The sequence below is a fragment of the Terasakiella brassicae genome, from assembly GCF_014641495.1.
Lineage (GTDB): Bacteria > Pseudomonadota > Alphaproteobacteria > Rhodospirillales > Terasakiellaceae > Terasakiella > Terasakiella brassicae.
The window spans coordinates 1-115343 of the sequence record NZ_BMHV01000010.1 but is presented as its reverse complement, the minus strand read 5'-3'; the positions used below and the strand labels follow the sequence as shown (position 1 = coordinate 115343).

The 115343-nt window shown below is 49.1% G+C and carries 109 protein-coding genes, 2 tRNA genes and 1 pseudogene (1 of these 112 running past the window's edge); 54 read left to right on the top strand and 58 right to left on the bottom strand.

The window, feature by feature from the left end; genetic code table 11:
- Positions 1-109 carry the end of a trypsin-like serine peptidase gene (locus IEW74_RS08700; RefSeq protein WP_188663862.1) on the top strand. Its footprint begins 758 nt before the window's first position, so only the last 109 of its 867 coding nucleotides appear in the window; its start codon lies off the left edge, out of view; its stop codon occupies positions 107-109.
- On the opposite strand, the gene IEW74_RS08695 is transcribed toward IEW74_RS08700, so the two are convergent.
- The 5 genes from IEW74_RS08695 to IEW74_RS08675 all read right to left on the bottom strand — a co-directional run bounded on the left by IEW74_RS08695 (position 39) and on the right by IEW74_RS08675 (position 3259).
- Positions 39-1223 carry a Bcr/CflA family multidrug efflux MFS transporter gene (locus tag IEW74_RS08695; RefSeq protein WP_188663861.1) on the bottom strand — a complete coding sequence of 395 codons (1185 nt, stop codon included), beginning with the start codon at positions 1221-1223 and terminating at the stop codon, positions 39-41. The two genes, IEW74_RS08700 and IEW74_RS08695, sit on opposite strands and share 71 nt — an antisense overlap.
- Before the next feature lie 63 nt (positions 1224-1286).
- Positions 1287-1622, bottom strand: coding sequence for a hypothetical protein (locus IEW74_RS08690; RefSeq protein ID WP_188663860.1), 336 nt, complete (start codon positions 1620-1622; stop codon positions 1287-1289).
- A 76-nt stretch (positions 1623-1698) separates the two neighbouring features.
- On the bottom strand, positions 1699-2577 hold the full coding sequence (locus IEW74_RS08685) for a radical SAM protein (RefSeq protein WP_188663859.1): 879 nt from the start codon (positions 2575-2577) through the stop codon (positions 1699-1701).
- A 110-nt stretch (positions 2578-2687) separates the two neighbouring features.
- Positions 2688-2924: a hypothetical protein gene (locus IEW74_RS08680; protein WP_188663858.1), complete on the bottom strand. Its 237-nt coding sequence runs from the start codon at positions 2922-2924 to the stop codon at positions 2688-2690.
- Positions 2925-3168: 244 nt separating this feature from the next.
- Positions 3169-3259: transfer RNA gene (locus IEW74_RS08675), tRNA-Ser, on the bottom strand.
- Between the two features lie 219 nt (positions 3260-3478).
- Here IEW74_RS08675 and IEW74_RS08670 point away from each other — a divergent pair.
- The 9 genes from IEW74_RS08670 to IEW74_RS08630 all read left to right on the top strand — a co-directional run bounded on the left by IEW74_RS08670 (position 3479) and on the right by IEW74_RS08630 (position 11309).
- Positions 3479-4174 carry a cytidylate kinase-like family protein gene (locus tag IEW74_RS08670; protein ID WP_188663857.1) on the top strand — a complete coding sequence of 232 codons (696 nt, stop codon included), beginning with the start codon at positions 3479-3481 and terminating at the stop codon, positions 4172-4174.
- A 108-nt stretch (positions 4175-4282) separates the two neighbouring features.
- Positions 4283-5260: a calcium/sodium antiporter gene (locus tag IEW74_RS08665; RefSeq protein ID WP_188663915.1), complete on the top strand. Its 978-nt coding sequence runs from the start codon at positions 4283-4285 to the stop codon at positions 5258-5260.
- Between the two features lie 38 nt (positions 5261-5298).
- Positions 5299-6048, top strand: coding sequence for an SDR family oxidoreductase (locus IEW74_RS08660; RefSeq protein WP_308419093.1), 750 nt, complete (start codon positions 5299-5301; stop codon positions 6046-6048).
- Positions 6049-6068: 20 nt separating this feature from the next.
- Positions 6069-6482 carry a dihydroneopterin aldolase gene (folB, locus tag IEW74_RS08655; protein WP_188663855.1) on the top strand — a complete coding sequence of 138 codons (414 nt, stop codon included), beginning with the start codon at positions 6069-6071 and terminating at the stop codon, positions 6480-6482.
- A 423-nt stretch (positions 6483-6905) separates the two neighbouring features.
- Positions 6906-7454 carry a gamma-glutamylcyclotransferase gene (locus tag IEW74_RS08650; protein WP_188663854.1) on the top strand — a complete coding sequence of 183 codons (549 nt, stop codon included), beginning with the start codon at positions 6906-6908 and terminating at the stop codon, positions 7452-7454.
- Between the two features lie 127 nt (positions 7455-7581).
- The gene (locus IEW74_RS08645; protein ID WP_188663853.1) at positions 7582-8757 is read left to right on the top strand and encodes an aspartate aminotransferase family protein; all 1176 of its coding nucleotides are present in this window, start codon (positions 7582-7584) and stop codon (positions 8755-8757) included.
- Positions 8757-9665: an ornithine carbamoyltransferase gene (argF, locus tag IEW74_RS08640; protein WP_188663852.1), complete on the top strand. Its 909-nt coding sequence runs from the start codon at positions 8757-8759 to the stop codon at positions 9663-9665. The genes IEW74_RS08645 and argF overlap by 1 nt, the downstream gene beginning before the upstream one ends.
- Before the next feature lie 93 nt (positions 9666-9758).
- The gene (hslO, locus tag IEW74_RS08635) at positions 9759-10682 is read left to right on the top strand and encodes an Hsp33 family molecular chaperone HslO (protein WP_188663851.1); all 924 of its coding nucleotides are present in this window, start codon (positions 9759-9761) and stop codon (positions 10680-10682) included.
- 60 nt (positions 10683-10742) lie between these two features.
- Complete coding sequence (locus IEW74_RS08630; RefSeq protein ID WP_188663850.1) at positions 10743-11309, top strand: putative periplasmic lipoprotein; 567 nt, start codon at positions 10743-10745, stop codon at positions 11307-11309.
- Here IEW74_RS08630 and IEW74_RS08625 read toward each other — a convergent pair whose 3' ends face one another.
- Positions 11310-12764: a TrkH family potassium uptake protein gene (locus tag IEW74_RS08625; RefSeq protein ID WP_188663849.1), complete on the bottom strand. Its 1455-nt coding sequence runs from the start codon at positions 12762-12764 to the stop codon at positions 11310-11312.
- A 116-nt stretch (positions 12765-12880) separates the two neighbouring features.
- Positions 12881-13342, bottom strand: a complete 462-nt coding sequence (locus tag IEW74_RS08620; RefSeq protein WP_229734286.1) for a hypothetical protein — start codon at positions 13340-13342, stop codon at positions 12881-12883.
- A gap of 158 nt (positions 13343-13500) precedes the next feature.
- On the opposite strand from IEW74_RS08620, the gene IEW74_RS08615 reads away from it, so the two are divergent.
- The 7 genes from IEW74_RS08615 (at position 13501) to cobM (ending at position 21642) form a co-directional block, all read left to right on the top strand.
- Positions 13501-14502, top strand: coding sequence for a YeiH family protein (locus IEW74_RS08615; RefSeq protein WP_188663847.1), 1002 nt, complete (start codon positions 13501-13503; stop codon positions 14500-14502).
- A gap of 139 nt (positions 14503-14641) precedes the next feature.
- Positions 14642-15616 carry a sirohydrochlorin chelatase gene (locus IEW74_RS08610; protein WP_188663846.1) on the top strand — a complete coding sequence of 325 codons (975 nt, stop codon included), beginning with the start codon at positions 14642-14644 and terminating at the stop codon, positions 15614-15616.
- A gap of 12 nt (positions 15617-15628) precedes the next feature.
- The gene (locus IEW74_RS17720; RefSeq protein WP_229734285.1) at positions 15629-17173 is read left to right on the top strand and encodes a precorrin-8X methylmutase; all 1545 of its coding nucleotides are present in this window, start codon (positions 15629-15631) and stop codon (positions 17171-17173) included.
- Positions 17170-18360 (top strand): precorrin-6y C5,15-methyltransferase (decarboxylating) subunit CbiE, encoded by a 1191-nt coding sequence (cbiE, locus tag IEW74_RS08600; protein ID WP_188663845.1) that lies wholly within the window; start codon positions 17170-17172, stop codon positions 18358-18360. The genes IEW74_RS17720 and cbiE overlap by 4 nt, the downstream gene beginning before the upstream one ends.
- A gap of 5 nt (positions 18361-18365) precedes the next feature.
- Positions 18366-19070: a precorrin-2 C(20)-methyltransferase gene (gene cobI / locus IEW74_RS08595; protein ID WP_188663842.1), complete on the top strand. Its 705-nt coding sequence runs from the start codon at positions 18366-18368 to the stop codon at positions 19068-19070.
- Positions 19067-20881, top strand: coding sequence for a precorrin-3B C(17)-methyltransferase (gene cobJ / locus IEW74_RS08590; RefSeq protein WP_188663840.1), 1815 nt, complete (start codon positions 19067-19069; stop codon positions 20879-20881). Before cobI ends, cobJ begins: the two co-directional genes overlap by 4 nt.
- Entirely contained in the window at positions 20878-21642 is a 765-nt protein-coding gene (gene cobM, locus IEW74_RS08585; RefSeq protein ID WP_188663838.1) for a precorrin-4 C(11)-methyltransferase, read from the top strand. The genes cobJ and cobM overlap by 4 nt, the downstream gene beginning before the upstream one ends.
- A 35-nt stretch (positions 21643-21677) precedes the next feature.
- Here the strand turns inward: cobM and IEW74_RS08580 are convergent, their stop codons facing one another.
- The 7 genes from IEW74_RS08580 to IEW74_RS08550 form a co-directional block, all read right to left on the bottom strand.
- On the bottom strand, positions 21678-22637 hold the full coding sequence (locus tag IEW74_RS08580) for an SLAC1 anion channel family protein (protein ID WP_188663836.1): 960 nt from the start codon (positions 22635-22637) through the stop codon (positions 21678-21680).
- 162 nt (positions 22638-22799) lie between these two features.
- The gene (locus IEW74_RS08575) at positions 22800-24101 is read right to left on the bottom strand and encodes a M16 family metallopeptidase (RefSeq protein ID WP_188663834.1); all 1302 of its coding nucleotides are present in this window, start codon (positions 24099-24101) and stop codon (positions 22800-22802) included.
- Positions 24098-25438 carry a M16 family metallopeptidase gene (locus IEW74_RS08570; RefSeq protein ID WP_229734284.1) on the bottom strand — a complete coding sequence of 447 codons (1341 nt, stop codon included), beginning with the start codon at positions 25436-25438 and terminating at the stop codon, positions 24098-24100. Before IEW74_RS08570 ends, IEW74_RS08575 begins: the two co-directional genes overlap by 4 nt.
- 123 nt (positions 25439-25561) lie before the next feature.
- Positions 25562-26137: a DUF3035 domain-containing protein gene (locus tag IEW74_RS08565; protein ID WP_188663832.1), complete on the bottom strand. Its 576-nt coding sequence runs from the start codon at positions 26135-26137 to the stop codon at positions 25562-25564.
- A gap of 24 nt (positions 26138-26161) precedes the next feature.
- Entirely contained in the window at positions 26162-26671 is a 510-nt protein-coding gene (gene lspA / locus IEW74_RS08560; RefSeq protein WP_188663830.1) for a signal peptidase II, read from the bottom strand.
- 97 nt (positions 26672-26768) lie between these two features.
- Entirely contained in the window at positions 26769-29558 is a 2790-nt protein-coding gene (gene ileS, locus IEW74_RS08555) for an isoleucine--tRNA ligase (protein ID WP_188663828.1), read from the bottom strand.
- Between the two features lie 18 nt (positions 29559-29576).
- Entirely contained in the window at positions 29577-30527 is a 951-nt protein-coding gene (locus IEW74_RS08550; RefSeq protein ID WP_188663826.1) for a bifunctional riboflavin kinase/FAD synthetase, read from the bottom strand.
- 118 nt (positions 30528-30645) lie between these two features.
- Here IEW74_RS08550 and IEW74_RS08545 point away from each other — a divergent pair, with 118 nt between their 5' ends.
- The 3 genes from IEW74_RS08545 to folE all read left to right on the top strand — a co-directional run bounded on the left by IEW74_RS08545 (position 30646) and on the right by folE (position 33880).
- Positions 30646-31824: a pyridoxal-phosphate-dependent aminotransferase family protein gene (locus IEW74_RS08545; RefSeq protein ID WP_188663823.1), complete on the top strand. Its 1179-nt coding sequence runs from the start codon at positions 30646-30648 to the stop codon at positions 31822-31824.
- Positions 31825-31883: 59 nt separating this feature from the next.
- Positions 31884-33119 carry a phosphoglycerate dehydrogenase gene (gene serA / locus IEW74_RS08540; RefSeq protein ID WP_188663821.1) on the top strand — a complete coding sequence of 412 codons (1236 nt, stop codon included), beginning with the start codon at positions 31884-31886 and terminating at the stop codon, positions 33117-33119.
- 131 nt (positions 33120-33250) lie between these two features.
- On the top strand, positions 33251-33880 hold the full coding sequence (gene folE, locus IEW74_RS08535; protein ID WP_188663819.1) for a GTP cyclohydrolase I FolE: 630 nt from the start codon (positions 33251-33253) through the stop codon (positions 33878-33880).
- A gap of 232 nt (positions 33881-34112) precedes the next feature.
- Here the strand turns inward: folE and cobN are convergent, their stop codons facing one another.
- Entirely contained in the window at positions 34113-37880 is a 3768-nt protein-coding gene (gene cobN / locus IEW74_RS08530; protein WP_188663817.1) for a cobaltochelatase subunit CobN, read from the bottom strand.
- 62 nt (positions 37881-37942) lie between these two features.
- Here cobN and IEW74_RS08525 point away from each other — a divergent pair, with 62 nt between their 5' ends.
- Positions 37943-38473 carry a GNAT family N-acetyltransferase gene (locus tag IEW74_RS08525; RefSeq protein ID WP_188663815.1) on the top strand — a complete coding sequence of 177 codons (531 nt, stop codon included), beginning with the start codon at positions 37943-37945 and terminating at the stop codon, positions 38471-38473.
- 7 nt (positions 38474-38480) lie between these two features.
- Here the strand turns inward: IEW74_RS08525 and IEW74_RS08520 are convergent, their stop codons facing one another.
- The 5 genes from IEW74_RS08520 to IEW74_RS08500 form a co-directional block, all read right to left on the bottom strand.
- Positions 38481-39158, bottom strand: a complete 678-nt coding sequence (locus IEW74_RS08520; RefSeq protein WP_188663814.1) for an FRG domain-containing protein — start codon at positions 39156-39158, stop codon at positions 38481-38483.
- A 9-nt stretch (positions 39159-39167) separates the two neighbouring features.
- Positions 39168-39404, bottom strand: a complete 237-nt coding sequence (locus IEW74_RS08515) for a rubredoxin (RefSeq protein WP_229734283.1) — start codon at positions 39402-39404, stop codon at positions 39168-39170.
- Between the two features lie 82 nt (positions 39405-39486).
- Positions 39487-41106 (bottom strand): ABC transporter ATP-binding protein, encoded by a 1620-nt coding sequence (locus IEW74_RS08510; RefSeq protein WP_188663812.1) that lies wholly within the window; start codon positions 41104-41106, stop codon positions 39487-39489.
- A complete protein-coding gene (locus IEW74_RS08505; protein ID WP_188663810.1) occupies positions 41103-42128 on the bottom strand; it encodes an ABC transporter permease in 1026 nt (341 codons plus the stop codon). Before IEW74_RS08505 ends, IEW74_RS08510 begins: the two co-directional genes overlap by 4 nt.
- Positions 42129-42132: 4 nt before the next feature.
- Complete coding sequence (locus tag IEW74_RS08500; RefSeq protein ID WP_188663808.1) at positions 42133-43230, bottom strand: microcin C ABC transporter permease YejB; 1098 nt, start codon at positions 43228-43230, stop codon at positions 42133-42135.
- A 142-nt stretch (positions 43231-43372) separates the two neighbouring features.
- On the opposite strand from IEW74_RS08500, the gene IEW74_RS08495 reads away from it, so the two are divergent.
- The 3 genes from IEW74_RS08495 to IEW74_RS08485 are packed head-to-tail and all read left to right on the top strand — an operon-like array spanning position 43373 to position 46088.
- Positions 43373-44785: a DNA-3-methyladenine glycosylase 2 family protein gene (locus IEW74_RS08495; protein WP_188663806.1), complete on the top strand. Its 1413-nt coding sequence runs from the start codon at positions 43373-43375 to the stop codon at positions 44783-44785.
- The gene (locus tag IEW74_RS08490) at positions 44782-45294 is read left to right on the top strand and encodes a methylated-DNA--[protein]-cysteine S-methyltransferase (RefSeq protein WP_188663804.1); all 513 of its coding nucleotides are present in this window, start codon (positions 44782-44784) and stop codon (positions 45292-45294) included. Before IEW74_RS08495 ends, IEW74_RS08490 begins: the two co-directional genes overlap by 4 nt.
- A complete protein-coding gene (locus IEW74_RS08485; protein ID WP_188663802.1) occupies positions 45291-46088 on the top strand; it encodes a hypothetical protein in 798 nt (265 codons plus the stop codon). The genes IEW74_RS08490 and IEW74_RS08485 overlap by 4 nt, the downstream gene beginning before the upstream one ends.
- Before the next feature lie 33 nt (positions 46089-46121).
- On the opposite strand, the gene IEW74_RS08480 is transcribed toward IEW74_RS08485, so the two are convergent.
- From IEW74_RS08480 to IEW74_RS08450, 7 genes are all read right to left on the bottom strand, one after another.
- Positions 46122-46508 (bottom strand): polymer-forming cytoskeletal protein, encoded by a 387-nt coding sequence (locus IEW74_RS08480; protein ID WP_188663800.1) that lies wholly within the window; start codon positions 46506-46508, stop codon positions 46122-46124.
- A 133-nt stretch (positions 46509-46641) separates the two neighbouring features.
- A complete protein-coding gene (locus IEW74_RS08475; RefSeq protein WP_188663798.1) occupies positions 46642-48045 on the bottom strand; it encodes a methyl-accepting chemotaxis protein in 1404 nt (467 codons plus the stop codon).
- Between the two features lie 214 nt (positions 48046-48259).
- A complete protein-coding gene (locus IEW74_RS08470) occupies positions 48260-49039 on the bottom strand; it encodes a succinate dehydrogenase iron-sulfur subunit (RefSeq protein ID WP_188663796.1) in 780 nt (259 codons plus the stop codon).
- Between the two features lie 14 nt (positions 49040-49053).
- The gene (gene sdhA, locus IEW74_RS08465; RefSeq protein ID WP_188663794.1) at positions 49054-50844 is read right to left on the bottom strand and encodes a succinate dehydrogenase flavoprotein subunit; all 1791 of its coding nucleotides are present in this window, start codon (positions 50842-50844) and stop codon (positions 49054-49056) included.
- 6 nt (positions 50845-50850) lie between these two features.
- Positions 50851-51231, bottom strand: coding sequence for a succinate dehydrogenase, hydrophobic membrane anchor protein (gene sdhD, locus IEW74_RS08460; RefSeq protein WP_188663792.1), 381 nt, complete (start codon positions 51229-51231; stop codon positions 50851-50853).
- A gap of 10 nt (positions 51232-51241) precedes the next feature.
- Positions 51242-51622: a succinate dehydrogenase, cytochrome b556 subunit gene (gene sdhC / locus IEW74_RS08455; RefSeq protein WP_188663790.1), complete on the bottom strand. Its 381-nt coding sequence runs from the start codon at positions 51620-51622 to the stop codon at positions 51242-51244.
- A gap of 290 nt (positions 51623-51912) precedes the next feature.
- On the bottom strand, positions 51913-52491 hold the full coding sequence (locus IEW74_RS08450) for an RNA methyltransferase (protein WP_188663788.1): 579 nt from the start codon (positions 52489-52491) through the stop codon (positions 51913-51915).
- 84 nt (positions 52492-52575) lie between these two features.
- Here IEW74_RS08450 and IEW74_RS08445 point away from each other — a divergent pair, with 84 nt between their 5' ends.
- Positions 52576-53556 carry an NADPH:quinone oxidoreductase family protein gene (locus tag IEW74_RS08445; protein WP_188663786.1) on the top strand — a complete coding sequence of 327 codons (981 nt, stop codon included), beginning with the start codon at positions 52576-52578 and terminating at the stop codon, positions 53554-53556.
- Here the strand turns inward: IEW74_RS08445 and IEW74_RS08440 are convergent.
- Complete coding sequence (locus tag IEW74_RS08440) at positions 53546-54760, bottom strand: MFS transporter (RefSeq protein WP_188663784.1); 1215 nt, start codon at positions 54758-54760, stop codon at positions 53546-53548. The two genes, IEW74_RS08445 and IEW74_RS08440, sit on opposite strands and share 11 nt — an antisense overlap.
- 128 nt (positions 54761-54888) lie before the next feature.
- Here IEW74_RS08440 and IEW74_RS08435 point away from each other — a divergent pair, with 128 nt between their 5' ends.
- The 10 genes from IEW74_RS08435 (at position 54889) to IEW74_RS08390 (ending at position 64730) form a co-directional block, all read left to right on the top strand.
- The gene (locus IEW74_RS08435; protein ID WP_188663782.1) at positions 54889-56163 is read left to right on the top strand and encodes a glutamate-5-semialdehyde dehydrogenase; all 1275 of its coding nucleotides are present in this window, start codon (positions 54889-54891) and stop codon (positions 56161-56163) included.
- Between the two features lie 42 nt (positions 56164-56205).
- Entirely contained in the window at positions 56206-56772 is a 567-nt protein-coding gene (locus IEW74_RS08430; protein WP_229734282.1) for a nicotinate-nucleotide adenylyltransferase, read from the top strand.
- A gap of 28 nt (positions 56773-56800) precedes the next feature.
- Complete coding sequence (rsfS, locus tag IEW74_RS08425; protein ID WP_188663778.1) at positions 56801-57169, top strand: ribosome silencing factor; 369 nt, start codon at positions 56801-56803, stop codon at positions 57167-57169.
- A gap of 5 nt (positions 57170-57174) precedes the next feature.
- Positions 57175-57639 (top strand): 23S rRNA (pseudouridine(1915)-N(3))-methyltransferase RlmH, encoded by a 465-nt coding sequence (gene rlmH, locus IEW74_RS08420; RefSeq protein ID WP_188663776.1) that lies wholly within the window; start codon positions 57175-57177, stop codon positions 57637-57639.
- Positions 57640-57835: 196 nt separating this feature from the next.
- A complete protein-coding gene (locus tag IEW74_RS08415; protein WP_188663774.1) occupies positions 57836-58558 on the top strand; it encodes a methyl-accepting chemotaxis protein in 723 nt (240 codons plus the stop codon).
- Between the two features lie 138 nt (positions 58559-58696).
- Positions 58697-60259 (top strand): 2,3-bisphosphoglycerate-independent phosphoglycerate mutase, encoded by a 1563-nt coding sequence (gene gpmI, locus IEW74_RS08410; RefSeq protein ID WP_188663772.1) that lies wholly within the window; start codon positions 58697-58699, stop codon positions 60257-60259.
- Positions 60246-61493, top strand: a complete 1248-nt coding sequence (locus IEW74_RS08405; RefSeq protein ID WP_188663769.1) for a murein hydrolase activator EnvC family protein — start codon at positions 60246-60248, stop codon at positions 61491-61493. The genes gpmI and IEW74_RS08405 overlap by 14 nt, the downstream gene beginning before the upstream one ends.
- Entirely contained in the window at positions 61490-62806 is a 1317-nt protein-coding gene (locus tag IEW74_RS08400) for a S41 family peptidase (RefSeq protein ID WP_188663767.1), read from the top strand. The genes IEW74_RS08405 and IEW74_RS08400 overlap by 4 nt, the downstream gene beginning before the upstream one ends.
- A 15-nt stretch (positions 62807-62821) precedes the next feature.
- A complete protein-coding gene (locus IEW74_RS08395; protein ID WP_188663765.1) occupies positions 62822-64252 on the top strand; it encodes a divergent polysaccharide deacetylase family protein in 1431 nt (476 codons plus the stop codon).
- 1 nt (position 64253) lies between these two features.
- Complete coding sequence (locus IEW74_RS08390) at positions 64254-64730, top strand: RNA pyrophosphohydrolase (protein ID WP_188663763.1); 477 nt, start codon at positions 64254-64256, stop codon at positions 64728-64730.
- On the opposite strand, the gene IEW74_RS08385 is transcribed toward IEW74_RS08390, so the two are convergent.
- On the bottom strand, positions 64722-64931 hold the full coding sequence (locus IEW74_RS08385) for a hypothetical protein (RefSeq protein WP_188663761.1): 210 nt from the start codon (positions 64929-64931) through the stop codon (positions 64722-64724). The genes IEW74_RS08390 and IEW74_RS08385 overlap by 9 nt on opposite strands.
- Before the next feature lie 65 nt (positions 64932-64996).
- Here IEW74_RS08385 and IEW74_RS08380 point away from each other — a divergent pair, with 65 nt between their 5' ends.
- A complete protein-coding gene (locus IEW74_RS08380) occupies positions 64997-65641 on the top strand; it encodes an NnrU family protein (RefSeq protein WP_188663759.1) in 645 nt (214 codons plus the stop codon).
- Here IEW74_RS08380 and IEW74_RS08375 read toward each other — a convergent pair.
- From IEW74_RS08375 to IEW74_RS08365, 3 genes are all read right to left on the bottom strand, one after another.
- Positions 65629-66690, bottom strand: coding sequence for a PQQ-dependent sugar dehydrogenase (locus IEW74_RS08375; protein WP_188663757.1), 1062 nt, complete (start codon positions 66688-66690; stop codon positions 65629-65631). The two genes, IEW74_RS08380 and IEW74_RS08375, sit on opposite strands and share 13 nt — an antisense overlap.
- Before the next feature lie 111 nt (positions 66691-66801).
- Positions 66802-67299 carry a xanthine phosphoribosyltransferase gene (gpt, locus tag IEW74_RS08370; protein WP_188663755.1) on the bottom strand — a complete coding sequence of 166 codons (498 nt, stop codon included), beginning with the start codon at positions 67297-67299 and terminating at the stop codon, positions 66802-66804.
- Between the two features lie 129 nt (positions 67300-67428).
- On the bottom strand, positions 67429-68592 hold the full coding sequence (locus IEW74_RS08365; protein ID WP_188663753.1) for a hypothetical protein: 1164 nt from the start codon (positions 68590-68592) through the stop codon (positions 67429-67431).
- 317 nt (positions 68593-68909) lie between these two features.
- On the opposite strand from IEW74_RS08365, the gene IEW74_RS08360 reads away from it, so the two are divergent.
- Positions 68910-68986, top strand: a tRNA-Arg gene (locus IEW74_RS08360).
- Positions 68987-69057: 71 nt separating this feature from the next.
- Here the strand turns inward: IEW74_RS08360 and IEW74_RS08355 are convergent.
- From IEW74_RS08355 to IEW74_RS08345, 3 genes are all read right to left on the bottom strand, one after another.
- Entirely contained in the window at positions 69058-70917 is a 1860-nt protein-coding gene (locus IEW74_RS08355) for a Crp/Fnr family transcriptional regulator (protein ID WP_188663750.1), read from the bottom strand.
- A 178-nt stretch (positions 70918-71095) separates the two neighbouring features.
- Entirely contained in the window at positions 71096-72514 is a 1419-nt protein-coding gene (locus IEW74_RS08350; protein WP_188663747.1) for a tetratricopeptide repeat-containing glycosyltransferase family protein, read from the bottom strand.
- 79 nt (positions 72515-72593) lie between these two features.
- Positions 72594-73499 (bottom strand): zinc ABC transporter substrate-binding protein, encoded by a 906-nt coding sequence (locus tag IEW74_RS08345; protein ID WP_188663745.1) that lies wholly within the window; start codon positions 73497-73499, stop codon positions 72594-72596.
- A 103-nt stretch (positions 73500-73602) separates the two neighbouring features.
- On the opposite strand from IEW74_RS08345, the gene IEW74_RS08340 reads away from it, so the two are divergent.
- From IEW74_RS08340 to IEW74_RS08330, 3 genes are read left to right on the top strand one after another with little or no spacing between them, the layout of a single operon-like run.
- A complete protein-coding gene (locus tag IEW74_RS08340; protein ID WP_308419092.1) occupies positions 73603-74409 on the top strand; it encodes an ATP-binding cassette domain-containing protein in 807 nt (268 codons plus the stop codon).
- Positions 74399-75193 (top strand): zinc ABC transporter permease subunit ZnuB, encoded by a 795-nt coding sequence (gene znuB, locus IEW74_RS08335; RefSeq protein WP_188663744.1) that lies wholly within the window; start codon positions 74399-74401, stop codon positions 75191-75193. The genes IEW74_RS08340 and znuB overlap by 11 nt, the downstream gene beginning before the upstream one ends.
- Positions 75194-75195: 2 nt before the next feature.
- Positions 75196-75582: a Fur family transcriptional regulator gene (locus IEW74_RS08330; protein ID WP_188663742.1), complete on the top strand. Its 387-nt coding sequence runs from the start codon at positions 75196-75198 to the stop codon at positions 75580-75582.
- On the opposite strand, the gene IEW74_RS08325 is transcribed toward IEW74_RS08330, so the two are convergent.
- From IEW74_RS08325 to IEW74_RS08295, 7 genes are all read right to left on the bottom strand, one after another.
- Positions 75574-76500 carry a nickel/cobalt transporter gene (locus IEW74_RS08325; RefSeq protein WP_188663740.1) on the bottom strand — a complete coding sequence of 309 codons (927 nt, stop codon included), beginning with the start codon at positions 76498-76500 and terminating at the stop codon, positions 75574-75576. The genes IEW74_RS08330 and IEW74_RS08325 overlap by 9 nt on opposite strands.
- Positions 76491-77138: a DUF1007 family protein gene (locus IEW74_RS08320; protein ID WP_188663738.1), complete on the bottom strand. Its 648-nt coding sequence runs from the start codon at positions 77136-77138 to the stop codon at positions 76491-76493. Before IEW74_RS08320 ends, IEW74_RS08325 begins: the two co-directional genes overlap by 10 nt.
- An 81-nt stretch (positions 77139-77219) precedes the next feature.
- Positions 77220-77933, bottom strand: a complete 714-nt coding sequence (locus tag IEW74_RS08315) for a Crp/Fnr family transcriptional regulator (protein WP_188663736.1) — start codon at positions 77931-77933, stop codon at positions 77220-77222.
- A 431-nt stretch (positions 77934-78364) separates the two neighbouring features.
- A complete protein-coding gene (locus IEW74_RS08310; protein ID WP_188663734.1) occupies positions 78365-81493 on the bottom strand; it encodes an efflux RND transporter permease subunit in 3129 nt (1042 codons plus the stop codon).
- Positions 81490-82674: an efflux RND transporter periplasmic adaptor subunit gene (locus IEW74_RS08305; protein ID WP_188663732.1), complete on the bottom strand. Its 1185-nt coding sequence runs from the start codon at positions 82672-82674 to the stop codon at positions 81490-81492. The genes IEW74_RS08310 and IEW74_RS08305 overlap by 4 nt, the downstream gene beginning before the upstream one ends.
- Positions 82671-84065: an efflux transporter outer membrane subunit gene (locus IEW74_RS08300; protein WP_188663730.1), complete on the bottom strand. Its 1395-nt coding sequence runs from the start codon at positions 84063-84065 to the stop codon at positions 82671-82673. Before IEW74_RS08300 ends, IEW74_RS08305 begins: the two co-directional genes overlap by 4 nt.
- A gap of 323 nt (positions 84066-84388) precedes the next feature.
- The gene (locus tag IEW74_RS08295) at positions 84389-86092 is read right to left on the bottom strand and encodes a cytochrome D1 domain-containing protein (protein ID WP_417821938.1); all 1704 of its coding nucleotides are present in this window, start codon (positions 86090-86092) and stop codon (positions 84389-84391) included.
- Positions 86093-86759: 667 nt separating this feature from the next.
- Here IEW74_RS08295 and IEW74_RS08290 point away from each other — a divergent pair.
- Positions 86760-87392: a LysE family translocator gene (locus IEW74_RS08290; RefSeq protein ID WP_188663728.1), complete on the top strand. Its 633-nt coding sequence runs from the start codon at positions 86760-86762 to the stop codon at positions 87390-87392.
- A 47-nt stretch (positions 87393-87439) separates the two neighbouring features.
- Here the strand turns inward: IEW74_RS08290 and hbs are convergent, their stop codons facing one another.
- The gene (hbs, locus tag IEW74_RS08285; RefSeq protein ID WP_188663726.1) at positions 87440-87715 is read right to left on the bottom strand and encodes a non-specific DNA-binding protein Hbs; all 276 of its coding nucleotides are present in this window, start codon (positions 87713-87715) and stop codon (positions 87440-87442) included.
- Positions 87716-87904: 189 nt separating this feature from the next.
- Here hbs and IEW74_RS08280 point away from each other — a divergent pair, with 189 nt between their 5' ends.
- Complete coding sequence (locus tag IEW74_RS08280) at positions 87905-89143, top strand: GH39 family glycosyl hydrolase (protein WP_188663724.1); 1239 nt, start codon at positions 87905-87907, stop codon at positions 89141-89143.
- Here IEW74_RS08280 and IEW74_RS08275 read toward each other — a convergent pair.
- Positions 89123-90094: a glycosyltransferase family 9 protein gene (locus IEW74_RS08275; protein ID WP_188663722.1), complete on the bottom strand. Its 972-nt coding sequence runs from the start codon at positions 90092-90094 to the stop codon at positions 89123-89125. The genes IEW74_RS08280 and IEW74_RS08275 overlap by 21 nt on opposite strands.
- Before the next feature lie 151 nt (positions 90095-90245).
- Here IEW74_RS08275 and IEW74_RS08270 point away from each other — a divergent pair, with 151 nt between their 5' ends.
- From IEW74_RS08270 to IEW74_RS08255, 4 genes are all read left to right on the top strand, one after another.
- Positions 90246-92273 (top strand): hypothetical protein, encoded by a 2028-nt coding sequence (locus tag IEW74_RS08270; protein WP_188663720.1) that lies wholly within the window; start codon positions 90246-90248, stop codon positions 92271-92273.
- Complete coding sequence (locus IEW74_RS08265; protein ID WP_188663718.1) at positions 92270-93754, top strand: exopolysaccharide biosynthesis polyprenyl glycosylphosphotransferase; 1485 nt, start codon at positions 92270-92272, stop codon at positions 93752-93754. Before IEW74_RS08270 ends, IEW74_RS08265 begins: the two co-directional genes overlap by 4 nt.
- A gap of 197 nt (positions 93755-93951) precedes the next feature.
- Positions 93952-95031 (top strand): autotransporter outer membrane beta-barrel domain-containing protein, encoded by a 1080-nt coding sequence (locus IEW74_RS08260; protein ID WP_188663716.1) that lies wholly within the window; start codon positions 93952-93954, stop codon positions 95029-95031.
- 57 nt (positions 95032-95088) lie between these two features.
- Complete coding sequence (locus IEW74_RS08255; RefSeq protein WP_188663714.1) at positions 95089-95943, top strand: alpha/beta fold hydrolase; 855 nt, start codon at positions 95089-95091, stop codon at positions 95941-95943.
- Here IEW74_RS08255 and IEW74_RS08250 read toward each other — a convergent pair whose 3' ends face one another.
- Together IEW74_RS08250 and IEW74_RS08245 are read right to left on the bottom strand one after the other, a co-directional pair.
- A complete protein-coding gene (locus IEW74_RS08250) occupies positions 95944-96525 on the bottom strand; it encodes a D-sedoheptulose 7-phosphate isomerase (protein ID WP_188663712.1) in 582 nt (193 codons plus the stop codon). It abuts the gene before it with no gap.
- Positions 96526-96688: 163 nt separating this feature from the next.
- Positions 96689-98854 (bottom strand): hybrid sensor histidine kinase/response regulator, encoded by a 2166-nt coding sequence (locus tag IEW74_RS08245; protein ID WP_188663710.1) that lies wholly within the window; start codon positions 98852-98854, stop codon positions 96689-96691.
- 323 nt (positions 98855-99177) lie between these two features.
- On the opposite strand from IEW74_RS08245, the gene ybaK reads away from it, so the two are divergent.
- Positions 99178-99648, top strand: a complete 471-nt coding sequence (ybaK, locus tag IEW74_RS08240; RefSeq protein WP_188663708.1) for a Cys-tRNA(Pro) deacylase — start codon at positions 99178-99180, stop codon at positions 99646-99648.
- Here ybaK and IEW74_RS08235 read toward each other — a convergent pair.
- The 3 genes and pseudogenes from IEW74_RS08235 to IEW74_RS08230 all read right to left on the bottom strand — a co-directional run bounded on the left by IEW74_RS08235 (position 99645) and on the right by IEW74_RS08230 (position 101007).
- Positions 99645-100136 carry a DMT family transporter gene (locus IEW74_RS08235; protein ID WP_373283800.1) on the bottom strand — a complete coding sequence of 164 codons (492 nt, stop codon included), beginning with the start codon at positions 100134-100136 and terminating at the stop codon, positions 99645-99647. The genes ybaK and IEW74_RS08235 overlap by 4 nt on opposite strands.
- A gap of 6 nt (positions 100137-100142) precedes the next feature.
- Positions 100143-100343 (bottom strand): annotated as a pseudogene (locus tag IEW74_RS17500) (EamA family transporter); the annotation flags it as partial.
- A gap of 292 nt (positions 100344-100635) precedes the next feature.
- Complete coding sequence (locus tag IEW74_RS08230) at positions 100636-101007, bottom strand: VOC family protein (protein WP_188663706.1); 372 nt, start codon at positions 101005-101007, stop codon at positions 100636-100638.
- A gap of 84 nt (positions 101008-101091) precedes the next feature.
- On the opposite strand from IEW74_RS08230, the gene IEW74_RS08225 reads away from it, so the two are divergent.
- Both IEW74_RS08225 and IEW74_RS08220 read left to right on the top strand, forming a co-directional pair.
- Positions 101092-101730, top strand: coding sequence for an alpha/beta family hydrolase (locus tag IEW74_RS08225; protein WP_188663704.1), 639 nt, complete (start codon positions 101092-101094; stop codon positions 101728-101730).
- Positions 101730-102359, top strand: a complete 630-nt coding sequence (locus IEW74_RS08220; RefSeq protein WP_188663702.1) for a LysE family translocator — start codon at positions 101730-101732, stop codon at positions 102357-102359. The genes IEW74_RS08225 and IEW74_RS08220 overlap by 1 nt, the downstream gene beginning before the upstream one ends.
- Here the strand turns inward: IEW74_RS08220 and rquA are convergent.
- Together rquA and gcvA are read right to left on the bottom strand one after the other, a co-directional pair.
- A complete protein-coding gene (gene rquA / locus IEW74_RS08215) occupies positions 102352-103080 on the bottom strand; it encodes a rhodoquinone biosynthesis methyltransferase RquA (protein ID WP_188663700.1) in 729 nt (242 codons plus the stop codon). The two genes, IEW74_RS08220 and rquA, sit on opposite strands and share 8 nt — an antisense overlap.
- An 81-nt stretch (positions 103081-103161) precedes the next feature.
- Positions 103162-104079, bottom strand: a complete 918-nt coding sequence (gcvA, locus tag IEW74_RS08210; RefSeq protein ID WP_188663698.1) for a transcriptional regulator GcvA — start codon at positions 104077-104079, stop codon at positions 103162-103164.
- 145 nt (positions 104080-104224) lie between these two features.
- On the opposite strand from gcvA, the gene IEW74_RS08205 reads away from it, so the two are divergent.
- A complete protein-coding gene (locus IEW74_RS08205) occupies positions 104225-104506 on the top strand; it encodes a ribbon-helix-helix domain-containing protein (RefSeq protein WP_308419091.1) in 282 nt (93 codons plus the stop codon).
- Between the two features lie 82 nt (positions 104507-104588).
- On the opposite strand, the gene IEW74_RS08200 is transcribed toward IEW74_RS08205, so the two are convergent.
- The 4 genes from IEW74_RS08200 to IEW74_RS08185 all read right to left on the bottom strand — a co-directional run bounded on the left by IEW74_RS08200 (position 104589) and on the right by IEW74_RS08185 (position 108928).
- Positions 104589-106196 (bottom strand): fumarate hydratase, encoded by a 1608-nt coding sequence (locus tag IEW74_RS08200; RefSeq protein WP_188663696.1) that lies wholly within the window; start codon positions 106194-106196, stop codon positions 104589-104591.
- 69 nt (positions 106197-106265) lie between these two features.
- On the bottom strand, positions 106266-106778 hold the full coding sequence (locus IEW74_RS08195; protein ID WP_188663694.1) for an SspB family protein: 513 nt from the start codon (positions 106776-106778) through the stop codon (positions 106266-106268).
- Positions 106779-106914: 136 nt separating this feature from the next.
- Positions 106915-107415 (bottom strand): hypothetical protein, encoded by a 501-nt coding sequence (locus IEW74_RS08190; RefSeq protein WP_188663692.1) that lies wholly within the window; start codon positions 107413-107415, stop codon positions 106915-106917.
- Between the two features lie 25 nt (positions 107416-107440).
- On the bottom strand, positions 107441-108928 hold the full coding sequence (locus tag IEW74_RS08185) for a carboxypeptidase M32 (RefSeq protein WP_188663691.1): 1488 nt from the start codon (positions 108926-108928) through the stop codon (positions 107441-107443).
- Positions 108929-108931: 3 nt separating this feature from the next.
- Here IEW74_RS08185 and IEW74_RS08180 point away from each other — a divergent pair, with 3 nt between their 5' ends.
- On the top strand, positions 108932-109729 hold the full coding sequence (locus tag IEW74_RS08180; RefSeq protein WP_188663690.1) for a thermonuclease family protein: 798 nt from the start codon (positions 108932-108934) through the stop codon (positions 109727-109729).
- Positions 109729-110688, top strand: a complete 960-nt coding sequence (gene pip, locus IEW74_RS08175; protein ID WP_188663688.1) for a prolyl aminopeptidase — start codon at positions 109729-109731, stop codon at positions 110686-110688. The genes IEW74_RS08180 and pip overlap by 1 nt, the downstream gene beginning before the upstream one ends.
- Here the strand turns inward: pip and IEW74_RS08170 are convergent.
- A complete protein-coding gene (locus tag IEW74_RS08170) occupies positions 110676-111542 on the bottom strand; it encodes a mannose-1-phosphate guanylyltransferase (protein WP_188663686.1) in 867 nt (288 codons plus the stop codon). The two genes, pip and IEW74_RS08170, sit on opposite strands and share 13 nt — an antisense overlap.
- A 104-nt stretch (positions 111543-111646) precedes the next feature.
- On the opposite strand from IEW74_RS08170, the gene IEW74_RS08165 reads away from it, so the two are divergent.
- Both IEW74_RS08165 and IEW74_RS17535 read left to right on the top strand, forming a co-directional pair.
- Positions 111647-112087: a DUF411 domain-containing protein gene (locus IEW74_RS08165; protein ID WP_188663684.1), complete on the top strand. Its 441-nt coding sequence runs from the start codon at positions 111647-111649 to the stop codon at positions 112085-112087.
- A gap of 192 nt (positions 112088-112279) precedes the next feature.
- Positions 112280-112753 carry a HigA family addiction module antitoxin gene (locus tag IEW74_RS17535; protein WP_308419090.1) on the top strand — a complete coding sequence of 158 codons (474 nt, stop codon included), beginning with the start codon at positions 112280-112282 and terminating at the stop codon, positions 112751-112753.
- A 3-nt stretch (positions 112754-112756) separates the two neighbouring features.
- Here IEW74_RS17535 and IEW74_RS08155 read toward each other — a convergent pair whose 3' ends face one another.
- Both IEW74_RS08155 and IEW74_RS08150 read right to left on the bottom strand, forming a co-directional pair.
- Positions 112757-113638 (bottom strand): DUF1186 domain-containing protein, encoded by an 882-nt coding sequence (locus IEW74_RS08155; protein WP_188663900.1) that lies wholly within the window; start codon positions 113636-113638, stop codon positions 112757-112759.
- 49 nt (positions 113639-113687) lie between these two features.
- On the bottom strand, positions 113688-115100 hold the full coding sequence (locus tag IEW74_RS08150) for a DUF6880 family protein (RefSeq protein ID WP_188663680.1): 1413 nt from the start codon (positions 115098-115100) through the stop codon (positions 113688-113690).
- Between the last annotated feature and the right edge of the window lie 243 nt (positions 115101-115343).

Genomic DNA, 115343 nt, shown 5'->3' with positions numbered 1-115343 from the left:
GTGGACGCAGGCACAAGGCGCGAGTAAGCCGAGTGCGCCTAAATCTTCGAACGAACGAAAACAAAATAAGTCACAAAGCTCAGCACTCCCATCACCGCTATGGCGCTGACCATTGGTAAATGCGTCCCGTTATGTAACAGGCCGACCGAACCACCCACACAGGCGGCAATGGTCATTTGCAAAAAACCCATCAAGGCAGAGGCCGACCCCGCCATTTTGGGAAACGGGCCAATGGCGCCGGCCATTGAATTGGGCATCACCAAACCAACGGCAACCATAAACAAGACCATCGGGGCGACCACACTGGTTGCCGTATGGCCACCCATGTAGGCAATCCCGGCCAATAGCAGCCCCGCAACCATCGCAAGACTGCTGCCATAACGTAACATGCGGGGGCCACCCAATTTGCGCGAAAAACGTCCCGCCAACAAGGTGCCGCTGATATAGCCGCACACCACGACCCCGAAACAAATTCCGTAGATGTTCGGTTCCAGCCCGAAAATGTCGATAAAGACAAAGGAGGATCCTGAAATAAACGCAAATAGGCCCGAGAACACGAAACTATTAAGCAAAACATAGCCCAGAAACTCACGATGTTTGAGCAATTGCGCGTAGTTGCCGACAATACGGGCGGGCTTCAGGGCTTCGGGGTTTTGGTGTGCGTTTGTTTCCCGGATCAGCAAGAAAACCAGACCGATCAGAATGAAGGCAAAAATACTGATGACGACAAAGTTTGCCTGCCAGCCAAACCAGACCTGTAAATAGCCGCCGAACATGGGTGCGACAGCCGGGGCCAAGGCCATGGCAGATCCCATATAGGCCAGCACCTGTGCCGCGCGTTCCTGTCCATAAACATCGCGCACAATGGCCCGCCCCAATACCGGGCCACTACAAGCACCAAAGGCCTGAAAAAAACGCGCTAAAATCAACCCTTCAATCGTGGTTGATAAGAAACAGGCGACACTTGCCGCCCCATAGACGGCAATGCCGAATAAAAGAACCGGGCGGCGACCGAACCTGTCTGATAAGGGGCCATAAAATAATTGTGAAACCGCAAATCCGGCTAGAAATACACTTAATGTTAACTGAACTTGAGAAACCGTTGCACCAAAATCCGTTTTCATGGCAGGTAAAGACGGTAAATACATGTCGGTTGAAAGCGGACCAAAGGCAACAAGTGCCGTCAAAATAGCCGCAAACAAAAACGATTCAGGACGAAGCATTGAAAAGACCATTTAGTTACATTTGCAACTTTTATAGCCTTTTCCCCAGATCAAGTAAAGCCGCTAAATCACCTTGTTCCCGCCAAATGTCTCTAATGCTTCCTCCAGACTGCCGCGTAATTCTCGGCGGTGTTCCAGCTTGTTACGCGCGGCTTCGGGTAATTCATCCATTGATAAGGCGCCTTTGAGCATCAAAATCTCGATTAAATCTTCCAAAACCCGTACCATTGCCAAATCACTTTGGGTTAAGTCGAGTAAGGCTTCATGCGCATCACCTGACGCGTGTAAAAATGCGAGAACATCTGGATGGTTCATCGCCAATTCTTCTTCAAAGCCAGCCTGTGCCGTTCTGACCAAACCTGTAATCTGGCCGTTTGTGTTACGTTGAACAAATGGCATGTGCACCTCCCTTACCAGATTTTTCTTATAGCTTGTCTGGTATGGCGAAAAAAGACAACTGTAATCGCGCTTAGGTTCAAAGTCCGCGCAGAAAAGCCGGACGAATGCCTTGTTGTGTCTGTAAAGACGTGCGTACCTGTGCAACCAGACGGGCCTGATCTTTTGGCAGATTGCCCGCCAATGCCAAAGCGTTTGAGGCATGATTGGACCGAAAGATCACCGGGGCAGGTGGCTTGATATTGCTCAGCAGGCGTTCCAGTTCCGTCAGCACGGCAATATCGCTTTGCCGTTCAAACGGTTCGCCAAATTTGGTCATAAATTCGTCATAGGCAATCTCTTCGAGATAGAGCTGCAAGGTTGACAAATAGTTCACAGGCGCCTGAGACAGTAATTCAACCGTCCCATCAATATGTTCTTCCCAATATTTCTGACCGCCCAGCCCCAAAATAACCGTTGCGGAAATTTTTAAGCCAGCCTCTCGCGCCTTGATCAAGGCTTCTGCAATTCCTTTTTGCGAGGCCCCTTTGGTGATTTTTTTCAACATCACCGGCGCACCGGACTCGATACCGACATAAAACAACGGCATTTTACGGGCGGCCAGTTCGGACAATTCTTCTGGCGTTTTTTTCAGAATATTGCCCGGCGTGGCATAAGCCGAAACCCGGTTAAGGTTGGGAAAACACGCCGCCAACTTATCCAAAATCGCGCGCAAACTTTCCATCGGCAGGGTTAAGGCATCCCCATCGGCTAAAAAAATCCGATGGGCTTCGGGCCAAACACGGGCTGCCTGCTCGATATCAACAAACACATCTTCCAACGCACGGGCGTGATATTCTTTTGTCTTGTACATGGAACAAAAAGAACACTGATTAAAACTACAGCCCAGCGTCGCCTGAATAATCAAATTATTGCCTTCAGACGGCGGGCGATAAAGGGGCATGTCGTAGGATAGCATTTCGTATCTCTCTCAGAAGACGTCATTCCCAACTCGATTGGGAATCTTTTCGGCCACAAAGTTCCTCGCATTTGCGACGATGCCGTGATGGATGGAGTATCACATAGCCCTTATTCCATCAACTCTTTCAAATAACGTTGTGGGTTGTTCAAAAAGGTCTTGGTGATCTTGTAATGCTCGGTTTCTTCAAATTCAACATCGCGTAAACCAGCTGTCGTAAATTCAATGATACGCGCATTTGGATAGGCCAACAGGGTCGGTGAATGGGTTGCGATAATCAGTTGGGCATTGCCCGATTTTTCCCATTGGCTCAGCAACGACAGAAAGGTCAATTGACGTTGCGACATAGGCCGTTTCCGCCCATCATAATAACCGCTGCTGCTAAGGTTGAAGACTTTGCACTTCAAAGATTTATAATGTCAGCAAACAAATGTTTGATTGGCGAATTAGAATGACTGGCGTGGACGATCAAATGAAACATGCGAGAGCAAAGAGAAAAGTAATATAAAGGTATACTGTTTCCATTAAGCACGCGCCCATTTGTGGTAGAAAAAGAAAAGCGGCTCGAGAGCCGCTGTTTCCTTAGGATGATGGCGGACAGAGAGGGATTCGAACCCTCGATGAGCTGTTAACCCATACCCGCGTTCCAGGCGAGCGCCTTCAGCCACTCGGCCATCTGTCCGCAATATCTTTCGATAAGCTGTTCTTGCATAAAGCAAGTGTGCTGGAACGAGGGCGGAAACTATAGAAAAGGACGTAAGCCTGCAACTGTTTTTTTTGTTTTTACAGAGATTATTTTGCTCACTTGCGCCACCGCAAGACAATCTCTGCGATTTTTGTTATAATTAGGGGATGAAACAGAATAGCCTGTTTTGCAGTCAGAATGCAGGGGAGATGTATCATGTCTATTGATGTACAAGGTGTCATTCAGGCCTTAAGTCGGGCGGTGGAAGTATCCCCCGGTGATAAGGGGCATACGCTTTATCCGGTGATTACAATTTCACGCGATCTAGGCACCGGCGGCGAGGAAATTTCGCGTCTGCTGGCGGAACGGTTGGGGTTGGATATTTATGATGAAAATATCATCGATGCGATTGCTCAACGCTCCGAAGTGAATAAAAATGTTTTGAAAACGTTACACGAGAAAGTCAGTTCAGCCAGTGACTCGTGGTTGTATGCGATGGTGACGGGTAAGAATGTTTCGCGCACAGACTATATCAACGCGCTGGTGACGGTGATCCGCTGTATTTATCACAAAGGCGGCATTGTTATTGGTCGGGGTGGTCATGTGGTTTTGCAAGGCCGTGATGTGTTGCGGGTCCGGTTAACCGGTTCAAACGAGGCGTGCGCAAGACGGGTTGCCCATCGTGAGCGCCTTAGTCTGTCGGAGGCCAAAGCACGCTGTAAGGAGGTCAATCAGGAACGGGCAAAATTCGTCTGGAATATGTTTGGTTCGCGATTGAATGATCCGACTAATTTCGATCTGACAATCAATACGGATCATTTTGCCCACTATGAACAAGTCGTGGAAATTTTGCTTCGCAGCATGGAAATGATGGGATTTTCGCAACGCAGAACAGGAATGACCAGCAGGTAATTTCTTTCAAAAGGGCTTGTAAATGTCGAGACCCCCTTTACATTCAGGGGAGAGCGTGGCAAAGCAGTCAGCTCGTTCGAAAAAAGCCCGAAAGGTCGATCTCCTGTGATGATGTATGTTTTGATTGCGATTGGTTTCGTCTTGCTGTTGGTAGGTGCGGAATTTCTCGTCAAAGGTTCTGTCGGTCTGGCGCGTCGTATCGGTGTATCGCCCTTGGTGATTGGCATGACTGTGGTGGCGTTTGGCACCAGCGCGCCGGAATTCGTGGTGAGCCTTGATGCGGCGCTGAAGAATGCCGCCGGGATTGCCACGGGTAATATCATCGGATCCAATATTGCCAATATCCTTTTAATCTTGGGGATAACGGCCCTGATCAAACCTGTACAGGGAGATCCCGGCGCGGTTTTGCGTGATGGGGTGATCTTGCTGGTCTGTTCGGCTGTTTTTACGGCTTTATGCTGGTTTGGTATCCTGGATGTCACGGCAGGCTTCATCCTGTTTGGGATGTTTATCTGTTTTCTGTTTTATTCCTATTGGCGCGAACGTCATGGTGCCGACCCGGAAATGGCAGAACTGCATGCGCATGAAGCGGAAGAAATCGAAGTGCCGGACAATATCTGGCTGATGCTGGTGATGACCATTGGCGGGATTGCGGCGGTTGTATATGGTGCAGAGCTGTTGGTGGACGGGGCCACAGAAGTTGCGCGCCTTTATGGGGTTCCTGAAGAAGTCATCGGGCTGACGATGATCGCAATCGGGACCAGCCTGCCGGAACTGGCGGCCAGCGGTATGGCGGCCTTGCGCGGGCATACCGATGTGGCCCTTGGCAATGTGATCGGTTCCAACCTGTTTAACGTTCTGGGTGTTTTAGGGCTGGTTGCTTTGATCCAGCCTTTGCCGGTTGCTCAGCAATTGTTGGATTTCGATCTTTGGGTTATGATGGGAGCGACGATCCTGCTGGTGCCGTTTATGGTGACACGATGGGAATTGTCGCGCAAAGAAGGCTTCGTTTTTGTCCTGTGTTATGCGGCTTATATTTCAGCACAAGCCTATGGCGTTGAAAATCTTCTGGCACAGTTTAGCTAGGATTGAAAGGCGAAGGAGCGTTGGTGAAGGTGAAAAAAGTGGCTTTAATCACCGGCGCAGCCCACCGCATCGGCGCTCATATCGCGCAGGAAATGGCGGCTCAGGGCTGGGCGGTTGCTTTGCATTATCATGGCTCCCGCGAAGATGCGGCCCATGTCTGTCATGTGATAGAAAAAGCCGGCGGGACGGCCTGTGCGTTTAGTGCGGATTTTTTAAACGAAGAAGATGTTCAAAATCTGATCCCGGTGGTCAAGGCCCAAATGGGGCGCGTGGATGCCCTGATTAACAATGCATCGGTTTTTGAAAATGATACGGCTTATGATGCAACGCGCCAAAGCTGGGATTTGCACATGGCGGTCAATTTGCGTGCGCCTTTTGTTTTGTCGCAAAATTTTGTTTCGGTGCGGCCTGCGGATACGCCCGGAAATATTATCAATATCATCGATCAACGGGTCTGGAACCTGACCCCCCATTTTGCCAGTTATACAATTTCCAAGGCGGGACTGTGGACAATGACGCAGACATTGGCGCAGGCTTTTGCCCCGAATGTGCGGGTCAATGCGATTGGGCCGGGGCCGACATTGGCCAGTGCGCGCCAGTCTGCTGAGGACTTTGAGCAACAGTATTTGTCCGTTCCACTAAAAAAACCTACCGATCTTGTGGAAATTTCCAACGCTGTGTTGTATATCCTAGGCGCACAAGCGATGACGGGGCAAATGATTGCCCTTGATGGCGGCGAACATTTGGGTTGGGCGCAAGGCGACAACCACACACCGCCAAAAGAATAACAGACCGATAGGTAAAGCCGATGAGCGCGTTTCAAGCCGAGAATGTCCAACCGCTTCGTATTGCCGATGCGAAAGCCGCCGTGCGTCATGTATTTATTCGTGACCTCGTTTTATTATGTTCTATCGGTGTTTACGAACACGAACACGATGCCCCGCAGCGTATTCGTGTCAATCTGGACCTGACGGTAAGCGAAAGTCACCATAACGACAACATCGACCATGTCGTCTGTTATGAACAAGTCGCCAATAAGGTACGCGAGATTGTGTCGGGCGATCACACAAACCTGTGTGAGACGCTTGCTGAAAAAATTGCCGCCTCCTGTTTGCAAGATATTCGTGTACGATGTGCGCGCATCCGTGTTGAAAAGCTGGACGTCTTTGCCGATATCGCAAGTGTTGGTGTTGAGATCGAACGTTTCAACGCTGGGGTGTGATTTTGACGGGGAATCAAGCCCTGTTTTTTATGTTAGGTTGAGCCGGATTTAGAATCGCTTTTTTGCGAATCGTAGGGAATCCGTAGGCGGGTCCCCTGCAAAGTTTTGCACATTCTGTAAAGAGAAAAAAAACGTTACATTTGCGTTAAGAAAATCTTACGACAGGAGTCCGGGTCTAAAAACGATTCTTAAAACTCTATATAAAACAATCACTTATTTCGATGCACAAAAAATAGGCATGCTTTAGGAACGCGCAGTTTTGCTGGCCTAATTGTACATCTCCAAGATTAACTCACAAACTTATCCACAGGCTTGGTGGATTAAAATTCTACATCGCAGAAGTCCTTGGATTCCCACTTGAAATACACCGGGCGATGGTGTTGAGTAAAAAAATATTCGTGGCCGAAAAATAAAAGTGAGCAGATGACAGTCAAGACAGATATATGGGTTTTTGCATACGGTTCCTTGATGTGGCGTCCGGGGTTTGACTATCTGGAAAGCCGCAAGGTGATATTGGAAGGATATCACCGTGATCTGTGCATTTTGTCTCATGTCTTTCGCGGGACGCCGCAGGTTCCCGGTCTGGTTTTGGGGCTAAATCCCGGTGGCACCTGTTTGGGCGTGGCCTTTCGGGTGGCGGGCACACAGGTTGCGGCTGTGATGGATTATCTTTATGAGCGCGAGATGGTCCATGAAGTCTATGAACCCAAATGGGTGAAGGCGATGGATGAAACGGGAGACGTGCTGGAAACCTATACCTTTGTTTCCATCGCAGACCACCCGCAATATGCAGGACATTTTGAACTGGACACAAAGGTCGATCATGTGTTGAAGGGGGTGGGGCAGATGGGACGTTCCCTGGAATATCTGGAAAATACCTGTCGCCATATTCGGGCCTTGGGCATTGTGGATGAGGGGTTGGAGAGCATTTTGCGTGCAGCACAAGCCAAAGAAATGCAAAAAATCGACTGAAAAGGCGAGAAAGCCGTGAAAACAGCCCTTTTTCGAATTGACAGAGGCGGGTGCAATCCCGATACTCGTCGGCTTTCCTGATCGGGAAAATATTTTTTCAACAAACGTGTGGTAAAGGTACCTGAAGATGACGAATGCAGTCATGCAAACCTATGCCCCGGCTGATGTCGTTTTCGATAAAGGCGAGGGTGTTTACCTAATCGCTGAGGACGGAAAACGCTTTCTGGACTTCGGTGCCGGTGTGGCGGTGACATGTCTTGGACATGCACATCCGCATCTTGTTTCTGCCCTGACGGAGCAGGCTGCAAAATTGTGGCATTGTTCCAATCTCTATCGCATTAAGGGACAGGAACGATTTGCCCGACGTCTGGCCGACAGCACGTTTGGTGATGTGGTCTTTTCCTGTAACTCCGGGGCAGAGGCCAATGAATGTGCAATTAAAATTGCGCGTAAATATTTTGCGGCCAAAGGGTCCAAACGCTATCGCATTTTAACGTTTGCCGGTGCCTTTCATGGGCGCACGATGGCGACATTGTCCGCCGGGAAGCAAGCCAAGCATTGTGATGGATTTGGTCCGATGCTGGACGGTTTTGATCAGGTTGCCTTTAACGATCTGGACGCAGCACGTGCTGCGATTACAGATGAAACGGCCGCTGTTCATGTTGAACCCGTTCAAGGCGAAGGCGGCATGCGTCCGGCGGATATGGCCTTTCTTCAAGGCTTGCGTCAGTTATGTGATGAACACGGCATTTTGTTGATGATGGACGAAGTTCAAACCGGCGTTGGTCGTACAGGTAAACTGTTTGCCCATGAATGGGCGGGGATTACACCGGATGTCATGGCGATTGCCAAAGGGATCGGTGGTGGTTTCCCGGTTGGAGCCTGCATTGCAACGGCTGAGGCTGCCAGCGGTATGGCACCGGGCGCGCATGGTTCGACCTATGGTGGGAACCCCTTGGCAATGGCGGCGACCAATGCGGTTCTGGATATTGTCTTGGAAGACGGTTTTTTAAATCATGTCGCGCAGATGGGTGAATATCTGCAAAAACGTATGGACGATGTGGTCGCCAAATATCCGCAGATTGTCAAAGGCGCACGTGGTCTGGGCCTGATGGTTGGCTTTGAATGCGTTGTGCCCAACACGGATTTGGTTGCACAATGTTTTAACAATGGTCTGCTGGCAGTGCCGGCAGGCGATAATGTGATGCGTTTGTTGCCCCCGCTTGTGGTTCAAGAAGAACATATCGAGGCGGCAATTGCGATTATCGAACGCTCCTGTAAAGAACTTTCGGAAAAAGTATAATGAAACCGAAGCATTTTTTAGATTTAAGTGAATTGGACGTCAGTGATCTGCGCCAGATTTTGGATCATGCTATAAGTTACAAAAATGGCATGAACGTCATTGGTGGCATGTCACCGCTTGCCGGTAAAACGCTGGCGATGATTTTTGAAAAACCCAGTACCCGTACGCGTGTTTCTTTTGAAGTCGGTATGGTGCAACTGGGCGGTCACCCGCTGGTGATCATGGGCGATAATTCCCAATTGGGTCGCGGTGAAACGATTGCCGATACCGCACGCGTTCTGTCACGTATGGTTGATGGCGTGATGTTGCGCACAGATTCCCATGAAAAACTGATGGAAATGGCACATTACTGTACGGTGCCTGTCATCAACGCCCTGACGGATAACAGCCATCCCTGTCAATTGATGGCTGATATTATGACGATTGAAGAACATCGTGGCCCCATTGGCGGCAAAGTGGTGACATGGATTGGCGATGGCAACAATATGGCCAATTCTTATGTGGAGGCGGCAACCCGTTTCGGTTTTGAATTACGTCTGTGCTGCCCGGATGAATTGATGGTCGATGATCATTATCTGGATTGGGCCGCTAACGCAGGCGGGAATGTGTCTGTGGTCAAAGACCCCAAACAGGCGGCCAGTGGATCGGACGTTATTGTGACCGATACATGGGTATCTATGGGTGATACGGATTATGATCGCCGGATGGAATTGTTGACCCCTTATCAGGTCAATGCAGATTTGATGGCACAGGCGGAAAATGATGCCTTGTTCCTGCATTGTTTACCGGCACACCGTAACGAGGAAGTTACCGACGAGGTGATCGACGGGGTGAATTCCGTCGTTTGGGACGAGGCGGAAAACCGTCTCCATGCTCAAAAAGGCGTTATGGTCTGGTCAATGATGTAATCTGTGACTATATAACAGCCAAGGTTTAATTTTGTTGCGCCCCTGATCCGTTTTGTTACGGTTGGGGGCGTACCTGTTCTGTTGAGTATGAAAATGAGCAAACAATTGTTGGAAGACCGCGTTTTACCGTTTCAGGTTGATGAACTGGATATTCGTGGCCGGGTCATTCGTTTGGGGGCGTCCGTTCATAAGATCTTGGATGCCCATAAATATCCTAAACCGATTGCCGATATCTTAAGCGAAGCAATGGGCCTGACGGTTGCGCTGGCGTCCGGGTTAAAATATGACGGTGTTTTTTCTCTTCAGGCGATTTCCGAAGGCGAAGGGGCCGGCCCGATCAAGGCACTGGTCAGCGATATTACGTCTGAGGGCGGTTTGCGCGGTTATGCCGGTTTTGATATGGATAAACTGGCTGCCTTGGGCAAGGATGTTGAACCGAGTGTGGAAACCCTGTTGGGAACCGGGCGTTTGGCCTTTACCGTTGATCAAGGCAAACATATGCAGCCTTATCAAGGATTGACGGCGTTGGAAGGTCAGTCTTTAAGCGAATGTGCCTACAACTATTTTAAAAATTCAGAACAGCTGGATACGGCGTTTAAAATCGCACATGGTGACAGCGGAATTTGTGTGGTGATGATCCAGCGTTTGCCCGATGAAAGCGGCAATGATGAAGAGGCGCGTGAAAAATGGAACCATGCTTCCATTATGCTGAAAAGTCTGACGGAGGCGGAAATGCTGGATGCCAGCCTCGGTATGGCGGACCTGCCTTATCGCTTGTTCCATGAAGAAGGCGTGCGTGTCTATGAAACCAAGGCCATCCATCAGGAATGCCGCTGTTCAGAAGAACGTCTGAGCGCAACATTGAAGGGCATGCCAGTGCCGGAACTAAACGATATGATCGAAGAAGGCGGAACAACGGTTACGTGTCACTTTTGTTCCACAAACTACACGTTTAGCAAAGACCGTTTAACAGAACTGCGCGATGAAAAACAGGCGGAACAAGCCGTCAAACATTGACAATTGAAACGTTTGTGCGTTCACTGGGTGTCGGTGCAAATAACGACATAGGTCTTGGATATGAAAAAATGGATTTTTGCTTTCGCAGGTGTACTTCTGATCTCGGCTTGTACGAATACGCCGCCGGTGCAAAATCTGCCGGAAATGACCTTTAAGCATCTTGCACCCATTGTGGTGCAAGCGGCAAAACTGGATGTTGTGAATAAAAGTGTCACCAGTGTTGAAGGTAAGGAAATTTCCCACCGTCTGCCAACGTCACCAAAACAGGCGATGACGCAATGGGCTTATGATCGATTGCAACCAAACGGATCCGGTGGACGGGCCGTTTTCACGATTTTAGAAGCCTCGACCGTTGAAAATAAACTGGAAAAACAGACAGGTATCAAAGGTGTCTTTACCACGGACCAGTCTGAACGCTATGACCTGACTGTGGACGGGCGCTTGGATGTCTATGATGCCCAAGGTAAAAATAAAGGCTTTGCGACAGCAAAGGCACATCGTTATATGACGGTATCAGAAGATACCAGCCTTCTGGAACTTGAAAAAAAATGGTACGAGCTTCTGGAAAAATTGATGGCTGATTTTAATCAGGTGATGACGGAAAATATCCGGACGCAATCTTTCTAATTAACCGCGCCAGAAAGTCGGCATAAACAGCACGAGGACGGTAAATAATTCAAGCCGCCCGAGCAGCATGCCAAATGACATCACCCATTTGGCGGCATCCGGGAATGTCTGGAAATTACCGCTCGGTCCTGCAACTTCACCCAAGGCAGGGCCAACGTTGGCAAGTGCGGTTGCCGCACTGGTGATGGCCGTTACATAGTCCAGTCCCATCATACCAAGTGCCATTGTCAAAAGGGCAAAGCAGACCCCAAAGATAAAGAAGAAGCTGAGAACCGAGGTCATAACTTCGTCCGGGATTGGACGGCGGTTATAATAAGGGATGAAAACACCGTGAGGTTCCAGCAGGCGTCTGATCTGGGTTTTTGCTGCGGCATAAAGAACCTGAAAACGAAAGATCTTGATCCCGCAAGTCGTGGAACCGGAACAGCCCCCGATAAACATAATAAAGAAAAAGATCGGCCAGGCAAAATGGCCCCAGACCTGATAGTCAGTTGTGGCGTAGCCTGTGCCGGTGATGATGGAAACCACGTTGAAGGCGCCGTAACGTAACGAATGGATGGGATCGTAACCTTCTTGCAGCCATAAGAACCCGGTGGCCAGTGCAATCAATAAAAAGATAATCACCATGAACCACTGGACCTGTGAATCTTTGATCAGCGCCTGATAATTACCGCGCAAGGTGCGTAAATACAGCATAAAGGGCAGGGAACCGATAATCATACCCAATGTGATGATCCCATCGATTGTCCCGCTATCGAAATGCCCCACCGATCCATCGGATGTGGAAAAGCCACCTGTTGCAATGGTGGTCATGGCATGGCAGGCGGCTTCAAACGGGGTCATTCCTGCAAACCACAGGGCCACGGCCCAAATGGCGGTCAGGGCAAGGTAAATGACAGAAATTCCAGCTGAAATTTGTGCGGCCTTGGGCAAGGCTTTATCCGATGCTTCAAACGCTTCCACCTTAAAAAGCTGCATCCCCCCAACGTGCAGCATGGGCAGGATCGCAACCGCCATGACAATGATCCCGATCCCGCCGAGCCATTGCAGCAGAGCCCGCCATAACAGCAGGCCCGGCGGGGCATAATCCAGCCCGGAAATGACCGTTGACCCGGTGGTGGTGATGCCGGACATGGCCTCGAAAAACGCATCGGTGTAGGACATATCCAGTTCGGAAAAAGCAAAGGGCAGAGCGGCAAAGATCGTCATTACAAGCCAACTGAACGTTGCCATGATGAAGCCTTGGCGAATGGAGAAATACATTTTTTCCCGACTGCGCCCTGCCAAGGCCAGTGCGATACCGACAAACAGGGTCACGCCGGAAGAGAGCATAAAGACTTGCCAATCCGGGTTATCTTGCGCCATATCGACAAACATGGGGAGTAACATACCCAAAGCCAATGTCATTAGCAAAAGACCGATGATGAAATATATAGGTCGCAGGTCGAGTTTCATGTCAGCTTTATGTCAAGGATTGCCCGAAAGGGCGATTCTTGGCTGAAATGACATGGAAAGTCCATAAAAAACAAACGCTCTTTACCAATAAGATCGTATGGCTGGTCGGGGGCGCATTATTCAACAATCAGTTTGTAATCCGGTGTCGGATTTAAAGGGCAGGAATACAGATATTCCCCGGGTTTTAATTCGACCTCATAATCCTGACTGACGCCCGTTGTCAGACCGCCACCCGAGATACTGGTCTTGGTCAATTTGTGCAGCGGGTTTTTCCAGTTGTAATCTTTGTCTCGCAGCCAAAAACCGAGTTCGTAAGGTACATTTTCATTTTTGACGCGGAACGTATATGTACCGGCTTTCAGGGTCAGGACTTTTGCTGTTTTCAGACGTTCTGCTTGTGTCTGGCGATTGTAGGCTTCGCAATCTTTGGCGGAAGTAGATGTTATGGCGTGGTCAATCCCGTTTTCAGCTTCAATAAACTGGCAAGGGGTTTGGGTCAGGGTAATCACCTGGGCGGCATCGGCGTTCTGGGACGTAAACGCAGACAATATGCTTAAAACAGCCAAGAGGCGAAACATGATCGAACCTTTCATCAATTGTGTCTTTCTGAAATTCTGCCTGAGATGGATCAAGAAAACAAAACACGTCTGCGTGATCGGTTTTAAAAAGATTTTAACAATGCAGGCTGCTATGATGTAGCCTCTAATGAAAAACTCCTCAGCAAGGTACAGAGACGATGGAACACATCGGAAATTTTTATCGGGACAGATTTTCCGGTCTGTTGGTGGCTCTGACGATTGCAATCGCGGCGGTGTTTCTGTCCGATCATTATGGCGCACCGACGATGTTGTTTGCCTTGTTGCTGGGGATTGCGTTTAATTTTTTGTCCGAACATGAAAGATGTGCCCAAGGGATTGATATGGCGGCCAAACAGGTTTTGCGTATCGGCGTTGCCTTGTTAGGATTGCGCATATCCTTTGCCGCCTTGCAGGACCTTGGTCTGATCCCGGTTGTGCTGGTGATTGCCGGGGTGGTCACGACGATCTTTTTGGGGATCGGTTTGACCCGTCTTTTCACAAAAAAGACAGCATTCGGGTGTTTGACCGGTGGGGCCGTTGCCATCTGTGGGGCATCAGCCGCAATGGCGTTGTCATCTGTTTTACCACAGGGAAAAGATGGGGAACGTGATACCATTTTCACGGTTGTCACGGTAACGGCTTTCAGCACGATGGCGATGGTGATCTACCCTATCATTGCCGCCGCCCTTGGTTTGGATGAACAACAAACCGGTGTGTTTTTGGGGGCAACCATTCATGATGTCGCACAGGTGGTTGGGGCGGGATACGGTGTGTCCGATCATACAGGGGATGTGGCAACCGTTGTCAAGCTGTTACGTGTTGCCATGCTGTTACCCGTGGTTTTGATTGTGATGATGGTGGCGCGTGCCCATCTTAAGGCAGATAAGACGAGTGAAGCGAAATTACCGTTTCCGTGGTTTGTGCTGGGGTTTGTGGCCTTGGTCATTTTAAACAGCAGCGTGGACATCCCTGTTGTGATTTCCGGTTCCCTGATTGATGTATCGCGCTGGTGTATTGTGATGGCGGTCGCTGCCTTGGGGATGAAGACGTCATTTGCCGCCTTGGTCAAGGTCGGTTGGATGCCGTTGGTTTTAATGTTGGTGGAAACGCTTTATCTGGCAGGGCTGGCTTTAATTGTGATTACATTCTGGATGGTTTAATCGTTAAGTAACCAAACAATATCCTTGCCTTGAACGTCACAAAACGCTACATCATGGCCTCGAAATAAGGCTTGATGCTGTAAGGCAAAGCTTCACGGTCTGATGCTGTAAGGCAAGACATAAAATATAGGAGACTCCCATGTCCGATAAACCCGCTATTATGATCTGCGGTCACGGCAGCCGCGACGAAGGCGCTGTTGAAGAATTCAATCTTTTGGCAAAAAATTTACGTGAACGCTTCCCCGATCGTGATGTGGAAAGTGGCTTCTTGGAATTTGCCAAACCGATCATCCGTACCGGGTTGGATAAACTGGTTGAACGCGGGGCCAAACAAATCCTGTGCGTTCCCGGTATGTTGTTTGCCGCCGGCCACGTTAAAAATGATTTGCCGAGCGAAGTAAACAATTTTGCCGCCGAACATGCCGATCTGGATGTGCGTTTTGGGCGCGAACTAGCAATTGATCGTCGTTTGCTGGAAGTCTGTAAACAACGTATTGAAGAAGCCGAAGCAAACTGTCCGGATGAGGTTGCGCGCAAGGATACCTTATTGATGGTGGTTGGGCGCGGCACCAATGACAGTGACGCCAATTCCAACGTCCATAAAGTCATGCGGATGCTGTGGGAAGGCATGGGTTTTGGTTGGGGTGAAGTGTGTTATTCCGGTGTGGCGTTCCCGCGCGTCCCCGATGGTTTGGAACATGCGGCAAAGCTGGGTTACAAGCGTGTCGTCGTGATCCCTTACTTCCTGTTTACCGGTATTCTGGTGAACCGAATTTATGATCAAACCGATGAAGTCGCGGCCAATCACCCGGATATTGAATTTGTCAAAGTTGGTTATCTGAAAGATCATCCGCTGGTGATTGATACGTTTGTGGACCGCGTGGAAGAAATGCTCAGCGGTGAAAACAATATGAACTGCCAACTGTGTAAATACCGCGAACAAATCATTGGTTATGAAGGCGAAGTTGGTGCCGCACAGGTCGGTCACCATCATCATGTCATGGGCATTGGCACCGATGGTGAACATGACCATCATCACGGGCATGACCACGGTCATCATCACCATCATGGGCACCACCATCATCATTCCCATGATCATGGGGACGATAAGTAAGGGCCGCCCCTTATGACGCATTTGTTTGACAGTTATGTCATGGTGGATTGGTCGGCATCCTCAACCCCGAAGAAGGGTGCCGACAGTATCTGGTATTGTGTGGTGGAACGCCAAGGCACCAAACTGGTTGAAACGGCGTTGCATAACCCGACAACCCGCGAAACCGCCATGCAGGATTTAGCTGACCGTCTGAGTGATCTGAGCGCGCGGGGGTTGCGCGTATTGGTCGGATGCGATTTTGCCTTTGGATACCCAAAAGATTTTGCCCCCAGTATTGGGGCGCAAGACTGGTCCGGTGTCTGGCAACGCTTATCAGCAATGATCAAGGACGGAGCGGATAATTCCAATAACCGTTTCGCCGTTGCGGCTGAATTAAACCGTAAAATCAGCGGTACAACGGGGCCGTTCTGGGGCTGCCCGAAAGCCCAGCAAAATGAATTTTTGGAAAGTAAAAAGCCTTATATGAATCCGCTGACCAATGAAATGCGTTTGTGTGAACAACGGATTTCCGGGGTAAAACCTGTCTGGCAGCTTTTGGGAACAGGTTGTGTGGGATCCCAAACCCTGATGGGAATTGCCCGGCTGGAACAGTTGCGCCGTCATGCGTGGTTGCAAGATCAAATCAAGGTCTGGCCCTTTGAAACCGGATTGACTGCGAATTCCTTGGGTGCGATTACCTTGGCAGAAATTTACCCCTCTCAGATCAAGGTACAGGCACAGGGCAATTTGCCAAAGGATGCCTTGCAGGTGCGTACCCTTGCCCGCCATTATGCCGAATTGGATCAAGTCGGGGAACTGGCATCGCTGTTTGCGGGGGATCCCTCGTTAAGTGATGATCAAAAAGACATTGTCGTGCGCGAAGAAGGCTGGGTCTTGGGTGTCGGTAAAAGCGATAAGGACCAAGCCCTTGATTGGTTGAACAGTTATTTGCGTGCACCAAACGATATCTATCGCAAATCACAGAAAATGATTGAACATGATATCGATGTTTCCGGTTTTGATGAGGATATGCAAGACGTTGCCATTCGCATGATCCACGCCTGTGGGGATGTGGATGTTGGTGTGGATATCGCCTATAGTGCGGGGGCCGCGAGTGTGGGGCGGACGGCCCTGGCAAAGGGATGTCCGATTTTGGTGGATGTGGAAATGGTGTCACATGGCATTATCCGCAAGCGCCTCGCCCAACATAATCCGGTTGTCTGTACCTTAAATGATGCGCGTACCCCTGCCAAGGCCGAAGAATTGGGCACCACCCGTTCAGCCGCTGCCTTGGAATTTTGGGGCGATTGGCTGGAGGGATCGGTTGTTGTGATCGGCAATGCGCCAACGGCCTTGTTCCATTTAATCCAAGGGATCCTTGATGGGCGTTTTGCCAAACCGGCCTTGATTGTCGCCTGCCCGGTCGGCTTTGTTGGGGCAATGGAATCAAAAGAAACGCTGATTGCCTTGGCGGGCGATCTGGGTGTGCCTTATATTACATTGCGCGGACGACGCGGTGGCAGTGCGATTGCTGCCTCTGCCTTGAATGCACTTGCCAAGAAAGGGATTACACAATGATCCATATTATCGGTATTGGTGAAGATGGTCTGGACGGGGTAAATCCAACATCACGGGCCTTGATTGAAAGCGCAGATGTTCTGGTCGGTGGGGAACGTCATCTGGATATGGTGACGACCTTGGCTGAAAAAATATCATGGGGTAGCGGGTTAAACCACGGGATTGAGGCGATTAAAGACCGTCTGGACAAATCCATTGTCGTTTTGGCAACGGGGGAGCCGTTATGGTTTGGCATTGGCACAACTCTGTTGAAGCATTTCGATAAGCGAGACATTACCATTCATCCGGCGAACGGTGCCTTTTCACTGGCGGCGGCGCGGATGGGATGGGCGATCCCGGATTGTGTCTGTATGACCATTCATGGTCGTGCCTTGGAAAGTTTGAACAGGTATGTGGCCGATGGGGTGAAAATCCTGATCCTCAGCCGGGATGGAAAATCCCCGATTGAGGTCGCCGATCTTTTGGCAAAATATGGGTATGGTGCCTCTCGCCTGAATGTGTTTGAACATATGGGCGGGGAGAAAGAAAACCATCTGCAGGGCAGTGCAACCGGTTGGACGGCAAAAGTTGCGGACCTGAATACCATCGCGGTGGAATGCGTTGCAGAAGAAAAGGCCCGCCGCCTGCCTGTGACCAATGGTCTGGATGATGATTTGTTTGAACATGACGGGCAATTGACCAAACGCGAAGTGCGGGCGGTGACATTATCCAGTCTTGCGCCGCAACCCGGTGAACTGTTGTGGGATGTCGGGGCCGGATGCGGGTCCATTGCGATTGAATGGATGCGCGCCCACCCCAAATGTCATGCAATTGCGATTGAACAAAATGATAAGCGCCGATCCATGATTGCCCATAACGGGGCGGCCTTGGGTGTGCCGACCTTGGAAATTGTTGATGGTCGTGTCCCGAATGCATTGCACGGATTACCCCAGCCGGATGCTGTTTTTGTTGGGGGTGGTATCTCCATTCCCGGCTTGCTGGAAACCTGCTGGAACGTCTTGCCAATTGGTGGGCGATTGGTTGCAAATGCAGTAACACTTGAGGCTGAGCGCGAAATGTTGCATTTTGCGCACAAGTTCGGCGCACGGTTGACCCGTATCGCCGTTTCGCGTGAAGAAAACGTTGGCACAATGACGGCGCTGAAACCAATGGCGCCCGTCTTGCAACTGTCGGCGTTAAAGGAATAGAACATATGGCAGGTACTTTGTACGGTCTGGGCATTGGTCCGGGCGATCCTGATTTAATCACCTTAAAGGCGCTGAATATTCTTCAGGCCGCCCCGGTGATTGCCTATCCGGCCCCGGTTGGTAAGTCGAGCTTGGCGCGATCCATTGTTGAAAAACACCTTCCCGGTGGGCAGGACGAAATTAAAATCGATACGCCGATGATCCCCGGTGATTTCCCCGCCAATGATGTTTACGATCAATATAGCGAAGAAATTGCGCAAAAACTGGCTGAGGGTAAAGACGTTGCGGTTTTGTGCGAAGGCGATCCGTTCTTCTTCGGGTCCTTCATGTATATCTATGCCCGGCTGGCGGATCGTTTTGAAACGCGTGTTGTCCCCGGTGTTTCTTCTGCGATGGCAAGCTGTTGCCAGTTGGGCGTGCCGATTACATCGCGGGCCGATGTGTTGACGATTTTACCGGCTCCGTTGCCCAGTGAAGATTTGTTAGAACGCCTGCAACTGTGTGATGCGGCGATCATTATGAAAGTGGGACGCCACTTTGCCAAGGTACGTGATGTGATCGGCACCTTGGGCTTAAACGAACATGCTTATTACATTGAACATGCCACAATGGAGACACAAAAAATGATGTCTCTGGACGAGGCAACTTTTGAAAAGGCACCGTATTTTTCGATGATTATTGTACATAAACGCGGCGAGGCGTGGAAATGACCCAGACAACTCCGGCATTGATCTGTCTCAGCACAGGTGGCTATCAACTGGCGCAAGAACTGGCCCAGACAATGGGGGATGTGGAAATTCACGGTTTGAAAAAACGCCTCCCTGATTGTGCGATTGCTTTTGACAATACCATTGACCATGTGCGCAGCCTCTTTCGCAAAGGACAGCCGATTATCGGCATTTGCGCCAGCGGTATTTTGATCCGTGCGCTGGCCCCGTTGCTGGCGGATAAATGGGCAGAACCGCCCGTGGTTGCGGTTGCTGAAGACGCCTCCTGTGCGGTTCCGTTGCTGGGGGGGCATCACGGTGCAAATGAACTGGCGCGCTGGATTGCCGATATTTTGGAAGGCGCTGCTGCCATCACAACAGCCGGAGAACTGAATTTCGGTGTGGCGCTGGATGAACCGCCACGCGGTTGGCGGATTGCCAATCCTGATTATGCCAAAGATGTTGCCGCAGCTTTGTTAAACCATGATCCGGTTTCCTTGGAAGTTGAAGCGGGCGAAGCGGTCTGGTTGGAAGAAAAAGGCCTGTCCTTTGAAGATGTCGGTTTTCCGCGTATTCGGATTTCTGATCGTGATGTTGAACCTGACGGCAATGAATTGTTATTCCATCCGCCCGTACTGGCCTTGGGTGTGGGATGTGAGAGAAACTGTCCAGCCGATCATTTAATCGAACATGCCTTGGCAACTTTGGCCAGCGCTGGATTATCGCGCCAATCGATTGGCTGCGTGGTTTCTGTTGATGTCAAGGCCAACGAAGCAGCCGTGCATGCCTTGGCCGATGTGCTGGGGGTGCCGGCACGTTTCTTCACACCTGAAGAATTGGAGGCCCAAACACCGCGCCTGAAGAACCCGTCTGATGTTGTCTTTGACGAGGTGGGCTGTCATGGTGTGGCCGAAGGGGCTGCCTTGGCAGCTGTTGGTGGTCTGGGTGAATTGGTTGTTGAAAAACAAAAAACGGACAAGGCAACTTGTGCGATCGGGCGTTCCCCGGTTGATTTACAACCCGTTGCATTGGGCCGGGCGCAGGGATATTTGTCCGTGATCGGTATCGGTCCGGGTTCTGATGAATGGCGATCCCCACAGGCGACACAAGCCTTGCGTGAAGCCACCGATGTGGTGGGGTATGGTTTGTACCTTGATCTGGTCGAGGATCTGATCGTTGGGAAAGACCGTCACGAAAGCGGTCTGGCGAATGAAGAAAAACGTGCCCGTATTGCCCTTGATTTGGCGGCAGAGGGAAAACGGGTCTGTCTGGTTTGTTCTGGTGATGCCGGGATTTATGCCTTGGCGACATTGGCATTTGAATTGCTGGATAAAGAAAATAAACCTGAATGGAACCGTCTGCGCATTGATGTTGCACCGGGTATTTCGGCCTTGCAAGCCTGTGCGGCGCGCATTGGGGCACCGATTAACCATGATTTTTGCACTATTTCCCTGTCTGATCTGTTGACGCCGTGGGAAGATATCCAACGACGGTTGAAAGCGGCGGCCGATGGCGATTTCGTTGTAGCGTTCTATAACCCGCGTTCCAAACGCCGGGTGACGCAAATTGAAAAGGCCCGCGATATCTTGTTGACGGGACGCCCGGCAGAAACGCCTGTCGTTTTGGGGCGCAATCTGGGGCGTGCGACTGAAAGCCTTGAGGTGATTACCTTGGGCGAATTAACGTCCGATCATGCGGATATGCTGACTATGGTTTTGGTCGGTTCCAGTCAAAGCCGCGTCATTGAACGTGGTGTCAATAAATGGGTCTATACGCCACGTGGCTATGAAAAGAAAATGAAGGTGCAATCATGACGGTTTATTTTATCGGCGCAGGTCCGGGGGCACCGGATTTAATCACGGTGCGTGGGCTTAATATCATCAAGGAAGCCCCAGTGGTCTTATTTGCTGGATCCTTGGTCCCGGAAGGTATTGTTGCCCAAGCTGATAAGGCAGCTGTGGTGAAAGATACGGCGCCGATGCATTTGGACGAGATCATTACTGAAATCGAAGAAGCGCACAAACAAGGTCATGATGTCGCCCGTGTTCATTCCGGGGATCCCTGTCTTTACGGGGCAATTGCCGAACAGATGCGCCGTCTGGATAAACTGGATATTGATTATGAAGTTGTACCCGGTGTGTCAGCCTATGCGGCAGCCTCGGCGGCCTTAAAGACCGAACTCACCTTGCCGGATGTGTCCCAATCCATCGTGTTGACGCGAACAGCCGTTCGTTCTTCCAAAATGCCGAATAACGAGGATCTGGAAACCTTTGCCAAAAGCGGCGCAACCTTGGCAATTCATTTGTCGGTTAATAACCTGAAACACGTGGTGGACACACTGAGCCCTTATTATGGTGCGGACTGCCCGGTTGTTGTGGCCTATCGTGTGTCATGGCCGGATGAAGCCTTTATTCATGGCACGCTTTCCGACATCCGGGCAAAGGTAAAAGACAGCGGGATTACCCGCACAGCTTTGATTTTGGTTGGTCATGTGCTGGGCAGTGAAGATTTTACCGACAGCAAGCTTTATGACGTGGATCATACCCATGTCTTGCGTGAAAAGAAGAAAGCGTAAAACCTCGCTTTCTTCTTTTTCTGCTACGAGCAGGGTTAATCCGGCACACAAATTTCGCATTTGAATAGAGCAATAACAGTGCGCAGAAATAAGCTGGCAATGACAACCCATGTCAGGACATAAAGCACTTGTGCGAGATAGTCGAAAAAGGCGAGATGGGTCAATTGCCCCATCAAAAGGGTGGCACTGGTAAAAGCAGCCAGCGGGAAGGTATAGGCCCACCACGACATTGCAAACTTGATGCGCACCATACGGTGAATTTGAGAAAGCAATAAACAGAAGAAAAAGGCCGCCCAATAATAGATCAACCGCCCGAGTGTATCGAGTTCACCTGTCATTTGAATGTAGGAGACAAAACCGATACTGGGCGGGGCAAGCAGAATAAATAAAGTCGGCAGCAGCTTTTGCGGCATGGGATTGTGAAACATCAAGCGGTTGATGATCAGGATCAGCAGGATCACCCAGAACAAAATGCCCCAGGCAAAGAAAAACCAGGATAGTTCCAGAGGCGCGTGACGCACGCCGACCAAAGGCACAATAATATTCCCAACGGCAGGGATAAACCAGGCCGGGGTACTATGAACCACCTCATAGCGGGCGTGATTGATCCAGCTACTAATGATTGCCATAGATAGGAAAAATTGGAAGAAGCACCCGGTTGCCCACAGAAAGAAAGAGAGCCGTTCATTAATGGGGTAAAAGGCCGCGCCAAGTAAAAGCAGACTGATACTGGCGGCGGGGAAAAAACTAATTTTGATCGGATGGTTCCAATCTGCCAGCACGGCTTGAGGATAGCGCAGGGACTTGAGGGTATAAGTCGCAAGGATTACAATATAAATGGCCAGTGTCAGATAGGCGAGCGTGTAAAATACAATACCGTTACTGCCGAGCATCCATTCCATTTTATGTGAAATAATGGTCAAGCCGGACAGCCCCATTGTTGTTGAAAACATGGGTAAGGGGAAATGTTGGAGGCTACTGTGTTTTTCTGACATGGCTGCATCTCGAAAATAAAGGGGGGAAAGGAAAGCTTATCCCTCCTGATCGTGATACGCAATAAGCGCACCTGTGGCATTGACGGTTATCAATAAAATCTAATATAACAATGAAAATAAAAAAAGAGCCCGCTGTTCTTTATAGGCAGCGGGCTTTTTTTGTTAAAGGCCTTCGGGTTGACCGACAACAACGGCTTTTAATTTGTCCGGTGTCAGCAGAGTTTTTGCAACCCGGTTGACATCTTCAGGCGTAACAGCTTCCACTTGTTTGTTGCGTTGTTCCAAAAAATCAATGGGGAGTTTATCCATCTGCATCCCGAGAAGAATTGCCGCAATATTGTCACTGGAATTAAACCGCAGGGCAAAGGAGCCGGTTAAAAATGTTTTGGCATCGCGCACTTCTTCGGCACTGACACCTTGTGTGGCGGCTTTTTTCCATTCGGCGCGCACAACATCCAATGTTTCTTTGACGCGCGCATTTTGGGTACCCGCCCCGACAATCCACAAATCGGCATGCTGATAGCCCGCCAGATAGCTGTAGACAGAATAGACAAGCCCGCGTTTTTCGCGAACTTCTTCGGTCAGACGAGACGAAAACCCACCGCCACCTAAAATATAATTCAGAACATAGGCTGCGTAGAAATCTTCGTCATGGCGTTCGACGCCTTCCTGCACGAACAGAATACTGCTTTGCGGGACGGGTTTTTGAATGATGCTCAGTTCATTGTCCAAATGCAAAACCGCATCCGAAACCGGGCGGTTTTCTGTTTTTTCAGGCAGGGCGGCGAAGGTTTTATCAAGCAGGGTTTTTAATTCTGTGGCTGTGATGTCGCCGGATACACCGATCTTTAAATCACGGCGGTTAAGGCGGGTTTGCACAAAATTATGTAAGTCGGCCTGTGTTATATTTTGCACGCCTTCTATGGTCCCTTTAGAACCCCGCGCATAGGGGTGGTCGGCAAAAATGGACTGATACAGGTTCAGGGCTGCAATGGTGTCGGGATCTTCTTCGCGTTGGCGCAGCTCTGCCAGAATTTGTGCACGAATACGTTCAATCGCGTCTTTTTCAAAACGTGGAGCAAGCAAGGCCTGATTTAACATCTCAAGGGCGGGTTCCAGATTTTCCCGCAAGGTCAGGACGTGACCGCCAAAACGGTCCATGCTGGCTTCAAACCGTAACGTGATGGACAGATCATTTAATCGGGCCTGAAAACTTTGCGAGTTCCATTCACCGGCGCCTTCATCCATTGTTGCAGAAGCCAGACGGGCCAATCCTTCTTTTCCAACAGGATCTTGTGCGCTGCCGCCCTCAAAACCGAAATGCAGGGAAACGATGGGATTGGTATGGTCTTCGATCAACCAAGCCTCAATGCCGTTTTGTGAAATGACTTTCTGGACGGGGGCCAAGGCATATGCGGGCACGTTCAGCAAGATTATGGCGGCAAGGACAATAAATCGGATCATTGTTTTTCTCCCTTCTCAGCCGCCATCAAAATGCCGGTTACGGTGTGTTTATTTGCCAATACGCTGCGTAAAGCCCGATTGACGTCATCACGTGAGATGGATTTGATATCGTCGGGCCAGTTTTCGGTTTTATCGATTGTCATGCCGATGGCGAGGGTGGAGCCAAACACTTGTGCGCCTGTGCCCAGATTGTCACGGGCAAACACCGCATCGTTGATGAGGGATTTTTGAGCACGCAGGACTTCATCCTGTGCAACACCTTTTTCAATCAGCAAGTCGATTTCCTTGATCAGGGCTTTTTCCAACTTGTCGGGGGAAACCCCCTGTTGTGGACTGGCCCAGAAGGTCAGTTCGGACACATCCAGACGGGTGGGGGAATAGGACATACCGGCAGAGACGGCAAGTTTTTGATCCACGACCAAAGATTGATAGAGACGGCTTGTGGCTGAACCGCTCATAATTTGTTGGAGAATTTGCAAGGCATAAGGTGCCTTTGTATCTGTTTTATCATCGCCATAGCTGGGGGCAAGGTAACTGCGTTGCAGGCTGGCTTGACGCACACGCGGGTCTTTCTTTATCACACGGCGGTCTGCATGGGCGGGGGGCTCGCTCGGGCGTTGGCGGATTATATCGGGTCCACGTGGGATAACACCGTAATATTTTTCAGCCAGAGGGCGCAGTTCTTCCATTGTGACATCACCTTCAACGACCAAAACGGCATTGTTGGGCGCATACCATTGTTTGTAGAAATCTCGCAGATCCTTGAGGCTGAGGTTTTCAATCTCGTGGGCCCAGCCGATGACAGGAATACGATAGGGGTGGTTCATATATTGAACGGTGTCAATTTGTTCGCGCAATTGTGCACTGGGGTCGTTATCGGTCCGTTGGCGGCGTTCTTCCAAGATCACCAGACGTTCCGGTTCAATGACCTCTTTTGTCAGGCTCAGATGCGTCATACGATCGGCTTCCATTTTCATAACCAGTTCGAGACGATCTTTGGCAACGGTTTGAAAATAGGCGGTATAGTCGTACGAGGTAAAAGCGTTATCGCGCCCCCCATTTTTGGCAACGATTCTTGAAAATTCACCCGCAGGGATGCTGGGTGTTCCCTTGAACATCAGATGTTCAAAAAAGTGGGCAATGCCGGACTTACCTGCCGGTTCATCAGCAGAACCCACGCGATACCAAACCATATGTTTTACAACAGGGACGCGGGTATTCGGGATCAGAACCACCTGCATCCCGTTTTCCAGTGTAAAGCTTTGCGGATTAAAAACGCGGGCCTGTAGCGGAAAGGAAACAAGCAGGCCGATCAATGCAGCAATAAGAAAACGCACGTTTACCTCAAACAATCAATAGGGAGCCACCCGTTTCAAACGGATGGCAAAAACGAAACCAATCGAGTCTTTAAGGATTTAGCCTGAAACCTTGTTCAAACAAGGGCAGATTTATCGCGGCATTTATTTAAATAAGCCTTCAAGGATGGCTTGGTCTTTGCGTTCGATCACAACCGCACCCTGACCGTCGACAACTTTACCTAAAGCTTGTGCCTCGCGAATACGTTGGGCTTCTTTGGCCGCATCAACTTTGGTGCCGAAGGCTTCTTTATTTTTCCAGAACATAATTTCGTCTGTAAAATGTTTTGATTCTTCGACAAAGGCACTGGTTTCGCGGTCAATCGTCTGGCGGATAGTCGGATCGACACCGGCGGCACCGGTTTGTTGCAATAATGACTCCAGACCCGGTGTCATATTGGCATATCCATTTTCGTTGGCACGGGGCGTATTGACATCACGACCCGTTAGGGCACGTTGGGCCTTAAGGGTTTCGTCTTCGGCCTGTGGGCGATCAGCCCCCGGCTTTGGTGGTTTGAGGGCGTAATCCGGCGGCAAGCTGAGTGGCGCACGCGAATAAACGGCAAATTCATCCGGCGCCGTCTTTTCCAGACCCATCATTTTTTTAGCATCACCACAGGCACTCAGACTCGCGACTGCAATTGCTAAAACCATCATATTTTTTAAGTTGAGTACTGACATTTTCATCGCCGTTTTACTGTCCAACTATTCACACTCATCTGTTTTAGATGAATCTGCCTTGCTAAACAAGCTATCTAAAATCAAAAATGTTGCTCCGCAGGTGATGCCGATGTCTGCAACATTGAAAGCAGGCCAGTGATAGCCTGCCATATGAAAATCAAGAAAGTCGGCAACCGCCCCCCAATGCAGGCGATCAATACCGTTGCCCAAGGCACCACCGATGATGGCTCCGCATGGTAAGGCAAAGCGAATCCGATTTTCACGCACCATCCAAATGGTCAAACCGATTGCTGCACCAAAGGCCATAGCGGTTAAAACATAAACCTTAACCGAGGAATCCCAACCGAACATACCGAAACTGACACCTCGATTCCATGCCATGACGATATTGAAAAACGAGGTCACTTCGATCACATGGGGGCGCATCATGACATCGTAGACAATGACAAACTTACTCCATTGATCGATGCATAGAACAAGCAGTGAGATCAAAAGACCCGCAAGGTAGGGCTTGGTTTGGAAAATTCGGTTCATGTTATCCTGTCAAAACCGCGCATGCGGACAAAATCTGATCGATGGCATAAAAGTGGCCTTGATGTCGTTCAACATACAAGGCCACGCAATATTGGTTTTAGGCAATAGCGTCTTCACAACGTTTGCAGATCCCGCCTTCGTCGCTGACTTCCGGCAGGATTTGCCAGCAACGTTCGCATTTGCCGCCGTCGGCTTCTTTAAAGACAACGCCGATCCCTTTGATATCTTCCATGATGAAGGCACCGCTTGGCACATTGCCTTCATGCAATTGTGCCGCAGAGGTAATCGACAGTTCGGCAAGGTCGATCCCGTTCATGGCCTCGACATATTCTGTCGGGGCGTAAACGTCCGGGGCGGCTTGTAAAGAAGCACCGATGACTTTTTCTTTACGTTTTAATTCCAAGGCACCTGTCACCACTTTGCGCAAATCACGGACTTTGGCCCATTTGGCAGCCAAGGCATCATCTTGCCAATTGGCGGGAATTTCCGGGAACTGGCGCAGGTGAACGCTGTCTGCATCTTCACCAAAGCGGCTGGTCCATGCTTCTTCCGTTGTAAAGACCATGAAGGGGGCAAACCATGCACTTAATGTGTTGAACAGAATGTCGAGAACCGTGCGGGCAGCGCGGCGGCGGACACTGTCTGCCCCATCACAATAAACCGCATCTTTGCGGATATCGAAATAGAAGGCGGACAATTCAACCGCACAGAAGTGATGCAATTCGGCAAAGGCTTTGTGGAAGACGAAATCGTTACAGGCCTTGCGCAATTGTTTATCCAGTGTGAACAAACGATGCAGAACCCAACGTTCCAGTTCCGGCATTTCTTCAAACGGCAGTTTTTCCGCGTCACTGAAACCGTCCAGATTACCCAGCAAGTAACGCAGGGTGTTGCGCAGGCGACGATAAACATCGGATTGCTGTTTGATGATTTCCGGGCCGATGCGCAAATCATCCGCCGTATCGGCAGAAACCACCCACAGGCGCAAAATATCGGCGCCGTACTGATTGTTGACATCTTGTGGGGAGGTCACATTGCCCAAGGACTTGGACATTTTGTAACCTTTTTCATCCAATACGAAACCGTGTGTGAGAACGGCGTCATAGGGCGCGCGGCCCCGCGTTCCACAAGATTCCAGCAAGGATGAATGGAACCAGCCCCGGTGCTGATCAGAGCCTTCCAGATAAAGCGAGGCCGGCCAGGTCAAATCGTCGCGGTCTTCCAGAACAAAGGCGTGTGTGGAACCCGAATCGAACCAAACATCAAGAATGTCTGTGACCTGTTCAAAATCATCGGCGCTATATTCATTGCCGAGGAATTCTTGCGGGTCGCGCGAATACCATGCGTCTGCGCCTTCTTCTTCGAAAGCCTTGACGATGCGGTCCACGACATTTTGGTCACGCAGCGGCTCACCCGTTTTCTTATCGACAAAGACAGTGATCGGCACGCCCCATGCCCGTTGACGCGAGACACACCAGTCGGGACGATCCTTGATCATGCCACCCAAGCGATTGCGACCAGCCGCAGGAACAAAGCGGGTTTCATCAATGGCTTTTAACGCTTTTTCACGCAAGCCGTTGGTCTCCATCGAGATGAACCATTGCGGTGTGTTGCGGAAAATCAGTTTTGCCTTGGAACGCCACGAACAGGGATAGCTGTGCATGATTTTACCAGAGGCCAGCAAAGAGCCCACTTCGGTTAGTTGTTCCAGTACATGCGGGGCGACTTTATAGACATGTTCACCGGCAAAGATCGGCACATGGTCATAATAACAGCCATCCGGGCCGACCGTATCGGGCACGGCAATGCCATATTGCATGGACACTTCCCAGTCTTCCTGACCGTGACCGGGGGCGGTGTGGACAAAGCCTGTCCCGGCCTCGGTTGTGACATGGTCACCAGCGATACAAGGCACGTCGAAATCATAATCGCGACCACGCCAAGGGTGGGAACAAATGGTGCCTTCCAGTTCTTTTCCTTTGAACCGGGCAATTTGTTTGAAGTCTGCAACTTTGGCTTCGCCCATAACTTCAGCGGCCAAGGCATCAGCCAGACAGATTTTTTCCCCGACACGAGCGAGGGAACCATCATGGACATCAAGGATTTCATAGACGGCATAATCAATGTCGTTGCCGTAAGAGATTGCCCGGTTGCCCGGCATGGTCCACGGGGTTGTCGTCCAGATGACGATTGTCGCGTCTTTGATTACGTCCAGTTTGGTTTCTTCAACCTTGAAACGGACGTGGATCGTTGTGGATTCGTGATCGAAATATTCGACCTCGGCTTCGGCCAGGGCTGTTTTTTCCACAGGCGACCACATGACCGGTTTTGCCCCTTTATAAAGGCTGCCGTTCATCAAAAAGCGACAAAGTTCCTTGGCAATGATGGCTTCGGCACGGTTGGTCATGGTCAGATAAGGATCTTCCCAGTTGCCGACGAGGCCAAGGCGTTTGAATTCCTCGCGCTGAATGTCGATCCATTCTTTGGCAAACTGGCGGCATTCTTCGCGAAATTCCAGAACAGGAACCTGATCCTTATCTTTCTTTTTCTTGCGGTATTTTTCTTCGATCTTCCATTCGATCGGCAGGCCGTGGCAATCCCAGCCCGGTACGTAATTGGCGTTTTTGCCCATCATTTGTTGGGAACGAACGATGATATCTTTTAAAATCTTGTTCAGCGCGTGACCGATATGCAGATGACCGTTGGCGTACGGGGGGCCGTCATGCAGCACGAAAGGCTCGCGGTCTTTGGCATCTTCGCGCAATTTTTCGTAAAGACCAATCTCTTCCCACTTCGCCAGAATTTGCGGCTCTTTCTGGGCAAGGCCGGCACGCATCGGGAAGTCGGTTTTGGGAAGAAATACAGTTGATTTATAATCCACAGTCATGGTCTGCTCGCTTGAGATTTAAAAAGGTTCGGTCTTCTTTAATATGTCTTTGGCCTGGATGCAATCTTTTGCAATCTGTGCCTTGATTTCGTCAAGGCCGGAGAACTTCTGTTCATGGCGAATAAATTCGACCAAGGCAACGCGCACATGCTTGCCATAAAGGTCGCCGTCGAAGTCAAAAAGGTGGGCTTCCAGCAGGATGTCGCGTTTATCAAACGTTGGTCGTTTGCCGATATTGGCAACGCCGTCATGCCAGACAGTATGAGTGCCATGATCGATACCGGCGCGAATAGCATAAACGCCCAAGGCCGGTGTCAGATAATCATGTAATTCGATGTTGCAGGTCGGAAAGCCGATTGTGCGCCCGCGTTGATCGCCCTTGATCACACGACCTTCAATTTCGAAGGGACGACCCAGTACATCCCAAGCTTGGCGGGGGCCGCCTGTTGTCAGGTAGTCACGTACCCGTGTGGAGGAATAAGCCACGCCGCCCGCATCGCTGACCGGGTTTACACAGGTAAATCCATAGCCGTGTTTCTGGCCTTCCTGCAACAGCATATCCGGGTTGCCGCGACGATGTGCCCCGAAATAAAAATTATAGCCGCTGACCACATGGCGAGCTTGCAGTCCATCGACCAGCACCTCCTTGATAAAGTCTTCTGCCGATTTTTTGGCGAAATCCATGTCGAATTGCAGGGTGACAAGATGGTCAACCTCCAGCTCTTCGATATGGCGGGTTTTGATACGAAACGGGGTAATGCGAAACGGGTCCTGATCTGGCATGAAAACCATGCGCGGGTGGGGCTCAAACGTCAGGACAACCCATGGAATCCGGTGGGCCTTGGCGATCCATCCGGCCTCGCCAATCACTTCCCTGTGTCCCAGGTGTACACCGTCAAAGTTACCGATGGCGACTGCGCCCCCTTTGACCTCGGGCGGCAAGTCCTCATAATGTCTGAATATCCGCATGGCGCGAAGGTAGCGAGATTGGGCACGGGGTCAAGTCTAAAATGGCGTTTTTCGTCTATTCACCACGTGAAAATATGCATATGTTGATGCAACTTGATCAGCAGATAGTGAGGCCGCTATGACAATTTCTTCTTTCAATCCCCCCTTACGCACTCTGATGGGGCCGGGGCCAAGTGATGTTCACCCACGTGTTCTGGCGGCAATGGCGCGTCCCACGGTCGGGCATTTGGATCCGGCTTTTATTGGCATGATGGACGAGGTTAAAAGCCTGCTGCAATATGCATTTCAAACAGATAATGCCCTGACGTTTCCGATTTCCGCACCGGGTTCTGCCGGAATGGAAAGCTGTTTTGCCAATCTGGTGGAACCCGGGGACAAGGTGATTGTCTGTATCAACGGCGTGTTCGGCCTGCGCATGAAAGAAAATGTCGAACGTTGTGGTGGCGTTGCGATTGTGGTCGAAGATGACTGGGGATGTTCTGTTGACGCCCATAAAGTCGAAGACGCACTGAAAGCCAACCCCGATACAAAAATCGTTGCTTTCGTGCAGGCGGAAACGTCAACCGGGGTCCATACCGATCCATTGATTCTGTGTAAACTCGCCACACGGTATGGGGCTTTAAGCCTTGTCGATGCGGTCACGGCCCTTGCAGGGGTGCCTGTGCTGGTCGATGACTGGGGGGCGGATGCGGTTTATGCGGGCACGCAAAAATGTTTGTCTTGCGTTCCGGGCTTGTCGCCCGTGACCTTCAGTGAACGGGCGCTGGATAAAATCCGCAAGCGTAGTTCAAAGGTTCAAAGCTGGTTCCTCGATCTGAATTTGATTATGGGCTATTGGGGCGAGGGGGCAACACGGGCCTATCATCATACGGCCCCGGTCAATGCGCTTTATGCTTTACACGAATCTTTGGTGATGTTGCAGGAAGAAGGACTGGAAAATGCATGGCATCGTCATGCCAAAATGCATCTGGGCCTGAAAGCCGGACTGGAAGCAATGGGTCTGGAATTTGCCGTTGATGAAATGTACCGTTTGCCGCAATTAAATGCGGTTAAAATCCCGGATGGTGTCGATGACGCTGCGTTGCGCAAACGGGCATTGGAACGCTATGGTCTTGAAATCGGGGCTGGATTGGGCGCATTCGCGGGTAAGATATGGCGGATCGGTCTGATGGGGCAAAGTGCAACGCCACGTAATATTTTACTTTGTTTATCAACGTTGGAAACCTTGCTTTCACAGGCAAATGTGAAGGTTGAAAGCGGAAAAGCAGTTGATGCAGCGCAAAAAATATTGTTTTAACGGGTCAGACCACTTAAAACTTAGCGCCTATATCACCCCCTTGAAACAGGAGAAGTCCGTTGAGCAATCTGTCTTTGGCCAAAGATAAAATTCGTATTTTGTTGTTGGAAGGCGTTCATGAAAATGCCATTCGTGTTTTTGAAAATGCCGGTTACAGCAATATCGAGTTTCACAAAAAAGCTTTGGATGAAGAGGTCCTGAAGGAAAAAATTAAGGACGCTCACATCGTTGGTATTCGTTCGCGCACGCAATTGACTGAGGAAGTCATTGAAGGGGCGGAAAAACTGTTTTCGGTGGGGTGTTTCTGTATCGGCACCAATCAGGTTGATCTGCGTAGCACCTTGTCTAAAGGGGTTCCGGTCTTTAACGCACCTTATTCCAACACCCGTTCCGTGGCGGAACTGGTGTTGGCAGAAGCCATTATGCTGATGCGCGGCATTCCGGCGAAAAACGCAAGCTGCCATGAAGGGGGCTGGATTAAATCCGCAGCAGGGTCTTTTGAAGTGCGCGGCAAGACATTGGGGATCGTCGGTTACGGCCATATCGGCAGCCAATTGTCCATTTTGGCAGAAGCCCTTGGCTTTAAAGTGATCTATTTTGATATTGTCAACAAGCTTCCCTTGGGGAACGCATCACCGGTTGAGACACTGGATCAATTGCTGCAAATGTCCGACGTTGTCAGCCTGCATGTGCCCGATACACCGGAAACACGCAACATGATGGGCGCGCGCGAATTTGGTGAAATGAAAAAAGGGGCGCATTTCATCAACGCGGCACGCGGTACTGTTGTTGATATTCCGGCTTTGGCAGATGCGTTGAAAAGTGATCATCTCGCCGGGGCGGCGGTTGATGTCTTCCCTGTTGAACCGAAAGGGGCCGATGATGAATTTGTTTCTGAACTGCGTGGCCTGTCCAATGTCATTCTAACGCCGCATATCGGTGGGTCTACACAGGAAGCACAGGCCAATATCGGGACGGAAGTTGCCGAAAAGCTTGTTAAATATTCCGATGATGGTTCCACCTTCGGGGCGGTGAACTTCATGGAAGTTTCCTTGCCTGTAAAAGGGTCCGGCACGCGTTTCATGCATATCCATGAAAATAAACCGGGTGTCATGGCACGTATTGCCGAAATTATGAACGAGCATGGCTTCAATATCACCGGGCAATATCTGCAAACAGATGGTGAGTTTGGTTATGTTGTGGTCGATGTGGACGCCGATATTGTCGAAGGCCAAGGCGTGCGTCAGGCATTGACAGATATTGCGGGAACCATTCGCTTGCGGTTCTTGCGTTAACACACAGGTGACGTTCAGTTTAGAACAATACCAAAAAGAATAGTTGATTATTCTTGTCGGGTATTGTAATTCAAATGATAGATTTCACACGATAAGCTCTACAGTGAATGTCCAGATGAAAGGAATGTCTCGTGAGCCATAAACCTGAATTGAACGTCATCGACGCCAAACCCAGCCGGGAAGAAGCCGAAGAAGCGGTTCGTACCTTAATCAAATGGGCGGGTGATGATCCGACCCGTGAAGGTCTGGTCGGCACGCCGGACCGGGTGGTGCGATCCTACGAAGAATTCTTTGCCGGATATGATCAAGACCCGGAAGAGATTCTAAAACGTACGTTTGAAGAAACGGACGGTTATGACGAAATGGTCGTTTTGCGCGACATTCGTTTCGAATCCCATTGCGAACATCACATGGTGCCGATTTTGGGCAAGGCGCATATTGCCTATATGCCGAAAAAACGTGTCGTTGGCATTTCCAAACTCGCCCGTATTATCGAGGTCTATGCAAAACGCCTGCAAATTCAGGAAAAGATGACAGCGCAAGTTGCCAATGTCATTCAGGATGTGCTGGATCCATTGGGCGTGGCAATTGTAATTGAAGCGCAACACCAATGTATGACCACCCGTGGTGTTTATAAGCCGGGGGTGACGATGGTGACCTCGCGAATGTTGGGTGCCTTCAGAAATAACATTGCGACTCGTAAGGAATTTCTGACAATGATCGGTAATCCGGCCAGTGGACCGGCGGTCAATAGCTTCTAAAAAAGATTAAAAGCCTCGCTTTGATGAAAAGCGAGGCTCAGGTTATTGACAAAGCCCTAAACTGTCATCCCCGACCCGATCGGGGATCCATCTTGATTCAATGAGGGATATCTAACCTGTTGATTTTAAATGGATCCCGCATCAAGTGCGAGATGACGATTTTGGTCAATTATTTACGAAAAACACTTTGTCAGCAATCTGAGCCTCGTTTTGATAAAAAGCGAGGTTTTTTTTACGTCTTGAGGCCGTCCAGCAAATCCCCGATCATAAATCGTGCAGAGTTGGAGCGTGGTTTCCACAGGTTACGATCCTGTGCTTCCTGAAAACGTTCCAGCATTTCTTTTAAGGCCGCCGGGTTGTTTTCCTTTAAGAATGCAAAAGTATCGTCATCCATGATGAAGGCCTCAAAAACCGCATCAAAATGATGATCACGCACACATTGCGCCGTCGCAGCAAAAGCGAACATGTAATCCAGCGTCGCCGCCATTTCGAACGCCCCTTTGTAGCCATGACGTTTTACCCCATCAATCCATTTGGGATTAACGACACGGGCGCGCACAACACGCGAGATTTCTTCTTCCAAGGTACGGATGCGCGGGGTTTCGGGGCGGGAATGGTCATTGTGGTAAACGGTTGGGGCTTCGCCGCCTTTCAGCGTGCGAATAGCGGCTGTCATGCCGCCTTCAAACTGGTAATAGTCGTCACTGTCCAGCAGATCGTGTTCGCGGTTATCCTGATTTTGGACAACGGCTTCGACCTTTGACAGGCGTTCTTCAAACAAACCGTGTGCACTTTTCCCGCTGCTGCCTTGACCATAGGCGTATCCCCCCCATGCGACATAGGCCCGCGCAAGATCGTCGGCTGTATCCCAGCCTTTTTCGTCGATTAAGGCCTGCAAGCCTGCGCCATAAGCCCCGGGTTTGGAACCAAAAACGCGAAAACCGGATTGCAGGTCGGCGTCTTCTTGGCTGGCACCCTTGGCGATCATATCAGCCTTTTCCTGTTTGACGCGAGCAGCCAACGGGTTGAGGTCTTCAGGTTCATCTTGGGCCGCAACCGCGCGCACCGCACTGTCAAATAGGTCGATCAAACCGGGGAAGGCGTCACGGAAGAAACCGGATACCCGCAAGGTGACATCCACGCGGGGACGACCAAGCACAGTTTGCGGCATGACTTCAAACCCGGTGACACGGCGTGAAACCGGGTCCCATTGCGGTTGGACCCCCATTAACGCAAGACCTTGGGCAATATCATCCCCGCCGGTGCGCATGTTGGATGTTCCCCATGCGGTCAAGGCCATTGTGCGCGGCCAGTCGCCGTGATCCTGCATGTAGCGTTCAATCATTAAACTTGCGGATTTCCAGCCCAGCGTCCAGGCGGCTGGTGTAGGTACGGTACGGGTATCGACGGAATAAAAATTCTTTCCGGTCGGCAGGATTTCCGGTCGTCCGCGTGTTGGTGCGCCACTGGGACCGGGCAAAACAAAACGCCCGTCAAGTCCCCGCAGGATAGCATCAATTTCTGCATCGCCACAGGCCATGACGGCGGGACGAACTGTATCTTCCACATAAGTAAGAACAGCTTGTGTCCGGGACCATTCTGTTGGGCAGGACAGATCATTGCTGATAAGTTGAGAGGCAATGGTTTCCAGCCGTTCAACGGTATCCCCACAGGTGCGCCAATGGTCTGCACTACTCAGGATATCGGGTTTTGGTCCTGTCCACGTAGTCGCCATTTCACAATTGAGCGGATCGAAATTCAGTTTCAGATCATCGGCAATCGCGCGGATGAGGGAAGCATCACGCCCTTCGCCCTTGTCACGCGGCACACGCACAAGTGCGACCAACAAGTCGTTAAGTAAACGATCTGCCGGGCTTTCGCCAAAGATATGCAGACCGTCACGAATTTGCATTTCTTTAAGCTCACATAAATGGTTATCAAGCTTGCCAAGTGCGGTTTCATCGTCATCGTCGCGATCAATGCCACAATCGATATCCAGCCCGGTACTGCGCGACAAGGCGAGGATTTCTTTTTTCAAAACCTTCAGTCGGCGCGGGTCCACGCCAGCAGCTTCGTAATATTCATCGACCAGTAATTCCAAATCGCGCAAAGGTCCATAACTTTCCGCCCGCGTCAAAGGTGGGGTTAAATGATCAATGATGACGGCCTGGGCACGGCGTTTGGCCTGCGTGCCTTCACCGGGATCATTAATGATGAAGGGATAAAGATGCACGCTGGGGCCGAAGACGGCCTCGGGGAAACAGTTTTCAGACAAGGCAATGGCTTTGCCGGGCAACCATTCCATATTGCCATGCTTGCCCATATGAACAATCGCATGACTGCGAAATTCAAAACGTAGCCATGCATAAAAGGCCAGATAGTTATGGGGCGGTACCAGATCGGGGCTGTGATAACTTTCCACCGGATCGATATTGTAACCCCGTGCGGGTTGCAGGCAAACGGCCACATTGCCGCAGCGATAAGCCGGAAGCAGGAATTGCCCACAATCCAGTTCACCGGGGCGGAAAAACGGATCTTTTTCAGCCGGACCCCATCGGTCCAGAACCGCCTGTTGAACAGATTGCGGCAAGCTGGAAAAGAAAATCTGATAATCAGATAGGCGGAGCGTTTCACAAATATCGCGACTGTCGATCTGGGTGAAATCGTTGGTAACGCCTGCTTGCAGACGGGCGATCAGGTCATTTCCGTCTGTCGGGATGTCTTCCACGCGGTATCCGTTTCTTGCCATTGCCTTTAAAACATTCAGGGACCCGGCCGGGGTATCCAGTCCGACCCCGTTGCCCATACGCCCGTCTTTGTTGGGATAGTTGGCAAGGACAAGGGCGATTTTACGCAGGTTGGCGGGGGTGGTTTTCAGTCTGGCCCAGTTTGCCGCAAGTTCTGCCGTAAATGTCAGACGATCGGGCACAGGTTTGTAACTGACAATGTCGCATTGGGTCAACTCGTCGCGTTGGGCCAGTCCTTTAAACGAAACGGCGCGTGCTAAAATACGTCCGTCAACCTCAGGCAAGGCCACGTTCATGGCGATATCGCGTGCACTTAACCCGTGGGTACCCTCGCGCCAGCTGTCTTCGTTGCTGCCGGCGAAGACGACTTGCAGGACCGCGCAATCGGCGATATCAAAAGGTGTTTTTGTGCGTTTGGCATTGGGTTTGGACAGGGCAAAGCCTGTGCCGTTTAAAATCACGGATGTATGGCTTTGTGCCAGCAGGTCTTCGATCTGTGCCGCTGCAATTGCATCTTTCAGGCTGGCGGCATAAAGGGGCAGCGGGTTTAATCCTTGGGCTTGCAAGGCCTCAATCAAACCATCAATAACGGCTGTATTGCCAGCCTGCATCAAGGCGCGATAAAAAGTAATCGCGGCAACGGGTCGTCCGTCTGTCCAATGATTGTTGCGCAGGTCGTTGAGGCTGAGGGTACTCTGGCCGGGCCAATAGATCCCGGCGCGCAACAAGGGCGCGGGTTCGGCCCAGTCACGGCTTAGCCCCAACAGGTGATGGCTGAAATTTAAAAACTCAACCGCGTTTTCAATGCCGCCGTGGACGCAATATTGCCACAGGCGGTGCGTGTTTTCCTGATCCAGTGTGGACAGGTTGGCCAGTTCCGCATCGGGTTGGTCATCGCCGGGTAACAGGGCCAAGGGGATGTTTTTTTCTGAACAGATGCGTGTGATTTCATCCACGCCATATTCCCAATAACTTTTGCCGCCTAATAAGCGCACAATGACCAGTTTGGCATGCTGGATGATATCATCCACATATAAATCCACCGACATATTGTGCCCCATATGCAGCAAGGACGCGAGGCGCAGGCTGGGAATACAGTTGTCTTGGTCATGCAAGCGGTTTTGTGCCAACGCCAAACAGGCGAGTTCGGTATCAGCTGCCGATAGAACGACAATGTCGCCCGGTGTCTGTCCCAGATCAATCGCTTCGGACCCGTCAGAGACAGCGCCCGGTGTGGCGGCCAAAAGATGCATTTTTTACTTCCATTCTTTAACAATCCCTGTCTTATAGAACAGACCTTATAGGAAGACAAATTATGATCAGAATTACGACACAAAAAGACATGCCTGCGGTGCTGGATATCCATCGCCTCGCCTTTGAGGAAGAAGACGAAGCAATCCTTGTGGAAAATCTACTGGATGATGAAACAGCATATCCGCTTTTATCCTTGTTGATGGAAGAGGACGAGGAGATTCTGGGGCATATTTTGTTCACCAAGGCTTCTGTGGAAGCAAGCGATGTTTCCGCCATGTTGCTGGCCCCCTTGGCGGTGCACCCGGGTCGCCAATATAAAGGGATTGGCCAACGTTTGATGAAAGAAGGTTTTCGCCAGCTTGCAGGTATGGGGGTGGAACTGGTTTTTGTGTTGGGAGACCCTGCTTATTACCCGCGTGTGGGCTTTGTGACAGATGCGGGCGGCCAAGGTTTTGCAACGCCACAGCCCATCCCATCGCAATATCGTGAAGCTTGGATGGTAAAGGATTTAAACGGTGGGGCGATTGATCGTTATCACGGGCAAGTCCGTGTCGCTGATCAAATCAGTGCACGGGAATATTGGAGCGATTAAGTGGGGGTCATTCCTCAAATTCATGTAGAATGGCAGCCTGCCAATTCATAAAATCAGACAGGCCGTCCAGACCGGGGAACAGGGTCATCATGTTGATGCCGTAATTATTCAAATCTTTGGACAGATGTTGTTTGATCTGTTTGGGGATGATGTATTGATGCAGTTCCCCGTCTTTTTCATTTAGTTTTTTATCGGGTTTGCCGTGAACGGTGAAAACGCCGCGTTGTTGCACAATGCGTTCAGAAAAAGAATGTGGGGTAAAATAACCTGTCTTTTCTGCTTTTAAGGGGTGAGGGGATTCATCCTGCACATAATGATGTTTGGGTTTGAAGACATAAACCACACCATCGGTGTCATATTGTCCATGTACCGCAAAGAACAGGGCCACCAGTGGATTGCGGGTCCAGTCCAGCAATCGGGTGGCCAATCCGTGATGCTGGGCCAGCGCGAGATAATCCCAATCATCAATATTATCACGGGAAAAATAGGCCACAGCCTGACGTTTCCAGGCACGAAAAAAGGCGCGTTCGTATTTTAACGCGTGTTTATATTTTTTGCGCCCGATCTTGGGGATCAGGGGCCAGTCGGCTTCGCATTGTCCGCGAAACATCCAGCGTTCAAACCATTGATATTGCGACAGGGCATTATGGTAATCCCCAAAGTTTTCAACCTGAATTTCGCGCATTTTAAGGGATCAGGACAAGGGATATTTGTTGGTCTTGCTAAAGGCTTTTTTCTTGGCACCGCAAGAAGGGCATTTCCATTTTTTACCCAGTTCTTCAAAGGCGATCCCATCCATTTTGGCCGGGTCGTAAACGTATTTTGAACAACTGCAAATCCAGCGTTGCGGCTCAAACGCCTTAATAGCACCAAACCCTGCCATTGGCATCATAGCAACAGCCTTTTGAATGTTTCCGCGATATAACCACATATGAACCTCCCGTTTTTTGATTTTGAGAGTCGAAAAATACGCGGTTTCAAAGACTCTTTTATGAAGGAAATATGATTTTCGTTTATAGGGAAACCACGCCGTTTTCATCAGCCTTGTTTTCAAGGGCTGCCGCCATTAAGGCCTTGGTATAAGGCGTTTGCGGTGCATCGAAAATATCGTCGCGCAAACCTTGTTCGACAACTTGGCCGTTTTGCATGACAAGGACTTTATGGCTCATGGCACGCACGACTTTCAGGTCATGGCTGATAAAGATATAAGCCAGATTATATTTGGCTTGCAGGTTGCGTAACAATTCGACAATCTGCGCCTGAACCGACATATCCAGTGCGCTGGTGGGTTCATCCAGAATGATCAGGCGCGGGCGCAAGACGATGGCGCGGGCAATGGCGATACGCTGGCGTTGCCCCCCGCTGAATTCATGGGGGTAACGGTCCTGTGCACTGCGTTTCAGGCCGACTTCCTCCAGCACATCCCCGACGAGTTCACGGCGTTCTGCACGGGTGCCGCCTAATCCGTGAACAAGCAGGCCTTCTTCGACAATTTGCTGGACGCTCATGCGCGGGGACATGGACCCGAACGGGTCCTGAAAAACCATTTGCATTTCCTTGCGTAAGGGCCGCAGGTCTTTCGCCGGGAGGGTTTGTAGATTGTGGTTGTCAAAAACTAAGGTGCCATCGCTGTCTTCAAGGCGCAAAATGGCACGGCCCAATGTGGATTTGCCGGATCCTGATTCCCCGACAACGCCAAGAGTTTCACCTTGTCGAACCGTAAGCGTAATACCGTCGACGGCTTTCACATGATCAACGGTGCGTTTGATGATGCCGCGTTTAATGGGATACCAGACCTTGAAATCTTCAACGCGTAAAATTTCTTTATCATTAATGGTATCAGCCGGTTTCCCTGTCGGTTCAGCTGCCAGAAGTTTTTGGGTGTACGGGTGTGTGGGGGCGTCGAAAATTTGGCGACAATCGCCACTTTCAACGATTTCACCGTCATTCATCACACAGACCCGATCAGCGACATGGCGCACGATGCCAAGATCATGGGTGATCATTAAAATGGCCATGCCCAGCTTGGCCTGCAATTCTTTGAGCAGTTTTAAAATTTGTGCCTGAACGGTGACATCAAGGGCGGTTGTCGGTTCATCTGCGATCAGGATGTCCGGTTCGTTCGCCAAGGCCATTGCGATCATAATGCGTTGTTGTTGCCCCCCGCTGAATTGATGCGGCAGGGCCTTGAGACGGTCTTCGCTGGTGGCATTTTCCAGACCGACGAGTTTTAGCAGTTCAATGACCCGTGCGCGTGCCTGGCGCTTGGTCATCATTTTATGGACAAAGAGAACTTCGGAAATCTGGCGTTCAATGGAATGCAGCGGATTAAGCGAGGTTAAGGGTTCCTGAAAAATCATGGCAATACGGTTGCCGCGAATGCCGCGAATGGTGTGTTCTTTGCAGCCTAGTAATTCCTCACCATCCAGTTTGATGGATCCTTTTGGGTGGTGGGCGTGGGGATATGGCAGCAGTTGCAGGATGGATAAGGCGCTGACGGATTTACCGGACCCGGATTCCCCAACCAAAGCCAGTGTTTCCCCCCTTTCCAGATGGAAGGAAACACCGCGCACGGCCACATCATCGCCAAAGCAAACATGCAGGTCTTTAATGTCGAGTAAAGGGGCGCTCATTGAAATGTCTTCCTTGGGTCAAAGGCATCTCGCACAGCTTCGCCAATAAAAATCAGCAAAGACAGCATGAGGGAGAGAACGAAAAACGCACTTAGCCCCAGCCACGGGGCTTGCAGATTATTTTTACCCTGATTCAGCAGTTCACCCAGTGAGGCACTGCCCGGGGGCAGGCCAAATCCAAGGAAATCCAACGCGGTCAGGGTTGTGATGGACCCGTTCAGGATAAAGGGTAAAAAGGTAAAGGTCGCCACCATCGCATTGGGGAGAACGTGGCGGATGATGATGGTGTGGTCGCTGACGCCCAAGGCCTTGGCGGCGCGGACAAAATCAAAATTACGCGCGCGCAGAAATTCGGCACGCACCAGCGAGACAAGCGCAATCCATGAAAACAGCAGCATAATTCCCAATAGCCACCAGACGTTCGGTTCGACAAAACTGGCAAGGATGATCAATAGATACAGGGTGGGCAGGCCGGACCAGACCTCAATCACCCGTTGGCCGATCAGATCAATAAGGCCTGCGAAATATCCCTGAATGGCCCCGGCGGCAATACCGATGATGGAACTCAGGATGGTTAAACCCAATCCAAACAGGACCGAAATCCGAAATCCATAAATAATTCGCGCCACCACATCACGTCCCTGATCATCCGTACCTAACCAGTTGTCGGCACTGGGTGGGGCGGGGGTGGGTACGGTCAGGGCATAATTGATACTGTCGTAACTGTAGCGCACCATCGGCCAAATAATCCATCCCCCGGTGTCCGTGATCAGGGCTTGAACTTCGGGATCACGGTATTCGGCCTCGGTTTCAAAAAAACCGCCGAATGTGGTTTCGGGATATTCCTTTAAGAACGGGGTGTAAAGCCCCCCTTCATAGGAAATCAAAAGTGGTTTGTCGTTGGCAATCAGTTCGGCAAACAGGGACAAGACAAACAAGAACAGAAAAATCCACAGGGACCAATAGCCCCGTTTGTTGGTTTTAAAATTCTGCCAGCGGCGTTGATTGATCGGGCTCATCATCTTGTTACCTCGCCTCGAAATCAACGCGGGGATCAACGATGTGATACATGATATCTCCGATCAGGTTCAGCACCAACCCCACCAGCGTGAAGAAATAAAGTGTGCCGAAGACCACCGGATAATCACGGTTAATGGCGGCTTCAAATCCCAAAAGGCCAAGCCCGTCGAGGGAGAAAATAATTTCGGTCAACAAGGATCCGGTAAAAAACACCCCGATAAAAGTCGCGGGGAAACCCGCAATGACAATCAGCATGGCATTGCGAAACACATGTTTATAAAGCACACGGTTTTCCGTTAAGCCTTTGGCGCGTGCGGTGACGACATATTGTTTGTTAATCTCTTCCAGAAAGGAATTTTTGGTCAACATGGTGAGGCTTGCAAACCCACCGACCACCATGGAAAAGACAGGCAGGGCAATATGCCAGAAATAGTCTGTGATTTGTCGCCATGTGGACAGTTCTGCCCAATTATCCGATGTCAGGCCACGAATGGGGAACCAGTCGAGATAACGCCCACCGGCAAAGACCACCATCAGGAAAATCGCAAAGAGAAAGCTGGGTATCGCATTGCCCAGAATAACAGCCCCGCTTGTCCAGATATCGAAACGCGATCCATCGCGCACGGCCTTTTTAATGCCTAGGGGGATAGAGATGAGATAAATCAGCAGGGTTGACCAGATCCCTAATGAGATGGAAACCGGCATTTTTTGCAAGACCAGATCGACAACGCTTTGATCGCTGTAAAAGCTGTTGCCGAAATCAAAACGGACATAGTTGCCAAGCATCTGGAAAAAACGCTCATGGGCGGGCTTGTCAAAACCGAATTGTTTTTCCAATTGGGCGATTAATTCAGGGGGGACCCCTTGTGCCCCGCGATATTGGGAATTTGCATTGGTGCCAATGCTGGGGGCAGCGCCTTTGACCTCACCACCGTCTGTACCGGAAACACGTGCGGTGGCATCAACCGCCTCGCCCTGAATTTGTGCCAGCATTTGTTCGACCGGTCCGCCGGGGGCAGCCTGAATGATGACGAAGTTCAACACCATAATGCCGAAGAGTGTCGGAACGATCAGCAATAAGCGTCGAATGATATAGGCAAGCATGAGCGAATGGAGCCTCGTTTCGGTTTATTTTCTTATTTGTATGGGAACGTTTAAGTCGGGGCAAGCCCAACCTTGTCCTTGAGGGAAACATTAATGTCCGAAAATGGCGAGTTTTTGGCAAGCAATCGTGTAAACTACATTTATGAAACTTGAACATGACATATGCTATCAGGCGCTAAAAAGCCGTGATGCCCGATTTGATGGCCGATTTTTTACCGGGGTTTCCTCTACGGGAATTTTTTGTCGTCCGGTCTGCCCGGCTTCGACGCCCAAGCCTGAAAATTGTACGTTTTTTGCCTCTGCCAGTGCGGCCCTTCAAGCAGGTTTTCGCCCTTGTCTACGTTGTCGCCCCGAAAGTGCCCCGGCAAGCCCGGCGTGGATCGGGACCGAAGCGACCGTAAAACGGGCCTTGAGCCTGATTGAAGACGGGGCACTGGATGACGGACAATCCCTGGAGAGCCTTTGTAACAGATTGGGTGTTGGGGAACGACACTTACGCCGACTGTTCCAGACACATTTGGGGGCCTCGCCCAAGCAGATTGCCCTGACGCGGCGCTTGATGTTTGCCAAAAAACTGTTGGCACAAACCGATGCGTCCGTGATGGATATTGCGCTGGCAGCCGGGTTCAACAGTTTGCGCCGTTTTAACGATGCTTATAAAAAGACCTTTGATTTTGCGCCTTCCTTTGAACGCAAGAAAAGTAAGGAAAATGAAAAGGCAAATCCGTGTGACTCTTTCACCCTTCATTTCAATTATCGCCCTCCCTTTGATTGGGCAGGGTTGCTTGCCTTTTTTGAAAGCCGTGCGATTGATGCGGTGGAACAGGTGACAGAAAATGGTTATCTGCGACGGATTGCGATGGAGGAACAGATTGCAACGGTGAGGATCACGCATGATGATCAACGCAACCGTCTGAAAGCCCATATCAGTGGTGTTGATGTGCAGCATTTACGCCCTTTATCACAAAAAATCCGGCGCGTGTTTGATCTGGATGCAGACCCTGCCATTATCAATACTGACTTATCCCGCCATGATGTCTTGCGTGATTTGGTGAGGACAACGCCGGGGTTGCGTGTGCCCGGTGCATGGGATGGGTTTGAGATTGCCGTGCGCGCTGTTATTGGACAACAGATCAGTGTCAAAGGGGCGCGAACTATCTGCAACCGGGTTGTCGAACGGGTAGGGAAAACGGTTTTTCCCACACCATTGGATATAGAAACCACCGATCTGGATGGATTGGGGTTGACCGGGCGACGGATTACCACCTTGAAAAAACTGGCGGCAAGCTGGCCTGCATTGGATTGCACAAAGGGGGTGGAAAGATTGCTAAAGGATCTCTGCGACCTTCCCGGCATTGGTCCGTGGACGGCCCATTACATTATTATGCGGGCTTTCGGGGAACCTGATATTTATCCGGTTGCCGATCTTGGTCTGGTTCGGGCGCTGGAAAAACTGGATCAACCTGCCGGGAAAAAAGATATGGAACAGTTTTTTGACAATCTGCGCCCTTGGCGGGCCTATGGTGCGCTGCATTTATGGAAGGTTCTGACATGACGGTTCTTTATGGGGATCAATTTGACAGTCCCTGTGGTCAGATTTCAATCGTTTTTGACGAACTTGATCGCTTGTATCATTTGGATTTTCCGGATCAGGGGGATCGTCAGCAAAAATTATTGGCAAAACGATTTGGGGTTGTTGAGCTGAAACAAGCAAGATCCGATGTTATCCGTTCCGCATTAAAGGCCTATTTTGACGGTAAATATGGTGCTTTGCGCAAGCTTTCTTGTGTGCAGGGTGGAACAGATTTTCAGCGCCAGGTCTGGGATAAACTTTGTGAAATTCCTACGGGTGAAACCTGGAGCTATCGCCAATTGGCACTTGAGATCGGTAATGAAAAGGCCGTGCGCGCAGTGGCTCGTGCAAATGCATTGAATCCGCTTTCCATTATTTATCCCTGTCACCGGGTGATCGGTTCGGATGGCAGCTTGACCGGATATGCCGGTGGGTTGAGCAGAAAAGAATGGCTGTTGCGACATGAAGGCGCTATTCTCGCCGCCTTATGACATTAATTCTAATTAAAACCTTTGTAACGATTTCTATCGTTTTGGGATTATCCATCGTGGCGGAGCGGGTCAGCCCGCGCTGGGCTGGACTGTTGGGCGGATATCCGTTGGGAACCGCGATTGTCCTTATTTTTATCGGTTATGAAGAAGGCACGGCTTTTGCGGCAAATAGTGCCGTTCATACCTTGGCAGGTTTAACCGCAAACTTATGTGTTTTTGCGGCCTATGGTCTGGTTCTGACGTTGCGACCTAATAGCGGGTTTATTCTGCCAACGCTCTGTACGGTGATGGCGTTTTTGGCCGTGGGGGTCCCGTTAAGCTGGATTGATTTCACCTTACCGATTGCCTTGGGTTTTATTGTTATTGTTGTGATTTTATGCATTTTTACGTTTCGCCATTTTGCGGAAATGAAAATTAGCAAGGCAGTGAGATTGAGCTTCTGGGTAACGGCCATTCGTGCGGCGATGGCCTGTTTTGTTGTGCTGTCTATTACGGGATTGGCCCATTCGCTGGGACCCGAAATGGCCGGGGTCCTTGCCGGTTTCCCGTCAACGGTTTTACCGATGATTGTTATTGTTCATTTTACCTATGGTCCGGCCCCGGTTCTAACCGTTATTAAACATTTTCCCAGTGGTTTAGGGGCGATGATCACTTTTGGTGTGGTTTATGCGTTGTACCTTGTCGATCTGGGATTAGGGCTTGGAACGCTTGTCTCCTTTGGGGCTGCAACGATCTATTTGTTGGGGTTTTCCCTCATACAAGAAAAAATGCGCCGGATAAAATCCAGCGCATAATAAATAGTTTGAAAGTCAGTCTTAAATCAGTGATTAGGCAGCTAAGGTCAAACCTTGCAAGACTTCTTCAATCGGTTGGCGTTCCTGCCACAATTTAAGAAGTGGGCGTGGTGTTAGTTTCGCGGCGACATCGGCATGTGGCGCAACAGAGAGTTGTTCATAAGAAAGCTCACCTTCGACATGCGCGCCTTTTTCAACGATGACACGGCGTGCGTGAATGGTGCCCTTGACGTGCCCGAGGATGCGAACGGTTTCGGCAATCACGTTGCCTGTTAAAGAAGCTTTGCGCCCAATCACAAGGGTATCGACTTCGATGGACCCTTCGACATTGCCACGCAAGTCCAAAGAACCTTGACCGATTAAATCCCCTTGAATAAGGCGGTTACGTTTCACGATTGCTTTTTTAGGTTTTAGAAACATGAGACAGACTTTCTAATAAATTTTGTATCTGTAGCCAGTATGTCGCAAAGGTGTAAACAACCGATTAACAGATACCTAAAATGGACAGTTTGGTCATTTGCCCATTTTAGGTTGATGCGTGTGCAATTTGTAATTACAGGTTTTGTCCGACAAATGCAATAAGCTCGTCCAGATATTGCTGGACCTGACGCGACGGTTCTTCGACTTGTTCAACCAGCGAGATTGCTTCATCCAGTTTATGGTCGTTATAAGCCCGTGCGGCGGCAATGCCCAAGGCATGAACCTGTTCGTGCGGCCCGTTAATGGCAGAAAAGGCCGGGTGTGTTTTAACGGCTTCGTCCTGATCCCCGAAGTACCATTTGCCCAGACGGCAATGTTGGTGATCCGATAGCTCGTTCGGGTCCAGTTTTGCGCGCCCGACCAGCATGTCCGCCAGTTTTTTGCGCCAGATCATATGATCGGCCTTGGCCCGGATGAGATCACGGGATGGGAAGTCGTGACGCATCAAGGCTTCCATTTGATCGCCGATCAATTTTTCGGTTTCATCCATTTCATCAAGAACGATGGAATTAGCCTTCAGGTTTTCAGCCGACATATCCGAAATTGTTGTGGCATGCGTGGAGGTTTCTTGTGTCACCCCTTGCTGCTGTTCCAAAACAGAGGCAATTTCCTGCATATCAGATGTAACGCGTGTGACACCACGATCAATTTCTTCCATACTTTTCAGCGTGGATGTGATGATCTGTTGACCGTTTTCAACCGCCTCGGCCCCTTCGGACATGGATTTGGTAATACTTTCCATTTCATTGCGCAGAAGTTCAATGCGATCATTAATATCGCTGGTGGCCCGTTCTGTTTGATTAGCAAGGTTTTTGACTTCGGAGGCAACAACAGCAAAACCTTTGCCGGCTTCACCCGCGCGTGCAGCTTCGATGGTTGCGTTTAGCGCCAGCAGGTTTGTCTGGCTGGCGATATTGTTAATCAGGCCGACCACTTCACCGATTTTGCTGGAGGCATCGGCGAGATCTTGTAATTTTTCGACCGCTTCTGTCACAGAATGAGAGATCGTATTGATCGCATCGATGGCTTCTTGTGAGCCTTGCATACTTTGCTGGACAATTTCCTGAAGATGGTTGGCTTCAGAAGAACTGTTATGTGTGTTTTCGGAAATTTCGTGAATGGATGCGGACATTTCTTCCATTGCCGAGGCCAATGACTGGGCGATATGGTTGAGTTGGCCAAGGCTGCGGGCAGAATGGGCCACAGAAATAACCGTTGAGTTATTGGAAATGGAGAGGCCAACGGAACGCGATAAATTGACCTCAGCACGGCGTTCGTTTTCTTGCGCTAGAAATTTAAGCTTGTTTGTAAGCTCGTCTTTACCTTCCGGCACATCTTGGTAGTTACGGGCCAAAATGGCTTCCACCTGTTGCATGGCGAGTGAAAATTCACAGCGTTCTGTTTCCATGGCAGTCTCAGATGTCTGTGCTTGGCCTTCGATATCACGATGGTCCGTTTTCTTTGAGAAAAATGACATATTGGATCCCCCCTTATGGTTGTTTGTGCGGAAAGTCTCATAAATACAGGCTTTATGCAACGAATCCCTTCACTTTAAGTGGTTATACTTAGCAACAAAATGGTTATTATTGTATTTATAAAAGTGCGTAAAAAGAGTAATTGAACATGCTTAGGCATAAAAAAAGCCGATGAGATAAAACTCACCGGCCTTTTTTATTTTTTGCATCAATGCCTTACTGGCGTTCGAACTGCAATTTTTTGATTTCTGCAATCGCCTTACCCGGGTTCAAACCTTTCGGGCAGGTGTTGGTGCAGTTCATGATCGTGTGACAACGATAAACTTTAAATGGATCATTCAAATCATCCAAACGTTTACCGGTTGCTTCGTCACGGCTATCTGCGATCCAGCGGTAGGCTTGCAGCAGAACCGCCGGGCCGAGGTAACGATCACCGTTCCACCAATAGCTCGGGCAGGAGGTCTGACAGGAGAAGCACAAAATGCATTCCCACAAACCGTCCAGTTTTTCACGTTCTTCAATAGATTGCAGACGTTCCTGGTTGGCAGGGGCCGGTGTGTCGGCCTGCATCCAAGGTTCGACAGAACGCAACTGAGCGTAAGGCATGTTCAGGTCCGGCACCAAGTCTTTGATGACCGGCATGTGCGGCAAGGGATAAATCGCACAATCGCCTTTTACATCGGCGATGGGTTTCAAACATGCCAGCGTGTTTGTCCCGTCAATGTTCATTGCGCAAGATCCGCAGATCCCTTCGCGACAAGAACGGCGGAATGTCAGCGTTGTATCAATTTCATTTTTGATTTTGATCAGCGCATCCAAAATCATCGGGCCGCAATCATCGAGATCAATCTCGAAGGTATCCAGACGCGGGTTTTCACCTGAATCAGGATCGTAGCGATAGATTTTGAACTTCTTAACGTTCTTTGCCCCGGCAGGAGCTTTGAAGGTTTTGCCTTCTTTAACCACCGAATTGGCGGGTAGAGAAAATTCAGCCATTTTCCAAGCTCCCCTTAGTAAACACGTTCTTTAGGTACGATATATTCGACTTCGTCCGTTAATGTCCATGTGTGGACCGGACGGTAGTCAAGCTCAATGGAACCGTCTTCCTTGACGTAAGCCAATGTGTGCTTCATCCATTCTTCATCGTCACGGTTCGGGAAGTCTTCGTGGGCATGTGCCCCACGTGATTCCTTACGCGCGTCGGCTGAAACAATGGTTGCTTTCGCACAGGCCATCAGGTTTTCAAGCTCAAGCGTTTCCACAAGGTCGGAGTTCCAGACCATAGAACGGTCGGTGACCTTCAGGCTTTCCATCTTTTTGGATGTTTCAAACAGTTTCTCAACACCCTCAGCCAGAACTTCAGAAGTCCGGAAGACTGCGGCGTGACCTTGCATGACTTTTTGCATTTCAAGGCGAACGTCAGCTGTTTTATGCTCCCCGTTTGCATTGCGCAGACCGTCAAAACGTTTGATGATATTGTCTGTTATGTCTTCTGACAGGGCTTTGTGCGGTTGACCGGCTTTCATCGTTTCAGAACAACGGATCGCAGCAGCACGACCAAAGACAACGATATCAAGCAGGGAGTTCGTCCCCAGACGGTTGGCCCCGTGTACGGACGCGGACGCACATTCGCCGATTGCCATCAAACCTTCGCAGACCGCATCCGGGTCGTCTTTGGTCGGACGGATCACTTCGCCATGATAGTTGGTCGGAATACCACCCATGTTGTAGTGAACGGTCGGCAGAACCGGGATCGGTTCTTTGGTTGCGTCCACACCGGCAAAGATTTTCGCTGTTTCGGTAATGCCCGGCAGGCGTTTCCACAGTTCTTCCGCCGGAAGGTGTTCCAGATGGAGATAAATATGGTCGTTTTCTTTACCAACACCACGGCCTTCACGAATTTCCATTGCCATAGAACGTGAAACAACATCACGTGAGGCAAGGTCTTTCGCAGTCGGCGCGTAGTTCGGCATGAAACGCTCACCTTCAGAGTTGGTGAGATAGCCGCCTTCGCCCCGCGCGCCTTCGGTGATCAAACAGCCGGAGCCATAGATACCGGTCGGGTGGAATTGTACGAATTCGTGATCCTGTAGCGGAATGCCGGCACGTGCCGCCATACCGTTACCGTCACCGGTACAGGTGTGGGCAGATGTACAAGAGAAGAACGCACGGCCATACCCACCTGTCGCCAGCACAACTTTGTGCGCGCGGAAACGGTGCAGTTTACCTGTGTCCAGATCCCAGGCGAGCAAGCCACGGCATGTGCCGTCTTCGTCCATCAACAGGTCGATACCGATATATTCAACAAAGAATGTGGCATCATGTTTCAGACACTGGGAATAAAGCGTGTGCAAAATGGCGTGACCTGTACGGTCAGCCGCAGCACAAGCACGTTGAACCGGCGCTTCGCCGTAGTTGGACATATGTCCACCGAACGGGCGCTGGTAGATTTTACCTTCTTCCGTACGTGAAAACGGCACACCGAAATGTTCCAGTTCCTGTACTGCCGGAATGGCGTTGCGACACATATATTCAATCGCGTCTTGGTCACCGAGCCAGTCGGAGCCCTTGACGGTATCGTACATATGCCATTGCCATTTGTCCTCTGCCATGTTGCCCAGTGCAGCGCCAACGCCACCTTGAGCCGCCACAGTATGAGAACGTGTCGGGAAAACTTTGGTTACACAAGCCGTTTTCAGGCCTGTCGCTGCCATACCGAGTGTCGCGCGCAAACCTGCACCACCAGCACCCAGTACGACCACGTCATATTCGTGTTCGATAATTTCGTAGGCATGAGCCATGGTTCATTAGCCTCCAAAGGCAACGCGCAGAACTGCGGTAATGGACGCAAAGCCCATCAGTGCTGCGATCAGTTTGATAAACACCAGAAGGAAAACCTTCTTGGCTTCACAGGATACGTAGTCTTCAATCACGACCTGAAGGCCGAGAACTGCGTGATAGAACATCGTGAAGATGAACAGGCAGAGGAAAACAACGTTGCCGTGATCACCGAGCCAGTCCTTGTAGGCGGCATAATCGGCATCGGCGAGGCCAATGAGAGAGAAGACGAACCAAAGAGACAGCGGCACAAGGGCAATCGCGGTTAAGCGTTGATGCCACCAGTGATGGACGCCGTTCTTTGTAGAGCCGAGGCTGCGCGCCTGACCCAAATAGCTTTGCATTTTCATTCGTTCATCCTCACAGCGCTGCAAAAATCCAGAAGGTCACCGTCAGAATAACGGCGAGACCGATGGTCACGCGGCCAGAAGCCACGAGATCTTCTTTTTCAAGTCCACGAACCGTGTCCCAACGCAGGTGACGGATCCCGTTTACGAGGTGATAAAACAGGCACGCAGTCCAGCCGAAGACGATGATCATTCCAAACCAGGACGTCATCAGGGCTTGTGCCGTTGCGAAAGCTTCTGGACCGTACGCGGCTGCGACAATCCAATAAGTGAAAAAGACCAGACCAAGGGACATAATAATCCCTGTCATCCGGTGTGTAATTGACATTTTGCCGGCGAGCGGCAGTTTATAAACTTGTAGGTGCGGCGATAAGGGCCGATTTCCCGTTGTCATGGAGCGGTTCCTTTAACCATGAAAAAGAGGGATGCTGAAAAACATTCTGGGTTTACCCCTCCGAACGACCGAAGTCAATCGCCGCCACGCATTTCGGTTAAAATTAAGGAAAATATAGGGGTTCAGAGGCGAGTGGTATGACCGCTGAGCGGCAAAATCGGACAATTTCGATGGGAGAGCGAACAAAATCGGTATTGGAATGCGTATTTATGTCGTGGATTCGTTGCAATGCACAATGAAAGAACGTTCTGAGAATGAAAATTGTTCTAAAGTTATATGCAACTTATAGGTCACTCGTCCCACTTCTCAGGCACGCCCGGTGGGCTTTCTTCAAAGGGGGAGCCTTTGCGAAAAATTGGACTGCCGTGACTGGTCTGTGTGGGCAATTCTTCGGTCGGGCCACCTGCGCGCACCGGACGTGGGGCAAAACGTCCCATGCTTTGAACCCGGTCATACATAACAAGTGCACCGGCAACCCCGACATTGACGCAAAATTTCATTGGAATTTTGATAATATGATCACAACGATCAATCGTGCTTTGCGGCAAGTTGGATCGTTCGGGGCCTAATATATAAGCCGCTTGGGTGGGGTGGCGAAAACTCGGCAGTTCAATAGCATCTTCGGTGAGTTCCACCCCGACCAATTGGCAACCTTTGGGCAAGAGCATATCTTCCAACGTGGGGAATGCATAAAACGGGGTGTGCTCTAGTGATTTGGAGGTATCGGCCTTGTTGCCTTTGCGTTTTGTATATTGGGCATCGACCGTATAGACAAAACTTGCGCCAAAAGCATGCGCGGTGCGAAACAGATTGCCAACGTTGAACGGTTTGTTGACGCCGTGAATGCCAATGCCGAAATATCCGCGCATAGTGTCTTTCTCCAGAACGCAAAGCTTGCTACAAAAGTGTTCTCTACCTATCGCGCTCACCCACATTGATCAAGGAGTTCTTACATGAAAGCGGCCCTGTGTACGTCATTTGATGGATATCAGTCCCTTGACCTTGCGGATGTTGCAGTCCCCGAACCGGGGGCCGGACAGGTCTTAATTCGTGTGCAAGCGAGCGCTTTGAATTTTGCAGATAGCCTTATTGTAAAAGGCAAGTATCAGGTCAAGCCACCTTTGCCGTTTTCCCCCGGTCTGGAATGCGCTGGTGTGGTGGAGGCAATGGGTGCAGATGTGGAAAGCTGTAAAGTCGGTCAACGGGTGATGGCCGTGCTGGATTGGGGTGGGTTTGCCGAATATGCCCTGGCAACAGCATCAGATGTTTACCCGATTGCCGATAATCTGGATTTTACCACGGCGGCAGCTATCCCGGTTGCCTATGGCACATCCCATCATGGTTTGATCGTGAAAGCTGGCTTAAAGGCGGGCGAAACGCTGGTTGTGCATGGGGCTGCTGGTGGTGTCGGTCTAACGGCGGTGGAAATCGGCAAACGGGTTGGGGCAACGGTGATTGCCACAGCAGGCGGGCCGGAAAAACTGGCCATTTGTAAAGAACACGGCGCGGATCATTTGATCGATTATCGCGAAGGCGGTGTGCGTGAAAAAATAAAGGAACTGACAGGTGGTCTGGGCGCGCATGTGGCCTATGACCCGGTCGGTGGGGATCTGTTTACCGAGACTTTGCGTTCGACACGACAAGACGGGCGAATTTTGGTGGTCGGGTTTGCCAGTGGGCATATCCCGCAAATCCCGGCCAATATTATTATGGTGAAAAATATCACTTGTATTGGCTATCATTGGGGGGCGTATCGCAGCCTTGATCCCGATGCCTTACGGGCCTCTTTTGCGCAATTGATGGGTTGGATTGAAGACGGCAGCTTAAAACCGCATGTGTCTTTGACGTTTAATCTGGATCAGGTGAAAGAAGCTTACGAAGCCTTGTTGTCACGCAAATCGACCGGCAAGGTGGTTGTGAAAATCAGACCGTAGCGGTTTCACGTTTGCGCAACAGACCAAGCCAGATAACCGCGATTAAGGAAATGAGGATGGGTGCAGCGATGGAGATATTGACCCAATCCCAACCCCATGCGTTTTGAATGGCTCCGCTTGAAAAACTCCCAAGCGCGACGGTGCCAAAAACAATAAAATCGTTCATTGCTTGAACCTTTGCGCGTTCTGTTGGACGGTAACATTGAGTTAACAGGCTGGAGCCACCAACGAACATAAAGTTCCAGCCAATGCCTAAGGCAACGAGGCCGAACCAGAAGTTCATTAGATCGATTCCGCTGAGTGCCAACACCATACAGGCAAGGTTGAGGATTGCCCCGATACTGATGATATTGAGAACGCCAAAACGGGAGATTAGTTTCCCCGTGAAAAAGCTGGGCAGAAACATGCCGACCACGTGCCATTGGATAACAAAGGCAGCATCGTCAAATTCAAAACCGCAGGCCACCATTGCCAACGGGGTTGCGGTCATAACAAAGCTCATAACACCGTAACCGATGGCCCCGGAAAGAACCGCAGTGATAAAGGCGGGCTGTCGGGCAATTTCTTTGAGCGCACGGGCCGGGCCGTGGCTTTCGTCATGGGCGCCGGGATCGCGAAATTTGACAAACAGGACAATCGAAATCGCCAAAAGATACAGCCCTACCAGCGAGGCAAAACCGCCTGCAAATAAAATTGGTTCGAAGTAATCGCGTGTTTGTGCGGCAAGCCACGGCCCTAAGAAGGCCGCAATAATGCCGCCTGCCATCACATAAGAAATCGCTTGGGGGCGATGGGGCGCGTCAACCACTTCTGTTGCGGCAAAACGTAGATACTGGCTGAACGCATTGGTGATGCCAAGCCCGAAACTGCCTGCTGTAAAGATCCAGTAGGAATTTTCAAAAATCCCCCATGTGGCGAGCAGAGCGGCACTGACACCGATGCAAAAGCCAACGAAAAATCCAGCTTTTCGACCAATTTTCCCCATGAGAAGGGAGGCCGGGATCGTTGCGCACATCATACCGACAAACTGGATGGCAAGGGGCAGGGTTGCCATTGCCGGATCTTTCGCCAGATAGGTTCCGGTCAGGGCGGTCAGCGTCATAATCAGGCTGGACCCGCTCATCATCATGGCTTGACAGCCTGCCAGTAAAAAAACCTGCCAGCGGTCTGCGTTCCAATTGTACGTATATGTCTGTGTGCTCATAAGCTTGTGATACAGGTTGCCAGCACGATTGGAAATGCTTATTTTAGCACCCCAATTGAAATTCGACGTTCTTCTATATCAGCTATATATAAAGAGAGCGTTTTATTTAACCTGAAGGATTTAGTGCAATGACAGCGCAAGAAGCTCAAGATATCAAGGCGATGATGACAGACCTCGGCCAAAATGCAAAAGCGGCCGCTTTGGAACTGTCCGTTGCCCCAACTGAGCAAAAAAATGATGCGCTGTTAAAAGCGGCCGCCCTTCTGCGTAGCCATACGGACAAGATCAAGCAGGCCAATGCCAAGGATATGGCCGCCGGGGAGCAAAAGGGTCTAAGCAGTTCTTTGCTGGATCGCCTGATGTTAGATGATGCTCGTGTGGAAGCAATGGCAAAAGGGTTGGAAGCCATTGCCCAATTGCCCGATCCGGTCGGCGAAGTCATGTCCCAATGGGACCGCCCCAACGGTTTAAACATCGCGCGCGTGCGCGTACCGTTAGGAGTGATCGGTATCATTTACGAATCGCGTCCCAACGTAACGGCAGATGCCGGTGCTTTGTCGTTGAAGTCGGGCAATGTGGCGATTTTGCGTGGCGGATCTGAAAGTTTTCATTCCAGCCATGCGATTATGGATTGTCTGGTTGAAGCCCTTGAACAAGCGGGTCTGCCCAAGACTTGTATTCAAATGATCCCGACAACAGACCGTGCCGCCGTTGGTGAAATGCTGACCATGTCCGATGTCATCGACGTGATTGTACCGCGTGGTGGCAAAGGATTGATTGAACGTATCACACGCGAATCAAAAATTCCCTTGTTCAAGCACCTTGACGGGATTTGCCATATCTATGTGGATGAAGCCGCCGACCTGGAAAAAGCGCGCAAGGTTGTTGTAAACGGCAAAATGCGCCGCACGGGAATTTGCGGGGCGACAGAAACCTTGTTGGTCAATCGTGCGGTTGTCGATAGCCACCTTGGTGCGATTGTGAATGATTTGATTGAGGCCGGCTGTCAATTGCGCGGCGATGCGGAAGCTTGCGCCGTGGATAGCCGGATTACCCCTGCAACTGAGGAAGACTGGGGCACAGAATATCTCGATGCCATTCTTTCCATTAAGGTTGTGGGCGATGTGAACGAGGCGGTGAACCATATCAATACTTATGGATCGCACCATACCGATTGCATCATTACCGAAGACGGTGCAACGGCGGAAAACTTCCTCAATCGGGTAGATAGCGCGATTTGTGTGCTTAATGCCTCCACACAATTTGCCGATGGCGGTGAATTTGGCATGGGGGCGGAAATCGGCATTTCCACGGGTAAAATGCATGCCCGTGGTCCGGTGGGGGTCGAACAGCTCACCAGCTTTAAATATAAGGTGCGCGGTGACGGTCAGTGCCGTCCGTAAATATTGGCAATGGCAATTCCGTCTTTTGGACCGCAAACGAAAATGACAGTTGGGCTTCTGGGGGGGTCGTTTAATCCGGCCCACTCCGGTCATGTCTATATTTCCGAGTTGGCCTTGCGTAAATTGAAACTGGATCATGTCTGGTGGCTGGTCAGTCCGCAAAACCCGTTAAAACCGACAAAAGGGATGGCACCGCTTGCCCAAAGGGTGGCTTCGGCGCAAAAAGTGGTGCGTAATTCGCGGATTCAGATTACAACACTTGAAACGCAACTCAACACCCGCTATACCGCCGACACGCTTGAAGCATTGAAGCGACGTTATCCCAATATTCGTTTTGTCTGGATTATGGGTGCCGATAATCTGGCGAGCTTTCATCGCTGGAAGAATTGGCAGAAAATCTTTGGCACCTGCGGGATTGCCATTTTTCACCGTCCGTCCTATGCTTTAAGGGCGCTGTCGTCGCTGGCGGCACAACGTTTTACGCATTACAGATTGTCAGATCGCAAAGCCTCTGTTTTAAAACGTAAAACGCCACCGTCCTGGGTTTTTTTGCCCATTCGCGGGATGCCGATATCAGCGAGCGAGATTCGAAAACAAATGAAGGACTAGGACCATAGCACGCAAACAAAACGGCCAGATGACTTCCAAGGAAATTTTGGAATTGGCTGTCACCTCACTTGATGACGACAAGGCGAAAGATATCGTTACCATCGATTTGGCAGGGAAATCCAGCATTGCCGATCACCTTGTTATTGCGTCCGGTACATCCCAGCGTCAAGTTGTCGCGATGGCGGAACATTTGATGGAAAAGCTCAAAGCGCAAGGTCTGAAAGGCCTGTTTGCCGAAGGTAAAGAACAAGGCGATTGGGTCGTGATTGACGCATTCGATGTGATTGTTCATCTTTTCCGCCCGGAAGTCCGTGAATTCTACAATCTTGAAAAGATGTGGAATGTATCCATACCGGAAAGCGGAACCAGCGAAGAAAATTCCGAACATATCGGTTAAGTGCCATGCAGGCACGTTGCCATATCCTTGCGATGGGCAAGTGGAAGAAGGGGCCTGAAAAAGACCTCTTCGATACCTATTGTGCGCGCATGCGACCTGCCCCGGTTCTTAAAGAACTGGATGTGCGCAAAAAACTTTCAGGGCCGGAACTGAAACAGGCTGAAGCCGAACTGTTGTTAAATGCGATCCCGAACGGGGCGGTGGTTGTTGCGTTGGATGAACGGGGCAAGACCATGAGCAGCCGTGATTTTGCCGGTAAAATTGGTCAATGGCAGGATCGGGGCGTTGGTGATATTACCTTTATTATCGGTGGGGCGGACGGTCTGGATGAAACGGTGCGCCAACGTGCGGATCTGTTGATCAGTTTCGGGGCGATGACATGGCCTCATATGCTGGTGCGTCCGATGTTGGCCGAACAATTGTTTCGTGCCGATGCGATTCTATCCGGTCATCCTTATCATCGGGATTGATTTTTAAATTGAGCGCAAATGTATCGTTGGGCGCTGAAATTACGCATCGGGGATTTGTTCTCTTTCCCTTTTTTCTTTCTTTTTCGTCACTTTATTCACTTTTGTGCAATAAAGACATTTGCGGTTTTGACGAAACGAGGCATAATCCCTATAAATTGAGAAACGACTTTCAGCAATAAGGGGCATAGCGATAAAAATGCAAGACTCATTAAGCTCATATACGTTGGATGCGCCAGACCGTCAGGTGTCGCACTATCAGCATGAACTTTTCCAACAATGCCGTAATACGTTTGAGGCATTTCAAGGCTTGGGTGATGTTGCGGAAGACATGCGTATCTTGTCGTTGAACGCAGAATTGGCCGCCGGTCGTGCCGGTACTTATGGTGTGTCTATTCGTGCCTTGACCCAATATACCCGTGAGTTGGTGAACCGTCTTGAGCAAATCAATCTGGAAATGAAAAAGATTGAAGCATTTGAAGAAGATGAAGCGGATGCAACGGACAATCAGACGGTTGAATACAGTGCGGATCAGTCGGATGCGTCTTATGAAGAATATGAAGATGGCGCTGAATATGCGACAGAAGAATATGCATACGATGAGGAACAAAACGCTGCTGAAATGGACGGCATCGCTTATGCCCTGCAAAAATTCAATGATGACAATGGGGGCGTAAAGTATCTGAACGATCAGGCCAAACGCATTGCCGAGGTTGTTTCCCAGTCGAACTCTATCGCGACCAACATGGCGATTGAGGCGGCAACGGCAGGCCAGTACGAAGATACCTTTACAAACGTTGCCAACGATATGCGTGGCTTTGTGGATACCTTGAAAAATATGGTAACACGGGCGCAAGATTCGATTGAAAAAGCGTTCCGTGCTGAAAAAAGCCTGAAAGAAATCGAAGCCGGCGGGCGTTAAGGCACGTTCCCTTTCGATTTGAAATGAATTCTTGTGGGTCGTCTCTCGTATCAAAGCCGTTTTTTCTGGCTTTTTTGCGGGGGCGACCCACATAAATTACACCCCCTGTTTCTTTTAATTCAGACTTGAAGACCAACAATGACCCAGACCTTGACACCCCGCCCGACCGTTCTTTGTATTTTGGATGGCTGGGGCGAGCGTAGCGAACAGAATGACAATGCGATTGCGCTGGCAAACACACCAACGTGGGACCGCCTTTATCGGGAATGCCCGACAACACGTTTGAATGCTTCGGCGGAAAATGTCGGTCTGCCCCGTGGTCAAATGGGAAATTCAGAAGTCGGTCATATGAATTTGGGCGCCGGTCGCATTGTGATGCAAAACCTACCCCGCATTGACAAGGCGGTTGCCGAAAATGCATTGGGTGAAACCGATGCCATGAAAGACCTCGCCCTTGCTTTGAAAAAAAGCGGCGGGGTTTGTCATATGATGGGATTGCTCTCACCGGGTGGGGTGCATTCTTCACAAGATCATATGGTGGCGCTTGCCAAGACGTTGGATGCACAGGGTATTGCCGTGCGTATTCATGCCTTTTTGGATGGGCGCGATACCCCACCCAGCAGTGCGCGTGACTATGTGGCGACATTTGAAAATGATATTGCCGATTGTGTGGATGTAAAAATCGTTACGCTGAGTGGGCGTTTTTATGCGATGGATCGTGACGAACGTTGGGACCGTGTGTCCAAAGCATATGCTGCAATGGTTTGTGCAACCGGTGAAACAGCCGATAGTGCCGATCAGGCGATTGCACAATCTTATGCCAAAGACGAAACAGACGAATTTGTACTGCCAACCATTATCGGGGATTATGCCGGAATGGAAGATGGTGATGCCTTGTTGATGGCGAATTTCCGTGCTGATCGTGCCCGTGAAATCCTGTCAGCCCTTGCAGACCCGGCTTTTAACGGTTTTGTGCGTGAGAAGGTTGTTTCCTGGGTGGAAAAAACAGGCATGGTGGAATATTCCACTCATCATAACGGGTTTATGACAGCCTTGTTCCCGGCGGAAAAATTACAAAACATTCTGGGTCAAGTGGTTGCGGAGGCCGGTTTGAAGCAGCTGCGTATTGCCGAAACGGAAAAATATGCGCATGTGACGTTCTTCCTCAATGGCGGCGAAGAACAGGTCTTTGAAGGCGAAGATCGTATTTTGGTCCCATCGCCCAAAGTTGCGACCTATGATTTGCAGCCGGAAATGTCGGCCCCTGAATTAACCGATAAATTGGTTGGTGCCATTGAAAGCGAAAAATACGATTTGATCGTTGTGAACTATGCCAATGGCGACATGGTGGGACATACGGGTGTTTTAGATGCGGCGATCAAGGCGGCAGAAACAGTTGATAACTGCCTTGCCCGTTTGGAAACGGCTATCAAAAAAACGGGTGGGGTCATGTTTGTCACGGCCGATCATGGCAATGCGGAAATGATGAAAGACGAAAAAAGCGGGCAACCGCATACGGCACATACCTTAAATCCGGTGCCGGTGATATTAGTCAATGCGCCGGGTGACGTGAAAGAACTGTCCGAAGGGGCGCTGTCTGATGTGGCACCGACTTTATTGCAGTTGATGGGATTGCCGCAACCGGCACAAATGACGGGGACTTCTTTGATCAAAGGTGCAGGACTTCGTGCAGCGGAATAAATATCGCACAATTTTAACAGGGTGTTCGGCGTTGTTCTTATGCACAATGGCGATCACAGCCGATGCGGCCAGTCAACAGGATGAATTGCGCCGTATTGAAAGCGATATTAAAACCAGCGAACAACATAAAACGGATTTCCGTCTGAAATCCGAACAACTTAAAAAAGAAGCCTCCGCCCTGCGGGCCGAACTGATTGCCTTGTCACAATCTGTTCAACAACGCGAAGCCAATGTGACGCGTTTGGAAAAGGCATTGGCGGAAATTACGTTTGAAGAAAAGCAGGCGCGAAAAGTTCTGGAAGAACGCCACGGTCAATCTGTGGAAACCTTAATGGCATTACAACGTATGGCGCTGAACCCGCCCGAAGCCATTATTGCCTTGCCGCAACCGCCTGCTGATATGGTGCGCAGTGCGATTTTATTACGCTCTATTGTGCCCCATATTCAGGCGCAGGCAGAGGCTTTGCGCCAAGAAGTTGAAGGATACGCGCAAAAGCGTGAAAAGCTGGAAGATCAAAAAAAGCGACTGGGTTATGCCAATCGTGATCTTGAGGATGAACGCCGCCGCCTGAATGTTTTGATCGAAGAGAAAAAAGCCCTGAGTGTGAAATATCTTGCCGATAGCAAGGCAGCAGGGCAGCGGATTGAGAAACTCAGCCAAAAGGCAAATTCATTGCGTAATTTGTTGGCTGAGATTGAGCGCGAAAAAAAACGTCAGGCCAAAATTCAGGCTGCGACACCACCGCGTAAACCCGATACACCGCAAACTGAGGAAGACGATAACGATCTTGAAATCGTTTTGGGCAAACCACCCAGCGGGAAACCGATCACAAAATCCAAAGGGAATTTGACACGTCCGGCGAGCGGCGCAATTGTCATGCAGTTTGGGGAACGTGAAAAATTGGGGGGGAAACACAAGGGACTTAGCTTCCAAACCCGGCGTGGGGCGCAAATTGTTGCCACTTATGACGGTCAAATTGCATTTGCAGGCCCTTTTCGGGGGTATAAGCAGCTGTTAATCATTGATCATGGCGCTGGATATCATACACTACTGACTGGGATGGATCGTATTGATGTATCTGTGGGGCAATGGCTCTTGGCGGGGGAACCTGTTGGAACCATGTCTGTGGATAAATCCAATAGTGACCCTCTTTATTTTGAACTGCGCAAAAACGGCGCACCGATCAATCCGTTGCCATGGATCCGGCAACGCAATGCAAAGGCGCAAGGATGACCATTCGACTTTCCACAACGATCGCTTTCCTCGGCACATTTTTGTTGGCGACCCAACTTGGGGCCCAAGAGGTCAAGAAAGACGATCCGAGCAAGACTTATCAGCTTCTCGACTTGTTCGGTGATGTTTTTGAAAAAGTCCGCACCGATTATGTGGAAGAGAAAACCGATCAAGAAATCATAGAAGCCGCGATTCAGGGGATGCTGAGCTCACTTGATCCGCATTCCAGCTTTTTGAATGCCGATCATTTCAAAGATATGCAAGTGCAAACCAAAGGGCAGTTCGGCGGTTTGGGCATTCAGGTTTCTATGGACCCGAGCGGATTGATCAAAGTAATTTCCCCCATTGATGAAACACCGGCCTTTAAAGCAGGTATCAAGGCCGGTGACTTGATCAGTCATTTGGATGGTCAACCGGTTAATGGATTAACGCTTAATCAGGCCGTTGATAAAATGCGCGGCCCGGTTGGCGCCGATATGACAATGACGATTCGCAGAAACGGGGAAAAACCGTTTGATGTGACCGTGACGCGGGCTGTGATCAAGGTGCCTTCCGTGCGTCACCATCTGGAAGGCGATGTCGGTTATATCCGCATCACAAGCTTTACCGAGCAGACCGAGATGGGCCTGAAAAAAGCGGTTGATGCCTTTAATGAAGAAAAAGGCGACCGCCTGAAAGGGCTTGTTCTGGATTTGCGAAACAATCCGGGTGGTTTGCTGGATCAGGCAATCTCTGTTTCAGATGCGTTTTTGAACCAAGGCGAGATTGTTTCAACGCGTTCGCGGCGTGTCGAAGATATTCAACGTTTTAACGCCCGTCCCGGCGATATTGCCGATGGTTTGCCGATTGTGGTGTTGATTAACGGTGGGTCTGCGTCTGCGTCTGAAATTGTTGCCGGGGCGTTACAGGATCATGCCCGTGCCTTGATCTTGGGGACACGTTCTTTTGGGAAAGGGTCCGTTCAAACTATCATTCCGATGGGAACAAATGGGGCGATGCGTTTGACAACCGCGCGTTATTACACACCATCCGGGCGTTCTATTCAGGCGGTTGGGATCGAACCCGATATCAAGGTTGAAATCGCCCGTATTGAAAAAATTGGAACGGGTGTGGGAACACGCGAGGCGGATTTGCGTGGTTCTCTTGAAAATACCGATGAGAATGCAGAAGAACGGCAAAAGAAAGTTGAAGCCGAACGTAACGGCAAGGATAAAGAAGAAGAAAAACCGGAAGACTATCAGTTAAGCCGTGCGCTGGATCTGATCGCCGGGATTGCCCTTTATTCTGAAATGCCGCGTACAACGGAAGAATAACGGAAAGTAACTGACATGGCCGACGACACCCTCGACGACTTTGATCTGGATGATGACGATGATATGCCAAGTGGGGAAAGCGGCGTTCCCGCCCCCACCGATTATGACGATGACGACTTCGATTTAGAAGACGATTTCGATTATGATGAAGGGGGCGGATCATCTAAATTCAAAGAGCTGCTGAAAGATAAAAAGAAGCTGGCGATCATTGGTGTTGCGGCGGTCTTGGGACTGTCGGCTATCGGCGGCGGGGCATGGTATTTTATGTCCGACGGTGATGATGCTGAAATGGCAGAGGCCGGGGCGGCAAAATCCGGCGGTGTGGGGACGGCGGTTGGTCTGGCCCTGCAACAACAGGCCACATCCGGCCTGACGCCACAAACAAAATTGACGGCAGGGGGTGTGACGGGTGGTGCAAAACTGACCGCAGGTGGTGCCACAACAGGTAAATTGACAGCTGGGGCCGCTTTGTCTGAAGCCCCATCAAGTCCAGCCCCTTCTATGGGGGGGAATATGGGGGGATATAATCCTGAAAACCCGGATGCCCCATTGTCAACAGCGGCTGTGGGTGAGGTCGGCGTGATGATCCCGGCTGTTTTGCCAACGGCCGTGGCAGGATTGGGAACACCAAAAGCCGCGCAAGGTGCCGCCCAAGCCGTAGATGGGAAGTTGTTGGAACAAACACAGGAAGGTTTGCTGCCGATTATTTCAGAAGACGGTCGTGAATCGTGGAAAACATATGCCCGTCCCTTTGGCGGGGATCCCAGCAAACCTATGATCGGCCTTGTCATCACCGGGTTGGGCATGAGTGAAAGTTTGACGCAAGCCGTCATCGATCATGCCCCGGCAGAGGCAACACTTGCCTTTAGCCCCTATGGACGCGGCGTGAAGCAATGGGTGGAAAAAGCCCGTGCGATGGGCCATGAAGTTTTGTTGGATTTACCGATGGAAGCGGAAAGCTTTCCGGTTGATGATCCCGGCCCCTTGGCCATGATGACGACGAAAAAACCGGCGGAAAACCTGAAACTGTTAAGTTTGATTATGGGGCAGGCGCAAGGCTATACCGGATTTGTCGGTGAATACGGAACACGTTTTTTGCGGGATGCCAAAGCGATGGCGCCGGTGTTGGGGGAATTGAAAGCCCGTGGTTTGTTCTTTATGGATCCGCATACGGCGCAAGGTAGTGTTTCCTTGGAAATGGCAGACCAGATGCAATTGCCCCGCGCCATTGCCAACAGCCAAGTCGATACCAATGTGGCACCGACACGGATCCGGGCACAGCTGGAAACTTTGGCAGCGGTTGCCAAAAATCAGGGGATGACGGTTGCCATGATGCGTGCAACGCCCAATAGTCTGGAAATCCTGAAGACATGGGCCGGGAGTTTGCAAGCTCAGGGCGTGCAATTAACACCCATGAGTTTTCTGGCGGGAAGGCAAAAATCCTGACATGGCAAATAAAAAGAAAAAAAAGGATTTACCCTATCGCCCCTGTGTCGGGATTTGTCTGATTAATTCGGATGGTAAGGTTTTTGTTGCAGAACGGCTGGATACGCCGGATGCCTGGCAAATGCCACAAGGGGGCATTGATAAAGGGGAAGATCCCGAAGCAGCGGCCTTGCGCGAACTTGAAGAAGAGATCGGCACCAATAAGGCCCGCTTTTTAGGGCGGACCGAAGGGTGGTTGACCTATGATTTACCGGACGAGTTGATCGGCAAAGTCTGGAAAGGCAAATATCGCGGGCAAAAGCAAATTTGGTATGCATTTGCCTTTGAAGGAAGCGATAGCGATATTGATATCGAAACAGAACACCCGGAATTTGCCCGTTGGCAGTGGGTGGAATTGGACCAGATTGTCGACTTAATTGTTCCGTTCAAACGCGATATTTATGCTGAAATCGTAAGACAGTTTAAAAATTTAGTTTAACTGCTCTGGATTATGGGGGCTTTCGGCTTCGTCTGCCGGTATGCCGAGGGGGTCAACTTCAACGCGATCTGCGATTAATTCGCAGGCGTCCGCATTGGTCAACATCTGTTCTTTCAGTTCCGGGTTTTGATCGGCAATTGCACGAAAGAAGTTGGATGCCGCGCGTAAAAGTTTTGCAGCAAGTTCAGCGTTGTTGGCCATAATATTTCCTTTATTCTACATCAGTATCCCTAGCCTAACGACCCGAAAGGAGCTTTGCAAAGATTATGTCGGATCTTTTGTTCAGTGTTGCGGTCTTTTTGGCTGCACATATCATTCCATCCTATGCCCCCTTACGTCATAGCGTGGTGGCGAAAATGGGGGAGCGGTCCTTCATGTCCGTTTATGGCGTGATTAGTCTGGCCTTGTTTGTCTGGCTCATTTACAGCTATCAGCAAGCACCCTATGTCGAATTATGGATGATGAGCCAATGGATGCGTCATACCGTTTTGTTCGTTATGTTTTGGGTATGCTTGCTTTTGGTCTGTACATTTTCGCAGCCGAACCCCTTTTCGTTGGGGATTGGTGGCAAAAACTTTGACCCGGACCACCCCGGCATTGTCGCATTGACGAAACACCCGGCTTTCTGGGCTTTTGCACTTTGGTCGTTTGTGCATATTTTACCCAATGGGGATGTGGCTTCTGTTCTGTTTTTTGGTTTGATGGGCGGGCTTAGTCTTTATGGTCCGATCTCGCTGAATAAGAAAAGACAAGATAAAATGGGGATTGAGAACTGGCAGGATTTACAAAACCGTGTCAAAAAAGGCTGGCCGCATATTGGATGGTGGCGCTGGCTTCTTGCCCTTGTTCTTTATGGTGGATTAGTGATGGCGCATGGGCCTGTAATTGGCGTTATTCCTTATTCTTCATAATCAAGAATAAAGACGGTTCCCTCATAATCATCTGAAATCAACATACGACCATCGGCCCATTGTTCAAGGTCTACAGGGCGCGCAATCGGGTGATCGTCCTGGTCAAGAAAACCGTCGATAAAGATTTCCTCCCCTGCAATATTGCCGCGTACATCAAAGGGGTGAAAGGAAATGCGGTAGCCAACGGGCGCGCTGCGATTCCATGAGCCATGCTGGGCCACAAAAAGGCCGCGTGTAAAACGTTCGGGAAAACGGGTTCCTGTGTAAAATTCCAGACCCAACGGGGCAACGTGTGCCTGAAAAGCATGAACCGGGGGGCGGTTGGCCGGGGGTGTTTCATCAATAAAGTCGCTGACGCGGGATTGTCCACCCCCGAAATAGGGATAACCGAAATGCAAACCTGCAACAGGTGCGCGGTTCAATTCATCGGCGGGAATATCATCCCCCATATTGTCGGCGCCATTATCGGTAAAAAATAAATCACGCGTAACGGGATCAAAGGCCAAGCCGACACTGTTGCGAATGCCCCGGGCAAAAACAACCGGAACCCATGTGTCGGGATCAAAACGAAGAATAGTGCCCTCCATTCTCCGGGTGCGGCAGATATTGCAAGGTGTGCCAATGCTGACATAAAGACCGCCGTCCGGTCCAAAGACCCCGTAACGCCAACCATGCCAGCGCTTGTTTGGGAATTGATCAAAAAGAATTTCGGGGTTCGGCAGATTTTCCGGCAGTCGGGTGCCGATTTCATAGCGGATCAGTCGATGTTGTTCGATAACATAGAGAAAACCGTCTTTCCATGCCAATCCATTCGGGACAGTCAGGTTACTGCTGAGGAGGCGGACCTCTTCGGCTTTGCCATCCCGATTTTCATCCAGAATCGCATAAATAGACGACTCACGTGTCCCGACAAAAACGACCCCTAGTTGCGGAACGCCGACAAGCGTGCGCGCACCGGGGATATAGGCAAAGGTGTTCAGGCGAAAACCATCGGGCAAAATGGGATTTGCAAATGCCGAAAAAGACGCAAAAAGCGTAACAAGGAACAAGCAGATTTTCATATAAGAAGTATAGCAGGTTCATTCTCGTTGCGCATACAATAAAAATCCCCGCACAAACTGTTGCTGTACGGGGATTTTTTTAAAGCAAAGGGTGTTTGATCAACCTTTATCGGTTCCGATCGGTTTGCTGTATTGCAGTTGGGTATCCCAAGGGAAGAACACCCATGTTTCCTGCGCAACTTCTTTGACAAAACTGTCAACCAAAGGACGGCCTTCCGGTTTGGCATAAAGCGTCACGAAAAAGGCTTTCGGCATCATCTCGCGCACGGCTTTGGCGGTTGTCCCGGTATCGACCAGATCGTCAATCATCAGCCAATCTTCGCCGTCACCTGCCATGCTGGCTTCTTTCATTACATTGACGGAACCACTCAGTTCTGCGGCATCGTCGCGATAAGCCTCAACGCAAACGGTTTCGATCAGTTTAATTCCCAGTTCACGGGCCATAATGGCCGCCGGTATCAGGCCGCCGCGTGTAATCGCGATAATGCCTTTGAATGTGCCCTTTGTGTGGATTTGGCGGGCAAGGGCGCGCGTATCTTTATGGACTTCAGCCCAAGATACGACTTCTGAAACGATATCGTCTTCCAAAGAGGTCATGACTTACCTTCAATTTTCTACGTAAAATGCCCCTTCTAATAACTTGAACGATCGGTCAAGTCAAAGAAGATAAAAAAGCCGACCCGCTTTTTTTATTCGGATCGGCTTTTTTGCGTGTGGTCAATTGTCTTAGCGCAAGTAGAGATGCACTTCGTTAGACTGTGCCGTGCGGCTGGTGCTGGCACTCAAGGCAACGCGGCTGGGCGGAAGGCCCATTTCAGTCAGGCTTTGCAGAACTTGTTCGGCCTGACGGCGCGCTTGTGTGGAACCCAGTGCCTGCTGCCCGACCGCAGCTTGTTGCGGTGTAATGGCAACCAGATCAAAGGTCGCATCGGGGCGACGATCCAGCACCTGACTAACGGTTGTGTACAAAGCTTGCTGATAGTTGACTTTATTACGGTCAAAGCGAATAACAACGAGCGGGCGACGGTTTGTCGGCAGCGCACTGCGTTGGAAGCTCGGACGGGTAATGCTGGATGTAATGCCTGTTGCGGACCCGCTCATGCGGTTGGACAGGGATGCACCGTAAATTTCACCGGCTTTCACGCCCGCAGCCAGTGCATTCAGGTTGGCGCGTTCAGCGGCAACATAATTGGTTTGGCGGCGCACATCTTCGGTGACTTCTTTGAGGAGGCGTTCGATCAAGACAACGGTTTGATTAACCTCATCCTGCAAAATCGCCAATTGACGGTGATCTTCATCAACGGCACCGGACAGACCGAATGCGGATTGAACCGATTCCAGCATATAAGCCGACATGGCGGAATCTTCGGCAACCTTTTGTGCCAGAGAGCTCATTTGCGCAATATCGCTGCTGATACGATCCAGATCGCTTAGTGAACTGTTGAATTGTTGAACCAGGATTGGGTTGCCGGGGGTGGTGCCGACCTGCAAACGTGCGTTAATGGCGGCAACGGTGCCATGATAACGTTGCGAATCCTGAACCGTTTTTCCACGTAATGCCTGCAATTCGCCGTTGTGGACGCGGATCTGGTCAATCAACTGTGCCAGTTCACTGCGCATGCTCACGACTTTTTTGCCAACAAAAGTGCCGGTTGCTTCACCCTGCGTCACAGGGGCCGGATCGAAATTCGTTGTACCAAGGACGGGCTGGCCCGTGCTGGCGATTGATTGACTAGCTGCTTCTTCTTGCGCAACTTGTTCAGACGTAGCAGTGTTTTCTGCCGGATCTTCCCCTGTCAGGGAAGGCCATAATGCCTCTTCTGTAAAAGAGCACGCAGACAACGCGAGCGTTGTTACAACAATCCCTGCCTTTGACCACTTAAGAACCATAGTGTACGGCTACCTTTGTTTTAAGTCTCAAATTCGGCAGAGGATACTACCGAACTCTATGATTTGTTGATTTCCCCTGAGGTAAGCCCTTGGTTCCCCCCAGTTAAATGCGGGCAAATCTTACCCTAAATAAACCGTAGGCGACAAGGGCGTATTTGTGTTTTTTTGCAATATCCTAAGGATATTTTATCTGGAACGTAATTTTTTTGAAAAAAAGTGCATTTTTCCTCTTGACCGATGTGCTTCATATCGCTACTTTCCGCGCCACCCCACAAGGGGTTGCCCAACGGTTCTTTCCGGGACGGTAAATAAAATAAGCGCCCATAGCTCAACTGGATAGAGTACCTGACTACGAATCAGGCGGTTGGAGGTTCGACTCCTTCTGGGCGCGCCATTTTCAAAGCCTCAAGGTTAACGCCTTGGGGCTTTGTTCTTTTCAACAGTATATTTTTTAGGCGTGTGATTTTATTCTTCGCGCAATGTCTCCTCTTCAGCCGCTGTTTCGGCACTGTCATCAAAATCTTCCAGCGTGAAGTTTTCGGTTTCTGTACTATTTTGTGTTTCGGGTAGGGGGCCAAGGTCGATGGCAACTTCCTGTGCGCGTGTCAGGTTTTTCTGGGTGACTTGTGCCAGTTTGGTTGCTTTGCGGGCTTCGTAAACGTCCAGCGCCGCCTGAAAGGCTTTGACAGCGGCATCGGCGGTTTCCGGTTTTCGCGTTTTTTGACAAAGCATGAACAGAGCAGACCCCAAATTATTTTGCGTTGCGGCCCACAACATGGGGGTATGGGTTTTGCTGCGCACAGCAAGGGCTTCGCGGCAGGCTTCGGCAGAACGGGCAATCATATCCAGATCACCGCGTTGGCTGCCCAGCAATTGAAGGGCACGGGCCAAATGATGTTTGGCTTCCCCCCAGCGTTGCGGGGTGGCAGACGCCGTAAAGACCTGCAAGGCATTTTGATAAGCCGAAATTGATTCTTCCAGCGCGTTATCGTCATCACTGATTTGATCTTTTTTATAAAGCAATTGCCCGGTCATGGCCTGTAGATCAGCCCATTCGGTTGGAAAGGTGCTTTTTTCAAAGACCCGACTGGCTTCGCGTAAAGATTCGATAGCGGCCTCAAGCAGGTTTTTCTCCCCGCCCATTTCGAACCAGCTGTTTTGCGTATAGGCAAGGTGGCGATGGACAATCCCTTCCCACAGGTCGCCGGACCCACGCCGGATGGAGCGCAAAACCTTGAGATAGGTTTCTTCAGCTTCTTTCAGATAGATCGTTTTTTTGGTGAAATACCCGCAAGAGGCCATCAGGTTGGCCAGTCCGGTTTCAAAGCGGGCTTGTTGCGGTGTTTTTAATTCGCGCATGCGTTTTTGCAAGGCGGGGCGGGCATCGCTTAATGCGCTTTCCAGCAAACTTTCCATACAGTCAAGTTGCGTTTTATTGGACGGGATCAAGGCGGCCAGAACGACACCGTAAAGGTAGGGGGCAAGGATATCGTCCAATTCGCTGGGCATATCAATGCCATCGCAGGGCAATATGCTGCCGGCGCGCTCGTGGCGCAAAGGGTGTAATTGAGCCAGTCGCAAGTGAACGGTTTGCGCATTGTTTCGCGCCTGTCCCCATACCAGCAAATCGCCATCCAGTTCATTGAGCCAGCGTTGTGCGGTTGATTTCATCTGTCCCCAAACCATCGGACTGTCGTTGAAATCATTCAGCGCAAAAGGCGATTCGGTGCGGCGGATATTAATATGTGCACCGCCCAAACGTTGGGCCAATGTCTTCAGGCTTTCGTAAAACGCGCTCGTGATTTGATTATCCGGGTCATCGTGCAAATCGGCCAGTAAAATTTCGAATGTGGCCTGACGTCCTTTGTCTGCACTGAACAAGCGGGAAAAAAATCCCTTTTTCTTTGGGAGGCTTGCCGCCGGTTTTGTCGGGTCGGGTGACGGTTGTGCGGCTTTGGAAGAAATCCCCGCTTTGGCCAGCATTTCATCGGCGGCGCGTAGACGTTCCACCAGTTTTGACATGACTTTGGAGGAAAGGTCAGGGTCGGTTTGAATGCCTTTCAGCAGGTTTTCGGGTTGTATCTCTTTGAGTGTAGTCGAACCAACTGCACGTGCCGTGGCACTGCGGGGGCTGGCATCAATAATACCCATTTCACCAAACAGCTCACCGGCTTTCAAGTTGGCGAGACGCACAGCACCGTGTTTGCTGTTTTTGGTCAGTTCAACAGCCCCCTTAATGATGACATAGGCAGCCCCGCTGGCCTCGCCTTCATTAAAAATGATCTCGCCGTTCTTAAACTTTTTGATGGTCCCGCCGTCGGACATCTTTGTCTTACCTCTTTCAAGTCTTTCTGTATTATACAGAAATTCTCTTAAGGGAAAATTATCATGCAAGAAAATGAAATTGTAAATGCAATCTCCTGTTTGACAGGGGGATATATCTTGTAAAACAGGGGGGGTGGATGACTGCAAGTTAGGTTTTTGCAACGTGCAAGACCTATGGTCATGTTGGAGTAGTATCTCTATTGCGCATCTGCCGCAGACGTTTTTCAGCCAGTGCGCGGTAAATTTTTCTGAAACAACCTTCCCAATCACCAGGATGATCTTGCCTGAAAAGGCGCATGTCGGGATACCACGGGCTGTCGTTTCGATGCCACATCCAGCGCCAATCGGGTGTAAAGGGCAATAAAACCCAGACTTCTTTGCCCATTGCCCCGGCTAAATGAGCGACAGAGGTATCAACGGTGACAACAAGGTCCAACTGGTCGATTAGGGCGGCACTGTCTGCAAAATCTTTTAAATCCTTGCCTGCATCAAGAACCACACAATTGGCCCCGGTGGTCATTAAATCTTTGCAGGCCGGTCCTTTTTGCAGGCTGATCAATGTGGTGTCGGCATCATTGGCCAGTGGCAGAAAAAGGTCCAGCGCAACAGATCGTCTGCGATCATTTTGATGGGTCGGGCTGCCTGCCCATGCAATACCGATGTTCATGCCGCCTTTGGGCGCGGGGCGAAGATGAAGGGGATGTTTGTCCGGTTTGTGTAAATAAGGCGGTGTGCCGGGGATGCAATTTTCACGAATATGCAGGATATGTCCCAAACTCATTAACGGAACCCAGAAATCAAAGACAGGAGGAACCTGTCCACTGGGGATCAATTGATCGACTGCGTCCATTTGTTCAAACAGGCGCATGAGTTCAGGCGGGGTTTCTAAAATAACAGTGCCGCCGAATTTCTCTTTAATGAGGGGGAGCAGGCGGACAAACTGGATGGCGTCACCAAAACCTTGTTCACGGTGAATAAACAAGGTGCAATCGGTTAAGGCTTCCCCGGTCCAACGCGGTTGTATGAAGGTGCGCGGCGGGCTTCGGTCCAGTGACCAACGGGCATCATATTCGGCAAATCCGGTTTCAAAATCACCAGACATAAGATAGGTCAGGGCACGGTCCCAACGGCAATTTTTATAATCTGGGTCTATGTTCAGAATTTTATTGAAAAGGGCAATGGCATCTTTGCATTTACCCGCATCGCGTAAAACAAGGGCAGCATTATAGAGGTAAAGAAGCTCGTCCGGCATCAGTTCGATGGCTTTGGTATGGGCCGCAAGGGCTTCTTCTAAACGGTCCAGATCATTCAGGACATTGCCCATATTAGAATAGGTCGCCCCATGATCAGGACGAATGGCAAGCGATCGTTTGTAACAGGTCAGGGCAGCATTAAACCGCCCCAATTTACGTAAGGCCACAGCCATATTGTTGTAGGCATCGGCAAAAGTCCCGTCCAATTGGGTGCATTGTGCGTAATATTTAAGGGCTTCGTCCAGTTTATTGGATTGATGCAGGCGCACGGCCTTTTGGAAAAGCAGTTGTGCTTTTTCTTCTGGTGGCAATTTGTTGAATTCGATAGCGGGAGGCGTCGTCATAAAAAAAGCCAGCGTCCTGTTTGTGGGCGGGACGCTAGCTTATACAAAAATTCTCGGGTTCAAAAGACTGAATGTGAAATCAGGACGTTAGGCAAGTTTCAAGCGAGCTCGCAAGGTTATCTATAAGTTTGAAATACATATCCGGTCCTTCTTCGAGGGAAGCGCCAAGTGGGTCGAGCACGCCGCTTTTGGCGGTGCTGCCTTCAATGACGGTTTTGACCAGTTTAGGCTGGAATTGAGGTTCCCTGAAGACACAGACCGCTTTGCTTTTTTGGATGGTCTGGCGGACTTCCTCCAGATGTTTGGCGCCGGGCATTTTTTCTGGAGACAGCGTAACGGATGCGACGATATTGATGTGAAAACGATGTTCAAAATGGGCATAGGCATCATGGAAGACGACAAAGGGGATATCGTGGATATTTTCCAATCGCTGTCCGATATCATGGGCCATCTGATCCAGACGGACGTGCATTTTTTCGGCGTTGGCTTGGTATTGGGCTTTGTGTTGCGGGTCGTGCTCGATCAGGGTTTGTGCAATTGTACCAACCATTGCTTTGGCGTTTTGGGGGTCCAGCCAAAGATGCATATCCATGTCACCGTGGTGGTGTCCATCTTCGTCGTGGTCGTGATGTTCGTTTTCTTCATGGTTTTTAATCATATGAAGACCGGCGGCATCTTCCATTGCGACGACTTTGGCGTTTTGTCCCAAAGATTTTAACGGACTTTCCATGAATGTTTCCAACTCGTCCCCGATCCAGAAAATAACATCGGCCTTTTGCAGGTTTTGGGCATCCGATGGACGTAAATGATAATCATGGGGCGAACCGGCGCCTTTCACAATCAGGGTTGGTTCACCAACACCGGACATCACACCAAAAACGAGGGAATGTAATGGTTTGATGGTGACAGCAACGTCCAAAGCAAAAGCGGGCAGGGAAAAAGTGGCAAAGGCAAGGGCGGTGGCAAGAAAAAAGGGGCGTTTCATGGGAGGGTCCTAAATGAAATGTTATACTATAACAATATTTACGTAATGATATAACGTATGCTAAAAGACCGATCAAGCAGAAAAAAACAGAAGGTGATCTACCTTGAATACCCAACAACAGGACCTGATTGCATTGACTGGCGCGGGCGTTTACCGTCAGGGGCGCTGGCTGATCCGCAATGTGGATTTGCATGTCAAACCGGGTGAAATCGTGACGTTAATCGGCCCCAATGGGTCTGGTAAAAGCACGACAGTGAAATGTGCGATCGGGCTGGAAAAGGTAGATGAAGGGCGCGCTTTGCGGAAATCTGACCTGAGCATCGGTTATGTTCCGCAAAAATTTTCCGTAGATGCCACCTTACCTTTAACCGTTCGGCGGTTGATGACATTGGGGGCACATTACAGCACGGCGCAAATAGAAGACGCGCTGGGTCAAGTGGGCTTAAGCGGGCGTACAGATGACTTGGTGCAGCATCTTTCCGGTGGGGAGCTCCAACGCGCCCTTTTGGCCCGTGCCTTCATCGGAAAACCGGATTTGCTGGTGTTGGATGAACCGGTTCAGGGCGTGGATTACGCGGGTGAAGCTGCCCTTTATGATCTGATTGGACGGTTTCGTGATGAAACCGGATGCGGGGTTTTATTAATCTCACATGATCTGCACGTGGTCATGGCGAAAACGGACCGTGTTTTATGTCTGAACGGTCATGTCTGTTGTACGGGCACCCCGCAAAGTGTGATGTCGAGCAAACAATACAGTGACCTGTTTGGTGCACGCGCGGCTGAATCTATCGCGATTTATCGACATCACCATGATCACACGCATTTATCGGATGGCCGTGTTTTACATGCGGATGGCAGTGTCAGTGATCATTGTCATAAGGAAGAGGAAGGCCATGATCATGCTCGATGATTTTTTTACACGGGCCCTAATCGCGGGTGTCGGCTTGGCCTTGATTGTCGGGCCGTTGGGGTGTTTTGTCGTCTGGCGCCGTATGGCCTATTTCGGTGATACAATGGCCCATTCCGCGCTTCTTGGGGTGGCGCTCTCCTTCTTATTTGATATTTCAATGACGCTGGGGGTGTTTGGTATCGCCGCCCTTGTGTCTTTATTACTGGTGTTTTTGCAGAAAAAGAAAACACTGCCGACAGATGCGTTGTTGGGGATCCTGTCGCATTCCACCTTGGCAATCGGGTTGGTTCTCGTGGCGTTTATGGCGTGGTTGCGCCTTGACCTGATGGGCTATTTGTTTGGTGATATTCTGGCTGTTTCCAAAGGGGATATCGCCCTGATATATGGTGGGGGTTGTGTGATCCTTGCCATATTGGGATTGACGTGGCGCCCCCTTTTGGCCGCCAGTGTCAGCGAAGAACTGGCGGAGGTTGAAGGGTTGAACCCACAGCGCAGCAAGTTGATTTTTATGTTATTGATGGCGGGCGTTGTGGCGATTGCGATTAAAATTGTCGGTATTCTATTGGTGACATCATTATTGATTATCCCTGCCGCCACGGCGCGCCGATTTGCCCCCTCCCCGGAAATGATGGCTTTGCTGTCCTCATTGATCGGCGGTGTGGCTGTTGTGGGCGGATTGTTTTTATCGTTGTATTATGACACGCCGTCCGGCCCTTCTGTTGTGGTTGCGGCTATGTTATTGTTTGTCCTGAGTTTATCTATGCCGTCTCAAAGAGGTTCTTAAACATGAAACTAACAAAAAATCAGGAACTCGTTTTTGGGCGATTGCAAAAATCCAGTACGCCGCAAAGTGCCTATGAGTTATTGGACAGCTTGCGTGAAGACGGCTTGCGTGCCCCGCTGCAAATTTATCGGGCTTTGGATAAATTGATTGAACTGGAACTGGTTCATCGTCTGGAAAGCGTGAATGCGTTTATCGCGTGCAATCATGGGGAGCCTCACTGTCACAGCGGCTTTTGTGCCTTTGCCATATGCGAGGCTTGCGGGCAGGTGACGGAATTTAGTGATAATGTAATTTCGACACAGCTTCAGGATTGGGCACTGGCCAGTCAATTTAAAACCAAAAGCACCACCGTTGAAATTCGTGGCCTGTGTGCCAACTGTCTAAAATAAAGGGTGGCTGGTCTGGCTGGCTTGCCAGAGTAAGGATAGCCCGATTGCAAAGATAAAGGCCCCCCCGCTGATGGCACCGATGAGAGATAGATTTTGCATAAACGATCCACTTTGGCGTTCGGCAATGTAAAGGGCCGTTTTGCGAAAATAAATCGCCAGCAGGGCAAGGCTGCTGACGGTGATTGCGGTCCCAAGTGAAATCGCCATCACGGCAGCAATTCCGGCAAATCTCAGACCAATGAGTTCAGCAAAAATCAACATCAAGACGGAACCGCTGCATGGGCGAATCCCAACGGAAAAAATGATGGCGAGAACGTCTTTCAAACTGCTTTTGGGTGTCAAAAGCGCAGGGTCGGGGGCATGGCTATGACCGCACGTACTGCACACGTGGTCACTATGGTGGTGATCATGTTTATGCTTATGGTGGTTGCGTTGCCACAACGCCTGAACCCCGCGTTTAACCAAGACCAATCCGATCAGGGCGATGAGGGCGAAACTGACCATTTCCAGCATGGGAACCGCATCTTTTGCATCGGATCGGGAAAGGCCGATGATCCCCACCAGCCCTTCAACCAGTACAATCGCGCTTAAGCCTTGAATGAAAGCGGACGCAAACGAAAGGGCGATGCCTTTTTTCAACTTGCTTTCGTGACTGAGAAGGTAGGTGCCAATAACAGCTTTGCCATGACCGGGACCTGCGGCATGAAAGACGCCATAAAGGAAACTGATGGTGATCATGGCCCAGATGGCGTGAAGCCCACCATCCTGAATGGCGCGAATAGCCCCCGCCATTTCGCGGTGGAAAAGTTGTTGCTGGGTGCGAATGTAGAAGATCATTTCTGACCAGTAACCAGCCTCGTTGGCAAAGGCATCAACAGGAAAAAGCAGGCAGGCCAGAAAAAGGAAAATTATGGGCATGAGATTTCGACATGTTGGGCAAAATAAATACCGATACCGTCACCGGCACTTTCTGATTTATCCATAGCTGCGGCCATGAGGCTCATTTCCTTGGGTGGCTCGGGGTTATTCAAACGGTAGCTGCACCCCAAAGCCCCCTTACCGCTGAGTTGAACCGGATCGCCTGTAGTGGTGTGCAGGATTTCGACATAATAGGTCGGGTCGTAGACCGCGTAATCGACTTTATGGGCTTTGGGATCAATCGGTTCTTGCAGCATAACGCTGAATTCCATCCATAAACGATTATTTTCGACGAAGGTTTTATAATCCTGAACGGGTTGATACGCAGCTTGTTCCCCGTCTTTATGAATGAAGGTGAAGTAAGAGTATTCCGACAGGTTTTTCAGGTTTGTTTCCGCAAGGCTATCGAGTGCCTTTTGGTCATACTTACCGTTTTTGTCCGCTACCATGCCTTCAAGTGTGAAAGCAGAATAAAAATCATCGAATAACCACCCTTGCCACAAGCCGATCACATGCCCTTGATCGTCAAAAATCAGGCTGGTTTCCAAATCAATCCACGAATGGGGATGGGCCTTGGCTGTGGTATGAGCCAAGGTAAAAAAGAGGCAAGTCAGGAAAAAACGATATAGAAGCGGCATTGAACTGTCATGTTATAATGTTACAATTAGGGGAATGTAGCATATTAACATATCAATGCAATGGTCCTTTTTAAAGCAGGTTCAGTCTTCCTGAATCATCTCGTGCAAGGCTTCTCGATCCAAAATGGTGATAAGTCCCTTCTTTTCATCAATGAGGCCGAGTGACTTAAACTTTTTCAGAAGGCGCGACAGGCTTTCCACCGTAATCCCGGTAATGTTGGAGAGATCTTTTTTACTGACAGGCAAATGAAACGTTACCGTATTTGCGGTCGGGTCGATATGTTTGGACATGGTGAAAAGTAAAAATGCAAATCGACTGCGAATGGTTTTGGTCACGGTCAAAAGCAGCTTTTCTTCCATTGCGCCTAAGTCCTGTTCAATCAGATTGATCAGGTCCTGGCGAACCTTTGGGTTTTTGTCAATGGCCGCTTTAACGTCATATTTGCTGAGCATACAGAGGGAAACAGGCGTCAGGGCCTCTGCTGATGTTTTATGTGGTTTATCAAATAAAACAGAACGGTAGCCGAAATTTTGCCCGGGGAAAATCAGTTTCATAACAGCAGATGTACCATCACTGCCATATTTGCGAATGGCGATGACACCTTTTTTCAGGCAATAGACACCTTCGCAAGGGTCACCTTCGAGAAAAATAGGTTCCCCTTTTTTAAAATCGAGGCATCTTTTTCTCAGATTGCTTTCTGCTACGATATTATCGAGTTGGCCCTCTAGCAAATGTGAATTGCTTGCCCGACAGACAGCACAGTGCAGGGATGAATTATGGGAACAATCGTTCATACAAAAACTTTCCGCTTTATTGTTGTCATTATAAAAAGTTTCTCAGTCGGTGGTAACTTCTCGGTAAAATTACGTATTTTTAGAAATGTTTCAATACCAAACTAAGTTATAAAGTATGAATTTTAGTACCGATTCATACTGAATTGCCTTTTACTATTCGAAAGGTGGCAATTTAAAATTGATTTTCAAGATTGGAATGAGACTTAAATTCTAGCCACTTACATACAAGGGTTGAGGGCTTGTTTCCCTATTCATTGAACAGGGTTCTACTTATGCTGGCAGCTGAAAAATTCTTTACTGACAATTGGAATAAAAACAGAAAATTTAAAATCTAACGATTAAAGCATGTGTTTTGTCAGAAAATAGGAATAAGAACCGTTTGAAAATAAAAACGGCCCGGATTCGAAATCCGTAAATTTTGGTATCTTTCATCAAACAGAGGGCGCTTTGCTTTCTTTTGCACCACGGGAATAGAGTTGGTTGAGGAACCGGCGGGCATTTTCCAGCAATATATAGTTCACCGGGATCATAATTAAGGTGATAAAGGTTGCAAACAATATGCCGAACCCCAATGAAATCGCCATTGGGATCAAAAATTGCGCTTGTGTAGATTTTTCAAACAATAAGGGAACTAGCCCGATAAAAGTGGTCAGACTGGTCAGCATGACCGGGCGAAAACGTGCCGTTCCGGCATTCAAGACAGCGTGTTGCAAGCTCATACCGCGTGCGCGTTGCTGGTTGATGTAATCGACAAGAACAAGGGCATCATTCACAACAACACCGGTCAGGGCCAGCATGCCCATGAGACTGAGTAACGTCAGATTGCTGCCCATGATCCAATGACCCAGAACAGCACCGACAAGGCCGAAGGGAATAACGCTCATGACAATAAGGGGCTGAGCATAGGATTTAAACGGGATGGCAAGCAGAACGTAAATGGCAAACAAGACCCCCAGCAGTGACCAACCGAGGGAGCCAAAAGATTCCCGTTGTTCGCGGGCTTCGCCTTCCAGACTGTAACCGACATCCGGGTAACGTGTGACCAGTTCATCCATAAAACCACGCAGGCTGGTGGTCAGTACTGTCATGTTGGTTTTGCCTTTTTCGATATCAGCACTGATATTGACGGTGCGAAAACGATCAATCCGGTTAATGGCAGACGGCCCTTTTCCGGGTTGTAAGCTGGCGACCTGAGCCAATGGAATTTCATTACCGTTGCTTGTTCTAATCAACAGGTTTTGTAAATTTGCAATGGAGCGGCGTTCTTCCAGTGGCAGGCGGACCATGACTTTTACATCATCGCGCCCGCGTTGAATGCGCTGGGCTTGTGTCCCGTAATAGGCATTTCTGATTTGGCTGGCGACTTCCTGACGGGTAAGGCCGATGGCTTTCCCCTGATCGGTCAGTTCAATCTGCAATTCTTCCTTGCCGTCTGACAGGGTATCGGCAATGTCAAATACAGTGGGGTAGGTTGCAAGATGGTCTTTGACAATTTCACTGACCTGACGCAGTGTTTGCAGGGAATTGGCGCTTAATTGAATATCGATGGGGTTTCCCCCACGCCCGAATTCTGCACGATAGGCAAGGCTTTCCGCCCCGGCGATATCCCCATTGAGCTTGCGCCATTCATTGACCAACTGTTGCGATGAAATCTCCACGCTGCGTTGTTCGGGCGGGGTAATTTCAAAACGCACGCGGCCTTCGTTGCTGGTTCCGCCACGCCCACCGGTGACGGACAGGATGTTGAGGATAAAGCTCTCGCCCGTTTCCGGGTCGCGATATTTTTCGCGAAGTTTTTTCGCATTCTCTGACAGGGTCAGAATGTGACGGTTGGTGACTTCAAACGGGGTTCCTGCTGGCATGGTCAAGGTCACACGTACCGTTTCACTGGGGATACGTGGGAAAAAGGTGAATTTGGTCCAGCCGCTGAGAATTAGTGCAATCAGGATGCAGAAAATTGACAAAAAAGACAGCAATGTTGTCAGTTTGTTGTTTAAACAGACATCCAGTATAGGACGATAATATTTTAAAATCGCGCGTTCAAAACCATCGGCAAATTTTTGCTGATAGTGTTCAAATCGGCTGACTTTGGTTTTTTGCGTTCTCAGTTTTATGTGTTTGAGGTGGGAAGGAAGGACAAACTTCGATTCAATAAGAGAGAATAATAAGATAGGGATAACGACAGCGGGGATTTGGCTAAACATCGGACCGCGCATGCCTTCGATAAAGGCAAGGGGCAGGAAGGCGGCAACCGTGGTTAAAACACCGAATGTGACGGGCTTTGCGACTTCAAGTGTCCCATTGATGACGGCATCTTCACCGGATTCCGCCCGGTTCAGGTGGGTGTAGATATTTTCCCCGGTGACAATCGCGTCATCCACGACAATCCCTAAAACCAGAATGAACCCGAATAGACTGAGGATATTCAAGGTCACACCGAAGACCGGCATAAGCAAAAACGCCCCCATGAAAGAGATCGGAATCCCAATAAAAACCCAAAACGCAATGGCTGGGCGTAAAAACAGGGTCAAAAGGGCCAACACAAGAATACCACCTTGCAAGGCACTGTTGGTCAGGGTTGAAATCCGGTTTTTAACAATGGCGGAATCATCATCCCAATAACTAAGTTCATAACCTTGTGGCAAGGTGGCTTGACGATCTTTAATGAAGGTCTTGATCTTGTCGGCGACCTCAATCGCGCTTTGATCCCCGATCCGGTACACTTCGACAAAAACGGCATTTTTACCGTTGAAACGGGTGCGAACGGGGGTTTCTTCAAAACCATCGTTGATCTGGGCAATGTCTTCCAACAGCAGTTTAGAACCGTCTTTATTGGTTTTGATGGCAATTTTTGCAAAGTCGTTTTTACGATAGGCCTGCCCGGAAGAACGCAGCAAAATATCACCACCCAAGGTGCGTAAATTCCCGGATGAAATATCAATACTGGATTTGCCGATGGCACTGGATATATCACTCAATGTCAAGCCATATTGGCGCAAACTGTTTTGCGAGACATTGATGGTGATTTCATAATTGCGGATACCGTCCAGTTCCAATTGGGTTACACCATCAAGGCGTAGCATTTCATCACGTAAATTTTGGGCATATTCGCGGGTTTCATGTTCGCCGTAATCACTGGCAAGGGTTACCGTAATGACATCATGGGTATGTTGGGCCAATGAAATCACCGGGCGTTCGGCATCTGCGGGGAAGGTGTTGACCGCATCGACACGGCTTTTGATATCGGCAAGCAAGGTCTGCGGGTCGTAATTATCATCAATATCGATGTAAACGGCGGCGCTGCCTTCACCGGAAGTACTGCGGATTTGATCAATACCTTCCAGATCCTGCACGGCTTCTTCGATACGGATGGTAACGCTTTTTTCCACATCCTGCGGTGTTGCACCGGGCAGGGAAACTCTAACGGAAACCACATGCGTTTCAAATGACGGAAAAACCTCCAGCGGGATGCTGGTATTCAGGCTGAACAGGCCGGCAACCAGAATGCTGATCATCAAAAGATTGGCGGCAACGCTGTTTTTGGCAAACCATGTAATCATGACTGTTTGTCCTCAGGTGTGTCGCTGTTCTGTATGACTTTGACGGCTGTGCCCGATGTCACATTGCCAAGCGGTGTCAGTACAAGGTTTTCACCCGGTTCCAAACCTGTGGATATCAGCGCATCTTCCTGATTTTGCCATAAAATCTTGATGTCACGTCGATTAATCAATCCGTCTTTTTCGACATAGACGAAACTGCCTTGATAGATCGTGCTTGTCGGGATTTTGATTGCGTCAGGCAAGGTGACCCCGATGATACTGGCGGTGACATATTGCCCGATTTTAATCAGCGGGCCTTGTTGGCTAAATGGGGATTCGATTTGCACAATGGCATAAAGCTGTTGTGTGTCGCTGTCGATGGCCCCTTCGGTTCTGACCAGATTGCCTTGCCATTGTTGACTGCCGATCAAGTCTGAATAAAGCAAGACCGGGGTTGGGCCGTTTGTATCGTCGTTCTGGGCATTTTCTGTTGGCAAATCAATCAGGGGCAGGTCTTTATTTTTGATTGGCAGGCGCACTTCCACATAATCGGTGGCATAAATATCGGCGAGTTGGGCATTGCTCGCGACCACTTGGCCCATATCGACATATTTGGTTAGAATGCGGCCATCAAAGGGGGCTTTAATCTCGGTCCGTTCCAGATCAAGACGGGCGATATCCAGTTGGGCTTGGGCAGACAGAACGCTTGCCTTGGCGGCTTCCAGTTGGGGAATGCGTAAAACCAGATCGTTGGGTTTGCCTTTTTTACCCAGTCGTGCCCAATCATCCCGGGCTTGCGCGGCATGGGCGGCTTCTTCAGACAAGGTCTGTTTGGCAAGGATGAGATCGGCTTCTGCCACCTTCACCTTGGCACGGTAATCGCGGGCATCCAGTTTGATCAGGATATCCCCTTTTTTAAAGAAACCACCTTCGCGAAAATTGTCGTTAATATCGATAATTTGGCCGGACACCTGCGCACTCAGCAGGGTTTCGGTGCGGGGGCGAACGGTGCCGTAACTGTCAATGGTGACGTTAAAAGGTGCGCGTTCAATAACTTGGGTGCGCACCGGGATCTTGGCGGCTGCGGCTGGTTTGCCGTACTGGGCTTGTGGCGGATTTTTCATAATCAGCGCAACAATCAGGGCGGTGAAGACAACAAGGGCAACAGGAAGGGCGATTTGTAAAAGTTTTTTGTGTTTCATCGGGCTTCCTCAACTGCTGTTTCCGCTGGGGCGAAGTCTCCGCCTAAGGCCAGATGGAGCTGAATACGGTTGGCGGCCAATTGGCTTTGAATTTTAATGGCATTGACTTCAGCATCATAATACCGGGTCTGTGATTCTAAAACCGTGGTATATTCAACAAGGCCGCGTTGATATTGCTGGAAAGAAAGATCAGCGGCGATTTTTGCGTTTTCTGCAGCAAATTTTGTCGATTCAAATCTTTTTTTAAGGCTGAGTTCTTCGGAAATGGCGTTTTCGACTTCTTTATAGGCCTCAAAAACATCGCTGAGATATTGGGCTTCGGCTTGACGTAGTTCTAAACGTGCGACTTCTTCGGCAGACGCCAGCTTGCCCGCATCAAAAATAGGCGCAGTGAGACTCCCCAACAAGGACCATGCAAAGGGGGCCCCGCTAAACAATCGATTGGCAAGGGTGGCTGAATCCTTGATGTCGGCGGTGAATTTCAGGCTGGGTAAACGGGATTTATGAGCATAGGCAAGGGCGGCATTGGCAGACAGTAAATCACGCCAGCTTGCATTGAGGGAGGCTTTGCGCTCAATTAAATCCTTGGGGAGTCCGGTGCGCATCGGACTGTTTAAAACCGGGAGATCATCGTTAATGGCACGCAAACCTTTCGGGTATTCCCCCAGATAGCGTTCCAAGGTGCGGATGGCGGTGGTAATGGCGGTTTTTTGTTGTTCAATCGTGGCTTGTTCTGCATCCAGTTCGTTACGCACCAGATAGACATCAAGGGCTTCGTTCAACCCTTTCTCATAACCGCTTTCAATGATGGTATGGTTGTCTTGTGCATTGGCAAACCGTTGCAGATACAGGCTTAACAGTTTTTTGGCTTCAATAATATCCAGCCATGCGGTTGCAACGTCAGCGGCCAATTGTTGGCGGGCCTGTTTAAAGGTCGCTTGCGAAGACATCAAGGCAAGCTTGGCTTCGCGCTCGCTATCCGACATTTTGCCCCAGACATCCAGTTCATAAGCCAGATCAAGACCAATGGAGGCTGCGTTGGTCGCACTCCCGCCTTCTGTCAGGCCGGAACGTTTTTGTGAAAAGCTGAAATCCAGTGTTGGAAAAAAAGAACTCTGTGCCGAGATGAGCTGCTGTTCCTTGATTTGCACATCATAAGCCAGTTGTTTTAATTCGATATTATGTTGCAGGGCGCGGTCGATCAGGCTGGAAAGCTCTGTACTTTGGAAGCTATCGATCCAGTTTTCATCAATGGGGTCGACTTGCACGGCTTCCTGCCAATTGGCCGGCGCTTCAATGGCATCACGTGTTATCAGCCGATTAAGATCGGCATTACAGGCACTAAGGGCCAGACACCCGCTCAGGAGCAAAAAGGTCTTTAAAGACGTCATCAGTTCACAAAACTTTTAATCTGTTTAATCGAATGCCATAAATGCATGTTTAACAAGATTATGTAACTCTGAAATGTCTTGGAAGCCCCTTTGTGTAACGAATTGTAACAAGGTGGGGGAGAGGGATGAAGAAGAGCGTGTGAAATGCCTTTTGAGGGCAAGTCATTTTACGTGTAAAAGTTGATTATACAGCTTTTTTGGGGGATGAGTTCGCTAACTGTTCTCTGAACTATAATTTCAACTATTTTGTTCATCTGAAACAACAAGGCCAGCCGCGAAGTGTGACTCCGGGGCTGGCCTTGTTATCTTAGTGTACAGAAATATTAATAGACGTCATGTTGGGTGTTGTAGACGTTGAATTTGCCTGTTGGGGTGATCAGGCGTTTGTCTTTAATGACTGTTTTCAGTTTACGTGTTTTGTCATCAACGACAACGATTGCAGATTCCTGATTTTTCGCATTCCATACGGAGAACCAGATTTCCGAGCCGTCTTTATTGTATTCGCCTTGAACAACGCGGCGCGCGCCTTCCTTGATACCAGACCATTTGCCAATCGGCAGGACTTCGTATTCTTTATCAAGATTGTTGATGTCAAATACGGCGATAGACTGTGACATGTCTTCGTCCGGGTTTAATGGCGTATCGACCCATAAGTTTTTCGATTTCGGGTGGGTTTTAATGAAGAGAGAACCGCCGCCTTGGCCTTCGAGGGTTTGAACAACTTTCCAAGCGTTTTCAGGATGACCTTCCGGGTCCGTCCCGATCAAGGAAACGGTTTCATCACCCAAATGGCTGGTCGCCCAAACCGGTCCGAATTTAGGGTGGACAAAGTTTGCGCCACGTCCCGGGTGAGGGGTAGTGCCTACATCAACCAGTTTTGCCAGTTTACGTTCTTTCAGATCAATAACCGCAATTTTATTGGAAGCATTGGCGGCATCCATAAAATAACGCCCGGTGGAATCAACGCCACCATCATGCAAGAACGGTGCAGCATCAATAGATGTGATTGTCAGGTTGTTCAGATCGGAATAATCGACCATCAGGACTTTACCCGTCTCTTTGACGTTGACAACAAATTCAGGTTGGTAGTGAGAGGAAACAATGGCAGCAACGCGTGGTTCGGGGTGGTATTCCTGGGTGCCAACTATATTGCCACGGGTGGCGACAATTTTTAGCGGCTCCAAGGTTGCGCCATCCATAATGACGAATTGCGGCGGCCAATAGGTGCCGGCAATTGCGTATTTGTCTTCCCAACCTTTAAATTTTGACGACTCAACAGAGCGTGCTTCCATGCCTGTTTTAATCTCAGCAACACTTTGGGGAACTTCCATCCACAAGTCGATCAAATTCACACGGGCATCACGACCCACGACCATAAGGTAACGACCAGACGCCGACATACGTGAGATATGAACCGCATAGCCCGTTTTAATCAAAGTTACTATTTTATGGGTGTTGCCATCAATTAAGGCAATCTCGCCTGTGTCACGTAAGGTCACTGAGAAGATATTATCCAGATCAAGATCGTTCATCTTCTTGGTCGGGCGCTTGTCAACGGGCACTTGAAGTTTCCAAGTTGCCTTCATATCCTTAAGGCCAAATTCTGGCGGTGTTGCAGGGTCCTGCATCACGTAACGCGCCATCAGGTCGATTTGCTTCTCTGTCAGAATGCCGGATGTCCCCCAGCTTGGCATGCCACCGGGCGAGCCGTAAGTAATGAATTGCTTCAGGTAATCATATCCGTATTCACGTGTAATATCCGGTGTCAAAGGTTTTCCTGTCGCCCCTTTACGCAAGACGCCATGACAGCCAGCACAGCGTTCAAAATAAATCGTTTTGGCTTCTTCGAATTCCTGTGGCGACATGACAGGGACACCCGGCTTTAAACCAGGTTGTTCCAAGGGAATGTCCGGGGTTGGGCCACTGGGGACCTGCATCGATTTTGCGTGTCCGTCTTCTGCGGCATGAACACCATGTGTGCCAAAAGTCAATAATCCACCGACAACAAGCAAAATTGCTGAAGTCACATGTCGTTTTTGTAGAATGAATTCGTACAAAATTCAAAACTCCCTAAGTTGTAAAGAGACAAGAAAACCACCTCCTGTGAAGTTTTGGTTCAAGCGAATTCTTTCCTGAAAAAGGCTATCCTGTTTCGCCACGTCAAACTTCTAAAAAACGACAGAAATGATTTCCGTTCCTTCATGTTTGGTATCCAAAAAGACAAAGCCATTTCGAGTGAATAAGCCCTGCATCTTCTTTTGCGGACATACACAAGTGCGTTTCTTGCTTGGCTGGCAATCATTCCAAAAGGGAAGGAAAGAAGTACCGTTTCAAATAATTATAACCTAGTGAAACAGTATGTTTTTGAACGGACGTAACAAATAGCCGTTATTTAAACTTACATCAATCACTGGAAAGCAAGTAGTTGAACTCCAAAAAAAGCACTAAAGTATGAAAACGGGTTTTAAATATCATACTTTAATATTAGTTTCTATGATTAATAGTAACTTATAATTGTTATTATTCTATTTAAAGTATACTCTATTTCTTGACTGAAAAGGTTTGGTATAAGAATGAGAAAGTGATTAAAAGAAAGTGTCCCTTAAATAATGGAGTAATCAGGGCGGCTTCCTATTGCTAAATCTGCTATCAGGTTTTGAACTTCGACGGCTTTTTTGAAAAGGAATAAACGAGATGGGTCTTTTGGTTATCGTTCTTCCGATTATTGGGACGTTGTTCATCGGTGCGATCAGTCCGGGGCCGAGTTTTATTGTTGTGGCTAAATCGTCTTTGGGTGGTTCCCGGGGCAAAGGGGTTGCGGTTGCGTTTGGGATCGGATTGGCCAGTGCCGTTTTTGCCGTGCTGGCTTTGGGCGGTTTGCACGTTATTTTTGAAACGGTGCCCTGGCTTTATGTCGGATTTAAAGTTTTGGGCGGGAGTTACCTTGTCTATCTCGCATACAAAATATTTGTAAATGCGAAAAAAACTTTATCCGAGGTACGGGTTCAAACGGGACAACAGGCGAAACGTCCGGTGCTCAAGGGTGTGATCCTTGGTTTCTTGACGCAAATCAGCAATCCAAAAACAGCCATTGTTTTTGCCAGTGTCTTTGCGACGTTTATGAACCGCGAACCGGACATGGTGCTGTACCTTGTATTGGTTCCGATGATTTTTCTGCTGGAATTCGTCTGGTACACAGTTGTCGCCATCCTGTTATCGAACAGCGGATCCCGTAAAATCTACGCGCAAGCCAAGACAACGATTGACCGTGTAACAGCCGGGCTTTTAGGGGCCTTAGGGATCAAACTGGTGAGTGATACCCTTTGAACAGAAGTGCAATAGGGGTGATATGATCACCCCTAAAGGCTTAGGATTTACGCATTTACGAGGTCTTTAAGACCTTTGCCTGCTTTGAATTTCGGCTGTTTGGAAGCCGCAATTTTAATGGTTTCGCCAGTGCGCGGGTTGTGACCGTCACGTGCAGCACGTTCTGTAATACCAAAAGAACCAAACCCGACCAATTGCACTGTATCGCCATCTTTTAATGCATTTGTAATGGCATCGAATACAGCATCGGTTGCAAGTGTCGCATCGGCTTTAGAAAGGTCAGCCGCAGTGGCAACAGCAGTGACGAGATCGGTTTTGTTCATATCAATATCCTTTGTGAAAATGGGACGGGCTTAATAAGGGGTACGGAAGACTTCCGCAACATTAATTATCAATAACAGATTATAAATCTGCTGCGGTGATGATGATCACACAATTCAAGCTAAGTGCCCTTTATATCATAAAATAAAGAATTTGCTTTCCAGATTGAAAAAAATGAATAATACGACCGTATGAAGCCAACTTATTCTTTTATCATTTATATCTGTGTGATCGGGCTGTTTTTCTCTGGTGCGCTATATGGCGATACACCGGCGTACCCCAAACGACTGACCTTGCATTTATCGTCGCAAACTCAGGCTAATCCGTCTTTTGTAATGGGGCTTATTCACGGGATCAATGGGCAGCAACCCGCTGATGATGTCATTGATCAAGCCGGTTTTGATTATTGGCGATCTGGGCGAACGGCTGAAGATTTTATCGCGCGCCTTCAACAACGAAAAGCGCCGTATCAATTTGTTTTGGCCGACAGTTGGGGATTTGGGGAACATATGAAGCCGCCCCATGAGTTGAAAACCGAATGGCAAAACCATGTGCGACAGCTTGTCCGGGCGCTTAAAGATAAAGTCTGGATCTGGGAAATATGGAACGAACCGGATTTAAAACATTTTTGGCGGTTTTCCCGGAAAGAGTATTTTGAAACCTGGAAAATTGCCCATGATGTCATTCGTGAAGAATTAGGTGACACAGCCCTGATTGCCGGGCCGTCATTTGTCAAATTTGATAAAGAATATTTGCAAGACTTCCTTGATTTTGCCTTGCAGGAAAACCTTCAGGTCGATGTTTTAACCTGGCATTCGCTGCATACGCGGATTTCAGCGATTCCTGAAAATGTTGCTTATGTTCGCCATCACTTTATGGATAATCCACGCTATACCCCATTGAAAATCAAGCGCATTCATATTGATGAATTTGGCGGGCGCTGGTCGCAATATTCGCCCGGTACAACCTTGACCTATTTATGGCAATTGGAAAATGCCCGCATTGATGCGGCGGCCAAAGCCTGTTGGCCGAATTTGGAGGAGAGCCTCTATTATTGTGACAGCGATACATTAAGCGGTTTATTGACAGATGACCTTCGTGCCAAACGTGCCCCGTGGTGGTTATTTGCCAAATATAATGACAGCCGCAACGCTGTGCGCCTTATGATTAAAGGGCAGACGGTCTGGTTACCTGCGCTTGCGTGGGAAGATGATCATGGGCGGGCGCAAATGCTGTTTGGTTTGGCAGAGGCCAGCAACGCGCCTGACAACATCACCGTTGATATTGATGGGCCGTATCAGGTAATCAAGGCACAACGCTTAAGCGATCAGGGGGAAGCACCTTCTGATGGTTTTGTCGATTTGCAACCACAGGCGGCTTTTGCTTTAAAAGCCGGTGATGTGATTTGGTTAATCCTCCAACGCCCGTAAAACAGAGGACACGGCAATATGCTGCATAATCGGTGTTTTGTCTTCGGGATATTCAAAACCAAGGTTCAGATATCCTGATTTAATATGACCGGGTGGCGCGATATTTGTAACTTTGGGTCCAACTGCCCCCCAACGCTTGGGGTCCGTCGGCCCGTTTAAGGCAATGGTGCGTACAGCGCATGTTGCGGCCATATGCATAATACCCGTATTGACACTGACCAATTTTAAATTCGGATGTTTACAAAAAAGCCAAACCAATTGCGCTAAAGTCAGTTTGCCACACAGATCATGGACGTGAATTTTATATAATTCAAATTCTTCAAACAGACGATTCTGTCGATCCCGATCATTCGGGGCGGCGCTGACATAAACTTGATAGCCTTTTTTTATCAGGCCTTGGCTCAAACGCGCCCAATGATCATTGGGCCATTCTTTCAGCTCGCGATAAATACCCGATGGCCAAGGGTGCAAAAGGACAACGGGTTGATCTGGATCGACAGCGACAGGGACATTTTCCAAATCCGGGCAGGATAAGGCTGCGGCCTGATCTCCTTTACCCCCGGCAAGGCGGGCCAGATTCTGAATGTTGCCGAGCTGGTGAAGTGCTGCATCATGGATCACGCAATCGCTATAAAGGTAATGACGGTTTTGCCCCGGTGTCTCAAACCCTAAAATCTGTTTAGCCCCGGATAAGCCGCTGAGTAAGGCTTCATAACGAGTCCAGTCCCCTAAATCGATAAAAAGGTCAAAACGTTCTTTGCGCAACTTGAAAATATTTCCCAACAGATTTCCAATGCTTAAAACGCTTACATGTAAATCATGTACGGGGAGCATATCGGCAAGTGCTGAATTGTCTTCCCCCAAGTAAAGGTGAAGTTCTGCATCCGGGTATGTTTTGCGCATATCCAGCAACAAGGATGTCGCCAAGGTCAGGTCCCCGATCGCAACCAATTTCAATATTCCAATTTTTCTTGGACTTTGGGTAAATTTTTTCTTCCGCCATACAAGGGAAAGTATGTACAAACATAAAGGGAGGACATAACGGTCCAAAATATGTAATAACTTGTTGCCGCGCATCAATATCTTATCAAATGTAATGAAAATGACTGCCGATAAATTCAGATACCTATCAGTTAGCCTGATATTGTGCTTGGGCGCAATCTCAACTTTTGCCGCATTGCCCGTTTTTCGCTTCGGTGTCTGGCGAGATGCTGAGCCAACGGTTGTCAGTGTTTTTGCCTTGGGTGGACTGACATGGTTGTGGAATGCGTGGTTTTTATATTCGCACTCCCAAACACCAGTGCCCCGCACCATTCAGATATCCATTGCATTGGCGTTATGGTCGACGCTTTCTTCTATCTTTGCGCCTTATCCTTTATTAAGCCTGCTGGGAAGCCCGCAACTTGCAGAGGGAGCCGCCCTCTTTTTTGTTTTGTCCGGTTTTCTGATTGCGGGTTATTTTGCTCAAGGAAAACGTTTTATAACGATTACCGCCAGCCTCGGTGCGCTGGTCCTGATTGGCTACGGGGCAATTGTTAACCCGCTTCCGGTTGGGTCCCCTTATAAGCTTTTCTTTTTCCCGGATTATTTGGGTGTTTTTGCCGTTCTGGTTCCGGCCCTGATGTATCTTCTGGCCTATAACATCACCGCGAACACCAACGTTCGAAACGCTGTGACGGTTTTTGGCTTTGTGGCGGGAATGGCTGTTGCGTATCTGGGCGACAACCGTGGGGCAATCGCCATTGTGCTGGTCTGTGGGCTTGGCGGGTGGTTGATAACGGTTCTGGTTCAGCGTTTTGCCTCACTAAAAATCAATAAAGCAGTCCTTTTTCTGGCAAGTCTTGCGATTGTTATGATCCCGGCATCAATCTTTGCACTCATACTATGGGTTGGGCGTGACTATCAGGCAAATCAATTGGGCGAGTTTACCTTGTTCTATTCTTTGTGGTCGCGCAGTTTAATGTTTAACATTACAACCCATGCCTTTGATGATGGGGGATGGCTTACATATATTTTTGGTAACGGTTTTGGGCATTCACTCTTTGCCATCCAGAAATATCTGGTTTTTTCCGGGCAGGATTTTCTTAATCCGACATGGGATACATTCTCGCGGGATTATGTTCATACCCATTCCATTCCTTATGAAATCCTTTTTTCCAGCGGGCCGATCGCTCTCATTCTGTATCTTGCCATTTTCATCTTCTGGATAAAAGAAGCAGCGGTTCAACATAAAGCGATCGTTGTCGCCACCGCTGCCAGCTATATCGCGATTGCCTCTCTTTGGTTTGAATTTGCAACCGTTATTCCGCTGCTGGCTTTTATTATGGCAACAACGCTGGGGCATGCTTCTTACAAAAAAGCAGGTGCGAAACTTAAAATCCTAAAGGCAAGTGTGGGCGTTATTATTGCGGGGGGGCTTATATGGGCCTCAATTTGGCTGTATCAGCACAACATGCATCTGGATAAGCAAGTTTTTCTGGCACGTCAGGATAAAGCATTCAACACAATTGCGGACGATCATTTACGGGGGAATATTTCTTTCCAACGCGCCTTAAGGGAGGGGTATCGCGGTATTACCGCCCCCGCTGACGGGCAAAATCTGCAATATGATGATTTTCTCTGGGTGCAATATCTTGTGGAAGCGGCGCAACAGCAATTGCGCTCAAGTCCCGGAAATGCCCTTATTATGGAATATCTCCTGCTGGCGTCTGACTTCCAGAATATTCAGCGCCCGGAAAAAGAATATCAGGCATTAAAATCCGTTATTTTGTCCGAGTGGTCATATGCGGCATCGGTCTTGTTGGAAACGGCACCGCATCGCAGTGAGCTTCTCATTCCCTATCTGACTTATGCCGTTTCGCCTCAAACTCAGCAATCCGAACGGGAATGGGCGGGCATTATCCTAAATGATCTCTATCAGTACGATAATGAAAATCCAGTTGCGCTTTGGTTTATCGGACAACTGGAACTCGCGAACACCGATAACAAAAAGCGTATCAAGGCTATTGAAAATATGGTAGATGCTGTCGAAAAACACGACTTAAGACGTTTTTTGGAAATTCCGGATAGTTTAATCCAGCAATTAAAAACTGCACATACAGCCCTCGTACAACATAGCAAAATGCAATGAATGCCAAACTCAAAAAAATAGAAGACCGCATTAATGCGATACCTGTATGGAAAAAAACGACAATCGCTTTTTGCATTACACTCGGTATTGATTTTTTGTCTTTAGCCGCTTCTGTTTTACTGGCGCGTTATATACGCTGGTTGTTTGTTGATTATCCTAATGCCGAGATTTTGTTTGAATGGAACGTGAGCCTTTTTGTCGAACGATTATGGCTGTACGGCGCCTTTATCTTGATTTTATTGCTGGTTTTTACGGCAAAAGGGCATTACACGCGCAGACGTATGCCGATTATGCTGTTTAACGAAATTTTCTTAATGGTCTTAATTGTCGGTGTCGCCGATTTTGCCTCCGCCTATCTTTTACAAAAAGCCTTCCCACGGCTTTGGGTCGCTTTAACCTGGGGGATGGCCCCTTTTATTCTCCTCTTTGGGCGTTATGTCAGTATTGCAATTCTCAAACGAATGAGATGCTGGAAACTTCCTGTCCTATTTTTTGGCGATTTAAATGGGTTGGATATCGTAAAAAACCTGATTCGAAATGAACAGTTTTCAGGCTATTACTTGGCCGAGTCGTTTCTTAAAACAAATGGCAAAAGCTACCTGAATCCCAAAAATGAATATCAAACGGTGAATCTGCGAGATTTTGGCCATCTGAAAATTCGCCATAACCTGAGAGTTTTAATCTGTTTCTCCAAAGAAAAAGAACATGAACAACAAGACGTTGCCGTAGAAGCTTTACGCCACGGTCATCAGGTTATGCTCTTACCGTCTTACTTCCAGTTGCCAATTTTTCATTCCAACATTGAGCCCATATTTGGCGAACATTATCTGTTGATGCGTATGCAAAATGCGCTGGACAACTGGTTTTATAAAAAAATAAAACGTCTCTTTGATCTGATTATGGCGAGCATTCTTCTCATACTCACGATGCCTATACTTGTTCTGGCGGCGATTTGGATCCGTTCGGTATCCAAGGGGCCTGCTCTTTTTCGACAAAAGCGTATAGGGCTGAACGGAGAAAATTTTCCTTGTCTCAAACTTCGTACAATGGAAGTGGGCGCGCATCAAACACTTGTGCGCTGGAAAAAAAATGCACCGGAGACATGGGCGGAGTATGAAAAAAATAACTTCAAATTGGACAGAGACCCGCGCTTGATTAAAGGGGCGCATTTTTTAAGAAAATATTCGATCGACGAACTTCCGCAACTCCTAAACGTTGTAAAAGGAGACATGAGTATGGTGGGTCCACGTCCTTTGTTGCCGCGCGAAATTAAAAGCTATGGTGTTAACTTTGAACATTATACACGTACGATTCCCGGTATCACGGGCTTGTGGCAAGTCAATGGACGCAGTCATACGACTTTTACCAAAAGAGCGGAGCTGGATTCTTGGTATATTCAAAATTGGTCGGTTTGGCTTGACATTATAATCACACTGAAAACCTTTAAGATTGTGGTTTTAGGCCTTGGTGAGCGCCATTAATCCCTGAATTTGTAGCAAAAATACTACACTGTTACGCGTAGGACGAAAACCTCTCTTTTTTTAGTTGCAAACTCCGGCAAATCAAAGTCTATTAGTTCTTGATTGAGAGCTGGCACAGTGTGCAAGCAGTCTGGGTCGGTTTGAAATCTTCAATTGCAATTGAAGTAAATCTATAATCAAGGGGAATGGAACTAACCATGTTCTCAAAATGTAAAATTCTAATTGCTGGTGCAGCCGTTGCGTTGATTTCAACGCAAGCATCCGCCGAGACGTATTCGTCCGGTCCGGATGCTGCGGGTTCATCAGTTGTAACTCCGGTTGTGGCCAAGTCAGTCGCAGTCGCTAACGTGAGCAACGTTACAGCTCACTTGGATGCGATTACAAGTGCCGTAGCCGGTGCTGCTGGTGGTGCTGCGGCACCGTCTGTCAACGTACCGCAAACCAAGTTTGAAGATGGTATGCAGAAAACAACAGTTAGCCTGTTTGATTCTGCCGCACAAAAAGGTTATGGCGCGGGTAATGAAACCCGCAAAGTATCTGTTTGGGCAAACCTGTCTTATACTTGGCTTGAAAGTGACGTAGCGAACGCTAACTTCGACGGTAACGTTGGTGCTCTCAACGTTGGTATCGATAAGTGGTTCACCGACAAAGCGTTGGCCGGTGTATCCATTGGTTATGCGTCTACTGATGTAAGCACTACGTTCAACAGCGGTACTTACGAAGAGAAATCTACTACTATTGCGCCGTATGGTCTTATCCGTATCACTGACAACGTAACTCTGTCCGGCTTGTTCGGTCATACATGGGGTGACGTTGATCAGGATCGCCAAAATGGTGCGGTCACAGCTTCTACCGATGCAAAAACTTGGTTCGCAGCAGGTTCACTGTCTGTATCCAAGAACATTAAAAACATCGGTTTGCAAGGTCGTTTGGGCTACTTGTGGTCTGACCGTGACACGGATGGTTTCGTAGAAAGTAACAGCAACGTTGTTGCTGCTTCTCAAAGCAAAACCAGCCAAGGTCGTATCGGTGCAGAAGCGAGCTATTTCGGTATCAAGTCTGGAAAGATGAACCTGACACCGTTTGCTTCTGTCGATTACCTGCGTGATTTCAAAGACGAAATCAATGACGATGCTGATGCGTTTGACGTTGGTCTTGGCCTGCGCTTGGGTTCCAAAGATGGTTCCGTTGACGGTAACCTCAGTGTGAAAACTCAACTGGGTCGCGACAACTTTGAAAGCACAACTGCTGCCGCAACTGTTCGCTTCAAGTTCTAAGCGTAAGTTTGCAGTATGACAGTTTGTCATCAAGTAAAAAGGGTCATGCAGAAATGCATGGCCCTTTTGCTTGTTTTGTTTTTAGGTGGCTGTTTGAATATCCACACTGATCGCGCCTATGACAAAGCCTACGAATTAACTCGACATAGCCAGTGGGTTTCCAGCTATATTGAAACGGCACATTTCACGCTTAAAAGTTATTTGTCACCACAGCGTTCTGCACCTGATCTTCCTTTAATCGTTTATATCGAAGGGGACGGGTCGGCCTGGATTGATGTCAATCGTATCTCGCCGGACCCAACCCCTCAGGAACCTTTTATGCTGTCGGTTGCCCTGCAGGACACCACATTTGATGCCGTCTATATTGCCCGGCCCTGTCAATATGTGATTAACGAGGGAAAAGGCATTAATTGCCAATATGCATTATGGACAGATGGTCGTTTTAACGAGGTTGTCATTGCAGATATGAACGAGGCCATTGACAAGGCCTTGAAGCAAAAAGCCCGGCGCAATGTCATTTTGGTCGGTGGATCTGGGGGGGCAACGGTTGCCATGCTGGTTGCGGCCAGACGCAATGATGTGAAGGGAATTGTTTCTTTAGCAGGTTTGCTCAATCATAAAAGCTGGACGCGCCATCACCGGATCACCCCTTTGGTGCAATCTTTGGATACCGATCCGATTTATGCGCAAATTACAACCATTCCTCAAATCCATGTATTGGGAAAGAGTGATGCAATTATCCCTAATGCCTTAACCATCAATGAAATTAATAAAATGAAGAACATAATCCGCGCCCGGATTCTCTATCGGGTTGAACCGGACATGGACCATGATTGCTGTTGGGGGGCCTATTGGGGGAAATACCATCAGCCGATTCTACAAAGCCTCACGCAAACAGGGACTGGCTCTTAATCAAGGCGCTTTGAAAATAGTGTTTTCAACCAGCCCGCAAATCGTATGGCCCAGCAATAAATGGCCTTCCTGAATTTTGGGTGTATTGGCGGACGGGACTTCCAGTAAAATATCGCATAGATCGCACATGCTGCCTTTGCGGTTTCCCGTCAGGCCGATTGTCGTCAAGCCACGCGCCTTGGCTTCTTCAAGTGCAGCGATAATGTTGGGGGATGATCCCGATGTGGAATAGGCGATAAAGACATCACCTTGAACGCCCAAAGCTTCGACTTGTCGGGCAAACAAACGCTCGTATCCATAATCATTGCCGATTGCGGTCAGAATGGATGTGTCTGTCGTTAACGCAATGGCAGCGAGACCAGGACGGTCAAAGGCAAAGCGACTGACCAATTCACCTGCAATATGTTGGGCATCTGCCGCACTGCCGCCATTACCTGCGAGCAAAACTTTACCGGAATTTTGAAGGGCGTGAATGCAGGCCTGTGCTGCTTGATCAACCTTTTGTTTTAAGTCCTGATCTTCATTCATCAGCTTCAGGACCCGAATCGTTTCCTCAAGTTGTCTGGTTGTGTAGTCCGCCATTTTTATCTCTCTGAATCGCTTTGACTCTTTTATTTGTCTCATAACCCAATGAGACGCAAGAGCTACACACTACCGTTTCAAGGGTGAAGAAGCAAAACTTCTTTACGCTTCATCATATTGGTTAATATTTTCCGGTTCTGGTATAGGCAAGTGTTAGAAAGTGTCATAGAATTTTTGCGATTTCGGCACAGAGAACGTCAAATTTTACAGGTTTGATGACAACCGCATCAATCCCGGATTTCAGAAAATTCTCACGATGTTCTTTAACCGCATCGGCCGTAAAAGCCACAATGGGTTTACGTGCATTGGGGCCGCTGGTCCGTCGGATTTCCCGCGAGGCTTCCAACCCGTCCATTTCCGGCATTTGAATATCCATCAAAATCAGATCAAAAGCTTCTTTTGCGGCATATTCAACTGCCTCCCGTCCATTATTGGCAATCGTAATGGCATGTCCGTTCTTGCTTAACATGGAACTGATCACTTTTTGATTAATCATGTTGTCTTCTGCCATTAAGATATTTAACGGCGGCAAAATACCATCTTTCAAAAGCTGGGAGTTTTCCGGTTGTGCAGCAGTTTTTACAGGCAAGCATAACGTAAAGACGGTTCCTTCATTGATTTTGCTTTTTACGCTGAGCTCACCGCCCATCATCTCGCTTAATTCATGGGAGATGGCAAGTCCCAATCCGGTTCCGCCATATTTCTTGGACAGGCTTTGATCCGCTTGTGAGAAACGATTAAAAATAATGCCGAGATAATCTTCGTTAATCCCAATTCCGGTATCGCGCACGGAAATTTTCAGCACGTCATTGCCATCTGCTTTTTTGTCCACATCCATTGAAATATCAATATGGCCCTGTTCCGTGAACTTAACCGCGTTACTCACCAGATTTGAGACAATTTGGCGCAAGCGAATTTCATCGACTTCACACCAATAATCCGTAAACGGGCCGCTATAATTATTAAGATCTATCCCTTTCTTCACGGCGCCCGGACGAAACAGCCCAACAACGTTGTTTAGAATTTCAGCCGGAGAACAGGCGGTTTTATCCAGATGCAGTTTTCCCGCTTCGATTTTTGATAAATCAAGAATATCATCCAGTAAAACCATTAAATTGTTGGAAGATTCTTCCAGATCATCCAGTAAGTCGCCCTCTTCGCGGACAATTAAGTCATTGCCCCGCAACAATTCCAGAATACCGCGTATCCCCATCATGGGGGTGCGCAGTTCATGGCTCATCGTTGCTAGAAACTCGCTTTTTGCACGATTGGCCTCTTCCGCAGATTGCTTTGCTTCACGCAGTTCAACTTCCATCTCTTTGCGTTGGGTGATGTCACTATGTGTACCCGACATGCGCAGGGGCAAGCCATCTTGTGTCCATTCAACAACATTGCCTTTTGACAGGATCCAAATATAGCTGCCATTTTTGTGGATCATGCGAAATTCAGTCTCGTAATAATCCAGATCCTGATCAAAAGTCTTTTCAATGAGGTTAAGGGCAATTTTTAAATCTTCGGGATGAGTATTTTCTTGCCAGGTCTCGACAGTGACGGGTTCCAGTTCTGCAGCAGTGTAGCCCAGCATCTGTGCGAAACGCTCATTGATGCGGACCCCCCCGGTTTGGACGTTCCATTCAAAGGTCCCGACGTTTGTACTCCAAATAATTTCATCCAGTTGCTTGCGTTTGTCTTCAGCCGATTTTTTAGCGGCATTTTGTTGTTTCACAGCCCAGCTCAAGGCCACAATCATAACCAGCAAAGCAACAATACCACTGACCAGCAAGGTTACTTGTGTCTGGAAAGAATCGATCAGTTTACTTGTCTGGCGATCAACCATCTGTTCGAGTTGGGTTTGATAATGCCACAGATCATCCTGTATTTCACGTTGACGCGAAATATCGTGAATAACGGAAATCAGAACATCTTTACCGTTAAATTCGTAGGGGTTAGAAAGGACTTCAACCGTTTTTACTTCACCATTCTTTAAACGATGTCGGAAAATAAAGAAATTTCGCCGTTCATTTTTGGCGCGCAAGCGTTCCTGTGCGACCTCTTCTTGGGTCAGGACGTTAATGTCCTGAATCCCCATTGTTAAAAATTCATCACGACTGTAACCGTAAAATGCAATTGCTGGCGGATTGGCATCCATAATTGCCCCGCTTTTGGGGTCGATCATCAAAATGATTGCACTGTGGTTTTGTGAAAATTTCTCAAACGACAAATCGGCATAAGCGCGCATATTGGCGCACAACGCAAATACCATGAAACAGACGAGTGCAACCGCAGTTGTTTTTTGTTTTTGTGGCAATCTCTTCACAGGCGACGGCATCGTTTCCCCTCAGGCCATAGGTTTTCCCGGGTTCGTGCCCAAGCTTTTTATAGTATTATAAGTTCGATAAAAGAATATCCCTTCCACATATGAACGCAACTCCTATGATTTATTTTTATAAAAAAGGGGTGTTTGGCGCATTTTTATTGCGAAGAAAATGGTTTTTTTTCCTCTCTAAGTATCAAATATGACACTCGGTCTGTCGGGGATAAATCTGCAGAGAAAGACTGATTCGCCCGATATATCTTTTATGACATTTGACAGACGCGTTTCTCTGTAGGATTTTATGGGCCTGATCTGAGACAACAACTTGGTTGATTTGCATGACCCCCGCTATTGATTTGGCAAAAAAGAAAAAGATCCCGTTTCAAATCCATCAATATGAACACGACCCCGGTGCCCCTTCCTATGGGGAAGAGGCTGCTGAGAAAATGAATATTGCGATGAACCGGGTTTTCAAAACACTGGTTGTTGCCACGGATCAAAACCAGTTGGCGGTCTGTATTGTCCCTGTAAATACGATGTTGGATCTAAAAGCTGCGGCCAAGTCACTGAAGGTCAAAAAGGCGATTATGGCGGATGCGCGCAAAGTGCAATCCACAACGGGGTATGTTTTGGGCGGGGTCAGTCCGTTGGGTCAAAAAAAATCATTGCCAACGCTCATTGATGACAGCGCACAAGGACAAGACACCATTTTTGTCAGTGCCGGTAAACGTGGTCTTGAAATTGAGCTTAGCCCCATAGATTTGCAAAGCTTGACCCGAGCACAATTTTCTACGATCGCCAAGACTTAGCCTATTGTTTTAAAACGAATGCTGCGCAGCATTCGTCCGTCCATGATGAGTAAGCCTAACAAGATTAAAACCATTCCTGTGATTTGGTCCGTGGACAATGTTTCCTGCAAAAAGACATTGCCCAGTGCAATCGCACTCAGCGGGATCAGGAATGTCACCAACATTAAATTGGTAGCGCCGCTGGTTTCCAATATTTTGAAATACAGAATATAAGCAGCCACGGTACACAGACAGGCAATCCCCAATATGGCCCCCAGAACATCACCGGACGGTATAAAATAGCCGTGGGGGAACCCAAACCATAAGGCCAGAGGTGTCATAATCAGGCTTGAGGCCGTGACCTGTCCGGTGGCGCTCACCATCGGATCTATCCCCTTAAACCGCCGGCCCCAAATCGCTGCGCATCCGTAAGAAATAGCTGCCAACAAAATAGCTGCTTGGGACCAAAATGCGCTTGCCAAACCATGAAGAGCTTCCATCCCGACCATAAGAACGACACCGGAAAATCCGACCACAAGCCCTATGACTTTGGGCAGGGTCAAACGTTCATCCTGTGTTAAAAACTGCGCAAGAATTACGGTGAAAAAAGGTGTTGTCGCATTGAAAATAGAGGCAAGAGAGCCGCTGATTTCCTGCTGTCCCCAGACGATTAGACTGAAAGGGATGACATTATTCAAACAGCCCATAACAAGAAAAGCGGCCCAGAGTCGTCGATCTCACCTCACACGTACACCCCGAAACCGAAGGATGGCCCAAAGGATGATGCAAGCCAAAGCCACGCGCCCCCAGACGGTGACAAGGGGGGTAATTTCACGCAAGGCGATTTCGGTAAAAAAGAATGACCCGCCCCACAAAAGGGACAATGTTAGAAGGAGTCCCCAATCAAAAGCCCGCATACGTCCCATCTCTTATCCTTCCTAAATTTTATATGTCAGGGCAGGATAGCGATGGTCGTGCGGGCTTTCTCGCCACATTCGGACTTGGTGATTAGTTTTGTTGCGGATATTGAACCAGGGTAAAGACATTGTTGGCCGGGTCACGGAAATGAGCGAGCGCGCCGCCCCATTCTTCGCGTTCCGGCTTTCCTTCGAAATGAACACCCTTGGCTTTCAAGTCTTTATAGGCAGTGTCAATATCATCAACAGCAAAGGAAATGCCGGTAAAACGCCCAACCATGCCGGCGGCTTCCGGTTCGCTCAGGTCCAATTCTTCCAGAATCAATTTAGTTCCTGCCAAATCGTAAACGGCGACCCCCTCGCCCTCAAACCCGATGACGAACCCTAATGCATTGACAAAAAAGTCCCGTGTTTCTTCAAAATCACCGGAAAAAATACGAATTGCATCAATCGCGTTGAGCATGGCTTGCATCCTTTTTTATTTGCGTTAGCTTAATGTTGTCTAAACTCTAGGCGAAGGCCTTACACAATTCAAAAGGAAAATACCATGAACTATTTGTTCAACGGCCCCGAAAATGCCGATATTACGTTTGTTTATGCCCACGGCGCTGGTGCACAAATGGATAGCAAGTTCATGGAACGCGTTGCTGAAGGGCTGGGCGAACGCGATATACGCGTTGTTCGTTTTGAATTTCCCTATATGCAAAAACGCCGGGAAACGGGCAAGAAACGTCCGCCAGATCGCACACCCAAATTGTTGAAGGCCTGGCGGGAGGTTATAACGGACCTTGGCGGTAGTGAGAAACTGTTCATCGGTGGAAAATCACTGGGGGGACGTATGGCGACAATGGTTGCGGCCGAGTTGGAAGATGAAGGTGCCCCGGTTAAGGGTGTCTGCGTGACCGGGTATCCGTTTCATCCCTTGGGCAAGTCAGAAAAAGAATATCTGCGTATTGATCATCTGATGACGCTTAAAACCCCGACATTGATTTGCCAAGGCGCACGCGACAGTTTTGGTTGGTGGGACGAGGTTGTCGAATATGGCTTGCCCGATACAATTGATTTTCATTGGGCCGATGACGGGGATCACGACCTTAAACCGCGCGTTTTATCCGGGCGGACCATGCGTGAAAACCAGATGGAAGCCATTGACGCGATTGCAAACTGGTTGAAAGAACATGTGTGATGCCGATTGATCCTGCAACTTTACTGGCCTTTGCACTTACGGCCGGGGCCATTGTGCTTTCCCCCGGTCCTGATACGGTTTTGATTTTGCGCTATGCCTTGAATTCAGGGCGTAATGTCGGGTTTGCAACGGTTCTTGGGGTGCAAATCGGGCTGGTTGGTCATACCTTGCTGGCGATTTTCGGTATCTCCGTCATCATTGCTTCCAGCCCCATTTTGTTTAAATTGGTGGCGACCTTCGGGGCGGCCTATCTGGCATGGATCGGCATTCAGGGCTTTCGGGGGACAACCCTGAAGTTTGATAGCCAAGGTCCGCAGATTACGTGGAAAAAGGCCATGATCGACGCCACGGTGTGCAACTTGCTGAATCCGAAAGTCATTATCCTGTTTTTGGCCTTGCTGCCGAACTTTGTTGATCCAGAAAAAGGGCAGGTCACTTTGCAATTGGTTATCCTTGCCCTTGTCTTGGTCCTGATTAATGTTTTATGGCAAGCCCCATTGGCTTGGGCAGCGGACGCGGTTAAGGCGTGGCTGTCGCGTCCGCGTGTTCAAAAAACGGTGAATGCGACGACCGGGGCTTTCCTGCTGTTTTTCGCAGGTTTGATGTTATGGGAACATTTAATCAAGTAGGTTTGCGGCGTTCGGCAACCACTTTTTGATACATACCGCCAAACAAGGTTTCTTTGCGCCAGATAACATCGTTGTTGTCTGGTGCATATTCCTCAATTTCCTTGTGCCACAGACCTTTTGCAAAAGGTTCCAGCCAGTCAAAAATCTTGCTCATAACGGGCTTTAACGGATGAAGCGGGGAAGGTTTGTGATAATCGACAAACACGACTTTGCCGCCCGGCTTTGTGGATGCGAGTAAAGCCGAAACAATTTTGTTTTTCATGGCTTCCGGGACTTCATGCAGCAAGAAAAAACAAACCACCGTATCATATGGGGTTGAACGCACAACAGACGCATCCCCGATCATTACCTTGGCTTGGTTCATGCCTTGAACCCGTTTGCGTGCCGTTTCCACCTGAATAGGGGCAATGTCGATCACATCAAGTTGGCCGTTTTCACCAACAGCCTGTGCAAGTTTGGTTGAAAACCGTCCATAAACGGCGGCGGCCTGCAAGACGCGCGTGCCCGGTTCAATCTCTTCCACCGTTTTACGGATCAAACGCGATGCGTTGCCCCACAAAATAGCGGCCACCACAGGAGCGGAACTCAGCCACGGCACTGTTTTAGGATTCAAATAGGCCCATGTATAGGTTTCGCGCAAATAGTCCGGCACGCCTGTTGATGTTGACGCACAGGCCTGTGCAGCAGATGTATCGCCATCCTGCTTTCTATAAAAAGTCATGAGCCCCCTCATTTGATACGTTCTAAAATATATTCATACTTTTGAATGCACGTAAAGTGACGGTTTTGGGGCATAGCTCCGTCAATTTTGCATAGCTGCTTCTTCTTGCACCCATTTTCGAAAGAGAACGACTTTTTCAATATCGCCGCGTCCTTCGGGATAGGCGAGATAATAACCGTCTTGTTGGTCCGGCATGACCGGGGCTTCGAAGGGGATAATCAACTCCCCGCTTTGTAATTCGTCCAACACGGCGGTTTTTCCTTCCAATGCCACCCCCAATCCGTTAATGGCGGCTGCAATGGCAAGGGTGGCGCGGTTGAAATGCAGTCCCTTTGCCGGGTTAATACCTTCCACACCTGCATTTTCCAGCCACATGGACCATGACGTCAGGCGTGCCTCACTATGGATTAAGGTATGGCCCGCAAGGTCCTGCGGGCAGGTGAGGGGAGCCGCTTGTTGAATTAACGTTGGTGAACAGACCGGTACCATTGTTTCCGGGAAAAGCATTTCACAGACCAAACCCGGCCAAACGCCTCGCCCGTACATCAAGCCGACATCAAATTGCCCGGACAGGCTTTCGGTCGGATTTAAGGTGGAATTGACCCGAATATTGACATCGGGATAAGCACTGACAAAACGATGCAAGCGCGGCATCAACCATGATTTTGCAAAGATCGGTGCGGTTGCCACCGTTAAAATATCGGCGGCCCCTTGTGCCATAACCGAGACAACCGCCTTTTCAATCTCATCAAAAGAACGTGTCAAACTGGGTAAAAGCGCCTTGCCCGCATCGCTTAATCGCAAGGCCTTGTCTTGTCGTTTTCCTTTTGCAATACGGTGAAACAGTTTCACCCCAAGATAATCTTCCAAGGCCTGTACGGCATGAGAGACGGCAGACGGTGTGACATGCAGGTCTTCCGCAGCTTGTTTAAAGCTTAAAAGCCGGGCGGCCGCTTCAAAAGACCGTAATTGAGGAAGAGGGGGAAGGGATCTGGACATTACTTCACATGAATTAAATTCAACATATCAATGAAATCTTATCGTTTGTTCAAGGCAATGGAAAGGCATAAGAATAAAGAAATAAGAAAAACAAAAAGCCAATAGAGCTAAACAATTAAATTTTCTCACGGGGAGTTTCGACAATATGATGACGCAATCTGCACAAGCGGTTAACATTTACTGGGAACATCGCGGAATGGCTGTGCCACTTATGACTGAAAAACTTTCTTTACGAAAAAGATCGGTAACGATTGCCGGACACGGGACCAGTGTATCCTTGGAAAATGCCTTTTGGGATGCGCTGAAAGACCTCGCGGATGAACGCGACATGTCGATGAATGCGCTGATCACCGAAATTGACAAAGAACGCACAGGCAATCTGTCCAGTGCAATTCGTGTCTTTATTCTGGAAAATACCCGCCGATAAAATAAAGGCTCCCGCAGCATAATTGCCGGAGAGCCTTTGAAGAAAAGCCCCTGTTTTGACACAGGGGCGTTTTGTTTTGTAATTACACGAATTCTTTGAAGAAATCGTTGCCTTTGTCATCCACGATGATAAACGCGGGGAAATCTTCAACTTCGATTTTCCAAATGGCTTCCATACCCAGTTCAGGATATTCCAGACATTCCATTTTTTTGATGGATTTTTGCGTCAATTCCGCAGCAACCCCACCGATAGACCCCAGATAGAAGCCACCATGTTTGTTGCAAGCATCCGTTACAGCTTGTGAACGGTTTCCTTTGGCGACCATTAACATGGACCCGCCATTGGCTTGGAACAGGTCAACATAAGCGTCCATACGTCCGGCTGTTGTCGGACCGAAGGAACCAGAGGCATACCCTTCTGGTGTTTTGGCTGGACCGGCATAATAAACCGGGTGATCTTTGAAATACTGCGGCAATTCCTTGCCTGCATCCAGCAGTTCTTTCAGCTTGGCATGGGCGATATCGCGCGCCACAATCATGGTACCTGTCATTTTCACACGGGTTTTCACCGGATATTCAGACAGGGTTTTCAGGATATCTGCCATAGGCTGATTCAAATCGATGGACACTTCCTGTGCGCTTTCAGCGTCAGCGATGGGCAAATAATCTGCCGGGTTATCGCACAATTGTTCGATGAAGACACCGTCCTTGGTGATTTTTGCAAACAACTGACGGTCTGCGGAACAAGACACACCGATGGAAACCGGGCAGCTTGCACCATGACGTGGCAGGCGGACGACACGCACATCATGGCAGAAATATTTACCGCCAAACTGGGCACCCATGCCCATGTCCTGTGTCATTTTCAGGACTTCCTGTTCAAATTCCACATCGCGGAACGCTTGCCCTTTATCGCCGCCGCTTGTCGGCAGGTTATCCAGATATTTTGCAGAGGCCAGCTTGGTTGTTTTCAGGTTGGTTTCTGCCGATGTCCCACCGATAGTGATCGCAAGGTGGTAGGGCGGACAGGCGGCTGTTCCCAATGTGCGGATTTTTTCATCCAAAAATGCTTTCAGGGAGGCGGGGTTTAACAAGGCTTTGGTCTGTTGATACAGATAGGTCTTGTTTGCCGACCCGCCGCCTTTTGCCATAAACATAAATTTATAGGCATTGCCTTCGGTTGCATAAAGGTCAATCTGTGCGGGCAGGTTATTGCCTGTGTTGACTTCTTCATACATATCGACAGGTGAGACTTGCGAATAACGCAGGTTCAGGTCAGTATAAGCTTGTGCAACACCTTGGGAAATGGCCTCTTCGTCTTGCCCATCAACCCAGCAATATTTCCCACGTTTGCCCATAACAATCGCCGTTCCCGTATCCTGACAAAGCGGCAAAATACCATCGGCGGCAATGGTTGCGTTCTTGATCATTTCAAGGGCGACAAAACGGTCGTTATCAGATGCTTCCGGGTCATCCAGAATGCTGGCAACCTGTTTCATATGGGCCGGGCGCAGTTTATGAGAGATTTCCTTGAACGCTTCTTTGGTCAATAAACGGATGGCTTCGGGATCAACTTTCAACACCTCTTTGCCATCGACCTCGATCGTGGATACAAAATCCGAAGTTAGTTTACGATATTGAGTGGTGTCATCACCCACAGGAAACATGTCATAATAAACGGAATCGCTCATCTCTATCTTCTCATTCAATAGGTCTGTGAAACAAAAAAAGGGGCTGGAAGAAATCCAGCCCGAAAAAAACTATTTCTTATTGCGAAAGGCATCCAGTGCAATCACATTGTCTTTGCCCTCTTCAGGGGTATCGGATGTCTTCTCTTCATCCGATTGCGATTGCATCATGTCTTCGTCGTCATCATCCATCATGTCGTCGTCATCCAGATCTTCCGGATCAAGCATTTCCATCTTGAACTGTAATCCAAATTTCACGCTCGGATCGGCAAACCCTGTAACGGCCTCAAACGGCACGTGGATCGGTGTTTTTACTTCGCTGAAGCTCAAAACCACATCAAAGTAATCTTGCGTCACTTCCAGATCCCAATATTCGTGTTCAATCACAATTGTGATTTCTTCCGGATATTGATCACGCAAGCTGTCGGGCATGATCACATCGGGATGATCGGTTGCAAATGTAATATAAAAATGATGGTCGCCCGGCAGGCCGTTTTCCTGACAATAGGTCAGGGCTTTGCGCACCACGCTTTTTAGTGCGTCTTCGATCCAGCGGTCGTATCGTAAGGTGTCCATGATATCCATGAAAAGCTTTCTTGGCTTGGAAAATACTATAACTTGCCCTCAATATAGAACCGAACGCAGAGCAAGGTAAACTTATTTTTCCATCCCTCTTGTACCAACCTTTGGTATAGAGAAAATTAAAGGGTCCAGCACCGCTTTATCTGCGGCGACGTTCTGGCCCTGTATAGGCGGCTTGGCGGCGGTGTTCTTCTTGTTTTGCGCGTTCCAGTTCTTCTTCATCGTCGACATCAACAAGGTCCATTGCGCGATATGGATAGGTGTATTTCTGCACCACGGCTTCGCCCGTATCAATCTGGCCCTCTTCATATCCCTGAATGGTTTGGTCCACGATGGCCTCAATGAGCTTTCCGGTTACTTTGCGCAAAACATTTTCATCATAAAGATATTCTTTGTCGAAGATGATTTTTTGTAATTCCAGACGATGATGGGTCACAAATTTCAGCAACAACAAGGCAAAGGCTTTTTTCTCGATATAGGTTGGGGCAATATCAAGGATATCCTTCAACGTTAAATAAACGAGATTGGGGAAACGTTGTGTTTCTTCAATGTCTTCGAGGTAACCAATCACATCGTTGAAATAGTTGGCCCGTTCCGCATCCAGTGTTTTTAAATTCTTTTCAACGATTCTTTTATGCATGGTTACTCCGCCCGTCTTTTTCTTCTCAATCCATATATCTCTTTTTAAGATGAGTAATAAACACCTCGGGATCAAGGGTTTTGCCTGTGGCATGTTTTAAAAGTTCTGGTGTAGAAAGTTTTGAACCTTGCCCATGTACGTTGGCCCCAAGCCAATCCATCAGTCGCGTAAAACGCCCCTGCGCAATATCTTCATCCAGACCGGGCAAGGCTTTTTGGGCGGCGTCAAAAATCTGTGCGGCTGTCATTGCGCCCAAGGTATAAGTCGGGAAATATCCCCACGCACCGTCAAACCAGTGAATATCCTGCATGCATCCATCACGATCACTTTCGGGCCGGATCCCAAGCATTTTTTCCATCAATGCGTTCCATGCACCCGGGATATCTTCAATTTCCATATCGCCTTCGATCAAGGCGCGTTCCAGCTTGTAACGTAAAATCACATGGGCAGGATAGGTGACCTCGTCGGCATCGACGCGAATAAAACCGGGTTTGACTTCGCGATACAGGCGGATAAAGTTTTCAAGGTTCCATGCTTCGCCCTTGCCCTGAAAGGCCGCCGTCATATGGGGGACGGCATAACGTAAAAATGCATCGGAACGACAAACCTGCATTTCCACCAGCAAAGACTGGCTTTCATGCATACTCATGCCCCGTGCCGCACCAACCGGGTTATAACGCCATTCTTTCGGCAATCCCCGTTCATAAAGAGCATGTCCGGTTTCATGCAGAACCCCCATCATGGCAGAGGTAAAATCATTTTCATCATAACGGGTTGTCAGGCGGATATCGTCGGGCACACCCCCGCAAAACGGATGGGCACTGACATCCAGACGGCCATGATCAAAATCAAAGCCCAAGTCAGACATAAATTTACGTCCCAGGGCTTCTTGTTTTTCGATGGCAAACGGACCTGAGGGACGGATCGGTGCTTTGCCTTTTTGTTTTTCCAGAACGGATTGGAGAAAATCGGGTAAAAATTTTTCAAGCCGGGCAAAAATCGGGTCGATATCTGCTGCTTTCCCACCGGGTTCATATTGATCAAGCAAGGCATCATAAAGAGCGCAGCCCAGTTTTTGCGCTTTGGCCTGTGCGGATTGACGCGACAGATTCAGGACTTCTTTCAAAGCCGGAACGACACGGGCAAAATCACCATTCGGGCGGGCTTCACGCCAAATGCCTTCACAGGTTGAGGTCGCGCGCGACATGGCCTCGACCAAATCTTCGTCCAAGGCGGTTGCATGGGTATAGGTGCGGCGCATTTCATAAAGGTTTGCCGCTTGCCAGTCATCCAGATCGTTGTCAGCTTCGGCCTCGTCCAGCAAATCAGCCACAGCCGGTTCCGTCATCATGGAATGTTGCAAAGTTGCCAGTAAGGCAAGCTGTTCGGCGCGGGCTTCAGCGCCGCCTTTGGGCATCATGGCCGCCATATCCCACTGTAACATTGCCGAGGCTTCGCCCAAAACCTCGGTCCGTTTAAATTTCTTTTCCAATTGTGTGTAAGCGCGGCTCATGTCATGTTCTTCTTGTTGTTTCAATTCAATAATCCCAGACGGCTCATTTGGCCCAATGCCAGCAGCAGTCCCAACGTAATCATTATGGCAAGCAGTGTGAAGCGGTTCATTCCAAGCTATCTTTACCTTATTTCCACTCTGTTGTTTGTGGGGCTATCGGGCTTTTGGGTCAAGGGGGCATTCGCCCAATCCGTAACCGATACGATCAAAGATATCCAATTACCCTTTCATGTCACCCTTGAAAAAAACGGTGACATCCGTCTGGCGGGTCTGCTGTTTGATCCGCAATCAACAAGTTTGAACGATCTTGTCAAAATAGGCGACCGGGTCACTGTGCGCCTGTTATCAGACAAACCCGACAGGTATGGTCGAAAACCGGCCCATATGTATTTAAAAGACGGACGTTGGGTTCAAGGTGAACTGGTGCGCGAAGGCAAGGCAACGCCCTTTCCCTATCCCGGTGAAACCGCCTTCATCCGCGATCTTTATTTGTTGGAAACACGTCAAGCCCATTCGGCCCTGTCAGAAACCATTGCGCTGGATAAATTCGCTATTGTCGAGGGACGTGTGATTGATGTTGCGGTGATTAAGGGCACAACCTATTTGAATTTTGGCAATAACTGGCGCAGCGACTTCACGATTAAGGTTTCGAAAAAGATGCAGAAAAAATTTCGTGCATTCGGTTTTGACTTTCCCACATTAAAGGAACGTGACGTGCGTATTCGAGGCTGGGTTTTTCAACAAAACGGTCCTATGATAGCGCCCGAACATCCGGCCCAATTGGAAGTAATAGAAAAATAATGCCTTTTAATCATCACGGATCAAACCTGTTTCCCGCGCTTTCCCCCAATCATAGTGGCATGCTGGATGTCGGCGATGGACATTCGATTTACTGGGAAGAATGCGGGAACCCCGATGGACAACCGATCCTGTTCTTACACGGTGGGCCGGGGGCAGGGTGCGCCCCGGTGCATCGGCGTTTTTTCGACCCTGATCATTATCGTATCGTCTTACTGGATCAACGCGGTTGCGGGCGGTCTGTCCCGGCGGCCTCTATCGAACACAATACTACCGATCATCTGGTGGCTGATTTGGAAAAACTGCGCCGTTTGCTTAAAATCGATAGCTGGTTTGTGTTTGGCGGCTCGTGGGGCAGTACTTTGGCGCTGGCTTATGGTGTGGCCCATCCAGCCCGGTGCAAAGGCTTCATTCTGCGCGGTGTTTTCATGGGCCAGGATTATGAAGGGGACTGGTTCCTCAATAAAATGGGCACCTTCCAACCCGAAGCGGCACGCGCCTTTATTCATTTTCTACCAACAGAGGAACGCACAGACATTTTAAATAATTACGTGCGCCGCCTTAACCATCCTGACTCGGACATTCATTTACCTGCGGCTGTTTCCTGGTCGGCTTATGAAGAAGCCTGTGCGACACTCATGCCGTTTCACAACCCCGGACAACCGGACCCGCACAGCACCTTATGTCTTGCCCGGATGGAAGCACATTATTTCCAGCACAAGTTTTTCATGGAAAAAGACCATCTTTTAAACAAACTGCACCGTATTCTTCATTTACCCTGCATCATTGTGCAGGGGCGATATGATGTGGTCTGCCCGCCTGTGACGGCTGAGCACTTATCACGCAGTTGGCCGAACTCTCAATTGATCATCGTTCCCGATGCCGGGCATAGTGCGCTGGAACCCGGCATTCGCAACGCTTTGGTCAATGCCACACAGGCGTTTAAAGTCTATTCCGACTGATCGGCGATTAATTGCAGGGCTTTCCAAATTCCGGGCCATGTCCCAAGGTCAGACCATGACGTCAGCAGGGACACCACCGCGCACTGATCTGTTTTTTCCAGAATGGCCACATCAAGGGATTGCGATGCACAGGGGCCATAATCCAGAATGCCATCCTGATTGTGTTTCAGTGCTTCCTCGCAGGCCTGTAAAATATCCGGGCAATGGGTTTGGGCCAGTTTAATCAAGGTTTCCGGTGTGACGCAAAATATACCGGCATTCCAAACAAAACGCCCTTGTGCCAGTAAATCGCGGGCGGTTTCTTCATCGGGTTTTTCAACAAAACGTTCGACCTTATGTCCGCTATAACCGGCATGCAGGCGGGTGCCGACCTCGATATAGCCATAATGGGTGACAGGTCGGTCTGCCACGGCCCCAAAGGTGACGATCCAGCCATTTTCTGCCGCACTTGCCGCATCAATCACGGCGCGCGAAAAGGCTGTTTCATCACCAATGAAATGGTCGCTGGGACAAATCAATAAGGGATAATTTTCCCCGCGCACCTGTGCCCAAAGGGCGGCACTTAAACAGGCCGCCAAGGTGTTTTTGCCTTCGACCTCCAACAACAGGTCTTCCAGATCAAAGGCGATATCATCGGCCTGTTCCAGAACAAGGTCTTTCAGGCGGACATTTGCAATGACCAAGGGGAGCAGGCATTCAGCTATATCAATGCGTTCCAGTGCCTCCTGAAAGGGGCTGTCGTCATCCAACAAAGGCAGGAACTGTTTTGGTCGCCCTTCACTGGACAGCGGTTGCAGGCGCGTGCCCGATCCACCGGCCAGAATAACGGGGCGCAGGGTTGTTATCTCTGTCATGGGGCGATTTATACCTATTTTTTCAACCTTCCAGCAACGCGAAAGTCACAATTCGGTCTTAATTATAATGTTTTCTTGTGACAATCCGACGAAAGGACATTCAGATGACGTACTTAAGACTCTTTTCCATCCTCGGCGTTTTTCTTATGAGCGCCGCTTTCACACATGCGCACGCCACAGACGTGACCGTTTACAAGTCGCCTTATTGTGGCTGTTGTACGGCCTGGAGTGAACATATGCGCGACAATGGCTTTACTGTCACGGAAATTAAACGCGAAGATATGGACACCATCAAAAAAGAAATGGGCGTCCCCGAACAACTGGAATCCTGCCACACCGCCATGATCGACGGCTATGTGGTTGAAGGCCATGTTCCGGCAGATGACGTAAAACGCCTTCTTAAAGAACGCCCCAAGGCCAAAGGCCTGTCCGCCCCGGGTATGCCGATGGGCTCACCAGGCATGGAACAGGGCGGCATGAAAGACAACTATGTTACCGTTCTCTTTGACGAAGACAATAATATGAGCGCCTTTGCCCGTCACTGATTTAAAAAAAGGCCAATAATCCCCCACCGACAACCTCACAGCAGGCTTACAGTTATCTGTATAGCCTGCTTTTTTTGTAACTTGCTTTTGGATGGTTTTTTGCTATTTTGCCCTAAGTGTCCCCGTAGCTCAGCAGGATAGAGCATCAGATTCCTAAAAGAGAAATTGGGCATTAAGGTTGGAAACGCCTTAATGAATCCGCTCAAACTCAGGGAAGCCTTTAAACTGGTAATCCTGAGCCAAGCCCGAAAACATTCGGGAAGGTGCAGAGACTTGACGGGCGGTGCCTACGTCCTTCGGGATAAGGCAAAGAGAAAGTCCAGACCACAAAGCCGCAAGTTCGCGGTGGCGGCGAAAGCCGTAGCGGGTATGAATCTGAGGGCCGGAGGTTCGAATCCTCTCGGGGACACCATTCTGGAAAATTTTCTGAAACCACTGGATATGACAACATATCGTTTGGCAAAAGAACTTCATGTCCCCGTCAATCGCATGACTGCAATCGTCAATGGCGAACGTGCGATTACGGTAGAAACCGCCATGCGCCTGTCCAAGTTTTTTGGTACAACCGTGGAATTTTGGCTGCGTTTGCAAAATGCTTACGACATGTCTGTCACCAAAGTTGATTTGTCAGAAATCACGCCGTGCCGTGAAACGGCAACACAATAATACTTAGTGCAAACAACACTTCTTGAATTTCTTCCCTGACCCACATGGGCACGGATCGTTGCGTCCCACATCTCTGTAATCATTAAAGACAGGCATATTTTGATGACTGGGGTTCCATGAATATGCAGGGTGCACATCATCTTGCTTATTAAACGCTGCCCAAGTCTTGAGGTTGCCGATAATATCTTCAAAGGGGTACACATGAAATTCATGAAACAGTTTGCTACGGTCTTGTGTTTCCATGCCATTTTCAAGGTCTTTAAGATAATAATCTGATGACGTTAATCTCTCCGGCATCCGACCATCGACAATAATTTTCAAGCCTTCTTCCTTTAGGCTCTCAAACCCCAGCAAGGATGAATTACTCAGCCAGCCTCCCCAGACCATATTTTCTGATCTTGGCAGCATTTCATCACCGCATTTCTTTAAAAATTGCTCTGCGTGTTTTCTATCAATTCTGTTATCAGCAACAAGATACCCCCATGCATTGAATGCAAAATCACGATGAAACTCATTCAGGCTTGCATCCATAATAATACGTTCCAATGCCTGTTGGTCTCCGTTATATGTTGATATCAACGAACCTGATACAGTTGTTAAATCAGGACCAAATGCTTCATCCAATGCGTTGATGTTATTTTTTTCAAGCAAGCGAATAAAAAGGGGAAAGGCTTGCTGCGCTTCCATGTCCGCCAGTAAATGAGTGATAAAGAAGATACCTTCATGGACTTGCCAGTTATCGCCATCTTCATCAACGAAGTCTTGCAATTTTTGCAAAAAATAGGGTGTGACCTGCTCTTGATGCGCAAGGCAATATCGTAAGGCTTCTTCTGGTAATTCATTTGTTGTTTCTGCAAAAACTGCCAGAATTTCGTCGTTATTCATTTTCGTCTTTCCATAATTAAACCAAGAGATATTCAGTTAAAGCACTAACCTATTGAACATGCCGCCAGAAACTATCCCGGCGAGGATATTTTTTCTGCAACCCCTGCACATATTCTTCGTGTGAAGGTAGCCCTTGATAGTCTTCAATCATCGTAGCAAGGCTATAACAATTCATCAGATGTTTGCCTGAATGTTTGTAGCGGGTGTTTTTGTTATGCTCCAAATTATAATCAATCATGGTGCGGTAGATGACCATTGCCGCCAGTGGGGACTTTTCTTCTAAGGTTTGAGCCGCAGATGGTAGAAACTCCCAGCGATCACCATCCAGTTCCTCACAACGTTCAATGACGAATTTTGCAGCATAATCCAGTTTCCCCCAATCGAGCAGAAAACTTAATGCTTGTAGCGGATGCTTATAATTGTAGGCATACTCGAAGGCTTTCTCTTCGGCTTCCAGATCATCGAAATCGGGAAGTTGTTTGAGATAGGCTTTTAGATGTTCAGCACTCAAGGATCGTTCAAAACAGGACCAACGGAATTTCTGCACCTCATCTATGTCACCCTTGGCTTCCAGAACCTTGATACGGGTATGTTCCCATTCTGACCAAATATATGGATTTGATGATTCTGCCTTATTGATTGCTGTCCATGCTTCATCAATGCGCCCTGCATTTAACAATCGATCTGCAATCTCAGCCGCGATTACGGGAACCGTTTGATTATCTTCTGTATATTGAGCGATAAAACCATCGACATCACCTTGTGCATCCGCGATTTCCTGTAAAGCATATTTCACATGATCGTCACGATAACGTTTGTATGTGTCTTCATCATAATATCTGAAATCACGTTCATCATCAGGCATGCTGATGGCTTCTTTCCCCCAATCCAGAACGGATTTTTTCAGATGTTTCAAACCACCTTCTTTCATGATGGGTGCTAAGATGGAAATTAATCCATCATATTCGCCATATCCATTGTCTTTGATACAGGTAAGAACGTAATCTGCCGTATCAATGGGATTAAGATTCGCGTTTGGGGCAATCGCTGCCATATCTTCACGGGCTTGATCAAATATACTTCCCAGATAACCGCTGCCATCGTCACTGCGTTCAAAAATATTCTCCGCCAGCGATAGAAACTTCTTGAGCAAATCAAACGCTTCGGCAGGTTCCTTCGGTGCTACTGTTTTGGATATGGCATTGAGTTGGGCTTCAAGATCAGTACCCACATCACGGACTTTATGCCAGTCAATGAAAGAACGAGATCGTGCAATTGAATTCAAGCGTTTGCGAACTTCTTTGGCGGCTTCTTTGGGGCTAAGGTTTCCCGCCAATTCCAGACGGAGTTTGCGCTTTGCTGCGGCATCCCCTTTGGAAATTTCCGTCAACAATTCGGCTAACCGTTTGGCACCCAATTGTTCGAGGTTTGCAGCATTTAAGGTCTTCTTCGAAGCAGCCATTGAATATTCAACACTTTGACAAGTTTCGGATATACTTGACGCAATTATAAAGAAGGAATGAAATCATGTCTGCAACAGAAAAAGCAAAAAAACTGTCATGGCTACCGTATCTATACGGAACATTTCACTCCACGGTCCTTGATTAATTCAGATACTGGGCTGGTATGGGTCAAAATCATACTGTCGGTGCGATCACCGGCCTTTTGGGTATCGCAGTATTCGGACAACCAGATGATGCTCTGG

Excerpts from the sequence above, each read along its gene's own strand:
- IEW74_RS08665 (WP_188663915.1), top strand. The coding sequence starts at position 4,283 with ATGATGTATGTTTTGATTGCGATTGGTTTCGTCTTGCTGTTGGTAGGT.
- cobM (WP_188663838.1), top strand. The coding sequence starts at position 20,878 with ATGACGGTTTATTTTATCGGCGCAGGTCCGGGGGCACCGGATTTAATC.
- pip (WP_188663688.1), top strand. The coding sequence starts at position 109,729 with ATGCCTTTTAATCATCACGGATCAAACCTGTTTCCCGCGCTTTCCCCC.
- IEW74_RS08395 (WP_188663765.1), top strand. The coding sequence starts at position 62,822 with ATGGCCGACGACACCCTCGACGACTTTGATCTGGATGATGACGATGAT.
- gpt (WP_188663755.1), bottom strand. The coding sequence starts at position 67,299 with ATGACCTCTTTGGAAGACGATATCGTTTCAGAAGTCGTATCTTGGGCT.
- IEW74_RS08480 (WP_188663800.1), bottom strand. The coding sequence starts at position 46,508 with ATGTTTCTAAAACCTAAAAAAGCAATCGTGAAACGTAACCGCCTTATT.
- IEW74_RS08290 (WP_188663728.1), top strand. The coding sequence starts at position 86,760 with ATGGGTCTTTTGGTTATCGTTCTTCCGATTATTGGGACGTTGTTCATC.
- IEW74_RS08260 (WP_188663716.1), top strand. The coding sequence starts at position 93,952 with ATGTTCTCAAAATGTAAAATTCTAATTGCTGGTGCAGCCGTTGCGTTG.
- argF (WP_188663852.1), top strand. The coding sequence starts at position 8,757 with ATGAAACCGAAGCATTTTTTAGATTTAAGTGAATTGGACGTCAGTGAT.
- IEW74_RS08190 (WP_188663692.1), bottom strand. The coding sequence starts at position 107,415 with ATGCATAAAAGAATCGTTGAAAAGAATTTAAAAACACTGGATGCGGAA.
- IEW74_RS17535 (WP_308419090.1), top strand. The coding sequence starts at position 112,280 with ATGAATCCGCTCAAACTCAGGGAAGCCTTTAAACTGGTAATCCTGAGC.
- IEW74_RS08325 (WP_188663740.1), bottom strand. The coding sequence starts at position 76,500 with ATGCCCATAATTTTCCTTTTTCTGGCCTGCCTGCTTTTTCCTGTTGAT.
- IEW74_RS08630 (WP_188663850.1), top strand. The coding sequence starts at position 10,743 with ATGAAAAAATGGATTTTTGCTTTCGCAGGTGTACTTCTGATCTCGGCT.
- IEW74_RS08445 (WP_188663786.1), top strand. The coding sequence starts at position 52,576 with ATGAAAGCGGCCCTGTGTACGTCATTTGATGGATATCAGTCCCTTGAC.
- IEW74_RS08305 (WP_188663732.1), bottom strand. The coding sequence starts at position 82,674 with ATGAAACACAAAAAACTTTTACAAATCGCCCTTCCTGTTGCCCTTGTT.
- gpmI (WP_188663772.1), top strand. The coding sequence starts at position 58,697 with ATGACCCAGACCTTGACACCCCGCCCGACCGTTCTTTGTATTTTGGAT.
- IEW74_RS08300 (WP_188663730.1), bottom strand. The coding sequence starts at position 84,065 with ATGACGTCTTTAAAGACCTTTTTGCTCCTGAGCGGGTGTCTGGCCCTT.
- IEW74_RS08245 (WP_188663710.1), bottom strand. The coding sequence starts at position 98,854 with ATGCCGTCGCCTGTGAAGAGATTGCCACAAAAACAAAAAACAACTGCG.
- IEW74_RS08280 (WP_188663724.1), top strand. The coding sequence starts at position 87,905 with ATGAAGCCAACTTATTCTTTTATCATTTATATCTGTGTGATCGGGCTG.
- IEW74_RS08575 (WP_188663834.1), bottom strand. The coding sequence starts at position 24,101 with ATGATCCGATTTATTGTCCTTGCCGCCATAATCTTGCTGAACGTGCCC.
- IEW74_RS08500 (WP_188663808.1), bottom strand. The coding sequence starts at position 43,230 with ATGCTTGCCTATATCATTCGACGCTTATTGCTGATCGTTCCGACACTC.
- IEW74_RS08475 (WP_188663798.1), bottom strand. The coding sequence starts at position 48,045 with ATGTCATTTTTCTCAAAGAAAACGGACCATCGTGATATCGAAGGCCAA.
- IEW74_RS08550 (WP_188663826.1), bottom strand. The coding sequence starts at position 30,527 with ATGCGGATATTCAGACATTATGAGGACTTGCCGCCCGAGGTCAAAGGG.
- IEW74_RS08170 (WP_188663686.1), bottom strand. The coding sequence starts at position 111,542 with ATGACAGAGATAACAACCCTGCGCCCCGTTATTCTGGCCGGTGGATCG.
- IEW74_RS08435 (WP_188663782.1), top strand. The coding sequence starts at position 54,889 with ATGACAGCGCAAGAAGCTCAAGATATCAAGGCGATGATGACAGACCTC.
- IEW74_RS08315 (WP_188663736.1), bottom strand. The coding sequence starts at position 77,933 with ATGAACGATTGTTCCCATAATTCATCCCTGCACTGTGCTGTCTGTCGG.
- IEW74_RS08270 (WP_188663720.1), top strand. The coding sequence starts at position 90,246 with ATGACTGCCGATAAATTCAGATACCTATCAGTTAGCCTGATATTGTGC.
- IEW74_RS08200 (WP_188663696.1), bottom strand. The coding sequence starts at position 106,196 with ATGAGCGATTCCGTTTATTATGACATGTTTCCTGTGGGTGATGACACC.
- IEW74_RS08180 (WP_188663690.1), top strand. The coding sequence starts at position 108,932 with ATGTTCTTCTTGTTGTTTCAATTCAATAATCCCAGACGGCTCATTTGG.
- hslO (WP_188663851.1), top strand. The coding sequence starts at position 9,759 with ATGAGCAAACAATTGTTGGAAGACCGCGTTTTACCGTTTCAGGTTGAT.
- IEW74_RS08520 (WP_188663814.1), bottom strand. The coding sequence starts at position 39,158 with ATGCGCGAAATTCAGGTTGAAAACTTTGGGGATTACCATAATGCCCTG.
- lspA (WP_188663830.1), bottom strand. The coding sequence starts at position 26,671 with ATGAACCGAATTTTCCAAACCAAGCCCTACCTTGCGGGTCTTTTGATC.
- IEW74_RS08355 (WP_188663750.1), bottom strand. The coding sequence starts at position 70,917 with ATGTCCGACGGCGGGACCATCAAAAAGTTTAAGAACGGCGAGATCATT.
- IEW74_RS08415 (WP_188663774.1), top strand. The coding sequence starts at position 57,836 with ATGCAAGACTCATTAAGCTCATATACGTTGGATGCGCCAGACCGTCAG.
- IEW74_RS08510 (WP_188663812.1), bottom strand. The coding sequence starts at position 41,106 with ATGAGCGCCCCTTTACTCGACATTAAAGACCTGCATGTTTGCTTTGGC.
- IEW74_RS08310 (WP_188663734.1), bottom strand. The coding sequence starts at position 81,493 with ATGATTACATGGTTTGCCAAAAACAGCGTTGCCGCCAATCTTTTGATG.
- IEW74_RS08430 (WP_229734282.1), top strand. The coding sequence starts at position 56,206 with ATGACAGTTGGGCTTCTGGGGGGGTCGTTTAATCCGGCCCACTCCGGT.
- gcvA (WP_188663698.1), bottom strand. The coding sequence starts at position 104,079 with ATGTCCAGATCCCTTCCCCCTCTTCCTCAATTACGGTCTTTTGAAGCG.
- IEW74_RS08690 (WP_188663860.1), bottom strand. The coding sequence starts at position 1,622 with ATGCCATTTGTTCAACGTAACACAAACGGCCAGATTACAGGTTTGGTC.
- IEW74_RS08505 (WP_188663810.1), bottom strand. The coding sequence starts at position 42,128 with ATGATGAGCCCGATCAATCAACGCCGCTGGCAGAATTTTAAAACCAAC.
- IEW74_RS08400 (WP_188663767.1), top strand. The coding sequence starts at position 61,490 with ATGACCATTCGACTTTCCACAACGATCGCTTTCCTCGGCACATTTTTG.
- IEW74_RS08615 (WP_188663847.1), top strand. The coding sequence starts at position 13,501 with ATGGAACACATCGGAAATTTTTATCGGGACAGATTTTCCGGTCTGTTG.
- IEW74_RS08440 (WP_188663784.1), bottom strand. The coding sequence starts at position 54,760 with ATGAGCACACAGACATATACGTACAATTGGAACGCAGACCGCTGGCAG.
- cobI (WP_188663842.1), top strand. The coding sequence starts at position 18,366 with ATGGCAGGTACTTTGTACGGTCTGGGCATTGGTCCGGGCGATCCTGAT.
- IEW74_RS08385 (WP_188663761.1), bottom strand. The coding sequence starts at position 64,931 with ATGGCCAACAACGCTGAACTTGCTGCAAAACTTTTACGCGCGGCATCC.
- IEW74_RS08185 (WP_188663691.1), bottom strand. The coding sequence starts at position 108,928 with ATGAGCCGCGCTTACACACAATTGGAAAAGAAATTTAAACGGACCGAG.
- IEW74_RS08235 (WP_373283800.1), bottom strand. The coding sequence starts at position 100,136 with ATGGTCGGGATGGAAGCTCTTCATGGTTTGGCAAGCGCATTTTGGTCC.
- IEW74_RS08250 (WP_188663712.1), bottom strand. The coding sequence starts at position 96,525 with ATGGCGGACTACACAACCAGACAACTTGAGGAAACGATTCGGGTCCTG.
- IEW74_RS08205 (WP_308419091.1), top strand. The coding sequence starts at position 104,225 with ATGATGACGCAATCTGCACAAGCGGTTAACATTTACTGGGAACATCGC.
- IEW74_RS08380 (WP_188663759.1), top strand. The coding sequence starts at position 64,997 with ATGTCGGATCTTTTGTTCAGTGTTGCGGTCTTTTTGGCTGCACATATC.
- sdhA (WP_188663794.1), bottom strand. The coding sequence starts at position 50,844 with ATGGCTCATGCCTACGAAATTATCGAACACGAATATGACGTGGTCGTA.
- IEW74_RS08580 (WP_188663836.1), bottom strand. The coding sequence starts at position 22,637 with ATGTCAGAAAAACACAGTAGCCTCCAACATTTCCCCTTACCCATGTTT.
- cbiE (WP_188663845.1), top strand. The coding sequence starts at position 17,170 with ATGATCCATATTATCGGTATTGGTGAAGATGGTCTGGACGGGGTAAAT.
- IEW74_RS17720 (WP_229734285.1), top strand. The coding sequence starts at position 15,629 with ATGACGCATTTGTTTGACAGTTATGTCATGGTGGATTGGTCGGCATCC.
- hbs (WP_188663726.1), bottom strand. The coding sequence starts at position 87,715 with ATGAACAAAACCGATCTCGTCACTGCTGTTGCCACTGCGGCTGACCTT.
- folB (WP_188663855.1), top strand. The coding sequence starts at position 6,069 with ATGAGCGCGTTTCAAGCCGAGAATGTCCAACCGCTTCGTATTGCCGAT.
- IEW74_RS08220 (WP_188663702.1), top strand. The coding sequence starts at position 101,730 with ATGCCGATTGATCCTGCAACTTTACTGGCCTTTGCACTTACGGCCGGG.
- IEW74_RS08610 (WP_188663846.1), top strand. The coding sequence starts at position 14,642 with ATGTCCGATAAACCCGCTATTATGATCTGCGGTCACGGCAGCCGCGAC.
- IEW74_RS08165 (WP_188663684.1), top strand. The coding sequence starts at position 111,647 with ATGACGTACTTAAGACTCTTTTCCATCCTCGGCGTTTTTCTTATGAGC.
- IEW74_RS08565 (WP_188663832.1), bottom strand. The coding sequence starts at position 26,137 with ATGTCAGTACTCAACTTAAAAAATATGATGGTTTTAGCAATTGCAGTC.
- IEW74_RS08365 (WP_188663753.1), bottom strand. The coding sequence starts at position 68,592 with ATGGTTCTTAAGTGGTCAAAGGCAGGGATTGTTGTAACAACGCTCGCG.
- rsfS (WP_188663778.1), top strand. The coding sequence starts at position 56,801 with ATGACTTCCAAGGAAATTTTGGAATTGGCTGTCACCTCACTTGATGAC.
- IEW74_RS08450 (WP_188663788.1), bottom strand. The coding sequence starts at position 52,491 with ATGCGCGGATATTTCGGCATTGGCATTCACGGCGTCAACAAACCGTTC.
- IEW74_RS08255 (WP_188663714.1), top strand. The coding sequence starts at position 95,089 with ATGGCCCTTTTGCTTGTTTTGTTTTTAGGTGGCTGTTTGAATATCCAC.
- rquA (WP_188663700.1), bottom strand. The coding sequence starts at position 103,080 with ATGACTTTTTATAGAAAGCAGGATGGCGATACATCTGCTGCACAGGCC.
- IEW74_RS08490 (WP_188663804.1), top strand. The coding sequence starts at position 44,782 with ATGACGGTTCTTTATGGGGATCAATTTGACAGTCCCTGTGGTCAGATT.
- IEW74_RS08155 (WP_188663900.1), bottom strand. The coding sequence starts at position 113,638 with ATGAATAACGACGAAATTCTGGCAGTTTTTGCAGAAACAACAAATGAA.
- IEW74_RS08625 (WP_188663849.1), bottom strand. The coding sequence starts at position 12,764 with ATGAAACTCGACCTGCGACCTATATATTTCATCATCGGTCTTTTGCTA.
- IEW74_RS08545 (WP_188663823.1), top strand. The coding sequence starts at position 30,646 with ATGACAATTTCTTCTTTCAATCCCCCCTTACGCACTCTGATGGGGCCG.
- ybaK (WP_188663708.1), top strand. The coding sequence starts at position 99,178 with ATGACCCCCGCTATTGATTTGGCAAAAAAGAAAAAGATCCCGTTTCAA.
- sdhD (WP_188663792.1), bottom strand. The coding sequence starts at position 51,231 with ATGAAAATGCAAAGCTATTTGGGTCAGGCGCGCAGCCTCGGCTCTACA.
- IEW74_RS08650 (WP_188663854.1), top strand. The coding sequence starts at position 6,906 with ATGACAGTCAAGACAGATATATGGGTTTTTGCATACGGTTCCTTGATG.
- IEW74_RS08330 (WP_188663742.1), top strand. The coding sequence starts at position 75,196 with ATGAAACTAACAAAAAATCAGGAACTCGTTTTTGGGCGATTGCAAAAA.
- IEW74_RS08485 (WP_188663802.1), top strand. The coding sequence starts at position 45,291 with ATGACATTAATTCTAATTAAAACCTTTGTAACGATTTCTATCGTTTTG.
- IEW74_RS08470 (WP_188663796.1), bottom strand. The coding sequence starts at position 49,039 with ATGGCTGAATTTTCTCTACCCGCCAATTCGGTGGTTAAAGAAGGCAAA.
- IEW74_RS08350 (WP_188663747.1), bottom strand. The coding sequence starts at position 72,514 with ATGACGACGCCTCCCGCTATCGAATTCAACAAATTGCCACCAGAAGAA.
- IEW74_RS08645 (WP_188663853.1), top strand. The coding sequence starts at position 7,582 with ATGACGAATGCAGTCATGCAAACCTATGCCCCGGCTGATGTCGTTTTC.
- znuB (WP_188663744.1), top strand. The coding sequence starts at position 74,399 with ATGCTCGATGATTTTTTTACACGGGCCCTAATCGCGGGTGTCGGCTTG.
- IEW74_RS08515 (WP_229734283.1), bottom strand. The coding sequence starts at position 39,404 with ATGTGGTTATATCGCGGAAACATTCAAAAGGCTGTTGCTATGATGCCA.
- IEW74_RS08525 (WP_188663815.1), top strand. The coding sequence starts at position 37,943 with ATGATCAGAATTACGACACAAAAAGACATGCCTGCGGTGCTGGATATC.
- IEW74_RS08695 (WP_188663861.1), bottom strand. The coding sequence starts at position 1,223 with ATGCTTCGTCCTGAATCGTTTTTGTTTGCGGCTATTTTGACGGCACTT.
- sdhC (WP_188663790.1), bottom strand. The coding sequence starts at position 51,622 with ATGACAACGGGAAATCGGCCCTTATCGCCGCACCTACAAGTTTATAAA.
- IEW74_RS08390 (WP_188663763.1), top strand. The coding sequence starts at position 64,254 with ATGGCAAATAAAAAGAAAAAAAAGGATTTACCCTATCGCCCCTGTGTC.
- IEW74_RS08670 (WP_188663857.1), top strand. The coding sequence starts at position 3,479 with ATGTCTATTGATGTACAAGGTGTCATTCAGGCCTTAAGTCGGGCGGTG.
- IEW74_RS08320 (WP_188663738.1), bottom strand. The coding sequence starts at position 77,138 with ATGCCGCTTCTATATCGTTTTTTCCTGACTTGCCTCTTTTTTACCTTG.
- IEW74_RS08685 (WP_188663859.1), bottom strand. The coding sequence starts at position 2,577 with ATGCTATCCTACGACATGCCCCTTTATCGCCCGCCGTCTGAAGGCAAT.
- rlmH (WP_188663776.1), top strand. The coding sequence starts at position 57,175 with ATGCAGGCACGTTGCCATATCCTTGCGATGGGCAAGTGGAAGAAGGGG.
- IEW74_RS08620 (WP_229734286.1), bottom strand. The coding sequence starts at position 13,342 with ATGTTTCGCCTCTTGGCTGTTTTAAGCATATTGTCTGCGTTTACGTCC.
- cobN (WP_188663817.1), bottom strand. The coding sequence starts at position 37,880 with ATGCATCTTTTGGCCGCCACACCGGGCGCTGTCTCTGACGGGTCCGAA.
- IEW74_RS08495 (WP_188663806.1), top strand. The coding sequence starts at position 43,373 with ATGAAACTTGAACATGACATATGCTATCAGGCGCTAAAAAGCCGTGAT.
- IEW74_RS08265 (WP_188663718.1), top strand. The coding sequence starts at position 92,270 with ATGAATGCCAAACTCAAAAAAATAGAAGACCGCATTAATGCGATACCT.
- IEW74_RS08195 (WP_188663694.1), bottom strand. The coding sequence starts at position 106,778 with ATGGATATCATGGACACCTTACGATACGACCGCTGGATCGAAGACGCA.
- cobJ (WP_188663840.1), top strand. The coding sequence starts at position 19,067 with ATGACCCAGACAACTCCGGCATTGATCTGTCTCAGCACAGGTGGCTAT.
- IEW74_RS08230 (WP_188663706.1), bottom strand. The coding sequence starts at position 101,007 with ATGCTCAACGCGATTGATGCAATTCGTATTTTTTCCGGTGATTTTGAA.
- ileS (WP_188663828.1), bottom strand. The coding sequence starts at position 29,558 with ATGACTGTGGATTATAAATCAACTGTATTTCTTCCCAAAACCGACTTC.
- IEW74_RS08680 (WP_188663858.1), bottom strand. The coding sequence starts at position 2,924 with ATGTCGCAACGTCAATTGACCTTTCTGTCGTTGCTGAGCCAATGGGAA.
- IEW74_RS08150 (WP_188663680.1), bottom strand. The coding sequence starts at position 115,100 with ATGGCTGCTTCGAAGAAGACCTTAAATGCTGCAAACCTCGAACAATTG.
- IEW74_RS08345 (WP_188663745.1), bottom strand. The coding sequence starts at position 73,499 with ATGAAACGCCCCTTTTTTCTTGCCACCGCCCTTGCCTTTGCCACTTTT.
- IEW74_RS08225 (WP_188663704.1), top strand. The coding sequence starts at position 101,092 with ATGAACTATTTGTTCAACGGCCCCGAAAATGCCGATATTACGTTTGTT.